Origin of the sequence: Streptomyces sp. NPDC007856 (assembly GCF_042868225.1) — a bacterium.
GTDB lineage: Bacteria > Actinomycetota > Actinomycetes > Streptomycetales > Streptomycetaceae > Streptomyces.
Map to the genome: position 1 here is coordinate 1 of NZ_JBIAEC010000027.1, position 83,758 is coordinate 83,758.

Here is an 83,758-nt window from a genome sequence, read left to right on the forward strand (position 1 = left end):
TCCGGGAAGATCAGGGCGAGGACGAGATAGCCCAGCAGAGCGACGGCCACGACCAGGCCGACGACGTTCTCGACGGTCACAGCTTCGTCACCCCCTTGGCGACAAGGGCCACCAGCGCGAAACCCGCGAGCACGGTGACGACGAAGGCCAGATCGGCCATCGCGAACTCCTGGAGTGAGGTTCGGTTGAAACGGACGTGTAAGAGGAAAGCGCCTCTCTGGCCGGTTCTGGTCGCCCGTTGACGACCCTCTTACGGCGGACCCGGAACCTTTGACGGGACTCTTACGACTCCTGGCTCGTACCGGTAAGTAGGAGTCGGTGACAGTAGGTGACCCAGCTCACGGCAGCCGGAAGCGCAGCCGGCAGATCACCGCGTCCGTCTCCCGCCGCACGGCGTGCGCGACGACGGCACCCCGCTGGTTCTGCAGCAGCCGCTGCCACAGCCGCTCCGGCTCGGTCTCCGGGATCAGCACGGTGACCCGGGTGCCGGGCTCGGCGGCGGCCAGCTCACGGACGTACGCGGCGATGGGACGGCCCAGACTGCGCCGCTCGCAGGACAGCCGCACCAGCTCCACCCCCGGATCCCACTCCGCCCAGGAACGCTCAAGCGCGTGCAGATGCGCCCGATCCTCTGGGTCGGGATGACAGACGGTCACCGCGCGGACCTCGTCGCCAAGGGAGGCGGCCGCGGTCAGCGCCTCCGAGGTCAGCCGGGACAGCGAGGACACCGGCACGACCACCAGCGAACGGTCGCGGCGGGGCACCTCCGGGATCCGACCGAGCCCGAGCCGCTCGCCGATCCGGCCGTAGGCGCGGTGCACGATCCCGAAGGCGACCACCAGCAGCGGCAGCGCGACGACGATCAGCCACGCTCCCTCAGTGAACTTGCTCGCGGTGACCACGACGGCGGCGACCCCGGTGAGGACGGCCCCGAACCCGTTGAGCAGCGCCTTCCCGCGCCAGCCGACGCCCTTTTCGAGCCGCCAGTGCCGGACCATGCCCACCTGGGCGATCGTGAAGCCGACGAAGACACCGATCGCGAACATCGGCACCAGCGTGTTGGTGTCCCCGCCGGAGAAGACCAGCAACGCGGCCGAGACCACGGCGAGCGCCAGAACACCGTGCCGGTGCACCTGACGGTCGGCCTTCAGCGCGAAGACATGCGGCGCGTAGTTGTCGCGGGCAAGCAGCTTCAGCAGCACCGGCAGCCCGCCGAAGGAGGTGTTCGCCGACAGCGCCAGCAGGATCATCGTCGCGAACTGGATGACGTAGAAGGCCCAGTTGTGGCCGAGCGCGGCGTCCGCGAGCTGGGCGAGGACCGTGACACCCTCGACCGGCTGGAGGTGGAAGCGGCCGATCAGCACCGACAGGCCGATCAGCATCAGGCCCAGGACGGCGCCGAGGACGACCTCGGCGCGCTGCGCCCGGCGCACCCGCGGCACCCGGAAGGAGGGGACGGCATTGGCGATGGCCTCCACGCCGGTCAGCGCGGCACACCCGGAAGCGAAAGCTTTCAGCAGAAGGAGCGCGCCCACGGAGGAGGCGTTGTCGGCGAGGACCGAGACGTGTCCGGCCGCGGTCGCCGTGCTCACGGGACGGGAACGGAACAGCCCCACGCCGATGAGGACGAAGATCGAGCCGACGAACACGACGGTCGGCACGATGAACGCCTTCGCCGACTCCACGATCCCCCGCAGATTGACACCCGTGATCAGCGCGAGTATCGCCAGGCACAGCCACAGCCGGTCGCCGTAGAGGGAGGGGAGGGCGGAGGTCAGGGCGGCCACGCCCGCGGTCACCGCGACCGCGACGTTGAGCACGTAGTCCAGCACGAGCGAGGCTGCGGCCACCAGGCTCGTGCGGGCGCCGAGATGCGTCTTCGCCACGGCGTAGGAGCCGCCGCCGTCCGGGAAGGCCGCGATCACCTGCCGGTAGGAGGCCACGAGAACCGCGAGCAGGGCCGCGATGGCCAGCGTCACCGGCATCGTGAAGCCCAGTCCGTGCGCGCCCGCGGCGGCCAGGACGAGGACGATGGCCTCGGGGCCGTACGCCACCGACGCCATGGCGTCCAGCGACAGGGCCGCGAGCCCCGTGACGGCAGTCAGCCGGTGACGTTCGCCGGTATCAGGCGGCTCCTCGCCGGCGGGGACGGCATCCGGCTGCTCGGTGGTCAGGACGGACATGGGCGCGTGCTCCTTCTTCGTTCAGCCGCGCACGAGGGTCGAAGTGCGCGCGGGTGCACCCAGGTTCTGACCGTTTCCCGCCCTGTACGTCCGTTCCTTGCGGCATCTTCGCGCCCGACCGGCAGACCTTGACGTGATCTTGACGGGTATCTCCGTCAGAGCCACGTCAAGGTCTGCTGATCAGCTTCCCCAGGTAGCTACCGTCTGCGTCATGGGACGCCCTGATGCATCAGGAGCGGCGGTGCACGACCGCGAATGGACGCGGGAGTTGTGGAGCGCCGTCCGCTGCGCCGGCGTACTGCTCGCCCTGCTGCTCCTGACCGACTGGGGCTCCGGCCGGATCGCTGTGTGGCGCGCCGCGCTGTGGTTCACGCTCGCCGCGCTGCTCTTCATCGTGCTGTATCCCGCCCGGGTGTCCGCGGGCGGGAACTGGCTGGCCTGTCGAAGGCTGGTGCGCGAGCAACGTGTGCGGACGGATCTGCTGGTGTCGGTCCGCTGCGTGGACGGCATCTCGCCGCGGCTCCTGCTGCGGGACGCCCTGGGCGGCCGCGTCGAGATCGATCCGAGGTCCTCGTCCGCAACCCGCACCTGTGGTTCCGTCTGAACGAGGGCGCCCGGATGGCAGCGGACGACGGACTGCTGCTGTGCGGCCAGACCGCGCTGCGCCGTCTCTCGATCCGCATGGACCGAGAGACGGCGCGGGCCGTGTTCAAAGCGTCCGGTCTGGACTAGGGCGCCTCAGTCCCGGCGGTTTGCCGGATGCGGCTGTACGCCCGTCATGAGGATGTCCAGCCCGCGCCGTGTGGTCGCCAGGACCACCCGGTCACCGGCGCGCAGCACCCGGCCCTGCGCCGGACGCCAGTCGAAGCCGGACCGCTTGGCGCGCAGGCCGGTGAGGGTGTCCACGGAGGAGACCTGCACCGCAGGAGTCACGGCCCCGACGGCGAGCACCCGCCACTCGTTCTCCCGGAACGCCTCGTGCACCGAGCGCCCCTCCAACTCCGGATGCCCGGCCACGTCAACGCAGGTGAACAGCAGCGAGCCCCGCTCCACCGGCATCACACCCAACACGTGGCGCCCCATCATGGCGGCGGCGAAGGACGGAGCGGCCAGCGCGGAAACGCTTCGGCTGCGGGTGAGCGCGTCCGGGTACGAGGCGCGCAGGGTGCGCTGGACGGTCGCCGCAAGGTCGTCGTCGTAGAGCCGCATGACCACCCGCACCGCGGAGTTGGTCTCCCGTGCCGCCATGACGATGTCCAGGTTCTGACCGTCGTCACGGGTCAGAACGAGCAGGGAGCGGCTGTGCCGGACCCGGGACAGATCGAGAACGCCGGGGGCGGTGGCGTCCTGCAGGATCAGCGGGACGCCGAGTTCGCGCGCGAACGCGACACCGCGCGCGTGCGGGTCGCGTTCTATCACCACGACCTGGTGGTCAGTGGTGCGCAACCGGGCCAGCACCCGGGTGCCGATCTTCCCCAGGCCGACGAGGACGATGTGGCCGCTGGTGTCCTCGTCCGGCGGATGGCTCGCGGAGGCGGCGCGGAAGGCTTCGGTGGCGTTCAGCGTGGCGGCCACGACGAGCGGCAGCACGGCCAGGCCGACGAAACCTGCGACGAGCTGGAGGATGCGGCGGGCGACTGACTCGTTGGTGGCCGGGTCGCCCATCGTGAAGATGTCCAGCATCGGCAGGTACAGGTTCTTCCACCACGGGTGCTCGTCCGCGAACAGCGCCGTGGCGGCGGCCAGGGCCAGCACCATCGCCCCGAGCGCGCCGAAGACAGCGGTGAGCTCTCGGGAGAGGAACACCTTCCACGGCAGGTGCGCCAGCCGGGCCCGCAGCCAGGCCCCGGTACGACCGCGCCGACTGCGGCGGGCCGGTTCGGGCCCGTGATGATGGGTGACCTCCTCCAGCATCAAGCGGCCGTGCGTGAACTGGCGGTGATACGCGGTCCGGGTGTCCGGCAGCAGCTGGGTGCCCTCCTCGCCGGGCGTCTCCGGGCTGTCCTGGCTCGCCGGGTCGTCCTGGTGGGCACCGGACAGGACTGCGAGCGTGGCCAGGTCGGTGGTGTGCGACGGGGTGCCGGCCGGGCGGACGACACCGCGGAAGACCTTGTCCTCGACCTGGAGGGTGTGGCCGTGGCCGACGGCGGCTGCCGCCACGAGTTCGGGTACGGCGGTGTCGGCGTCCGACAGCACGGTGGTGGAGGTGTCCTGCGCCGCCTCAGGAGACAGACCGGCGGCCCGGTCCAGCAACCGCTCCAGGTGCCGGCCTCGCTCACGGTGGAACATTCGCACCACCAACCGCACGGACGGGTTCAGGGTGCGGGCCAGCAGGGCGGCGGTCATGTTGACCTGGTCGTCGCGGTAGGTGAGGGCGAGCGCGGCGGCCCGCTCCACCCCGGCGGCCCGCAGGGTCCGCTCGTCCGGGCGCGCGGAGACGAGCAATTCGACCGGCGAGCGCGGGTCCTCGTGCAGCGCGGAGATCTGGGCGCCGTACTCGTCGTCCCGGGACGGCACCACCACGGTGACGACCTCGCCGCACACCGCGTCCAGTTCGAGGGCGAGCCGGTGCGCGAGTCCGTCGTCACCGAAGATCACCATATGCTGGGAGCGCTGGCCAAGTTCCTGGCGGAGATGGAGAGTTGACGTCACACCGGAAAGGAACGGCGGGAGACGCGGCGCCGTTCCGCCGGGCGGCCGCCCCGGCGTCAGGATCGCGTCAGGGAATCCGCCGCGCGCCCGGCTTCATCGCCTCCGTGCTGTTTCCGCGATGTCCGGCCTCATCCCCCACGTACCGGTCCAGCCGTGTCCAGCGCGGCACCCGTCTGGTCGGCCAAGGTCACCGCGACCAGCCGAGCCTGGAGCGGGGGCACCGGTCCGGGGCCGGGGGTGATCATGAAGCGGCCGAGGTAGTGGCCGTTGCCGTACGCGCGCAGCTCGATCTCGCCCTCCGGCCACCCGTCGGTGTCCGGGTTCCAGGTGCGGCGGCCCACCGTCACGCTGCCGTCCTTCTCCAGGCGCGGCGGGCGGCCCAGGAGCGTGCCGTACTCGAAGCGGCAGGCTCGCAGGCCGAGCAGGCCGGTCAGCTCGCCTCGGACGTGGTCGACCACGATGTCCGCCGAGTTGGCGGACTGCACGAGGTCGGCCGTCCGGTGGATCCGCGCCAGGTGGTCCGCGTCGGTCACAGCCATGACCTCCAGCCGGCGGGCACGGGCCGCGAGCTGGGCGACGATCACGCCGACGACCAGCAACAGCACTGCCGTTTCGATGTCGGCGGATGCGGTGATGTCGAAGGTCTCGTACGGCCGGGTGAGGAAGAAGTCGAACCAGGCCGCCGCCGACAGCGCCGCGACCGCGCCCGCCGTACGGCTGCCCAGGGCGGCCACGGCGACGACCACGACGACGAGGACGAGGGCGGCGTTCGTGTGCGTGAGGCCCGAACGGAGCGGGACGAGGGCCAGGGCCACGAGGAACGGGGCGGCCAGGCCCGCCGTCAGGGCGAGCCAGTCCCGCAGCGGCAAGGGCCGCGCAGCCCGGCTTCCTCGCGTGCGGTGCAGTTTCCAGGTGCCGGGCACAGTGCTCATCACGCACCTCCTACGCTCTGCTCGGTCGGTTCGGCACCCACCGTCCGTGCCGCGAACGGCAGCGAGACGACCATGGTCAGTCCGCCTCCGGGGGTGTCCTCGGGGCTGAGGGTGCCGTTCATGGCCTCGGTCAGGCCGCGGGCGAGGGCCAGCCCGAGTCCGAGTCCCGTCGTGTTGTCGGTGTCGCCGAGCCGCTGGAAGGGCTCGAAGAGCCGGTCGCGGCCGTCGGGGGGAAGCCCCGGCCCCCGGTCCACCACTCGCAACTCCACCCGGCCCGCCAGGGCACTCGCGGTGACCAGCACCCTCTTCCCGGGCGGGCTGTGGCGCGCGGCGTTGCCGACCAGGTTGGCGATCACTCGCTCCAACAGCGGCGGGTCGGCCAGCACCGCCGGGATGTCCTCCACGTTCGCCACCTCGACCTCCGACACGTCCGCCAGCGCCATCGGCAGCACCTCCTCCAAGGAGGTCTCTCGCAGGTTCAGCGTAAGAGCGCCGGCCTCCAGGCGACTGAGGTCGAGAAGGTTCTCCACCAGCCGGTTGAGCTTGGCCATGGACTCGTCGGCGGTGGCCAGAAGTTCCTCGCGGTCCTCCGGGGAGAACTCGACGTCCCGGCTACGCAGGGAGGTGACTGCGGCCCAGCCGGCCGCAAGCGGGGTGCGCAGGTCGTGGCCGACGGCCCGCAGCAGCGCCGTACGCAGCCGGTCGGCGGCCTTGACCGGCTCCACTTCGGCCGCCGCCTCAGCGAGCCGCGCCCGCTCCACCGCTGAGCCGACGTGCGCGGCGAACGCGGCCAGCACCCGCCGCTCGGAGGAGGAGAGAGTACGGCCGCGCAGCACGAGGTAGGCGCCGGGGCCTGCGGGAACGGCCGTCGCCCCGGCCGTATCGGGCGGCTCGTCCAGCAGATCGGCCGATTCCATGCCGAAGGTCTCGCGGGTCCGCTCCAGCAGGGCGGGGATGGTCGCCTCGCCGCGGACGATGCTTCCGGCCAGCGACGACATGGTCTCGGCCTCGGCGGTCGCCCGGGCGGAGCGGCGTGCCAGGCGCAGGGAGCGGTCGACGACCGCGGCGACGGTGGCCGCCACGACCGCGAACACCGTCAGGGCCAGCAATGCGTTCGGGTCGTCCAGGGTGAAGGAGCCGATGGGCGGGATGAACCAGTAGTTGAGCAGCAGGGACGCCGTCACCGACGCGATCACCGCCGAGGCGACCCCGCCTATGCAGGCCACGCCCACCACGGCGAGCAGGAACAGCAGGGCCTCGCTGGTCAGGTTCAGCGTGCCCCGCAATTGAGCCAGGAGTGTGGTGAGGAGGACCGGTAGCACCAGCCCGGCCACCGGGCCCGCGATCAGCCGGGCCGTCGACAACGTGCGACGGCGGGAGGGCAGCAAGGTGCCGCGCCCGGCCCGCTCGTGGGTGACCCGGTGCACGTCGATGTCACCGGACAGCTCGGTCACGGTCTCCCCCGTGCCGGGCCCGGTGAGGAAACGGGCCAGCCGACCGCGGCGGCTGGTGCCGAGCACCAGCTGGGTGGCGTTCTCGGCCCGGGCGAACTCCACCAGGGTGGTAGCCACGTCGTCGCCGACCACCGAGTGGTAGCTGCCGCCCAGGTCCTCCACCAGCCGGCGCTGCCGGGCCAGCGAGGCCGCCGAAACCCCACCGGCCAGGCCGTCGCTGCGGGCCACATGCACCGCCAGCAGGTCTCCGCCCGCCGACCGGTCCGCGATCCTGGCCGCTCGTCGGACCAGGGTGTCCCCCTCCGGGCCACCGGTCAGGGCGACGACGACCCGCTCCCGGGTCTCCCACACCCCGCCGATGCCGTGCTGCGAGCGGTACTCCTGGAGTGCCTCGTCGACCCGGTCGGCCACCCACAGCAGCGCCAGCTGCCGCAGGGCCGTGAGGTTGCCGGGCCGGAAGTAGTTGGCGAGGGCGGCGTCGATCTTCTCCGGGGCGTAGATGTTGCCGTGCGCCATACGGCGCCGCAGGCCCTCGGGCGACATGTCCACCAGCTCGATCTGCCAGGCCCGCCGTACCACCTCGTCGGGTACGGTCTCGTGCTGCGGCACCCCGGTGATCTTCTCGACCACGTCGTTGAGGGACTCCAGATGCTGGATGTTCACCGCGGTGATCACGTCGATGCCGGCGTCGAGCAGGGCCTCGATGTCCTGCCACCGCTTGGCGTTGCGGCCCTCGCCGGGAACGTTGCTGTGGGCGAACTCGTCGACGATCGCCACCTGCGGGCGGCGCGCCAACACCGCGGCCAGGTCCATCTCCTCGAAATCACCGCCGCGGTAGGAGCACCAGGCCCGGGGGACAACCTCCAGGCCGTCGACCATCGCCTGCGTGTGCGGGCGCCCGTGGCACTCCACGAAGCCCACCACCACATCCGCACCGCGGACGGCACGGCGCCGCCCCTCGTCGAGCATCCGGTACGTCTTGCCGACCCCCGGGGCCGCCCCGAGGTAGACCTTCAGCCGTCCGGACCGTACGTCACTCATGGCCGTCGACGCGCTCCGCTCACTGATCCAACTCCCCTGCTCCAGAAAGCTCCTCCTCCAAGAAAGCCGCTTCACGGAGCGTTCGGCGCGAGTGTTAGCGGTTTCTTGGCGGCGGTGCCGGAGACCTTGACACCGCCTTGACGTGCCCTGGCCCGATGGGGTGAGGGCAGCTGCCCGTGGCAGCTCAGCGGAACTCGGCCAACCGTGGCCGCAGCCCCAGCAAGGTCAGGAGCATCGCCGCGCCCAGCAGTCCGCCCGCCCACGGCAGCAGGCCGTTCAGCGCTGAGCGGCCCCCGTCGACGGAGGACTCGAAGTGGGCCCGGTTGATGCCCGCCACCTTGTCCAGCGCGCCCATCCACGCACCGAAGTGGGCGTTGGACGTCCCCGGCGCCCAGTCCATGCAGAACTGGACCGCCTGCTGCTCCTTGCCGGCCGCGAACAGCGCGCGGATCTTCCGGTCGTCGCGCTGGTAGACGGCGTAGGTGTCCACCGTCCTCTCCGCAGCGGTCCGCTCGCCGGGGAAGGTGATGTTGTCCAGCTCGCGGCGGAACTCGCCGGTGAAGCGCAGGTCGCGGTGGTCGGCCCGGTACGCCTGCCAGGTAGTGGCCAGTTCGTCGTCGTACGTCGACAGCGTGGCGCCCTTCAAGCCGTACAACTGCTGCGACTTGGCGAGGAACGATTCCGCGTACTGGTCGCGGCGCTGCGGGTCGAGCAGGTAGCGGCTCTCGTCGGCGTTGGCGTCGTAGGCGATGGCACGGGCGCGGGAGAGGGCGACGACGGAGTCGAAGGCATCGTGCCTAGCCACGCGCAGGTGATCGGCGGAGGCGGACAGCATCTGGGAGCCGAGGATCACCGCGAGCAGGGTGCAGACGGTGCCGGCCAGCACACCGGGGTTGAGGATGCGCCGGAAGCTGCGCGCGAGGTACCACTGCAGGACGCCGAGCACGGCCAGCAGGAGCACACCAAGGGCCAGGACGGCGGCGAACTGCGCGGAGAGGGTGGAGCGCGCCGAGGAGTACTCGGCTTCGAAGGCCGCATCGTTGGAAGACACCAAATCGCCGGCGGCTGGGAGGAGTTGGGTGCGTAGTAGGTCCGTGGCGCGCCGGTAGTCGGCGAGGGCGGCCGGCTTGCCGCCGTGGTGGCCGTCGTTCTCCAGGGCCCGGCCGACCAGCTCCTGGTACTCGGCGAAGTCGTCGGTCAGCGACTCCACGGTCTTCTCGTCGGCCCCGCTGCCCTGCGCGGCGACGGCGAGCGTGCGCAGGTCGTGACCGATCTCGCGCCGGGCGTCGCCGTAGAAGCCGACGGCCTTCGAATACGGCGTCTGCAGCCGCCCCTTCCCCGCGTCGCCGCTCGACAGCAGGATGTTGGCGGCCTGGGCGTCCATGTCGTTCAGGGCCAGATCGAGGTCGGCGGCGCTGGTGGTGCGGGGCGCGTCGCGGTCGGCCACGCTGCTCCAGGTACCGAGGGTTGCGAGCCCGGCCACCAGCAGGAGTGTGACGAGGGCAGCGGTGAGCAGGACCGTGGCCGCGCGCAGAAGGCGCAGCCGCGCGGGCACGGAGGCCCAGTAGCGGCGGCGCAGAGCGGCCCGCGCGGCCTCGGTCCGTCGCCTCAGGCGCAGCCCCGGACCCGGTCCGGCCGTCCGCGAACCCCCTCGCTGGCCCGGTCCGGGGCTGCCCCCTGGCTGGGCGACCGCCGCTCTTCGTGGCGGTGCTCCTTGCTCGGTCCGAGAACCCTGCGCTGATCCGGCCGTGAGAGCCACGGTCCCTCCAACGTCACCGCCACGGACGGTCGCCCGTCCCCCGTTGGTGATCAGTCTGCGGCGGGATTCGGCCATCGGCGGCTGACATTGACGGGTCCCTGATGGTTCCTCAGCCTTGTTTGACGGCACTTTGACGGCGGCGGCGCCTCGGCCGTATGAGTGCCGCCAATTCCCCGCCGAGCACGGCGGTCGCGACGGGGAACGGGGCTAGATTCGTTGTCGGCCGCCGACGGGGGCCGCGGACGTCAGCGGCCCCACGACTGAAGGAGTCCCCCACTCCGAAGCGGCGCGAAGGCGGTCTGGTGCGTGTCCGAGGGGCAGGCACCCGCGCACGACGTCTTACATCGTCCCGTGCCGGCGTCCGTGCGCCGCCGTGCGGCGCCGGGGCCCCGGCGCCGCACGGTCCGTGACCGCGTGCCCGTCACCCATCCGTCCCTGTCACCCATCGAGACACGAAGGTGTCCATGCTTCCCGCTGCCCCCGAGAAGGCCCCACCGTCACGCCCCGAGCGCGGAGCCCGGACCGGACCCGAGCGAAGGCCGAGGCGGCGCGCTCCCAGCGGGCTGTTCGAGCCCGCCCAGCTCGTGCGCTCCTTCCCCGAGGCGGTGCGCAAACTGCATCCGCGCGTCCTGGTGAAGAACCCGGTGCTGTTCGTCGTGTCCGTGGGCGCGGTCCTGACCACACTGTCGGCGTTACTGCACCCGGCGGTGTTCACCTGGGTCATCAGCCTGTGGCTGTGGCTGACGGTCGTCTTCGCCAACCTCGCCGAGGCCGTCGCCGAGGGCCGCGGCAAGGCACAGGCCGAGTCGCTTCGCCGGGCCCGCACGGACACAGTGGCGCTACGGCTGGAGCACTGGAACTACGGCACGAACCTCGACACCGCCCGCACCGAGGCCGTCGCCGCCGCCGACCTGAGGCCGCTGGACGTCGTGCTCGTCGAAGCGGGCGAGATGATTCCGGCCGACGGCGATGTCATCGACGGGGTCGCGGCCGTGGACGAGTCCGCGGTGACCGGCGAGTCGGCGCCGGTGATCCGGGAGGCGGGCGGAGACCGCAGCGGAGTCACGGGCGGGACGACGGTGCTGTCCGACCGGATCGTCGTCCGGGTCAGCGCCCGCCCCGGGCACAGCTTCCTGGACCGGATGATCGCGCTCGTGGAAGGCGCCTCCCGGCAGAAGACCCCGAACGAGATAGCGCTGAACATCCTGCTGGCCTCGCTCACGATCGTCTTTCTGCTGGTGGTGGTCGCGCTCCAGCCGATGGGCGAGTACGCAGGCGCCGCCCAGTCCACGACCGTGCTGGTCGCGCTCCTCGTCACGCTCATCCCGACGACGATCGGCGCCCTGCTGTCCGCGATCGGCATCGCCGGCATGGACCGGCTGGTGCAGCGGAACGTGCTGGCCATGTCGGGCCGGGCGGTCGAGGCTGCGGGTGATGTGAACACCCTGCTGCTCGACAAGACCGGCACCATCACGCTCGGCAACCGCGAGGCCGCCGCCTTCGTCCCACTGCCCAGGATCGACGAACGGCAGCTCGCGGACGCCGCCCAGCTCTCCTCGCTGGCCGACGAGACACCGGAGGGCCGCTCCGTGGTGGTCCTGGCCAAGAATCGGTACGGGCTACGAGCCCCGGCCGAGAGCGAGCTGACGCAAGCCCGCTGGGTGGCCTTCAGCGCGCAGACCCGGATGAGCGGGGTCGACCTGCGCTGGCCGAACGGCGCCGTCTGCGCCATCCGCAAAGGCGCCGCCCAACAGGTCATCGAGTGGGTACAGATGTACGGCGGCCACGTGCCGCCCGAGGCACGGACGTACGCCGACGCCGTGGCCGCCTCCGGAGGAACACCGTTGCTGGTGGCGGTGCACGACTGGGACGGGCCGCGCGTGCTGGGCCTGATCCACCTCAAGGACGTCGTCAAGGACGGTATCCGCGAACGCTTCGCCGAGCTGCGCCGCATGGGCATCCGCACGGTGATGATCACCGGAGACAACCCGCTGACCGCCCAGGCCATCGCCAAGGAGGCGGGCGTCGACGACTACCTCGCCGAGGCCACCCCCGAGGACAAACTCGCGCTCATCAAGCGGGAGCAGGAGGGCGGCAAGCTGGTCGCGATGACGGGTGACGGCACCAACGACGCCCCCGCACTGGCCCAGGCGGATGTCGGCGTGGCGATGAACACCGGTACGTCGGCAGCCAAGGAGGCCGGCAACATGGTAGACCTCGACTCCAACCCGACCAAGCTGATCGAGATCGTGGAGATCGGCAAGCAACTCCTCATCACGCGCGGCGCGTTGACGACGTTCTCCATCACCAACGACGTCGCGAAGTACTTCGCCATCATCCCGGCCATGTTCGCGGGCTCGTACCCGGGCCTGGAGTCACTGAACGTGATGGGCCTGCACAGCCCGACCTCCGCGATCACCTCCGCGATCATCTTCAACGCCCTGATCATCGTCGCCCTGATCCCGCTCGCCCTGCGCGGCGTGCGCTACACGCCCTCCTCCGCCCACGACCTGCTGCGGCGCAACCTGCTCGTCTACGGACTCGGCGGCCTCGTGCTGCCCTTCGTGGGCATCAAGCTGATCGACCTGCTGATCTCGGGGGTGCCCGGCCTTGGCTGAGCCACGCCCGGTGTCCTGGCTCGCCCGTCAAGGAGCCGTATGTGCACGTCAGAGGCCCGTCAGAGAACGGGGCTCCGGCTTGCCCGGCGGGTGCGGGACGGCTTCCATGGACATCGTGAACAGCGCCTGGCTCCTCTTCGACCGACCTCCGAGTCCCGCTCGGCCGTCGCGTCGCGAGCCGCGCTGACCGGAAGCGCCCGTGCCACGCCGGTATCGCGTCCCGCCGACGCCATGCCGCGCTGACGCCGCGTCCCGCCGACGCCGCTTTCCGTGACCCGAGGGGCGCCGTGATCGGCTCCGGCGCCCCTCGCTCCACCTTCCTCACCGCATGCCCACCGCCCTTCGCCGGGCGGCGTAGGCATGCCCGCACCCCCGGATGGGATCATGCCCGATTCAGCCCTTTCCTCTCGTACCGTCCTGGTCACCGGCGCCACCTCCGGCATCGGTCACGAGACCGCCCGCCAACTCGCCGAGCGCGGCGCCACCGTGCTGCTGCACGGCCGTACCGCCGAGGAGGCGCGGGCGGCGGCAGACCGCCTGGCTGCCACGACAGACATCCAGCCCGCCCAACTGCGACCGTACGGGGCCGACTTCTCCCACCTGGAGGAGGTCGAGGCACTCGCCCGCACAGTGATCACCGAGCGACCGCACCTCGACGTACTCGTCAACAACGCGGGCATGGCCGCTCCAGAGCGGCACACCGTCACCGCCGACGGCAACGAGATCGCCTTCCAGGTCAACTTCCTCGCCCACTACCTGCTGACCTGCCTGCTGGAACCGGCGCTCACCAGCGACCCGGGCGGGCGCGTCGTCAACGTCTCCTCCTCCCTGCACCGCACCGGGTCCATCCAGTGGGCCGACCCCAACCGCGCCCGCCGCTACTCCCGGCTCGCGGCCTACGCCCAGTCCCAGCTCGCCCTCACTGTCTTCGCCGCCGACCCGCGCGTCACCGCCGTATCCGTCCACCCGGGCGTCTGCGACACCACTTTGCTTCCCCTCTACTCCCACGAGGGCATCTCCCCCGCCGAAGGCGCCGCGCACGTGGTCCGGCTCTGCGACCCGGCCGTCGAGATCGTCAACGGCGCCTACTACGACCGCGACGAGCGCGTCGACCCCGCCCCGGCCGCGACCGAGGACCGCACGATCAGGCGCCTCAACAAGCTGGCGGACCTGCTGGTCGGCCGTACCGCCGCCTGAAGAACATTCCGAGCAGAGGGAGTTGCCGTACATGTCCAAGCGCGCCCGCAAGAAGAAGGACCGCCGCAAGAAGAAGGCCAACCACGGCAGCAAGGCCGGCCAGAGCTGACCGGCGCCGATGGGGCGGGCGACAGGGGCCAACGATCCCCGTCCGCCCGCCCCGTCCGCATTCACCAACACCACGAGGTATCGATGATCGAGGTCTCCCCGCCGGACCCGCGGGCGCTCGCGCGCTGGTTCCCCACCCACTCACCCGGTCCCTCCACGATCGGCGAGCACGTGCTGGCCACCGGCATCGGACGCTGGTGGGCCGACCGGCCCGTCCAGCCGAACACTGTGGCCGTCTCCTGCGCCGGCCACGTCGTACTGCGCGGCAGCCCGGAGGAGTTGACGCCGGACGTCCTCGCCCCGCTGGCCGGCAACCGGGTCGAGGCCCCGGCACGGTTGCTGCCCGCCCTAGGCACCGCCTTCGACCGGCTCACCCCATGGGAGCGCATGATCTGGACGCTCCAGGCCACGCCCCAGCCCGCAACCGTCCCGCACGGGGTGACAGTACGGCGCCTGGAACCTGCGGACACCGACGCGGTGCAGGAACTCGGCCCGGACGCCTCCTGGCTCTCGGCCAGCTGGGGCGGGCCACGCGGCCTCGCCTCCTCCGGCCACGCCTGGGCCGCTGTGGGCCGCACCGGCCGCATCCAGGCGGTGGCCTGCACCTTCTTCCGCGGCACCGGCTACGAGGACGTGGCCGTCTACACCGTCCTCGACCACAGGCGCCACCACCTCGCGCTGGCCTGTGTCACCGCTCTGTGCACGGACATCACCTACCGCGGCCACACGCCCAGCTGGAACTGCTCGCTCCACAACCGCGCCAGCCGTCTACTGGCCTGGAACGCCGGCTTCCGTCTGGTCCGCGAGTACGTCCACTACGCGGTGGGAAGCCCGGTGGCACACCCTCGGCTCAGCGCTTAGCAGATTGAAGAGAGATGCGCCCGTGACCGAGAAGACCAGGAAACCCCCGCTCCTCACCCTCCCGATCCTTAAAGGCAGCCGCGACCTCACGATCACCCGGCTGAAGCGCGGCGAGGACTCCTTCACCCTCCACTACCGGATGACGCCACCGCTGCCCGAGTCCGGCAGCGAGTCCCTCGTACTCCCGGTGCTGGAGGCCGTGGACGACCTCGGCAACGAGTACGACGACCGCGGCGGTGCCTACGGCACCCATCCGGACGGCACCTGCACCGACGGCAGCCTCAGTGGGCATCCGGCCCTGCATCCGGAGGCGAGCAGCCTGCGGGTCCGCATCACCTGGCTGCGCGGCGGCAAGGAGACGCCGTACGACATGACGCTGGCCCTCCGCCCCTAACCCCTGTCCTGACCGGCGCGTTGCCCCTATACAGCCCGATCCGCGCCCGGGCAATGGTCACTTCTTGATCCTGATGTGCCACCGACGTTCACCCGGCCGGTCTTAACGGAAGATTGACGCACGCGGTGAAATCGCTCACGGGCCCATGCGTCTCTTGCTGCTTACGCTGGTGCCTCCGTCCGCGTGATGGCCGGAACACCCACGCTGAGCCGCACATCTGGAGAGCACCTCGATGGCCACCACCACCGAACAACCGCCGCCGAGCCGATTGCGGACGTGGATGCTGGAAGGCTTGTCCGACATGGGCAAGCACGGCGGTCATACCGGACCGCATGCCGCGCCGGAGCCCGCTCACAAGGGCCAGCGCTGGTGGCGCGTGATGTGCCTGACCGGCGTCGACTACTTCTCGACCCTCGGCTACCAGCCGGGCATCGCGGCCCTGGCAGCCGGACTGCTCTCCCCGATCGCGACCATCGTGCTCGTCATAGTCACCCTCGCCGGCGCCCTCCCGGTGTACCGGCGGGTGGCCGAGGAAAGCCCACACGGCGAGGGCTCCATCTCCATGCTGGAGCGGCTGCTCTCCTTCTGGCAGGGCAAGCTGTTCGTCCTGACCCTGTTGGGCTTCGCGGCCACCGACTTCCTCATCACCATCACCCTCTCCGCCGCCGACGCCTCCACCCACCTGGTGGAGAACCCGCACTTCACCAGCACCCTGCACGGCCACCAGATGCTGATCACCCTCCTGTTGGTGGCCCTGCTCGGCGCGGTCTTCCTCAAGGGCTTCATGGAGGCGATCGGCGTCGCGGTCGCCCTGGTCGGCATCTACCTCGCCCTGAACCTCGTCGTCGTGATCGTCGGCCTGTGGCACATCGTCACCGCCGGGCACGTGATCACCGACTGGAGCAGCGCCCTGACGACCCAGCACGGCAACATCTTCGTCATGGTCGGCGTGGCCCTGATCGTCTTCCCCAAGCTCGCGCTCGGCCTGTCCGGCTTCGAGACCGGCGTCGCCGTCATGCCCCACGTCCAGGGCGACGACAGCGACACCGAGGAGCGGCCCACCAGCCGGATCCGGGACACCAAGAAGCTGCTCACCAGCGCCGCCGTCATCATGAGCGGCTTCCTGATCACCACCAGCTTCATCACCACCCTGCTCATCCCGGAGAACGAGTTCAAGACCGGCGGCCAGGCCAACGGCCGCGCGCTCGCCTACCTCGCCCACGAGTACCTCGGCGGCGCCTTCGGCACGGTCTACGACATCTCGACCATCGCCATCCTGTGGTTCGCCGGCGCCTCCGCCATGGCCGGCCTGCTGAACCTGATGCCGCGCTACCTGCCCCGCTACGGCATGGCCCCGCACTGGGCCCGCGCCGTGCGCCCGATGGTCATCGTCTTCACCCTCATCGCCTTCCTGGTCACCTGGATCTTCGACGCCGACGTCGACGCGCAGGGCGGCGCCTACGCCACCGGTGTGCTGGTGCTGATCAGCTCCGCGGCGATCGCGGTGACCATAGCGGCGCGCAAGGCGGGACAGCGCGGCTGGACCATCGCCTTCGGCGTGATCTCGGCGGTGTTCCTCTACACGACCGTCGTGAACGTCATCGAGCGTCCCGACGGTGTGAAGATCGGTGCCTGCTTCATCGCGGGCATCATCCTGGTCTCGCTGCTGTCCCGCCTCGCCCGCGCCTTCGAGCTGCGCGTCACCCATGTCGAGCTGGACGACATGGCAGAACGATTCGTCCGGGACATGGCCCACCGCCGAATCCGTTTCATCGCCAACCACCCGGGCCTGCGGGACAAGGCCGAGTATCGCGACAAGATCGAGCAGATCCGGGCCGACAACGATCTGCCGGAGCAGGAGGACTTCGTCTTCGTCGAGGTCACGGTCACCGACCCCTCCGAGTTCGAGGCGAGCCTGACAGTGCGCGGTGAGGTCCTGCACGACCGCTACCGAGTGCTGACCCTGGAGTCCGCCTCCATCCCCAACGCCCTGGCCGCGCTTCTCCTCCATGTCCGCGACAGCACCGGCTGCACGCCGCACATCTACTTCGAATGGACCGAGGGCGGCCCCTTCGCCAACTTCCTGCGCTTCTTCCTCTTCGGCCAGGGCGAGGTCGCCCCGGTCACCCGCGAGGTCCTGCGCGAGGCGGAACCGGACCGGGAGCGGCGCCCCCGCGTCCACACCGGCTGAGCAGACGGCGGCGTCAGGATCCCGTCAAGATTCAACCGTTCGGCGTTAGGGCCCCGTCAGCGTCGGTCGCCGGAGTCGGCAGGGCCTTCTAGCGTCGGCTCCATGCAGCGGAACGGCCCGACGGACCCGGCCGGTGACCGCCACTGGCGTGGCAGCGCTCGGCTCGCGGTGAGCTGTGCCCTGCTGTTCTGCGCCATGGCCCTGCTCGTCGACTGGGACGCGAGGAGCCTCACGCCCCTGCGCGCCCTGCTGTGGATCAGCCTGTCCACGGCGGTGGGCGCCGTCCTGCTGCCGCCCCGGGTGAGCGCGGGCCCCGGCTGGCTCGCGGTACGCACACCCTGGCACCGGCACGTCGTCCGCACGGACGCGCTGACGGCGGTACGGCAGTACGACGGCCCTTCCTCCCACCTGGTCCTGCGGGACATCCACGGCCACCGCCTGGAACTCGATCCGCGGACCCTTGCGGCCAACCCCTTGCTCTGGCACGAGGTCGACGCGGGTGTGCGCCGCTCACTGGAGCGCGGGACGCTGCGGCAGGGGGCGGATGTCCTGGACCGGCTGGGCCACCGCATCGACGACGAGACACTGCAGGCGGTCCTCCGGGCATCAGGTCTCTCCTGACCAGGCACGGAGGAGCCGGTCCGAGACGACGCCAGACGATCGGGGACGCATCTTCCGCCGCGCGTCGAGCGACACCTCCCCCTGCTGCTCGGTCAGCCCGAGCACGGACGCCCCTATAGCGGGGGGATCGGCAGATGCCGTCCTGACCAGGTCGGAGACTTCGCGGGCGGCATATGGCATGAGGCATCGGATGATCTCACGCCGGGTCTTGGCCTCCTGAATGCGGCGCTCGTAGTACGCCTGGGTGCGGGCGTCGTGGCGCAGCCGGGTGAACACGATGCGGTACAGAGCGGCGTTCGCCTACCGGTCACCGCCGTGGTTGAGCCGGCGCGAGGTTCGACGGCCCGAGGAGTACTCGATGGGGCTGACTCCGCACAGGGCCGCGAAGGACGCTTCGGTGGTCAGCCGCTCGGGGTTGTCTTTCATGGTGATTAGCAAGGTCACGGCGCTGTCCGGGCCGACGCCCACTGGTGTGAGCAGTTGCGGGGCGTGGCGTTCGACGAGCTGGGTCAGGCGCTGATTCAGCTCATCGATCTGTCCCGGTGAGCTGCTCGATGCGCTGGGCCGGCAGGCTCAGGGTGACCCCGTGGTTCCCGCGACTGCCCCGCGTACCCGTCGAGGACGCCGTCGCCTGGGCCTGACGGCACTCTCGCCGTCTGGCCACGCGGGATTCGAAGTCCGAGCACCCGAGGGTGGTCGGCTCAGAAGTAGAGGCGCCATGCCGGCGGCGCCGGTGCTCTCGTGAGTACCGGTGCTCAGGCGCCGAAGGCCGCCGACAGCGCGGCTGCACTTCGACCGGGGAGGCCGCGAGAACAACCCCATCACTCCGCAGCGGGGAGAGCCCGAGGGTGCGGAGGTCACGCTCGGTTCCGGCGCTGGTCGGCGCTGCGTTGGCGAAGTTGGTCGGTGTGGCGGGCGACATCATTGACGCGCGCCGCGAGGTCAGGGTGGTCGGACGCAAGGTGTGCGTGCGTAGCGGTGAGGGGGCCGACGAGGGCGGCCGCGTCGTTGTCGGCGAGGGCGGTGATGAGGTCGGCGAGCGGGGTGCGGGCGGTGGCGGGGAGGTCGGGGAGCGCGGTGATCTGGCCGGCGAGTTGGCGTAGGTCCGCAGCGTTGGTGCGGGCCCAGGCGGCGATGGCGCGGTCGGCGGCGCGGCGGTCGCGGGTGGCCTGTACCCGCTGCTCGCCCGTGCACCCGGGCTGTCCGGGGCGTATGCGCAGGTAGCGGCGTTCGGCGGCCTGACGAGTGGAGACGCCGAGGGGGTGGGCGAGGTCGGCCCAGCTGACGCGCGCGTCCCGGGCCGCTTCGATTCAGGCCCGGTTCCCATTCGGCGAGTTGATCGCGTGCTTCGCGGAGCAGCAGGAGCGCTGCGAGCGTCTGCTCCGAGCCGGTCCGGCCGGGCTCGGGTTGCTCCTCGTCCCGCGTTGTCCGGGCGGTGTGCAGGGCCTCGTGGATCGTATTCAGCGCCGCGGCTGCGGCGAGGACAGAGGCGGGGGTGAGGCCGCGGGCACGGGGGATGGGCTGATCGTCAACGGGCATGTGGCCTCCGACACGTGGTGTCGTCATCTCGACGACCGTCTGGGCATGTTCGGCTGTGTGACGGACGCCGCGATCGCCGGCGTGGAACACCATGTCGCACGAGTCCGCGACAGCAACTGTCAGAGAGGAGCGGTTGCCACAGGCTCCGCTCGACGCACGGTTTCTCCGCCGCTTCGGTCATGGCTCGCTCAGGATCGCACCAGAGATCGCGGCACCTTGATGCTCCGTGAGCGCAGCCATTCGCCGAGCGCTTTGGCCTGCGAGTCGAGCCGCAGTGTCGAGGTCGCGCCGGTCCCGAGCAGTCCTCGAATGAGGAAGTTGACCGCGCCCAGGTGGGGGAGTTCGTAGCGTGAGATCTCCAGTTCGCGCGTTTCGGGAAGAAGGCGCCGCACCTCGTCGATGGTGAGGGTGGACTTGAGCCAGTCCCATGCCTCCCGGTCGCGTACCCAGACGCCGAGGTTCGCGTCGCCGCCCTTGTCGCCGGAGCGGGCGTGCACGATCTCACCAAGTGGGGCGACGATGAGTTCGTCCATCCGCGGTGCAGGCACCGATTGCGGGAGCGCCGGCTCGGCCCGCGGCGTCACCTCGCCACCGGTGTCGTCCGGGTTGCCGGGGGCGATGCTCTCCGTCGTGCCGTCGTGGTGATGGACCGTGTGATGGAGCGTCCGCTGGTCGAGCAGTGCGGGCCAGTAGGCACCGAACGCGGACCCCGGTTGCGGAGGGCCGAGGGCGTACAGCCCGGGGTAGCTGGACAGGGCCAGCTCCACCACGCGCGAGGAGAAGGCGCGCCCGGCGGCTTGCTGCGTCCCCTGCACGGTGATCCTGAGCAGCTCGGTTCCCGCGTTCTGGGTGTCGGGGTCGTGCTGGGCCTGCCCGATGCGCTCGACGGCGACCGCGTCGAGCCCGTCGACGGCCTCGGCGTAGCGCTGGACGAATCGCTCGACCAGGGCGGCCTTCGCGTCGAGGTCCGTGCCGGTGAGCGCGAGGATCGCGCTGTTCGTCCAGCCTCCCACCCCTGTGATCGCGACCTTGGTCGTCTCGGGTGGCGCCGAGCCCCGCACGCCACTGATCCGGACGCGGTCCTCTCCGAGGACAGTCAGGGTGGCGGTGTCCAGGTGGGCGGTCACGTCCGGGTTGAGATAGGCGGGCTCACCGATCTCGTAGAGCAGTTGGGCGGTGACCGTGTCATGGGTGACCACACCGCCGGTGCCCGGGTTCTTGGTGATCACCGAGGAGCCGTCCGCGGCGATCTCGGCGATCGGGAACCCCGGCTCCATGAGGTCGGGGACGGTACGAAACCCGGAGAAGTTGCCGCCGGTCGCCTGTGGCCCGCATTCGATGACGTGTCCGGCGGCGACCGCGCCGGCCAGGGCGTCGTGGTCGTCAGGCGTCCATCCCCACCACCAGGCGGCCGGCCCGACGGCCAACGAGGCGTCGGTGACGCGGCCGGTGACGACGATGTCGGCGCCGTTGCGGAGGGCGCGCGTGATGCCGAATCCGCCCAGGTAGGCGTTGGCCGTCAGCGGCTGGTGCGGCCAGTCCGACAGCGGCTGACCGGTCGTCAGGTGGGGCAGGGTATGGCCCGCTTGCCGCAGACCGTCGAGGCTGCCGAAGACGTCGTCGCCCTCGATGTGGGAGACCCGCAGGTCGTGACCGTGGCGTGCGACCAGTTCACGGGTCGCGGCGGCCAGCCCGGCGGGGTTGAGTCCTCCGGCGTTGACCACGAGCCTGATCCCGTTGGCGACGAGGTGCTCGAGCGCCGCGTCGAGGTGCTGCAGGAAAGTGGTCGCGTAGCCCTTCGTGCTGTCCTTGGCGCGCGCCTTGCCGAGGATCAGCATCGTGACCTCGGCGAGGTAGTCACCGGTGAGGACGTCGATGCCGCCCGCTCGGGCCATGTCGGCCATGGCCGATGCGCGGTCGCCGTAGAAGCCGGAGCAGTTCCCGACGCGGAGGGGACGCTGCCCCGGTACTGATGCTGACGTCATGCCGACTCTTTCGGTGTAGAGGTACCAAGACCGCCGGTGTTCTCGCCCCCGGTCCTGCTGACCCGTACCGTCCCTTCGAACCCCACCTCGCCGGAGGGGTGCTCCTCGACCAGCTCGAGGGTCATGCGGTCGCCCTCGACCTGCGTCACCCGGGCGGTGTAGACCAGGTTGGCCGGCGCATAGGCGGGCTTGCGCAGGCGGTAGGCGACCTTCGTCACGCGCCACTCCGGTCCGAGACCCTCGGTGACGCAGCGCAGGGCGAGCGCCGCCCGCAGGTGGGAGTGCAGCACGACAGAGCCGTGACCCTCCTCGCGTGCATAGCGGTCGTCGAAGTGGATGCGGTGCGGGTTCCAGGTGACCGCGCTGTAGCGGAACAGCTGAAAGGGCGTGGCTGTGTGCTTGAGCCGGGGGAGCATGTCCCCGGCCTGGAAGCTGATGGACACTACGACTCCTGCAAGGGGTTGCGCAGTACGACGGTGCGCCGGTTGCGATTGAGGACGGCACCTTCGGCGGACATGAACGTGTTGATGGTGGTGACGAACACGCAGGTGCCGGAGCGGGTCTGCTTGGGGGTGACCGCCTCCAGGGTGGCCTCGAGGACCACCTCCGTCCCCGCGGTCACGGGAGAGACCAGCTCCATCTCCTCGCCGGCGCCCATCACGCGCAGCCCCAGGTCGCCGTCACCGAGGGGTATGTCACCGCCGACGGGGGTTCCGTCGGGCTGGAGCTGCGCCTCCGGGGTGCCGATGCCCCACTCCACGATCGCGGCGAGCATGTTCGGTGGCGCCACGACATCCGCGTACCCGGCCGAGCGAGCGGCCGCCGCGTCGTAGTGGACCGGGTCCGTGGCGCCGATGGTCAGTGCGTAGCGGCCGATGGTCACCGCGTCCAGCGTGCCGAGGCTCCGGCGTGTGAGGACGGCACCGGTCCGCGGCTGGTTCTGGGCGTAGTACTCCGCCAGCGGAGTGCCGGGTTCAGGTGTGAACATGCCTGGGATCCTCACCGTTGATCTGGGTGCCGGCTTTGCCGGCCGCATTCGCGTGGCCGGGAAGCTCCGCGAGAACCTCCCGTGTCGACCGGCCCAGCGGCGGCGCGGCCCGCAGCGGGTCCACCGGTGAGTCGCTGAGCCTCAGGGGGCATCCTGGGACCGGCACCCGGCCCCGGGCCGGGTGCTCGACGTACTGGATCATGCCGCGCTCGATCAGATGCTCGTCCGAGTCGACCTCGCGGATCGACTTCACCGGCGCGCAGGGCACCCCGGCGGCCTGCAGGTCCCGCATCAGCTCGGCACGCGTCCGGGTCCTGGTGCGGGAAGAGACCTCTTCGTCTACCGCGTCGATGTGGGCGACCCGGTCCTTCTGCGTGCGGAACCTGGGGTCGTCGATCAGCTCGGGCCGGCCGAGCGCGGTCGCCACGCCGTGCCAGTGCCGCTCGGCGATGCAGATGATCGCCAGCCAGCCGTCGCTGGTCCGGTAGATGTTGTACGGCGCGACCGCCATACCCGTGTGCCGGTTCCCGGTGCGCTCGGGAAGCTGCCGCTCGGGGTGATTGTGCAGGCCACCGAGGCTGGATGCCAGCATCGGGTAGATGGTGTCGTGCATCGAGACCTCGACGATCTGCCCCCGTCCCGTGCGCTCGCGCTGGAACAGGGCCGCGCTGATCGCCCCGAACAGGTGGATGCCGCCGGAGAAGTCCACGAACGCGGCGCCGGCCTTGGTCGGCGGCCCGTCGGGCACTCCGGTGGCCGAGGCGCTTCCGGACATCGCCTGCACAGTGACGTCCATGGCCGACATGTGGGCGTACGGGCCCGTGGACCCGTAGCCCTTGCCGCAGGCCACGATCAGCCGCGAGTTGTGTTCGAGGAGCCGCTCCGGGCTGAGCTGGAGGCGCTCCATCGTGCCCGGCGCGTAGTTCTCGATGAGCACGTCGGCGGTCCCGACCAGATCGAGGAGCGCCTGGCGACCGGCGTCGGTCTTCAGGTCGAGCACCACACTGCGCTTGTTGGAGTTGAGCATCACGAACTCGTGGGACTCGATGGGCTCGTGCGAGCGGAAGCGCAGTGGCTCACCGCCGGGTGGCTCGACCTTGATGACGTCGGCGCCCAGTTGTGCGAGCAGGAGCCCGCAGTAGGGGCCGTTGTAGATCTGGCCCAGTTCCAGGACCCGGATGCCGTCGAACGCCGGTCGCATGGCTGCTCCCCTGCCGATCAGGACTTGATCACGCCGGCGGCGCCGCCGTGGATGTAGCCGACCGGTCCGGTGCCCTGCGCCGCAGCCGCGGTCTCGGTCAGGTGCTGGAGGGTCACCGCGTCCATGACCGAGTGGAAGGTGCCGTCCTCGTTGAAGCTGACCTGCGCACCCTCGATCCAGGCCAGGGCAACGGTGTCCTCGGTGTTGTCCTCGGGGGTGTAGAAGGTGTGCACCGAGCCGCCGGGCTCGTACAGGTAGGAGCCCGCCGTCTGCGGCTGGTCGGGGTACTCGCGGTACAGCCAGCGGCCCTGGATCGTCCACACCTGAGCCGTACCGGTGTGGTAGTGGATCGGCAGCTCGACACCGGGTGCCAAGGTGGACAGGAAAACCCACTCGCCGCGCTCGGGGTCCAGGCGCAGCGTCTGGATGTGGATGCCGGGGGCGACAAGATCCTTGAACAGCGGGATCTGGTCGATGTTGACGGTCAGAAGCTCACCCTGCGGCAGAGAGACGAGCGGCAGCGGCGCGCGGCCGCCGTACGTGCTGATCACCGTGGGAGACGCTGGTGTGGTCATGTTCGGGCCTTTCGGTGTAAGTGCCGACCTTCCGGACATGCGACGTGGGGGTACGGTGATGCAGCGTACGTATTTACGTATGTTGCACCGGATTTCCGTACGCCGGGGACGCTACGGTGCCCCGCGCCTCCGTGACAAGACTCGTGCGCAGAGTTATGGCGGACGGGACGGTGCTAACATCAGCCGCATGCCCGTCCGCCCTCACCGCACGGTTGACCGAGTGATCGGGATCCTTGAAGCCGTGGCCCTGAGCCCGCGGGGCGTGACACTGGCTGAGCTGGCAGCCACCCTGGAGGCGGCGAAGAGCTCCGTTCAGGAGCTGACCAACGGCCTTCTCGCCCGCGGCTATCTCATGGAGGACGACCGCCGGTTCCACCTCGGACCAGGGCCCTTCATCCTCGCCGCGCGCGCGAACAAGCTGGCCGCCCTTTCACTCGATCACAACTTCCTGGCCGAGTTGAGCAAGGTCCTCGGCTGCACGGTCCTCGCCGGGGTGCGCGTCGGGGACGCTCTCGTCTACACGGACAACGCCGGTCAGGAGTCACCGGGCCTGACCTTCGTCGCGCGCACCCACGCCCGCCGCCCCCTCTACACGACCGCTGCCGGTAAGACGCTGCTCGCCCATGTCCCCGACGAGGAGATGTACCGGCTCCTGGAGCTGGCCAGTGCCGAGCAGACAGGAGAGGTCCGGCAGTTCCTCGCGGAGCTGCCCGAGATCCGCTCCCGCGGACTCGCCTTCAACCGCGGAGTCACGTTCAAGGATGCTTTTGCCGTGGCCACGCCCCTGTTGGCATCCGACGGCAGTCCGATAGCGGCGATCAGTGCAGCGATCGACCCCGCAGAAGCGGATCGTCTCGACGACGTCGGCGAAGAGCTCAAAAAGGCAGTCGCCGTTCTCGGCCCCCAGTACGGGCCCAACCGCGCTTGATCCCCCTGTGCAGGTGCGCGGCCCGGCTGTCGCCCTCCGGCGAGGTCCAGCCGTCGCGGCAGCGCCGACGCGGGCCTCAGTAGATCTGCACCAGCAGGAGGGCCGAGTCGTCGGCGCGGTCTCCTGATGGCTGGGCGTGGGCGAGACGTGTGTCGGCGACGTCGTCCAGCGGGCCGGTGGCTTTGGAGAGCGCTGCCGCGAGGTCGGCGAGGGCGGTTTCGTGGTCGCTGCCGGGGATTTCGATGAGTCCGTCGGTGTAGAGGCCAGGAGGGTGCCGGGAGACAGAGGGACGTCGTGGTGGGGTACTCCGCGCCTTGGGGCCGACGCCCAGCACTGGGCCTGGCGCTGCGAGACCTGGCGTTCCGCACCGGCGGCACGGCAGCCACCACACGCTGGGACACCGGTACCGGTACGCGTCGTGGCCCAGCTCGCCGGCGAGGAGTTCCTCAGCCATATCCTCGCCCGACTCCCGTCCACTGGGTGACACAGCTGTGCCGGCGGCCCCGTCCACTCTTCCGGCGAAACGGTTGGAGCTGCATCCGCCGAGCTCACGTGTCAATTGCCGTCAGTCGCCCTGCTGCTCGGCCGGCCGCAGCCCAGCGCTCCACTTCTCCTCGATCCGCCCGAACTTCCACACGGCCAGCGCCGCGGCCCATGCGACGAAGAAGAGGCCGACGACGACGAAGCCCAGAGTGTTCAGACTCAGGCCGCCGACCCAGTCCCAGAAAGCGCCGTGCAGGCCTGCCTTGTCGGCGAGCAGGCCCAGCAGCTCGGCCGTGCCGATGATCAGCGCGACGGCGACGGACAGGCCGGTGATGGTGAGGTTGTAGTAGACCTTCCGTACTGGCTTGGAAAAGGCCCACCCGTAGGCGAAGTTCATGAACGTGCCGTCGATGGTGTCCTGCAGGCTCATGCCTGCCGCGAAGAGCACCGGCAGGCAGAGGATGGCGTACCAGGGCAGACCGGAGGCCGCTCCTGAGCCGGCCAGCACCAGCAGGGCAACCTCTGTGGCGGTGTCGAAGCCGAGCCCGAACAGCAGGCCCAACGGATACATCTGCCAGCGCCTACTGGGGCGCGTGATGCGAGTCCCTGTGCGACCGGATCCGTGACGCGATCCGCACCGGCGCCTCACCCCGCCACGTCCCCGACGAGATCCTCGCCGTACCGGCCATCCCGCACACCAGAACCGGCAAGAAACTCGAGGTCCCGGTCAAGCGCCTCCTCCAGGGCGCCCCCGCCGAGCAGGTCCTCAACCCCTCCGCGGTCGACAACCCCGACCTGATCGCCCACTTCGCCGGCCTGGGAGCCGAACGCCGCCAGGCCCGTCGTCCGCACACCCCCGAAGGCGTCTCGTGATCCTCTCCGCCTCGCTGACCTGTCTCATCGCGTTGATCTTCGCCCTGCTGGGCGCGGCCAAGATCCTGGCCCTGGGTCCGATGCCCGAGCTGGCCGCCCACGCCGGCTTCACCACTGCGGCCTACCGGGTCATCGGCGGGCTGGAGCTGGCGGGCGCCATCGGCGTGGCCCTCGGCCCGGTCGTACCGCTGTGCGGCGGGCTGGCCGGCATCGGGCTGCTGATGCTGCTCGCCGGTGCCGTGACGACGCACGTACGCAAGGGCGACGGGCTGACCAAGCTCCTCCCCGCGGTGACATGCGCGGCCCTGGTCGCCTGGTATCTCGCACTCCTCGCCGGCCTCTGACCCGTTCCTGGAGACTGCCGGCGGCCACTCGTCCTGTTAGCGGGCCCACGGCGGGGCTGGCAGACTGAATCTGTGGTTCCGCTGACGGTCGCGGCGGATCAGATCGCGTCCTCATCGCTTACCGGCGCCAGTGTGGTATCAGTCTGCGCACTGCTCTTCACCGTCGCGTCGTTCTGGTGGCTCAACGCCCGACAGGGACGCCTGCAGGCGTGGGAACCTCATTCCTTCGCGGCGATCGTCCACGGTTCCACGGCACGCCTACGACTGCCGCTCGTCCTGCACAACACCGGTCCCAAGCCGATCGTCGTGCAGGACCTCATCCTGACCTTCCCCGATGAGCCCGCCTCTCATCTACCCCTCCTGTGGGTGTCCTCCCCGTCCCGGCTCCAACCGGGGCCGGACGAGGAGGCGAAGCTGCCGGCAGGGTTCGTCGTGCCCGGCAGAGAGGCGCAACAGCTCTTCCTCGAGTTCGAGGCACCGTTTTCCGGATTCCTCCCGGAGGCCCGTGACTACAAGGCCCAGATACAGGTGCGGGTCGGCCACCGCAAGGGTTGGCGCCCCTTGCTGACGTTCAGCTTGAGGGCCGCCAACATCATCGATCCAGATCGCTACACCGTTTACAACAACGCACCGCTCGAGCTGACGAAGGAAGACCAGAAAAGAGCGGATGCCGCGCTCCTAGAACTGCTGGAAGAGCACGGGGACGGCTCCCCTCCGGGCGGCAGGAGACAGGGAGACCCTCCGAATGACGAAGGGGACGCCGACACGAGCCGCTGACATCGCCGTCCGTCCTGTGACGTGGACAGCGGCGGCACCGGCCCCGCCGGGCCACCACAGCCACCGCACCGATCACTCGCGCCAGTCGACGCAACCGGCCGCCGCGAGGTCGAGCGCAATGTCCGTGATCATGTCCGCCTGGCCGCCGACCATCCTGCGCCGGCCGGCTTCGACAAGGATCGCCCGGGTGTCCAGGCCGTGACGGCGCGCCGCGGTACACGCCCGCGTACCCGAGGGCGAGCGTCTCGCGGTCCACCCGCACCTCGCGGGCCGGCAGGGGGCGGACGATGTCGGTCGGCAGCGTCCATCAGGCGGAACAGGTCGCAGCTTCCGCGACCATGAACAGCCTGCGGACGAGAAGCCCGTGCGCCCCTCGGCGGGGGCAGGCATCGCCTCAGACGCCTCCAGGGGCGTTCGACTATGCAGGGGCGAAGGCTATGACTGTTGGTCGCCAAGGACCCCGGCCGGATTTGCCGAGCACTCGGCGCCAGGGCGCAGGGAGGAGAACCCGAGGGCAGCCGTGCCGACGCCGGAGCTGCAGCACACCCGCCCGGAAGCCCCCGCCGGCCGCGCCTGTAGGAGCTTGCCGTCGAACGCAGCTCTCACCGACGCCCCTATGACGCGGGGGTGCGGGCAACCGGTCTGACCAGGTTGAATACCTCGCGAGCTGCGTATCGCTTGAGGCATCGGATGATCTCACGGCGGGTCTTGCCCTCCTGGGTGCGGCGTTCGTGGTACGCCTTGGTGCGCGGGTCGTGGCGCAGGCGGGTGAAGACGATCCGGTGCAGGGCCGCGTTGGCCTGGCGGTCGCCGCCGTAGTTGAGCCGGCGCGTGCTCCGACGGCCGGAGGAGTACTCGATGGGGCTGACTCCGCAAAGGGCAGCAAAGGACGCCTCGGTGTTCAGTCGCTCGGGGTTGTCTCCCATGGTGATCAGGAGTGACGGCGCTGTCCGGGCCGATGCCCACCTGTTCGAGTAGCTGTGGGGCGTGGCGTTCGACGAGCCGGGTCAGGCGTTGGTTCAGCTCGTCGATCTGAGCAGTGAGCTGCTCGATGCGCTCGGCGAGCATGCGCAACGTCAGGTGGGTGGCCTGTGCCACCGCGTCCTCGCCTCCCCCACCGTCGGGTGGGCCGAGGCGTGCGCAGGTGTGGAACAGCTCGGCATTGCCCAGGCTGGACAGCTGTTCCCGCAGGGCGGCATCAGCGATTACCGGGACGGCCTTGAGCTGGTTGATCGCCTGAGTACGGGCCTTGACCGCGGAGTCCTCGGCAAGCTTGAACAACCGGGCGCTGTGCACCGGACCGTCGCCGGACTTGGCCCGGGCCTGAGCGCGACCACTGAGCACGGCCCGCGCGGCAGCCTGCGCATCGAGCGGGTCCGACTTCCCCAGCAGACGACGGGCCGAGCGGTCGGGCCGGTTCACCTCGTACACCTGGACCCGCTGAGCCAGCAGGTAACGGGACAAGCCCGCCCCGAAAGGTGCCAGTGCCCTCCGCACCCGCCCGGCGCACCGTCCCCGCTTACGGGCCCACGCGAGCAGCTGCCGGTAGCCGGCCGCCGTCGCCGGGAAGGACTCGGTCCCCAAGATCTTCCCGAGCGGGGAGACCACGGCAGCGACATGCACCTCGCCGTGCGTGTCCACGCCCAGGACGACCTCGCGCCGAACGGGCGGATCCGTGTTGGAGGAGGTGCTGCGCTCTCTGGTCGTCATGGTGGTTTGCCTCTCCGCGCGTGACGTGCTGGTGGATGGCACCGGCCCTGCTCGGGCGGTCTGAACCGTGATGGCGCCGGAAACTCGGCAAGGCCCCTATGGGGACACGCCCTGTGGCTCGGTGGCAGGCAGCGTCCCGCAACGGCAGTCGGCAGGTCCGTGACTGGACACGTCGGTCATGGATCTCATGAGTCAGACCCCCGTCCGGGACAGCACTGCGCAACCGTCCCACTGCTTCCGTACAACCGTCTGACCCGACCACAGCAGGATGGCTTCGTCCGAACCGGCGCTCAACCTGGCCTGGACGGGCTGACAACGAGCTGACTCTTCGCCCACTCGTGACCGGAATTGACGGTCAGCCTTGTGGCCGCCTTGCCAGCGGTCCTTCGTCGACCATGGCCCGAACGGTCAGACGAACGCTCGACAGGGCTGACCCCGAACAGCGCGGCGAAGAACGCCTCGCTGGCTAGGCGCTCCGGGTTGCCCCCACCGTGTTGATGGCCTCAGGCGGCGATCGTGGTCGGACGGGCGGCGGCGAGATCCTGCGGCTGTGTCCGTACGTCGTTGACCGCGGCGGTCTGGTACGGGCGAGCCGTGTCCAGCAGGGTGTTGAAGCCGAGAGGCCACGAGAGCGGAGTCGACGCGGGCGGCGGCGCCGAGGTGCGTCTCAGCCTGGCGCTCGTTGCACCCGGCCGTCTGGGTTCGTCGCGGGCATCGCGGCCTTGGCGGCGACGCCGAGGAGACCGAGGGGCGTCTGGGTGCCGAGGTGTGCGGATGAACTGGGCTCAGTCCTCGTCCTGGGCTCGTCGGTAGAGCTTGGCAATGTCGTCGTCGAAGTACGCGGCGTAGGACACATCGTCCTGGTCTCCGCCGCCCTCGTGGCCGCCCAGGACGCCGATGACGGTGCCGGTGTGGCTCTTGGGGTCGTAGTCGGCGAGCCAGGGGCTGCCGCTGGTCCCGTCCTCGAGACCGGTGCACTGGATGCGCAGCTGGGTGTCGCTGAACTTCGTGGTGCGGTTCTGGCATGAGATCGGGGTGTCCCGGCTGGCGGGGTAGCCGGTGATCTTGACCTTGTTGTCGAAGCCGCGGTTCATGCCGAAGGTGTTGCCGCCCAGGACGTCCTGGATGTCCTTGCCGTCCTTCTGGTCCAGGACGAGGAAGGCGACGTCGAGGTCCTCGTCCTGCGACTTGGCCCAGCGGTCGTCGACGACCACCTTGCTGACCTTCCACAGGCCGGTGGGTTCGTCGCCGTTGCGGTAGCCGGGGGCGAAGACCAGGTCGTTCAGTGGCTGTCCGGAGTCGGCGTCGAAGGCGCAGTGGGCCGCGGTGATCAGCATGTTCCGGCCCGGACTCCGCACCACGCTCGCCGTGCAGAAGTGGGCGCCCTGGTCGTCCTTCTCGAAGACCGCGCCGATCCGGGCGTTCTCCTCGGTCCTGCGGGGGGTGTACGCGGTGCCGTCCTTGGCCGGGGCCGTCGCGGAGAGGGCCTGGTCCTGGTCCTGGTCCTGCGGGGACTGGCCCCGCTCGCCGGACTTGCCGAAACCGCTGCGCCCACTGCTTCTGGCCGTATGAGTTTCCCACGCGGCGTCGCCCACCACTGCGGCTGTCCCGATGATGACCAGCGTCAGGGGCAGGACGGCATTCCTGGCTAGCGAGCGCACAAGGTCATTATCGACGCGGGTCGGGAGTCCGGGAGGTGCTCCACGGGGAGGTTCCCGTCACATTCCACCGTCCCGAAGGCACCGGCCTGACAGCCCGCACCCGCAAGGACCTGCCGTCCGATTGCCCCGGCAGCACTGCTGAACCAGGCGTCGCCAACCAAGCCGCACATGACTGGTTCATATGGACATGGATTTCATTTCCATCTACGGTGGAGCGTGCCGACCCGGCACGAGCCACAGGGGGTGATGCGCCATGAGCGGCCGGACGACCCGACAACGCAAGGCGGTCACGCGGGCACTCGCGGGCTGCCAGGACTTCGTGTCGGCCCAGGACTTGTACGCCCTTCTGGTGGCCGGCGACCACGCGATCGGCCTGACCACCGTCTACCGCGCCCTGCGCGAGCTGGAGGCGGACGGCAGCGTGGACGTCGTACGCGACGAGACCGGCGGGCGGCTCTACCGGCTGCGCCCGGCCGACGGGCACCGCCACTACCTGATGTGCCGCGGCTGCGGCCGCAGCCGCCCGGTGGACTCCGAGGTCGTGGAGGAGTGGGCGGGCCGGATCGCCGCCGCGACCGGCTTCACCGCGGTCGAGCACACCGTCGAACTCACCGGCGTCTGCGCCGGCTGTCTGCCCCACACCGACGGAGGCCGGCCGTCCGGGGACGGAGAGGGAGGAGAGGAACAGCCATGCCACTGGGATCGCGGCCCGGGCCTCCGGGACCCAGTCCGCAGCTGCGCGAGCTGAAGGAGACCGTGCGTACCCTGCTCGATCTCGACGACGACACCGCCGTCCTGATCCGCCAGCTCGCCTGCACCGAACCGGACTGCCCGCCGTTGGAAACGGTCGTCGTCGTGCTGCCGATGGAGGGCGACGCCCGCCGCTGGACGCTGCACCGCCCCGCCGACCAGATCACCGAGGACGACCTGCGGGCCGCCCTCCTCGCCACACCTGAACAGCACGACTAGGAGACCGACTTGACCTCCCCCGAACCCGGCGAGCCGCGCGACGTGGGGGCACCCCCGGACGAAGTCTGGGGGAGGGTGCCCGTCACCGTCCTGACCGGCTTCCTCGGCTCCGGCAAGACCACCCTCCTCAACCGCATCCTCACCGAGAACCACGGCATGAGGATCGCGGTCATCGAGAACGAGTTCGGCGAGGTCGGCATCGACGACGCCCTGGTCCTCGACGCCGAGGAAGAGATCTTCGAGATGAACAACGGCTGCATCTGCTGCACCGTGCGCGGGGATCTGATCCGCATCCTGGGCGCGCTGATGCGGCGCCGCGAGAAGTTCGACCACATCCTCATCGAGACCACCGGACTGGCCGACCCCGCACCTGTCGCGCAGACCTTCTTCATGGACGACGAGATCGCCGCCCAGCTGCGGCTGGACGCCATCGTCACCCTCGTCGACGCCGCCCACGTGCTCCAGCACCTGGACGAGGTCAAGCCGGAGGGCGTGGAGAACGAGGCCGTCGAGCAGATCGCCTTCGCCGACCGCGTCGTCCTCAACAAGACCGACCTGGCCGACGAGGAGACCATCGGACAGGTCGTGCGCCGTATCCGGGCCATCAACGGCGGAGTGCGGATCATCCCCGCACAGCACGCGCGCATCAATCTGCACGAAGTGCTGGACGTGGGCGCGTTCGACCTGGAGCGGGTGCTCGCCGACGACCCTGCCTTCCTCACCGAGACCGAGCACCAGCACGACACCACCGTCACCTCGGTCGGCATCGAGCTGGCGGGCGAACTCGACGAGGACCGGCTCAACGCCTGGCTCGGCCAGTTGCTCCGCACCAAGGGCGTCGACCTCTTCCGCTCCAAGGGCATCCTCGCCATCGCCGGAGCGCCCAAGCAGTACGTCTTCCAGGGCGTGCACATGCTGCTGGACGGCACCTTCGGACGCGACTGGCTCGAAGGCGAAACCCGCACGAACAAGCTGGTGTTCATCGGCCGCAACCTCGACCGCGAGGGGCTCGAACGCGGCTTCGCCGACTGCCTGACCACGGCGGGAGCGGCCGCGTGAGTACGACGGTTCAGTCCCCGCTCGCCTGGGAGGCCGGCGTCGACGACGCACCCGTCGCGCTGAGGGCGCGGGGTGATCTGGTCGCCGTCGCCGGGGCCGAGGGGACGGTGAAGCTCCTCGACGCGGCGATGGGCGCCGAGATCGGCGCGTTCGACCTTCCCGGAGGCGCACTCGCGGTCGCGCTCTCCCCGGATGCCCGGCACGTGGTGGCGACTGGCCCCCTGGGATACGCCCTGTGGCGCCGCTCCGACGGGCGTACGACGGTGCGGGAGTCCGGTGCCTGGTCGGCCGCCGCCGCCTGGGCCGACAACACTCGGGTCGCGGTCGCCTCCGGCCGTCGCGCGCTCGTACTCGACACGGACGGAGGCGAGTTGTGGCGCACGGAGCCAGCCGCGTCCACCGTCACCGACCTCGCCTGGATGCGGCAGGGACGACGCCTGGCTGTGGCGGCGTACGGCGCCGTGCGCTGCCACGAGCGGCACACTGAGAAGCCGGTCGCCACCTACCCCTACGTCGGCTCCCACCTCGCACTCGCCGTCGCGCCCACCGGGCGGTGGATCTGCAGCGGCAACCAGGACGCCTCCATCCATATCTGGCGTGCCCGCGACGGCGGCGAGCTGACCATGTCCGGCTACCCGGAGAAGGTCTCCCGCCTCGCCTTCGACGACACCGGCTTCTGGCTGGCCGCCGACGGCGCACCCGACGTGACCGTGTGGGACTTCTCCGGCAAGGGCCCGGAGGGCACGGCACCGCGCTCCCTGCGCTGCCACGAGACGGTCACCGCGCTCGCCTGGCGTCCGGGCGCGGCCGGGCATCTGGCCAGCGGCGGCGCCGACGGCACCGTAGCCCTGTGGCACGCCACGGCCGGGCGGCCGCAGGCACGCCTGCGCCCGGCGCGCGAACTGGACGGCACCGGTGCGGCGGTCGGGGCGCTGGCCTGGGCAGGCCCTCACCTGCTGGCCGTCGCCTGGCGGGACGGCCGGATCCAGACGTACTGCGTGCCGTCCCGGACCGCGCTGTGAACCGGTCTGTGATCCGGGCGGCCGCTCCCCGCCCCTGCACGCTCGTCATGTGCCGGGGCTGCTGCTGCGGCAACCCCCGCAAGCACCCGAGCACCGACCACGCCTGGCAACTGGAACGCCTGCGCGCCGGCGCGGCACAGCACGGCTACCAGGTCCGCACGACGGACTGCCTCGGCCCCTGCGACCAGGCCAACGTCATCGTCGTCCAGCCCTCCACCGCCGGGCGCCGGGCCGGAGGCCGCGCAGTCTGGGTCGGCTTCGCCATGGACGACGACAGCACCGACGACCTGCTGAGCTGGGCAGCGCAGGGCGGACCCGGCATCGCCGAACCGCCAGCCGCCCTGGCACTCCAGCTCATCCGCCCACCGCGCGAGGCCCGCGCCCGTGCACGCCGATGACCTCGACGCCGGCGGCCGCGACGTCCTCGCGGCCGCCCGGCTCGACGAAGCCACCGCCTCCTCCGTCGCCACAACGCTCCAGGCCCTGGCCACACCGTCCCGCCTGCTGATCCTCACCGCCCTGCGGCAACGGCCCTACCCGGTCGGCGAACTCGCCGCCGCCGTCGGCATGGAACAGTCCGTCTCCCACCAACTGCGCCTGCTGCGCGCCCTCGGCCTGGTCACCGGCCGCCGCGACGGCCGCCGCATCGTCTACAGCCTCTACGACGACCACGTCGCCCGACTCCTCGACCAGGCCGTCCACCACATCGAGCACCTGCGCCTCGGCGTCCGCGACCTCGACTGACGCACACCACCAGTAGCAGCACGTCAGTTGAGGGGGGCGACCTGCTGCGGCGCCGGGGCCGCCCGGAGCCGGTCGGGCAGTGTGCCGTCGTCGGGCATCCCGGCCCGCAGCCACACCCCCACCGCCTCGGCATCGGCTTCCGTGACCAGCGGACCGAGGCGTACCACCATCCCAGTGGGCCTGCGGTCGATCCCGCAGGGCTGCACAGCGCCTTGCAGCCCGCGGCCGCCTTGGCAATGCAGCACTTTTCCCAGGCAACCGGTGGAGACCATCACCGCGTGCGGGCACTCCCGGAGCGCGTGACGCAGCCCGTTCATCGCCCCTCCCCTCGCGGCGGCAGGGCATGAGCCGCAGACGACAAGGGTGAAAGGGCGGCTCTGACGGTCGCCGGCGGTATCGCTCATCTCCGTGTTTCCTCCGCATGAGTGGAAGAGATCCCCTGTTTGCCGCCGCGGAGGCCCAACCCACCGCAGCGGTCGGCGAGTTGACGCACCGGGGATTTGACAGCACCTGGCCGCACCACCAGCCTATGCGCATGACATCCATTTTCAATAGAGGGGGTGGCGGTTAGCATGCGTGTTGCCTTCGTCGGCAAGGGCGGCAGCGGCAAGACGACCCTGTCGGCCCTTTTCTCCCGCCACCTGGCGCACTCGGGGGCGCCGGTCGTCGCGATCGACGGCGACATCAACCAGCACCTGGCCCACGCCTTCGGCCTCGACGAGGACGAGGTCTTCGCCGCGCCGCCGCTCAGCGCGCGCACCGGCGAGATCAAGGACTACCTGCGGGGCGCCAATCCGCGGATCCCGTCCCGCGACGCCATGGTCAAGACAACCCCGCCTGGACGCGGCTCCCGGCTGCTGCGGCTGCTCGGCGACGACGAGATCCACGGCCACCACGTCCAGGAGGTCGGCGGCGTACCGCTCATGGTCAGCGGCACCTTCGACGAGAGCGACCTCGGAGTGGCCTGCTACCACTCCAAGCTCGGCGCGGTCGAGCTGTACCTGAACCACCTCGTGGACGGCCCCGGAGAGTACGTCGTCGTCGACATGACCGCCGGCGCCGACGCCTTCGCCTCCGGCCTGTTCACCCGCTTCGACATGACGTTCCTGGTCGTCGAGCCGACCCGCAAGAGCGCCTCGGTGTACCGCCAGTACCGCGACCACGCAGCCGAGTTCGGCATCCCGATCGCCGTCGTCGGCAACAAGGTCACCGGCGAGGAGGACCTGCTCTACCTCAAGAAGCACGTCGGCGACGACCTGCTCGCGCACTGCGAGCAGTCCTCCTACGTGCGCGCACAGGAACAGGGCCGCGGCCATGGCGAGCTGGAGCCGCACAACACCCACACCCTGGACCTGCTGCGCGCGGCCGTGGACGCCCGCCCCAAGGACTGGGCAGCCTTCCAGGAGCACGCCGTTCAGTTCCACCTGCGCAACGCCGCCGCCTGGGCCAACGAGGCCACCGGCCAGGACCTCGCCACTCAGGTCGACCCGGACTTCCGGCACGGCCCCGCATCACTGACCGCCTTCGCCTGACCCCCACTCCCCAAGACCAGAACCCCGAGCAAGAGAACAGGACAGCCCTTCATGTCACTCGACGTCTCCCCGCAGCTCCTCGCCGAAGCCGAGAACGGCGAGGTACGGGAGCAGGACTTCGTGGAAACGGTGCGCACCTCCCTGCCGTACGCCTACGACCTCATCGCCCGCCTCGCGGAGGAACTGCGCTCCGGCGCCGCGGAGTTCGCCGACAACCAGACCCCGCCGCCCTCCGAGAAGGAGCGCGGCCAACTCCTGCGCGCCCTGTCCAGCGACGCCATCCGGGGCAGCCTGGAACGCCACTTCGGCATCGCCCTCGCCTTCCAGAACTGCCACCGCGTCGCCGCCTTCCACCCCGAGGCGCGCGGCGGCGAGACCCACATCCGCTTCACCTCGCTGAGGGCGCAGATCCTCAACCAGTCGCCAGAGTTCCGCGACTGCTGAACCACTGCCGCTCGCGGCCGTCGACTGCCAGAACCGGCGTTCGGCAATCAGGCCGGCCACTTTGCCGCCAACGCTTGCCCCGGCGGTACCCGCCGCACCCCCTCCTTGCGCAGCACCGCGCACTCGTACGCCCGGTCAAAAGATGGCAACGGTTTTCATCTGGCATTGATCTGAAAATCATTTCCATCTAGCGTCAAAGGTGTCGCCCCACAGCCGGCGCGTGTCCGTCGCGCGCCCGGTATCGCCCGAAGGAGCTCCCGCATGTCCACCGCCCCCGCCTCCCGTTCCGCCCGGCCGACCGCGAGGATCGCACTGGTCACCGCGACGGCCGCCCTGACGGCCGTGACGGCGACCGCCTGCTCGACCTCCTCCTCCCACACCACCGACACCGCCGCGACCGGCAGCGGCAGCGGCTCGGACAAGACGATCCAAGTGGTGGCGGCCGAGAACTTCTGGGGCAGCATCGCCTCCCAGCTCGGCGGCAGCCACGTGAAGGTGACCAGCGTCATCAACAACCCGGACGCCGACCCTCACGAATACGAGCCGACCGCCGCCGACGCCCGCACCGTCGCCGGCGCCCAGTACACGATCGTCAACGGCATCGGATACGACGCCTGGGCCGACAAGCTGCTCGCCGCCAACCCCGGCAGCGGACGCACCCAGCTCAAGGTCGGCGACCTCGTCGGGATCAAGCCGGGCGGCAACCCGCACCGCTGGTACTCCCCGGACAACGTCCACCAGGTCATCGAGAAGATCACCGCCGACTACAAGAAGATCGACCCGGCCGACGGGGCCTACTTCGACCAGCAGAAGAAGACCTTCGAGACGAAGACGCTCGCCGGTTACAACAAGCTCATCACCGACATCAAGGCGAAGTACGCGGGCACTCCGATCGGCGCTTCCGAGTCCATCGTCACCCCGCTCGCCGAGGGCCTGGGGCTCAAGATGCTCACCCCGGAGACGTTCCTGGACGCCATGAGCGAGGGCTCCGACCCCACGGCCAAGGACAAGGCCACCATCGACCAGCAGATCAAGAACAAGAAGATCAAGATCTACGTCTACAACTCCCAGAACTCCACGCCGGACGTGCAGGCGCAGGTCAAGGAGGCCAAGGCCCAGGGCATCCCGGTCGCCACGGTGACCGAGACCCTCACCCCTGCCGGGGCCACCTTCCAGCAGTGGCAGACCACCCAGCTGCAGGGCATCGAGCAGGCCCTGGCCAAGGCCACCGGGAAGTGAACTGAAGCCATGAACCCGATAGCGAAGGCCCGAGAAGCCGTCACACACACCAGCGGCCACACCGTCCCCAGCCGCCGAAGCGGGGGGCACGACACGGCCACAGGAACAGGAAGCGATCCGGTGGTCGCCCTTCACGGTGCCGCGGTGCGGGTCGGCGGCCGGACGCTGTGGTCGAGGGTGGACCTTCGCATCGGGGCCGGCGAGTTCACCGCCGTGCTCGGCCCCAACGGCGTCGGCAAGTCCACCATGATCAAGGTGCTGCTGGGCGCCCTGCCGGCGGCGGCCGGTGAAGTTCAGGTGCTCGGCGCCCGAGCCGGGCAGGCCAACGACCGCATCGGCTACCTGCCGCAACGCCGCAGCTTCGACGCCTCCTTGCGCATCCGCGGCATCGACGTGGTGCGCATGGGCCTGGACGGTGACCGGTGGGGGGTTCCGCTGCCCTTCCCGAGCGAGCGTCGGCGGGCCGCTCGCGCGCGGGTGGACGAGGTGATCGAGCTGGTCGGGGCGTCGGCGTACGCACACCGGCCCATCGGGCAGTGTTCCGGCGGCGAGCAGCAGCGGCTGCTGATCGCCCAGGCACTGGTCCGCCGACCCGAACTGCTCCTGCTCGACGAGCCGTTGGACAGCCTCGACCTGCCCAACCAGAGCGCCGTCGCGGCGCTGATCGGGCGCATCTGCCATCACGAGGGCGTGTCGGTGGTCATGGTCGCCCATGACGTGAACCCGATACTCCACCACCTGGACCGGGTCGTGTACCTGGCCGAGGGCGGCGCCGCCACCGGCACACCGACCGAGGTCATCACCTCCGAGACCCTGACCCGGCTGTACAGCACTCCGGTCGAGGTACTGCGGACCTCGGACGGGCTGCTGGTCGTGGTGGGCCAGCCGGAGGCACCGGCCGTGCACACCGACCGCCACGACACCCCGGGGAGCGGTCATGCTGCTGGCTGAGACGGGGGCACCAACCTGGTCGTGGAACCTCCTGACCGACTTCCAGGACATGTGGTCGTACCCGTTCATGGTCAACGCGTTCCGCGCCGGCGCGGTCGTGGCCGTGGTCTCCGCGGTCGTGGGGTGGTTCGTGGTACTGCGGCGGCAGACGTTCGCCGCACACACCGTCTCCGCCGTCGCCTTCCCCGGCGCCGCCGGAGCGCTCCTGCTCGGGTTCAGCTCGGTCTACGGCTACTTCACTCTGTGTGTAGCCGCCGCGCTGGTCATCGCGGCCCTGCGCGGCGGCGGTGAGCACGAGGAGTCCGCGCTGACCGGCACCGTGCAGGCGTTCCTGCTCGCGTCCGGGTTCCTCTTCACCGCCCTGTACCGAGGGCTGCTGGAGGGACCGCAGACCATCCTCTTCGGCACCTTCCTGGGAATCACCTCCTCCCAGGTGACCGTGCTGACGGTGGTCGGTGCGGTGGTGCTCGCGGTGCTGGCGCTCATCGGACGGCCACTGCTGTTCGCCTCCGTCGACCCGCAGGTCGCCGCCGGGCGCGGCGTCCCGGTCCGCACCCTGTCGGTGGTCTTCCTCGTCCTGCTCGGCGCGGCCACCGCCGAGGCGAGCCAGATCACCGGGACCCTCCTGGTGTTCGCCCTCATGGTGATCCCGGCCGCCACCGCGCAAGTCCTCACCGCCCGCCCGGCGTTGAGCTTGTCCCTGGCCGTCCTGCTGGCCTTCGCCGCGACCTGGCTCGGGCTGACCGCCGCCTACTACTCGCCCTACCCCTTGGGCTTCTTCGTGACGACCATCGCCTTCGCCGGATACCTGCTCGCGCTGGGCCGGCGCTCGCTGCGCGAGGTACTCAGCCGCACCCGAGCCGGGGCCACGCCCACCGCCAAGGAGGTGATCGCATGACCGTCCTGCTCGCCGCCTCCCCGCTGTCCCACCCGTTCTTCCTGCACGCCTTCCTCGCCGGTACCGCCATCGCCGCGGCCTGCGGACTGGTCGGCTACTTCCTGGTGCTGCGGGCCCAGGTCTTCACCGGCGACGCGCTCAGCCACGTCGCCTTCACCGGCGCGATGGCCGCCCTCGCCTTCGGCGCCGACCTTCGCCTCGGGCTGTTCGCCGCCACCATCGCCATGGCGCTGCTCTTCGGCACCCTCAGCCGCAAGGGCCGGCCCGACGACGTGGTCATTGGGAGCGTCTTCTCCTGGATCCTGGGCCTGGGCGCCTTCTTCATCACCCTCTACACGACCTCGCGCAGCACCACCAACGGCACGGCCGGGGTGAGTGTGCTGTTCGGCTCCGTCTTCGGCATTTCCGCCGGCAGCGCGGCCGTCGCCGCTCTGGTGGCCGCGGGGGTCGGCCTACTGGTGGTCCTCATCGCCCGGCCGCTGCTGTTCGCCACGCTCGACGAGGCCGTGGCCGCCGCCCGCGGGATACCGGTCCGGCTGCTCGGCTACGGCTTCCTCGCCCTGGCCGGCATCAGCGCCGCCGAGGCCACCCAGGCGGTCGGCTCCCTCCTCCTGCTCGGCCTGCTCGCCGCCCCCGCCGGTGCCGCGATCAGGCTCACCGACCGCCCCTACCGTGCGCTCGCCCTCTCCGCCGGCCTGGCGGTGCTGGAGATGTGGGCGGGGCTGTTCGCCTCGTACTCGGTGCCGAAGATGCCGCCGAGCTTCGCCATCATGGCCGCCGCCACAGCTGTCTACACCGCGACGTTCCTGATACGACGGCCCGCCTCCGATCCTCGTACGTCAACCGCCGTCCCCACCGGCACATGAGCGAAGGCACTCGATGGCATCCGACCGCCAGTGCACCCCCACCCCGTCGCACGACGTCACGCTGATCGGCCGCCTCACCCAGCAACGCACCATCGTGGTCGAGGCACTCATCCGGGCCGACGGCTTCGTCGGCGCCCAAGCCCTCCACAACCAGCTCGCCGCCGCCGGCTCACCGGTCGGCCTCTCCACGGTCTACCGCACGCTGACCGCCCTGGCCTCCGTCGGCCGGGCCGACATGGTGCGCGACACCAGCGGCGAACGCCTCTTCCGCTACCGCCCGGGACCCGAACACCGCCACTACCTCATCTGCACCGACTGCGGCCTGAGCCGGCCTGTCGACTCCGGCCCGGTGGAGGAATGGGCGGACACCATCGCGCAGACCTCCGGGTTCGCGAACGTCCGGCACACGGTGGAGTTGTCCGGGGTATGCCCGGACTGCGGCCGACGGCAGGCTGCGGGCGAGCGCCGGTGAACGCCCGCGCCACTCGTTCTCCGGAGTGTTCTCCGTCAAGGGCAGCAGTCGCGCACCGGAGCACAGCCGCAGGCATCCGCCTCCGTCCGGCCGGCGCCCGGCGCGACGGCCGCCGGCGTCGCGCAGCATCCCTCCCCACGCCACGCGTCACGCCCCTCCTTCACCGCGACCGCGGCGATGACCAGGGCAGCGAGCGGATCGGCCCACGACCAGCCGAACACGGCGTTGACGAGGAGGCCCACCAGCAGGACCCCCGACAAATAGGTGCACAGCAGGGTCTGCTTGGAGTCGGCCACGGCCGATGCGGAGCCGAGTTCCCGTCCGGCGCGGCGCTGGGCCGCCGACAGCACCGGCATGACCACGAGCGAGAGGGCGGCCAGCACGATCCCGGCCAGGGAGCGCGTGGCCTCTCCTGTGCCGGTCAGGGCCCGTACGGCGTCCACGGTGACGTAGGCGGCGAGCGCGAAGAACGACAGCGCGACGATCCGCAACGCGGTCTTCTCCCTGGCCTCGCGCACCGCGTGCTCGCGGGCGGAGAACTGCCAGGCGACGGTGGCGGCCGAGGAGACCTCGATGACGGAGTCGAGGCCGAAGCCGATCAGCGCGGTGGACGAAGCCAGGGCCCCGGCCGTGAGGGCGACGGCCGCCTCGACGGCGTTGTAGGTGATGGTCGCGGCGACCAGGAGCCGTATCCGCCGGGCAAGCACACCGCGCCTGGCCGGGTCGGGGCCGAGGGACAGGGACATCTCTGCGCTCACGGTCAGCAGCACCCTTCGTCGTCGGCGTCGGCGCACGTCCGGTCGCCCTCGACGGCGACCACGGCGGTGCGCAGGTCGTCGAGCGCGTGGCCAAGGCGTTCGTGGGCGAGTTCGTAGCGGGTGCGGCGGCCGTCGGGGACGGTGACGACCAGGCCGCAGTCGCGCAGGCAGGCGAGGTGGTTGGACAGCCTGGTGCGCGAGATGTCCAGCGCGTCGGCGAGGTCCGCGGGATAGGCGGGTGCTTCCCGCAGGGCGAGCAGGATGCGGCAGCGGATCGGATCGGCGAGCGCCCGGCCGAACCGGACCAGGACCTCGATGTCGGAGGCAACAGTCAGCACACCGCCAACGATACACAGATTCCTGAATTCAGGGAACCATGAACTATGGTCATTTCGTAATGGTGTTCATTTTCATGTAGCCTTTGCTCACCATCCCAACCAGGAGGATTCTCATGGCCGTTCCCAAGCGGAAGATGTCCCGCAGCAACACCCGCCACCGCCGCGCCCAGTGGAAGGCGACCAGGCCCGCGCTCGTACCGGTCACCGTCGACGGCGTCCAACACCTGGTGCCTCAGCGGTTGGTGAAGGCGTACGAGCGCGGTCTGCTGCGCCCCGAGGGCTGAGCGTTGATGCCGTCCGATCCCTCCGGCCGACTGCCCGTCACCGTCCTGTCCGGATTCCTCGGCACGGGCAAGACCACCCTCCTCAACCACGTCCTCGGCAACCGCGAGGGCCTGCGCGTCGCGGTGATCGTCAACGACATGAGCGAGGTCAACATCGACGCCGCCCTGGTGCGCGGCGGCGAGGCAGCCCTGTCGCGCACCGAGGAACGCCTGGTCGAGATGACCAACGGCTGCATCTGCTGCACCCTGCGCGACGACCTGCTTCAGGAGGTCGACCGGCTGGCCCGCGAGGGCCGCTTCGACTACCTGCTCATCGAGTCGTCCGGCATCTCCGAACCCATGCCGGTCGCCGCGACCTTCTCCTTCGCCCGCGACGACGGCGCCACACTCGGCGACCTCGCCCGCCTCGACACCATGGTCACGGTCGTGGACGCCGCGAACTTCCTGCCCGAGCTGGCAAGCGGCGACGAACTCGCCGAGCGCGGCCTGGACCAGTACGCGGACGACGAACGCACCGTCAGCGACCTGCTGATGGACCAGATCGAGTTCGCCGACGTCATCGTCCTGAACAAGCTCGACCTCGTCGACGAGGAGTCCGCCGACCGGCTGCGGGCCACGCTCACCCGCCTCAACCCGGCCGCGCGTCTCGTCCCGGCCATCCACGGCCGCGTGCAGGTGAGCGACGTACTGGGCACCCGGCTGTTCGACCTGGAACGCGCCCAACAGGCCCCCGGCTGGGTGCGGGAGCTCAACGGCGACCACGTCCCCGAGACGGAGGAGTACGGCATCTCGTCCACCGTCTTCCGCTCCGAACTGCCCTTCCATCCGGACCGGTTGTGGACGTTCGTGACCGAGGAACTCGACAGCGGCGCATACGGACAGATCCTGCGCTCCAAGGGCTTCCTCACCCTCGCCAGCCGCCCGCACGTGACGGGCATGTGGCCACAGGCCGGTTCCGTCGCGCGCTTCGAGCCCTCCGCTGCACGCGCCACCGACAGCCCCGAGTGCCAGGAACTGGTCTTCATCGGCACGCACCTGCACGCGGACGCACTGCACGCGGCACTGACCGACTGCCTCATGGCCGACGGCGAGAGCCTGCCGCCAACGGACCCGTTCCCCGTCTGGGACACCTACGACATCGACGACACCTGCGATATCGACGACACCTGCGACCACGAGCATCCCGAACTCGTGGCGGGCCCCTGAGGGCCCCGGGCCGGGCGGCGAACACAGCCACGGCGCCGCCCGGCCCGGTATGGACACCAAGAGCTCCGGATAAATGCGTTGGGCTGACCGGCCCCCGCTGATAGCGTCTGGGCAGCCGTGAGAGAACGTGAGGAGGTGAGACCCATGAAGGCTGTATCCATGTGGGTGCTCCCCCATGTCGTCACGGTGGGCGATTGACGTAGGTGTCGCCGGGAGCGCCTCGGACAAGGCACTCCTGAGAGGCAACACCTATGAACTTTCTGCATTCCGCTCCGGGCACGGACAACCATCCGGTCGTGGTCACCCGGGTCTCGGACACGCAGTGGCACGCTGTGGAGGACGACCTGACGGTCGGCCGCGGCGTCGTTTCGCGTCGGCCCGACGGGCGGCTCTTCATCAGCATTGATGCGTGGCACGGCGCGGTCTTCGACCGCATTGCCGACGCGATGCTGGCGGACCTGCCGACACCGCTGTACACCGTCGTCGACGAGGCCGACCACGACTCGAGGTCCGCCTGGGAGCGGGCCGGCTTCGCCACCGCACGCCGCGAGTGGGGCTATCTCGTGCCCACCGACCCGCACATCACCGGTCTCGGCTCGGTGCGGCCACCGTCCGGCGTGACGATCCTGCCCGCCGGTGAGGCGGAGGAGGGCCCGCTGCGCGCCCTGGACCGCCTCATCCGCGACGAGGTCGAGGCCACCGTCGGATGGCGGACGATGCCGGCCGAGGTGCTGCCCCGCCCGGCGGGCACCACCCTGCTCGACCCATCGAAGTACGCGGTGGCGCGGCACGTGGATCAGTACGTGGGACTCATCCGGGTGGCACCGCTGACCCGCCAGCCACGGATCGGGTTGATCGCCGTCCGAGCTGACAGACACCGCCGCGGCATCGCCCGGACGCTGCTGGCCCACGCGCTGGGTTCGCTGCACCACTCCGGGACCGCTTCGGCATGGGCCGAGGTGAGCGAGACCAACGCGGCGGCCACCGCCCTCTTCGAGAGCATCGGTGCCCGGCGCACCGCCAGCACCCTGGAGCTCGTCAGCCGCTGACGATCCGTCATGTCGCACCGAGCGAAGCCGAAGACACCGTCGCAGAACGAAAGAAGTGAGAGACCATGACCAAAACAGCAGGGGGCGTAGAAGCCGAAGGCACCGTCGTCGAGTGCCTGCGCAACGCCACCTTCAAGGTGGAGCTCCAGAACGGGCACACGGTGCTCGCCCACATCAGCGGGAAGATCCGGAAGAACCGCATCAAGATCCTCCCGTACGACCGAGTGCTCGTGGAACTCAGCCCCTACGACCTCACCCGCGGCCGGATCCGCTACCGGTACAGGGCGTAACGGAAGGAGCCAACATCTTCGAGACCACCCGGTAGGCAATCAGAAGCCGCGGTGGTCCTGCTGCCTCCCGCACGTGGCCATCGTCCTATCGGCAGCCGTAGGGCAGGAGCGCCATCTCGCGTGCGTTCTTGATGGCCTGCGCTATCTGCCGCTGCTGCTGACGCGTCACGTGGGTCACGCGGCGACTGCGGATCTTGCCGCGGTCGGAGATGAACTTCCGCAGCAAGTCGGTGTCCTTGTAGTCGATGTAGGTGATGCCGGCGGCGTCCAGCGGGTTGGTGCGCTGACGCCTGGCAGTCTGACGCCGGATGCTTGTACGTCGGGTCATGGTGAGATCGATCCTCTCCTTCAGGTCACGGGGTCGAGCAAGTCGTCAAAGGCGTGCGGGAGTTGCTTCCAGCGGTCCCTGCCCGCCGCGTACTCGTCGTCGGTGAGCAGACATGAGTCGAGCAGGGCCGACAGGCCGTCGCGGTCCAGGCCGGGCGAGGTGAAGGTGAGGTACTGGCAGCGGTCACCGTGTTCCGGGTGCCAGTCCACGGACGCGGCGAGGCGGCGCTCGGCGGGCACCATCTCCCAGGCGGCGTCGGGCAGAGCGGCCAGCCAGGGCCCGGCCGACTCCACGCACAGCGCGCCGCCGGCGGCGTCCCAGGACAACAGGGTGTCGGGGCGGTCCGCCAGCCAGAACCGCCCCCGGCTGCGCGCGGCGGCGCAGGTCAGGTCCTCCAGTGCCGCGTGCAGGCGCTGGGGATGGAAGGGCCGTTCGCGCCGCCAGACGAAGGTGCTCACCCCGTGCTCGTCGCACGACTGCGGCAGCAGCGCACACGCAGGATGCACACGGGCGGCGGCCGCTGCCACGTCGAAGCCCGCCAACAGCGCTGCCCCCAGGGCACCGTCGCTCTCCACCCGTACGCTTCGTGCGCCTGGTGTGAGCTGGGCAAGCAGCGCGTGGTCGGTGTCGTCGGCGACCTCGTCGCAAGAATCGTCCTCGCCGAGGGCGATCACCGTGGGGTACTCCAGCTGCCGGGCGAAGGTGTCGGCGACCGTGCGCTGGTCGGTCGGCGCGGCGGCGAGGCCGACGTCGGCCAGGTCGTCGCCGTTGGACAGGTACGGCAGGACGAGTGCGGGGTCGACCGCGGTGGCGACCCCGGTCAGGGCCAGCGGTGCGCCCGCGGCGGCGATGACTCCGGCCATGGCCTGGGGCTCGACGGAGTCCCACAGTTCCACGACGGCCAGCCGGTACGTTCCCTCCGCTGCGAGCCGCAGCAGTTCGGGGACGAGATCCTCGCGAAGTGCGCAGCACGCGCAGTCATTCACCAGGGGTGCGTCGCCACTGCCCAGCAGGCCGTGGGCGTCGCGTACCGTCCGGCGCACCGCGCTGTCGACGGCGGACGTCAGGTCGTGGTGCAGCGCGACCGACCCGGGGACCGTACGCAGGATCTCCTCGACGGCGGCCCGGCGGGCGTCCGCGTGCAACCCGCCGACGATCGCCACCGGCAGCCGCGCCTCGTCCCGGTTCACGGCTCGCTCCGTCCGCGTCCGTAGCGCCGTTCGAAGCGCTCGACCCGTCCCGCGGTGTCCAGGACCCGCTGGGTGCCGGTGTAGAAGGGGTGGCTCGCCGAGGAGCTCTCGACGTCGATGACCGGGTAGGTGTTGCCGTCCTCCCATTCGACGGTCTTGTCGCTCGTGGCCGTGGACCGGGTGAGGAAGGCGTAGTCGGCGGCCCGGTCGCGGAAGACGACCGGGCGGTATTCGGGGTGGATTCCGGGCTTCACGGCTCTCAGCGCTCCTCACGGAAGTCGACGTGGCGGCCGACGACCGGGTCGTACTTGCGCAGCGTCAGACGGTCGGGGTTGTTACGGCGGTTCTTGCGGGTCACGTAGGTGTAGCCGGTACCAGCGGTGGACCTCAGCTTCATGATCGGGCGCAGTTCGTTACGGGCCATGGACAGCACCATACACGAGATTGGTTTTCATTTTCATTTGGCGTTAGTGTGCTGCTGCATCCACCCCAAGGAGGAACAGCCATGTCCGCCCACTGCCAACTCACCGGCCGGCAGCCCGGCTTCGGCCATCACATCTCCCGCTCGCACCGGCGCAGCAAGCGCCGTTTCGACCCCAACGTCCAGAGCAAGCGCTACTGGCTGCCGAGTGAAGGCCGGCACGTCCGGCTCGCGCTTTCCGCCAAGGGCATCAAGACGGTCGACACGATCGGCATCGAGGCCGCGGTGGCCCGCATCCGCGCCCGTGGAGGGAAGGTCTGATGGCGAAGAAGAGCAAGATCGCGAAGAACGAGCAGCGGCGCCTCATCGTGGCCCGATACGCCGCGCGCCGCGCCGCATTGAAGGCGGTCATCGCGTTCCCCGGAAGCTCCGACGAGGACCGTGCCGCCGCCCAGCGGGAACTACGCCGACATCCCCGCGACGCCAGCGCCACCCGCCTGCGCAACCGCGACTCCGTGGACGGCCGCCCCCGCGGCTACCTGCGCGCCTTCGGCCTGTCCCGCATCCGCCTACGCGAGATGGCCCACGCGGGCGAGCTCCCTGGCGTGACCAACAGCAGTTGGTGACCCGGCACGCCAGGGGCTCACAACGGGCGCGTCGGCGACGCAGCCCGCACCTGTGCCCGGTTTCGAACGCGCCTTCCGCCACTCTGAACGGGGGCGGGCGGCGGCACCGGCTCGTGGCGTTCTGCAACGAGCCGGTGGGTACGACCTACCCCGCACGCGGACGGCTTCCGCGTGCGGGACCCGGGGTTGTACCGGAAGATCAGCTGGTCGTCAGGGCGGTGTCGTCGACGACGAAGCTGGTCTGCAGCGAGGAGTCCTCCACGCCGTTGAACTTCAGGGTGACCGTCTGGCCCGCCAGCGAGGACAGGTCGAAGGTCTTCTGCGCGTAACCGGAGTTGTGGTTGAGGTTCGAGTAGGTCGCCAGGGTGGTCGAACCGGCGGTCACCGTCAGCTTGTCGTACTGGGTGCTGGTGGTGGTCTCAGCGGTGTCGATGTGCAGGTAGAAGGTGAGCGTGGCCTTGCAGCCGGCGGGGATCGTCACCGACTGGGACAGCGTGTCGGTGTGGCTGGAGCCGTAGCCGTCGAGCCAGGCGTAGTACGAGCCGCCGTGGGCCGCCTCACCGGTGTCGTTGGTGATGACGCCGCTGGTCGCACTCCAGCCGGTGTTGCCCGACTCGAAGCCCGGGTTGGCCAGCAGCTGGGAGGACGTGCAGCCACCGCCACCGGAGCCGACGGTCCAGGTGAAGGACGTCGAGCCGGAGGCGCCGGTGGAGTCCTTCGCGGTGACCGTGACCTGGTAGGTGCCCGCGGTGGACGCCGTACCGGAGATCAGGCCGGTGGAGCTGTTGATGGACAGCCCGGTCGGCAGGCCGCTCGCGCTGTAGGTGAGGGAGGCGCCGCCGCTGTCGGTGGCCTTGATCTGCAGGCTGACCGAGCTTCCGGTGGTGGTGGACTGGCTGCCCGGGTTGGTGACGGTCACCGTGTTGCCACCGGTGGAGCCGGAGGTGAAGGCGGCGGTGCCGTTCGGGGTGCCCCAGCCGGTCGGGCCGTCGTAGCCGGTGCCCGCGGTGCAGAAGTAGGACGGGGAGCAACTGCCGTTGTTGCCGCTGGTCACGTCGTACAGGTTGGAGGTGTGGGAGTACGGGTACTTCGCCGGGTAGTCGCTCGCGCCCGGGGTGCCCGCGAGGGCGTACACGGAGGCGATGATCGGCGAGCTGGCGCTGGTGCCGCCGTAGACCGCCCAGCCGGTGCCGCCGTAGGTGTCGTAGACCGCCACACCGGTGGCCGGGTCGGCGACCGCGGAGACGTCGGCCTCCATGCGCTTGGCGCAGCCGGTGTCGGTCTGCCAGCTCGGCTTCGGGTCGTAGGCGGAGCAGCCGGAGCCGGTGCCCTCGGTGGAGTTGGTGTGCCACACCGACTCGCTCCAGCCGCGGGAGTTGGAGGCGGTGGTGAGCGCGGTGCCGCCGACGGCCGTCACGTACTGGGAGGTCGCCGGGTATTCGGCGCCGTAGGCGGAGTCACCGGAGGAGACGGTGATCGCGACACCCGGGTGCTTGAAGTACGAGGTGTCGTCGCTGGTCTGGGAGGAGGACTCGGAGCCACCCCAGCTGTTGGAGACGAACTTGGCGCCGAGCGCCACGGCCTCGTTCTCGGCGGCGCCGAGGTCGGCCATGCTGGCGGAGTTGGCCTCGACCAGGATGATGCTGCAGTTCGGGCAGACCGCGCTGACCATGTCGATGTCGAGCATCTCTTCACCGGCCCAGCCGGTGTCGTTGGTCGGCAGCGAGGTGGTGGAGCCGGTCTGGCTGACCTGCTTGAAGCAGCCGTTGGCCTTGGTGCAGGACGACAGGCCGTACGTGGAGCGGTAGGTGGCCAGGTCCGACTCGGCGTTGGGGTCGTTGTAGGCGTCCACGATGCCGACCGTCATGCCCGAACCGGCCGCCGTGGGCAGGTTGTAGGCGCTGTGCAGGTTGGCCGGGGAGAGGCCGGAAGGCGCGGCAGCGGCAACCGCCGAGGCGAGCCGCTGCTTGATGTCGGTACGGCGCTGGGCGAAACAGGACGCATGACCCGGCTCGGCGGTGGCGCACAGGTGCTGGGTCGGCACCTTCTGGCCGGCCTTGCCGGTCGAGTGGTAGGTCTGCCGCTCGGGGGCGGTCAGCGCCTTGTTGTTCTGCGTGACCTTGGAGGTCTGAGGGTGGGTCGCGGCAGGCTGGGCGCCGGCCGTCGGTGCCGCGGCGAATCCTGCGACGGTGAGGGTGAGGGCGGGGAAGGCGACGGCGACGAGTCTTCGCAGACTCCGTCTCCGCCCGCTCGGGCGTGACTCACGCATGGGGAACTGCCTCCGGTTGACGTGGGGTTTCGCACTGGATGGGCAGGCCCGTGATTGCGCGTAGCGGCGGTGGAACCGCGCAGTCAGGAGCATGACACTCACAGCGCCCTGCCACGCGGGGTGAGCGTGACATGACAGGACGTGAGGAGAACGTAGACCGGAACGGGGCCTACCGGGCAGTACCGGGCCGAATTCTTTGCTTCTCCATAGAATCCGGTTGGCCCCCTCATGGGGCCGGCGCGTGCTGGCCAGGCGTTGGTCCCGGAGTTGGCCCTGGTGGGTCTCGATGGCATCTTCCGTGATGGGGCTCATTCTGCTGATCAGCCTGAACTCCCTTCCGGGCCGCACGGCAACCGCAAGCGCGCGAACGGATCTACGGCCCGACAACGCCCCTTCGCGCCCCGCCGCACACCCGCAGAGGAGCCGTGCTCTTCCAACGGCGACGGGAGTTTCGGGGCACGCACCCCCCGGGGGTGCGGAAGATGTGGCCGATGAAGAAGTTCATGATCCAGATGTAGTGAGCAGAACGCTCGATCTTCTGGCGATGGTCGGACTGAGACCACGGCACAACCGTTCCCGTACTCTTCCTCAGAGCCGCCGCGCAGGACCGGCTTCGGAGGGGGCACGGACAACCGCGAGGGAGACGGCATGGGAACCGCTGACCGGCAGAGCGCCGGGGACTGGAACCGGGTCGGCGACCCGCCCAGACCCAGAGGTGGTCGCATGGGCGAGTACGGCCACGACTACGGGTACGGGAATCCTCCTGAGTCGATACCTCACCCCGGCTACGGACCCGATGCCGGCGCGGGCCACCTTCCCCCCTCTCAGGCGACAGGCCACGGGCACGCACCAGTGACCGCCGCCGAACAGGGCTCCGGTCACGGCCCCGAAGCGGGAGCCGGCGGTCACGGACACGGCCACTCGCACGGCCACAGTCACAGCCACGGGCCCGCCGCGCCGGTCTCCCGGCACCTACGCAAGGTCATCGCGGCGATCCTGATCCCCTTCACCGCCGCGGTCGTGGTGGGACTCGTCGTACTGTGGCCGGGCGGAGCCCCGCCGCACAAGCGCACCGGTGTCGGTTTCGACCAGCAGACCCAGCAGGCGACGGTCACCAAGGTCGTCGAGGTGAGCTGCAAGTCGGTGAACGCCTCCGGCGAGACCCCCACCGGCGACACCTCCACCGCCGAGGGCAACTCGGCGCAGCAAGAGGCGAACGGCACCTGCCACAAGGCCACGATCCGGATCGACACCGGCAAGGACAAGGGCCGTACCTTCACCGAGATCGTGCAGCCCGACCAGGCACGGCAACTGCACCAGGGCGAGAAGGTCGTCACCGCCTACGAACCCTCCGCGCCCAAGGACCTGCAGTACTCCGTCACCGACGTCAACCGCCGCTTCCCGATGGGCCTGCTGGCAGGCATCTTCGCGCTCGCCGTCGTGGTCGTCGGCCGACTGCGCGGCGTCATGGCACTGGTCGCGCTGGCCATAAGCTTCCTGGTGCTGAACTTCTTCATCCTGCCGGCCGTCCTGCAGGGCTCGAACCCGCTGCTGGTCGCGGTGGTCGGGTCGAGCGCGATCATGCTGATCGCCCTGTACATGTGCCACGGCCTGTCGGCTCGCACCTCGGTGGCCGTGCTCGGCACCCTGCTCTCACTGGCGCTGATCGGCCTCCTGGGCTCGGTGTTCATCGGCTGGGCCGCCCTCACCGGCAACACCGACGACCAAACCGGCCTGATCCACGGCCTGTACCCGAAGCTCGACATGAGCGGCCTGCTGCTCGCCGGCGTCATCATCGGCTCCCTCGGCGTGCTCGACGACGTCACCGTGACCCAGACGTCGGCCGTCTGGGAACTGCACGACGCCAACCCCACGATGGGCTGGCGCGGACTGTACCGGGCTGGCATCCGCATCGGCCGCGACCACATCGCCTCCGTCGTCAACACCCTCGTCCTCGCCTACGCCGGGGCCGCACTGCCCCTCCTGCTCCTCTTCTCCATCGCCCAGAGCGGCGTGACCACGGTCGCCAACAGCGAGCTGGTCGCCGAAGAGATCGTGCGCACACTGGTGGGCTCGATCGGCCTGGTGGCCTCGGTGCCGGTCACCACGCTCCTCGCCGCCCTGGTCGTCTCGGCAGACCGGCCCGGTCCGCAGACGGACACGGCCGCAGCGGGCGCGTCGGCTACTGGCCGAGCACCTGTCAGTAAGGGCGGACGTCGACGGAAGCGTTAAGACCGTGTCCTACGTGGTGAGACGGAGGAGGACCTGCTCACCCTCGACTTCTCCGACTTCGTCCTGCTGTGCCGTGACGACCTCCAAGACGACATCGTCGCCCTGGCCACCTGGTGCACGGTCAAGACCCGTGGAGCCCCGAAGACGCAGTACCGGCACCTGGCAGCCTGCCGTTCACCGGTCACCTACCCGATCAAGCTCCCCGACATGATGCGGACCCCGCTGCCGCCGCACCCCGCCGCAGCCCGCCGGCATCCCGCCGCTTCACACGGCCGGGGCTTCCTCGAAGTGGCTCGGTCTGCCGTCCTGCACAATCAGGCGGCCCCTGGGGGCGGCTTGCTGGTGGGGCAGGAGGGTCCACGTGCCGTCCCCACGGTGGAGGGCCGTCGAGTGCCAGGGGGTCGTCCAGGCGTCCGGCGCGTCGAGGAGGCGGATGCCGAATTTCGGGGCGCCGGTGGGCTGGGGGTGGATGGAGAGGCGTACGGCACGGGGGTGGTGTTCGGCGATCAGGGTGCCCCAGGCGCGGCTGCGCTGGATGACGCCGTACGCCCGTTGTCTGCATGCGCGTTGGAGGGCGGAGCGGGTGCCGGTCCAGTCGGCGGTGTCCTCGACGAGGAAGCGGGTGATGCCCCGGTAGAGGGCGAGGGCATGGTCGTCGCCGCGGACCTCGGCGCGAAGGGCCTCCAGGGTGGGGGCGTAGCGCGCATGGATGTGGGTCCGTTTCGTGTCGTGCGGGAGATCGCCGAGGACGTCGCGCAGGTCGAAGACGGACAGTCTGTCCAGTCCCATCCGGTCTATCTGTATGCGTAGGTCGTCGGCGTAGGCGTCGATGTGCTCGTCGGGAACGCCGATGAGGTCGCCGAAGACGTGGCCGTCGGAACAGATGATCACGCGGGCACCGGGTGGGTAGACCCGTTCGATCGTGGTGCACAGGGTGTTCAGGAAGGCCAGGGAGAGGCGTTCACCCTCGTCAGGGAGGTGACCGAGGACTTTGGCCGGGTTGGGGGACTTGCACGGGAAGCCGGGCAGAGTGAAGACGACAGGGGCGCCGTCGCGGATGAAGCGGGCGATGCGGCGGACCTGATGAGGGAACGCTTCCACAGGGGCGGGAAGAGGAGCGTGGTCGCGATCGGTCGTGCGGTGGTGGGGCAGGAGCATGTTCAGGATCTCCTTGCCGATGCGGGTGGGGAGGGCGTCCGACGCGACCGTCAGTGGCATGTCGTTTCTCCGTGAGGACCAGGCAGTACGAGGGCACGTCGGCATGGCGCCGTGGCGGGACAGGCAAGCCAGGCGCCGATGCTCGGTGTGTGGGTGGGTCAGCTGGGGCCGGGTCGACTGGTGGGGCGGGACCCGGTCAGTGATACGTCGCTGTCAGAGGCGGCGGTCGTAGTCGGCGGGCAGGTGGTTGGTGCCGCGGCCGAGCACGGCCGGGATCCACTCGATGTCCTCGTCTCTGATGGCCAGGTGCAGGCCGGGCAGCCGGGTGAGCAGGGTGCCGAGGGCGATCTGGAGTTCGGTGCGGGCGAGGGCGGCGCCGGGGCAGAAGTGGATGCCGTGGCCGAAGGCGAGGTGGGGGTTGGGGCTGCGGTCGAAGTCCAGGGTGTCCGGGTCGGGGAAGCGGCGCGCGTCGCGGTTGGCGGCGCACAGGGAGACGATCACGGAGTCGCCGGCCGGTACCTTCGTGCCGTGCAGGTCGCTGTCCTGGTCGAAGAAGCGCCAGGTGGTGAGTTCGAAGGCGCTGTCGTAGCGCAGGAGTTCCTCGACGGCGCGGGGCAGCAGGCCGGGGTCGTCGCGCAGGCGGGCCAGCTGGTCGGGGTGGCGAAGCAGGGCGATCAGGGCGGTGGTGATCTGGTTGGTGACAGGCTCCTGGCCCGCGACGAGCAGCTGGAAGATCATCGAGTCCAGCTCTTCCTGGGAGAGTTCGCGGCGGTCACGGGCCACGACGAGGCGGCTGAGCAGGTCGTCGTCCCAGTGGTCGCGCTTGTGGGCGACGACGTCGGCGATGTAGCTCTGCAGGCCGTGCAGGCGGGCCTCGTAGAGGGGGCGGCCGGGGTCTGTGGGGCCGACCGGCTGGACGACCTTGCCCCAGTCCCTGTCGAAGCGGGCCGCGAGCTCCTGCGGGAGGCCGATGACTTCGGCGAGGACCTGGAAGGGGAAGTGGGCGGCGAAGCCGGTGACGAGGTCAGCGGGGCCCTGCTCCGGCAGTGCGTCGACGAGGGAGTCAGCCAGTTCCTGGAAGCGCGGGCGGAGCTGCTCGATGCGCCGCGGGGTGAAGGCGTCGGTGACGAAGCGGCGCATCCGGGTGTGCTGGGGCGGGTCCTGGTGGAGGAGGTGGACCTGGAGCTGGGAGTGCTGTGGCTCGGGCATGATCGAGGCTCGGGCCCGCCAGCGGTCGTTGCCGCGGTCGTGGTTCTTGCCCAGGCGCTCGTCGTTCAGCGCGGAGTACGCGGCCTCGTAGCCGGTGACGAGCCAGGCTTGGACGCCGCTGGGGAAAAGGACGCGGTGGACCGGACCGGCCTCGCGCATCTGCTCGTACAGAGGGTAGGGGTTGGCCTTGTAGGGGCAGCCCATCAGCGGGACCGGGTCGGGCAGGACGTCCGCATCGGTGGCGGGTATCGGTTCCTGGAGAGTCATGGAAAGGCTCCTCAAAGGGCGAGTTCGGGCTGGTAGTGGTCCAGCCACAGGGCGAGGTCGACGACGCGTTCGAGGCGCAGGCGCTGTCCCCACTCCAGCCGGTCGGGCGGGGTGTCGAGGCAGGGCTTGATGCGGGTCTCGTCGGCCAGGGCACGGACCTGTTCGCTGGCGAGCGCGTCGCGGGCCATCTGCTGCAGGCCGCGGTTGTAGTCGGGGTGGTGGGTGGCCGGGTAGTGGTTCTTGGGGCGGTGCAGCACCGAGTCCGGAGCCAGGCCGGCACCCATCGCGCGCAGCAGGCTCTTCTCCCGTCCGTCGAAGCTCTTCAGCGCCCACGCAGTGGTGAAGGCGTACTCGACGAGCCGGTGGTCGCAGTACGGGACGCGGACCTCCAGGCCCTGCGCCATGCTGAGGCGGTCCTTGCGGTGCAGGAGCTGGCGCAGCCAGCGGGTCAGGGACAGGTGCTGCATCTCGCGCTGTCGGTGTTCGGCGGGGCTCTCGCCGTCCGTGTGCGGTACGGCGGCCAGGGCGGTGCGGTAGGTGTCGTCGCGGAACTCGGCGATGCGGAGGTCGAGTTCTGGGTTCAGGGGCATGGCGGCCTCGTCGCCCGTCACCAGCAACCATGGGAAGGTTTCCGCTGCCAGGGCCTTCGGATTGTGGAACCAGGGGTAACCACCGAAGACCTCGTCGGCCGCCTCGCCGGAGAGGGCGACGGTGGAGTGCCGACGGATCTCGCCGAACAGCAGGTACAGCGACGTGTCCATGTCGCCGACACCGATGGGTGAGTCGCGGGCCACGACGACGGCCTTGCGGTGCTCCGGGTCGAGCAGGGCGCGCGGGTCGAGGACGACGGTGCTGTGGTCGGTGCCGATGAAGGCCCCGGCTTCGGTGGCGTAGGGCGTGTCGTGGCCGGTGCGCAGGACGTCGCCGGTGAACTGTTCCGCCTGGTCGCTGTAGTCCACGGCGTAGGAGCGAATCCGGGCGTCCGGGCCTTCGCGCCGGCGCAGTTCGTCGGCGAGCAGGGCGGTCAGGACGGTGGAGTCGATGCCACCGGAGAGCAGGCTGCACAGCGGGACGTCCGCTTCGAGCTGGCTGCGGGCCGCGGCACCGACCAGGGCTCGGGTCCGCTCGATGGCAGTGTCCTGGTCGTCGGTGTGGTCGGTGGCCTCCAGTTGCCAGTAGCGGCGTTCGCGGATGCCGGCCCGGTCCAGGACGAGCACGCCGCCGGGCTCGACTTCCCTGACTCCGGACCAGACGGTCGGGCCGGTGTTGAACAGAAGGCTGTACGCCTCCCGCAGCCCGTCCGCGTCCACCCGCGGCCGGATCTCCGGATGGGCGAACAGCGCCTTGGGCTCGGAGGCGAAGGCGAGGCCGCCGTCGACAGTGGCCCAGAACAGGGGCTTCACCCCGAGCCGGTCGCGGGCCAGGAGCAGGCGCTGGGCGCGTTCGTCCCAGACGGCGAAGGCGAACATGCCCTCCAGGTGCTCGGCCACCGCCTCCCCCCACTCGGCGTACGCCCGCAGCACCACCTCGGTGTCACTGCGCGTGCGGAACACGTGCCCGCGGGCGCGCAGTTGGGTGCGCAGTTCGTGGTGGTTGTAGACCTCGCCGCTGTAGGTGAGGACGAGGTCCGGCCGGTCGGGCCGGTCGGTCATGGGCTGTACGCCGCCTTCGAGGTCGATGACGGCCAGGCGTCGGTGGCCGATCGCGGCCCGCTCGCCGAGCCAGACGCCTCCGGCGTCGGGTCCGCGTGGGGTGAGGGTGGCGGTCATGGCCTCGATGACCGGGGCCTGGGTGCGGGCGTCGCTGTGGAAGGACGCCCAGCCGGTGATTCCGCACATGGGGAGGACTCCTGGGTCAGGAATGGTGGGCGGCGGGAGCGTCGCCGGTGGACATCTCTTGCTCGAACGCCGGCCTGCGTCCCGGCAGTGCGAGCAGGGGTACCGCGAGACAGGCGGCGGTTGCCGCCAGGGTCAGCCCGGCCGTCACGCCGTCAGCCCCTGCGGCCAGGCCCCAGGCGGCGGTGGCCAGGGCCGGGCCGAGGGTGAAGCCAAGGCTGCGGGCCAGCTGTACGGAGGAGCCCACGGTCGCCGTGCGGTCCGGTGGGGCGGCTCCCATGACCAGGGCCTGGGTCGGGCCGCCGTTCAGACCCATGCCGAGGCCGGCCAGCGCCAGCCGCCAGGCCACACCCACCGGTGACCAGTCACCCCCCAGCGGAACGAGGAGGAGCAGACCGGCGGCGGTGAGGGCGGCACCGATGACCGCCACCGGCCGAGCCCCGCACCGGTCGGCGAGACGACCGCCAACCGGACCAGCCAGCCCCATGCCGAGCGGGAAGGCCAGCACGGTCAGACCGGTCGTGGTGGCGCTGACGCCGTCATCGCGCTGGAGGTGCAGGGCGACGACGTAGTGCACCGTCGCGAAAGCGGCCGCCAGCGCGAGCACCGCCGTATGCGCACGGATCAGCCCCGTCGCCCGCAGTACGCCGACCACCGGACGGCCGCCCGGCCCCCGCAGCCACCACCACAACGGCGGTACGGCGGCAAGCGCGAGCACCAGCGCCCCCGGGCTTCCCGGCGCCAGGGTCAGCGCCAGCAGCAGGGCGGCCACGCCGGAACCCACCAGCACGGCATCCGCCGCCGACCGCCGGTCGGGCAGGCGCAGGCCCCCGTCCCTCGGCATCGCCCTCCACGCCACGGCGAGGGCCAGCAGGCAGAAGGGGATCTTGACCAGGAAGACGGCGCGCCAGCCCAGGTGGTCCAGCAGCAGTCCGCCCACCGCCGGACCGGTCACGGCACCCAGTGGGCCCAGCGTCGCGGGCACGCTCATGGCCCGCCCACGCAGTTCCGGCCGTACCGAACGCAGGGCGAGAACCGGCATCAGCACGAAGAGCACGGCCCCGAACGCACCCTGGGCGAGGCGGGCGGCGATCAGCCAGGACGCCCAGGGTGCGGCGGCCGCCAGCGCGCTGCACAGGGCGAAGCCCGCGGCCGCGACCAGCAGGGCGGAGCGCATCCCGACCCCGTCCAGCCACCGGCCGACAGGTAACAGCAGTGCGACCACGGGCAGTTGATAACCCAGGACCGCCCACTGAGCGGTCGCGGCCGAGACGTGCAGACCTTCGGCGATGTCCGCCAGGGCCACGTTGACGATGTTCATGTCGAGCATCGCCACGAACGACAGCAGGCCGGCCACCGCGACGAGCAGCCAGCGGTCCTCGCCGCCGACGGGTATGTGGCCGGGCTGTTGAGAACCGGGACTGTGGCCTGTCACCGTTGCCGCCCCTCACGCTCGTGGATGGGCTGCCGGACGGCAGCCTCGTCCCACAAGTCGGGAGGGATCGCACACGAGTTCCCGAGCGCGTCCAGAAAACTTGGCGGGCAGGCTGAAACTGCCCGCGCCGATCAGTCGCGGCGGCCACCGCGGGCCGGCCTCCCCGACACGGCCGACCCCACCAGCAGGTACAGCAGCGCGCAGAGGATCAGTCCGGCGGCACAGCCGACAGCCGCGCCGAACGCTCCGTCGACGACGGCTCCCAGCCAGCCGTACCCGGCTACGAGAACGGCCACGGTGGCCGCGAGCAACGGCCAGGCTCCCCCGTTGATCCGTACCCAGCCGGTCCGGATCATCCTTGGCTCAGGATCCCAAGGCCATACCGTGTGGGAACCGCCGTGCACGCCCTGCCGAAGCCGCGTCATCCGACCGCCCTCCCCCACCGCGCTGAACACGCCCGCCGCCCGATGCGTTGCCGCCGAGGGTTCCTTCCCTCCCTCCGGACATCGAATCAGCATGCCTACGGCGGAACTCCACGCTCCGCTCAGCCGACTACTGAGGCAACGGCGTCGGCCTGAACGACCGCATTCAGGCATCAGTACGCCACACCGAAGTCCCCGTCCGCTTTCAGGAGTTGCGCCATGGAGCAGAGGAAGTACAACGTCACGGGAATGAGCTGCGAGCACTGCGCGGCGAGCATCAGGGAAGAGGTGTGCGAGGTACCCGGGGTGAGCGAGGTCGTGGTCGACCTCGCCGCCAACGCCGTCACCGTGCACGGCACGGACCTTGACGACGAGCGGCTGCGCGCGGCGATCACCGAGGCGGGATACGGCATCGACGACTCGATCGCCGCCTGATCCGGGCAGACGGCCGAGCGGGCAGGATGCGACCGGCGTCCTGCCCCAGCCCGTTCATCCCCGGCTGGGTGTCTCCAGCGGCACGGCCGTCGGTGCCTCGTCCGCCGGCGTCCGGTGGTCGAAGGCGATGAGCGGATCACCGGTCAGAGGATGGTCGACCACCGCCGCTCGCACCCCGAACACCTCCGCCATCAGCGCGGGCGTGAGGACTTCCCGCGGCGGGCCGGAGGCGACGACCGCTCCATCGTGCAGGACGTGGAGACGGTCACATACGGAGGCCGCGGCGTTCAGGTCGTGCAGCGACACCAGGGTCGTACGGCGCTGGGCGCGCAGGAGCGCGAGCAGGTCGACCTGGTGGCGGATGTCGAGGTGGTTGGTCGGTTCGTCCAGCACCAGGACGTCCGGGTTTTGTGTGAACGCCCGTGCCAGCAGCACGCGTTGGCGTTCACCGCCGGACAGGGCTGTGAAGCGGCGTCCGGCCTGCTCCGCCATGCCGACGTCGGTGAGCGCCTGCGCGACGATGTCCCGGTCGGCGGCGTCCTCCCCGGCGAAGGCCCGCTTGTAGGGGGTTCGACCCATGGCGACGACCTCGCGCACGGTCAGCTCGAAGTCGCTCCCGCGCTCCTGCGGCAGGGCGGCCACGTGTCGTGCCGACCGGAGCGGAGTCATCTCGCGCAGGTCGGTGCCGGCGAGCAGGACTCGCCCGGCGGTGGGCTTCAGGTGCCGGTATACGGTGCGCAGGAGCGTGGACTTGCCGCTGCCGTTCGGGCCGACCAAACCGGTGATCTCGCCCTCGGCCGCGACGAGATGGGCGCCCGCGACGACCCTACGGCCCGCGTAGGCGACGGACAGGTCCTCGATGTCGATCCTCAACTGCCGCTCCCCAGACGCCGGTCCAGCAGGTACAGCAGGGCCGGAGCCCCCAGCAGCGAGGTGACCACGCCGACCGGCAGCTCCTGCGTGTCCATCGCCGTACGGCACACGATGTCGACCACCACCAGGAGCAGGGCCCCGAACAACGCGGAGACCGGCAGCAGGCGTCGGTGATCGCCGCCCACGACCAGACGACAGACATGCGGCACCATCAACGCGACGAACGCGATCGCGCCGGAGACCGCCACCAGGACACCGGTCAGCACACTGGTCACGGTGAACAGCTCGCGGCGCAGCCGGGTGACGTCGATGCCGAGTCCGGCGGCCGTCTCATCGCCCATCAGCAGGGCGTTCAGGCCCCGGGCGCGGGCCTGGAGCCACAGCAGGGCGGCGGGTACGGCGACGGCGGGCACCGCGAGCAGGTCCCACGTCGCTCCGCTGAGGCTGCCCATGAGCCAGAACAGGACGCTGTGGGTCTGCTGCTCGTCCCCGGCCTGCAACACCAGGTAGCTGGTGAACCCGGACAGGAACTGGCCGATGGCGACCCCGGCCAGCACCAGCCGCAGCGGCGCGAACCCGCCACCGCGCCGGGCCACCGCCCACACCAGCGCGAACGTCGCCAGTGCGCCGGCAAAAGCCGCCCCGGACAGTCCCAGTCCCAGTGCCCCGCCCGCGCCGAGGCCGAGGACGATCGCGGCGACCGCGCCGAGGGAGGCGCCGTTGGAGATGCCCAGCAGGTAGGGGTCGGCCAGCGGGTTGCGCACCAGCGCCTGGACGGCCGTACCGACGACACTGAGTCCCGCGCCGACGAGAGCGGCGAGCAGGGCGCGCGGCACCCGCAGTTGCCAGACGATGAGGTCGTCCGTGCCGGGGCGCGGCGCCTCACCGGAGAGCCGCCGCCGCACCACACTCCATACCTCGCCGGGCGGGATCGACGTCGAGCCCCAGGCCACGGCCGCCGTCAGCGCGGCCAGCAGCACCACGGCCAGAACCACCGCCAACGGACCGGCGGGCAGGCTGCCGCGCTCCTCCGCAGCCGCGGCTTTCCGGCGCACCAGGGTGAAGCCCACGATCAGGCGACCTTGCCCGGGTAGAGGAGCTTGGCGATGGCCTCGATCGTGTCGGCGTTCTCGACTCCCGCGATGGTGGTCTGCTCGGAGCCGACGCGCAGGAAGTGACCCTCCTTGACCGCCTTCAGCCCCTTGGTGGCCGGGTTCGACTTCAGCCACTGCTCGGCCTCGTCGAACGCCTTCTTGTTCGCCGGCTCGCTGCCCCGGTTGCGGACGCCGAGCTGGATCCAGTCGGGGTTCTTGGCGATGACGTCCTCCCAGCCGACCTGCTTGTAGTCGCCGTCGCAGTCGGCGAAGACGTTGCGGGCACCGGCCAGGGTGATCACCGCGTTGGCGATCTGGCGGTTGCAGGGGACGGAGGGCTGCTTCGTACCGGCGTCGTAGTCGAAGAAGAAGTAGGTCGGCCGGTTGCTCTCCGCCGTACCGGCGACCGCCTTCTGGACCGCGCCCACCTTCTCCTCCATCCCGGCGACGAGTTTCTGCGCCTGCGCACTGGTGCCGGTGACCGCGCCGAGGGAGGTGATGTCGGCCTCGACGGCGGACAGATCGGTCACCGGGGTCTTGCTCTGGGCAGCACAGGCGGTGGACTTCAGGTAGATGTGCTTGATCCCAGCCGCCCTGAACTCCTCCGCCGTCGGTGCGTCACCCATGCCTCCGCCCCCCATGCTCCCCATGGAGGCGAAGGTGTCGATGTAAAGGTCGGCGCCGGAACCGAGCAGCTTCTCCTTCGGGATCACCGTCTCGCTGAGCACCTTGACCTTCCGCGCCTGTGGGTCGAGCGCGCCGGGCAGCGTGCCCTTGCCGGGCGGGAAACCCGTGCCGATCACCTGGTCGCCGGCGCCGAGGCGCAGCAGCAGCTCCAGACTGGAGGCGTTGCTGGTGACGATTCTCTTCGGCGCGCTGGAGAAGGTGGTCCTGGCGCCCGTGCAGTCCGTGACGGACACCGGGTAGCCGCCGGAAGCCGCCTTCCCTGCTTGCCCCGCGTTCCCGTCCGCCGTGCCCTTTCCCCCGCCGCCGCAGCCCGCCACCAGCAGGCCGCCCAGTACGACGGCCGCGGTACCGCCCCACACACGAGAACGCATCGAACAACTCCCGGATCCACTCGGTACACGGGCGAGCTTTCGTCACCCGCTCCAGTAGTCGGAGCAAAGGTGCCTTGAGTTCCCGGCCAGTTGGCGATCCGGCTCAGGTGAACCGCTCCCGGTGCTCCAGCGGCGGCGAGGGTGCCGGCGCCGTTCTTCCAGCCGGCACCGGCACCCTCCCGGCAGTCAGGCCGCCGGCGCGGCAGCCTCGGCCGCCTCGTCCAGCAGGTCCATCAGCGTTACGCGGGCGCGGGCCACGCGGGAGCGGACCGTACCGATCGGGCAGTCGCTCACCTCGGCGGCCTCCGCATAGGGCAGGCCGAGCAGCTGCGTGAGGATGAACGCCTCCCGGCGGTCGTCGGGCAGAGCGGCCAGCAGATCGAGCAGGGCGATGCCGTCGTCGAAGCCGGGCAGGTCGCGGGGCTGGGCCAGTTCGGCGGCCAGCTGCCAGTCCGGTACGTCGGCCAGGCGTGGCCGGGCGGCGGCGTACCGGTAGCTGTCGATCACCGCGCGGCGGGCGATGGACAACAGCCAGGCCCGCGCCGAGGAACGCCCCTCGAAGCGGTGCAGGCTGCCGAGCGCCCGCAGGAACGTGTCCTGCGCCAGATCGTCCACCGCCTGGGGATCGCCGCACAGATGGGCCACGTACCGCTGAACGTCCCGGTGCAGGGCGCCCACGAACTGCTCGACCGCCTCCGCGTCACCGCCCCGGGCGGCCAGCGCCCAAGCGGTGATCGACTCGTCGAGCGCTGCCGGGGTGTCACTCCGGGAGCGCGAGGTGGGCAGGGCAGAGGTATTCACCTGGTGTCCTTCTCGGGTCAACCGTGATCCGGACCAGGGCGCGCCACAGCGCGCGGTCCGGTGAAAGTGGGAGAGACGGCCCTACGGCGTCACTGTGGCGCTACGGCGCCTGTGCGGTCGTACGGCCGTGGCCCGAGGCGCGACCGGGCAGCCGGGCAGCCTCGGGAAACCAGCTGTCTTCAGACGACAGCCGTCCCCACCGGCGGACCCCGAGACGTGATCGCGTGGACGAGGAGGAGAAGACGCGGCGCGCGGTCCGAGCGGCAGCGCCGCACCCGGACGCGTGGGCGGTCAGGGGTGACCGGCAGGGCGAGCAGCAGCCGCAGCGGGGCTGCCAGCCATCCGGCGGCGGCCCGCAGGATGCGGAAGGCGGCCTTCTCCCCGTACGCCAGCCACAGGCCGCACAGCACCGCGGCGAGCAGGTGGGCGGCGAGCATGCCGAACGACGACGAACCACCGTTCACGGAGTGCCCCATGTGGTCCATGGGGCCCATTCCCGTGTGGCGCATAGGCATGGCGCCCATGTCCATGGAGCCCATCGGCATCGAGCCCATGCCCATGGAGCTGTCCATGGAGCCCATGCCGCTCATGTCCACGGCGGCCGAGCCGTCGGACGTGCCGGACGTCGACTGGGCGTAGGAGAACGCCTCGTGGAGCACCGTCTGGGCGGCGACCACGATCGTCACGATGAACGGCAGCCCGCGCTCACGCCCCGCCAGACACCAGCCCACGGCACCGGTCACGGCCCCGCCGGCGGCCAACGCCCACGCGGGCACATCGCTGCCGGACATCAGGACGTGGCCGAGGGCAGCGAGCAGCACGCACATGGCCGCGAACACCGCGGCCCGTATCGCGCGAGCACACCACCCTGCTGTCATGGCGCCTCATCCTCGCATCCGGGCTTCGGTCGTCATGCGTGGGTACGGACATCCACGGGGGACCGTACTCAATACGCAGGATGTGATCCAGCCCACGACAACAGGCTGGAACTCGACGACACTCTGACCCGACGTCTAGAAGAGGACGCCTCCGCCACGAGGGTCGGCGATCACCGGCCGCCGCCGCTCGGGCGGATCACGACCGCGATCGTCTCGGCCGGCGCGCTGTGCTCGAAGTGCAGCGTGAACGGTACGAGGTCACCCGCCTGCCAGCCGGCCCCTGCCCGCAGCGTCACGTCCACCCCGCGCGGCGACATGGACAGCACGCCGCCCGCGGGGACGCCGGCCGAGGTCACGTCGACCTTGTACGCGGCCCGGTCGCCCAGCATGCGGTGCCCGCTGAGGGTGATCCGGCCGTGCGTGGCGGTGGACGTCACGTTCACCAGCCGGTCGTCCGCGCCACCGGCGTTGGCGATGTCGAAGAGCGCCGCGGTGTCCGTGCTGTCCCCGTACGGCAGGAGGACCCGCCCGTTCGAGACGGTGATCCGGGACGGGCTGCCCGCCTTCCCGGCCCCCGCCCAGGTGGTCAGCCCGCCCAGGGCGAGGCTGCACGCGGCCACGGGAGCGAGCGCGGCGAGGAGGGTGTCGGTCAGTCGGCGGCGCGTGGGTCGCCAGAGATTCGGCTCGGTCATCGGGTGCGCCTCCGGGCGGGAGCGGGCGAGGGCTGCCAGGCGCGCAGCCGCAGGCTGTTGCCCACGACCAGCAGCGAACTCACCGACATCGCCGCGGCGGCGAGCATCGGATCGAGCAGGCCGACCATGGCGAGCGGCACGGTCACGACGTTGTAGCCGAAGGCCCAGACGAGGTTGGCCCGGATCGTGCCCAGCGTGCGCCGGGCGAGCCGGACCGCGTCCGCCAACGCCTCGATGTCCCCGCGTACCAACGTCACGTCGGCCGCCCCGATGGCCACGTCCGTGCCGCTGCCCATGGCGATGCCCAGGTCGGCGCCGGCCAGGGCGGCGGCGTCGTTCACTCCGTCGCCGACGACCGCGACGCGGTTGCCCTGCTCCTGCAGGTCCCGTACGAGGGCGGCCTTGGCCTCGGGGGTGCAGCGGGCGTGCACCTCGTCGATGCCCAGGGCTGCGGCCACGGCCTGCGCGGGTGCCTCGCGGTCACCGGTGGCGAGCACCGGCCGTACGCCGAGGCGCCGCAGCCGGTCCACGGCCCGGTAGCTGCCGGGCCGTACCACGTCCCCGACCTCGATCAGGGCCTCGGCCACACCGTCCACCCGGACCAGGACGGGAGTGTGGGCGGCGGCCTCGGCCACCCGCAGCGCGTCTGCCAGGGCGGTGGGCAACTCGCCGTCCGCGGCGAGGACTTCCACCAGCCGGCCCTCGACCAGGCCGCGCACGCCCCGCCCCGGCACGGCGGCGAACTCACCCACGTCCGGCAGCGGCCCCTCGGGGAGTTCCCGCCGGGCGTAGGAAGCGACCGCCCGGCCCAGGGGATGCTCCGAGCCGTGCTCCACGGCCCCGGCCAGCCGCAGCACCCCCTCCTTGCCCGGTCCGTCGGGTACGACCGTGACGCGGGCGACGGTCATGTGGCCGGAGGTGAGCGTGCCGGTCTTGTCCAGGACGACCGTGTCGATGTGCTGGAGCCCCTCCAGTGCCTCGGGTCCGCTGACGAGGACGCCCAGTTGGGCACCACGGCCGGTCGCGGCCATCAGCGCGGTCGGCGTGGCCAGGCCGAGCGCGCAAGGGCAGGCCACGCCGAGCACGGCCACGCACGAGGTGACGGCGGCCTGCAGGTCGGCCCCGGCGCCGAGCCAGAAGCCGAGACAGGTGACGGCCAGTGTCAGCACGACGGGGACGAAGACGCCTGCCACCGTGTCGGCCAGCCGCTGCGCCCGCGCCTTGCCTGCCTGGGCCTCGGTCACCAGCCGGGTGATCCGGGCGAGCTGTGTGTCGGCGCCGACGGCCGTGGCTTTCACCAGCAGCAGCCCGCCGGCGTTGACGGCACCGCCGACCACCGCCGAACCCGGCCCGACCTCGACGGGTTCGCTCTCGCCGGTGACCAGGGACAGATCGACGGCTGAACTGCCTTCCACAACCTGCCCGTCGGTGGCCACGCGCTCCCCCGGCCGCACCACGAAATCCTGCCCCACCCTCAACCACTCGACTGGAACAAGCTGTTCGCTGTTGCCGTCACGGATCGTCACTTCTCTGGTGGCAAGTTGGGCCAGCGACCTGAGTGCCGCCCCGGTCCCACGCCGGGCCCGCCCCTCCAGGAAACGCCCCGCCAACACGAACAGAGGTACGCCGACAGCCGCTTCCAGATAGAGGTGCGCCGCGCCGTCCGAAGCCGAGGGCACCAGAGTGAACGGCATCCGCATGCCGGGCTCTCCCGCACCGCCGAGGAAGAGCGCGTACGCAGACCAGGAGAAGGACGCCACCACACCTAGCGACACCAGGGTGTCCATGGTCGCCGCCGCATGCCGAAGCCCACGCGCCGCACGCACGTGGAAGGGCAACGCGCCCCACACGGCGACCGGCGCGGCCAGCGCGAAGCAGAGCCACTGCCAGTTGCGGAACTGCAGCGCGGGCACCATCGACAGCACGAGCACGGGCACCGCGAGCAGCGCGGTGATCACCAGCCGGCCCCGCTCCTGGCGAGCATCCTCGGACTCGCCCCCGTCCGTGGCCTCGCGCGTCTCGGGCTGTTCGGGTGTTTCGGGCAGGGCAGCCGTGTAGCCGGCCTGCTCGACGGCGGCGACGAGTTCCTCGGGGTTGATCCCGGGCGGGTGGTTCACACGCGCCCGTCCAGTGGCCAGATTGACGGTCGCCGTGACCCCGTCCAGCTTGCCGAGCTTCTTCTCGACGCGCCTCACACAGGCCGCGCAGGTCATGCCACCGACGGTCAGGTCGGTCGTCACCAGGTCCACGGCCACCGGTTCCCCGCCCATCAGTGGCCACCCCCGTGCATGTCCCCCATGTCGTCCGTGCCGCCGCCCCCGCCGGGGCCACCGTCCCCCCGGCTCGTGCCGGTGCCGTGCATGCCGGGCGCGACGGGTCCTGCGGCGGCACCGACGGCGTACAACACCGTGAACACCAGCGCCAGCAGGAGAAGGAATCCGCACAGGGCGGGCGGAGGAACCAGCTTCCGCGACACCGCACCCGCGCCGGAGGAAGAGGATTGCCGGGACTCATCCATAAAAGGCGTCTCCAGATCACGTCGTACGGCGTCGGTCGGATCGCGCCGTACTGCATCAGGAGTCGGAGCCGCCGGGGGGCGAGTTCCGGAGCAACATTGTGGTCCGCGTCACGTGAGGGACAACTGTGCCGGGGGTCGCGGCGACGGAACGGTGCCCTGCCGACGGCTACCGTCAGCAGGGCAGGTTGCGCTACTCCGCCTGGGACCCGGCGGAACGGCCGCGCACGACGGCAAAGCCCGCCGCTGCCAGGCCCAGCACGCCGACGACCAGCCCGGCGATGCCGAGACCGCGGGCGGTCGAGTCGCCGGCCGATGCGGTCGGCTTGGCACTCTCGGAACCCTTCGAACTCGCCGTCGAAGCGGTCGAGGTGCCACCACCGTCCTCCGCGCCCTTGGCGGTGAGCTTGAGTACGGGTGCCGGGTTCTCCGGCTCCTGGCCGCCCTGTGCCTCCTCGATCCAGCGGACGATCTTGCCGTCGGAGTACGTCTGCAGGGTCTTGAAGGCCAGCTGGCCGGTGTCGTCGGGCAGCTGGCCGAAGGCGACGTCGAAGTCCTCGTACTGGCCCGGCGCGATCTTCCCGCCGGTGAAGGTGATCTCGGAGGCGGCGTCGGTGATGGTGCCGTCGTCGGTCTTGACGGGCGTCTTGAGCTTGGTGTTGGTGACCTGGGCGGACCAGCCGTCCTGCGGATGGACCAGGACGCCAAGGACGGGGTGGTCGGTGGGCAGGAAGACCTGGACCTTGGTGGTGGAGGCGTTGTCCTCCTCGTTGGGGACACGGAAAGTCAGCACGCCGTCCGTGGCGCCCTTGGCGTAGCTCTCGGGGTGGACGGTGACGTGCGCGGAGGCGACGCCTGCCGCAGCGAGGAGTCCGGCGGCGGTCAGGGCGGTCACGGCGCCCGCGCGGCGCAGGGAGGTGCGGGTCCTGGACATGAGGTGAGGGATCTCCGTACGGAAGAAGGGATGTCGGGTTCAGATCGCGTACGAAATCTCCATCGGCGGCCCCCGCCGGTGAACGGCGTACCTCAGCCGTACCTGCCGCAACACCCACGGCTCGCCGGCGGCCCTACGCACAAGCCCCGGCCCGGCCGGTGCGCGCCACGCCCCGCCGGCCACCTGCCACCAGGCGGCAAGGCCCGGCACCAACGCGACCGCCCACCGCAGCAGCGACCACAGTGCCGCCTCACCGCGCCGCAGCCACCAGGTCAGCAGCAGGGCCGCCCCGACGTGGGCGGCGGTGGCATGCGGTGTCAGCGCATGGGGCGCTTGGACCATCCGCATGCCGTGCATGACCATCGAGGCGTGTTGGGGCTCGACGGCGTGGAAGACAAGGTGCAACCCGCCCTGGGCGGCCAGCGTCCCCGTGCCGATGGCGGCCAGCGACCGCTCGCGGCCACCCAGCAGGCAGCCCGCCGCGAAGACCGGCACGAACGAGGCGACCTGTACCCACACAGGCGGCGCCATGCCCGTGGCCATGGCATGCCCTCCGGCAGCGAGCAGCACGCACAGCACGGCGAACACCGCCGCGCGCACGCTCCGCACCGTCAGGGACACACTCACGGCACCTGATGCTGCCACGCGCCCAAAGGATCTCTCCCCCGGCCCGGGCATACGCATCACCACCCACGGACCTGTCACCTGGTCGACCTGCCTCCTCCTTACGAGTCGGACGCGGGTTCCGTTCAGTTCCCGGCCACCTTGGCGAGATCGAAGCACCGGTAGCACTCCAAGGAGCACGAGCGCATACCCGCCACCTCCGCGCCCCCTGCACACGACGGGGCCGCGCGTCCGTCGCATCCGCGCCGGGTATCCCCGGGACAGTCCCCCGCGGTCACCGCCCGGTCCGATCCGTCGGACCACTCGAGTGCCGCACCTCATGTCCACGGAGGTGGAACAGCATGACCGACACCAGCGGGCTGCAACCCGTCGCCACTTTCTGCGGCAACTGCAACTGCGGCTGTCCCCAGCTGTTCGTCGACCCGGCCGCCCCCACCGACCGCCGCATCGTCCTGACCGACGACTTCGGCCAGCAGGTCCAGATGAGCGCCGACCAGTTCTCATCGATCGTCGCCGACGCCAAGGCAGGCAAGCTGGACGGCATCGCCTGACCGACCGCCGCAGGGCAACGCGAAGGCGGCCCACGTTCGGCGACTCCCTGCTCCAGTCGCTGCATGACGCCGGGCCGCCCGACCCTCGCGGCCGACCAGGTGCTTCACATCACACCAACGGCCTGGAACTCACCGTTCCGCTCAGCCGACAGCTGACGTGACACCCGTACGCCGCAGGAGCAGCCCATGTCCGTCGAACCGCCCATCACCGCCCCACCCCGCACGGCCAGCGATGCCGGTGAGCTGGCCCTGGGACCTGCTTCCGCGGCGGCTCCCTCGGTCCTGCGAACGCTGCGCCCGCTGGTGCTGCGCCTGCACTTCTACGCGGGCGTGCTCGTCGCGCCGTTCCTGCTGGTCGCGGCGGTCACCGGACTGCTGTACGCGGGCTCCTTCCAGGCCGAGAAGATCGTGTACGCCCATGAGCTGACCGTCCCGGTCGGCGACCACAAGCTGCCGATCTCCCAGCAGGTGGCCGCCGCCCGCAAGGCCCACCCCGAGGGCACCATCGCCGCCGTGCGGCCGTCACCGCAGCCGGATGCGACCACACGCGTACTGCTGTCCGGGGTGAAGGGCATACCCGCCGACCGCACACTCGCCGTGTTCGTGGACCCCTACACCGGCAAGGTACGCGGCGCGCTGGAGCAGTACGGCTCCACCGGCGCCCTGCCGCTGCGCACCTGGATCGACGAACTCCACCGCGACCTGCACCTGGGCGACACCGGCCGCCTGTACAGCGAGTTCGCCGCGAGCTGGCTGTGGGTGATCACAGGTGGCGGGCTGGTGCTGTGGTTCGGACGGCGCCGCGCCCGCCGCAAGGTGCGCGGCACCACCGGGCGGCGGCGCTCCCTGACCCTGCACGGCACGGTCGGCGTTTGGGCGGCAGGCGGCCTGTTCTTCCTGTCGGCGACCGGCCTGACCTGGTCCACCTACGCCGGAGCGAACATCGGCGACCTCCGCGAAGCCCTCGGCCAGTCCACCCCCTCCGTCACCGCGACGGTGAGCAGCGGGCACGAGGGACACGGCGCCATGGCGGGCATGGACATGAACGGCAAGGACATGGGCTCGCACCCCAGCGCACGCTCCGACGTGGGACTGGACGCCGTCCTGAAGACGGCCCGCGCCGAGGGCCTGTCCGACCCGGTGGAAATCGTGCCGCCCGCGGACTCCAACTCCGCCTACGTCGTACGGCAGATCCAGCGCAGCTGGCCCGAGAGGCAGGACTCGATCGCCGTCGACCCGGCCACCGGCAAGGTCACCGACGTCCTGCGCTTCGCCGACTACCCGCTGCTGGCCAAGCTCACCCGGTGGGGCATCGACGCCCACACCGGCACCCTGTTCGGCCTCGCCAACCAGATCGTGCTGGCCGGCCTCGCCCTGGCCCTGATCCTCCTCATCCTCTGGGGCTACCGCATGTGGTGGCAGCGCGGCCGCGGCTCCGCCTTCGGCCGCCCGCTCCCCCGCGGGGCCTGGCGACAGGTGCCGGTGTACGTGCTGATGCCCTGCGTCGCGGCGGTCGCCGTCGTCGGCTACTACGTCCCGCTGCTCGGGATCCCGCTCTCCGCCTTCCTCGTCGTGGACCTCCTCCTCGGCCGAATCTCTCGGCGCCGCACCAAGCACGCTCACGCCTGAACCGACCGGCCCGACCGACGAGCCCACGCCGCACGACGCCGCAGGGAGGAGTTCCGTGAGGGGCAGGCGAACAAGGACCAACTCGTCCACGGCCGCACCTGCCTAGAAGGACCGTCGCTTGCCCAATTCACGCCGCAGGTTGGCGAAAGCTGCAGCAGGAAATTCGCCGCCCCAGCCTGGAATGCGTCCTTCTGGTGCCGACTGCTGGACAGCGGAAAAGGCTTCTGCGAATGCGGTCAGGAAGGTCACCATCGGAAGCCGGGCCATGACGAGAGCGTCCCCGCGTACCGGCGCCCAGGGCGGGTCGGCCGGGGTGAGCCAGTCGGGGAGGCCGAGCTGGTGCACGACGATGGAAGCGTGGTCAGGTCCCGACCGCGCGATATCGAGGAACACTCCTCCCGGTTCGTCACCCCACAAGACCGACGCCACGATCGCACCCGAGGCGATCCGTGCCACTGCCTCAACGAGGTCGGTGAAGAAGTCGTCCTCGATGGACGTCGCCCGATATGCAGCGGCTTCTGCGCCTACGCGCAGCGCAAGGCGGCACCACCCGGCCCTGAACGTGAAGGAAACCTCCAACTGCCCGGTGAAGCCAGAGAGCACGGAAACCCCGGCCGGAAAAACCGGAGTGACGACACCGGGCGAGGAGCCGCTGTTGGTCCTGTCCGAGGCCGGCGGCAATCGCGCGCAGCTGCGATCCTCACCGTCGTCCTGCGCCACTTGCTTCTCGCGACATTGTGCTGTCGGGGCTTGCATCGTGTGACGTGCAGTGGTTCAGCAATGCCGAGAGGGAGCCGTCGACGAGGCGGTAGCGCACGACCCGGCCGTCCTTCTCGCCCTCCACGGCGCCCGCCGCCCGCAGCAGGCGCAGGGCCTGGGACACGGCGGTGTCCCGCATCCCGGTGGCGACGGCGAGGTCGGAGACGGCGATGGGGCCCGCCTCGTGGAGGGCGAACAGCAGGGCCAGGCGCCCGGGGTCGGAGAGGAGGGAGAAGCGGTCGGCCCAGGCGCGTACACGCTCGGGTTCGCCGACGGCTGCGATGGCGTCGCAGACCCGATGGCCGTCGATGGTCCGCTGCCCGGCACGTTCCGCGGGGACGAGATGCATGGCCCCATCATCGCAGTCACCGGCGCCCGCCTCCATACCTGATCAGTTGTGCAGCCTTGCAGCTTCGGCCAGCGGCCTTCTAGGGTGGGCGGGCCGTGGTGTTCGGGAAGACCGGTGACAGTCCCTCAGGGGCTCAGTCCGGAGCGGCCCTCGCCACTGTGATCGGGGAGTTCCCGCCCCATGCGTTGCCACTGGCCTCACGGCTGGGAAGGCAGGGGCGGGCGCGATGACCCGTCAGCCAGGAGACCGGCCACGGCAGCACGAAGCTGATCCACGAGGTGCTGGAGCGTGACCGTATGACCCTGCCCGAAGGCGTGCCCGAAACCGCCGTCGCTCCTTCCTTCCGCTGGCGCCGAGAGGACACCGTCCGCACCGCCGGCCTCCTGGCCGTCATCGTCGCTCTGCACGTGGTCGCCTTCGGCATCCTCTTCCTGTTGGTGGTCCCGCGCCACTACGAGGTCGGAACCAAGGCATTCGGGGTGGGTCTGGGCATCACGGCCTACACCCTCGGCATGCGGCACGCCTTCGACGCGGACCACATAGCCGCGATCGACAACACCACCCGCAAGCTGATGGCGGACGGCAAGCGGCCGGTGTCGGTGGGCTTCTGGTTCGCGCTCGGCCACTCCAGCGTGGTGGTCGCCATGGCCGCGCTGGTCGCCGGCGGCGCGAAGCTCGCCGGCAGCCTGATGAACGACGACTCCCGCACCCACCAGGTCCTCGGCACCGTCGGCACCACCGTCTCCGGCGGTTTCCTGTACCTGATCGCCGCCCTGAACCTGGTCGCCCTGGTCGGGATCGCGCGCGTCTTCAAGGCGATGCGGGCCGGGCAGTACGACGAGGCTGAGCTGGAGGCCCACCTCGACTCGCGCGGCTTCATGAACCGCATTCTGGGCCGGCTCACCAAGTCCATCCGCCGCCCCGGCCAGATGTTCCCGCTTGGCTTCCTCTTCGGCATCGGCTTCGACACCACCACCGAGGTGCTGCTTCTCGCCCTGGCCGGCAACGGCGCCGCCGCCGGCCTGCCCTGGTACGCGATCCTGTGCCTGCCGCTGCTCTTCGCCGCCGGTATGAGCCTGTTCGACACCCTCGACGGCACCTTCATGAACTTCGCCTACCAGTGGGCCTTCTCCAACCCCGTCCGCAAGGTCTTCTACAACCTCACCATCACCGGCCTGTCCATCGCGGTGGCCTTCTTCGTGGGCACCATCGAGCTGGTCGGGGTGCTGCACGACAAGCTGGGCCTGAGCGACGACGTCTCCGGCTGGATCGCCGGCCTGGACCTGGACAACGTCGGCTACGTCATCGTCGGCCTGTTCGTGGTCGTCTGGGTCGTGGCCATCGGCTACTGGCGGCTGGCCAGGGTCGAGGAACGCTGGAGCGCCCGCACTGCCGACACCGGCTGACGACACAGCCGCTGAGCCGGCGACCGACGCGCACCGGTGCGTCCCTGCGCCGGCAGCAGAAAGGCTCCCGCGGGCACATGTCCTCGCGGGAGCCCTCCGTTGTGCCGCCTGCCGACGTGAAGGGTGAGAAGACGATCACGAGGCAGGACGTCTGAGGTGTGTTACGGCGTCACGGCTTGAGCAGCAGGCTGTCGCCGCGCTCATTGGCGGCGGCGTAGCGCTTGGCCACGTCCTGCCAGTTGACGACCTGCCACACGGCTTCGATGAAGTCGACCTTCTGGTTCTTGTACTGGAGGTAGAAGGCGTGCTCCCAGGCGTCGAAGACCAGGATCGGGGTGGAGCCCTGGCCGACGTTGCCCTGGTGGTCGTAGACCTGTTCCACGATCAGCCGGCCGCTCAGCGGCTCGTAGGCGAGCACGCCCCAGCCGGAGCCCTGCGTGGTGGCCGCGGCCTTGGACAACTGGGCCTTGAAGCCGGCGAAGGAGCCGAAGGACTCGGTGATCGCGTCGGCCAGGTCACCGACGCCGTCCTGGGCCAGAGGCTCGCCGCCGCCGTCCTTCGGGCCGGTCATGTTCTGCCAGTAGATGCTGTGCAGGATGTGGCCCGAGAGGTGGAAGGCCAGGTTCTTCTCCAGGCCGTTGATCGAGCCCCACGACTCCTTCTCCCGCGCCTCGGCCAGCGGCTCCAGCGTGTCGTTGGCGCCCTTCACGTACGCCGCGTGGTGCTTGTCGTGGTGCAGCTCGATGATCTCCGGGCTGATGACCGGGGCGAGCGCCGAGTAGTCGTACGGAAGTTCCGAGAGCGTGTAAAGCGCCATGTCCAACACCCTCCCTATTATTGCAACTCGTATGCAGGTGCACACTGGCAGTAAGAACGGTACCTTGCGATCAGGCGTTGGACCTAGCTAGGGCCTGTCCGATGGGTCAGTGTGCGGTCGGCTCTATGTCCCGGATCGAGGGCTGCCAGCGTTGGTGAGTCGAGGTCCGACCGAATCCCGAGTGCACGGACATCATCTTTGGACTTCCAGGGATGACCAGGTACTGTGCAATGCATGGAACCTGACATCGCAGGTAAGCCGGCCGCGGGCAAGGCGGAGAGCCAGCTCCGCAAGGGGGTGCTGGAGTACTGCGTGCTTGCGATCTTGCGCCAGGGCCCGCGCTACGGCGTGGAGCTGCTCGAAACCCTCGGCGCGGTGAACGTCATGGTCACGAGCCAGGGGACCATCTATCCCTTGCTGTCGCGGCTGCGCCGTGACGGACTGGTGGAGACCCGCTGGCAGGAGTCCCCCAGCGGGCCCCCGCGGCGCTACTACGAGCTGACACCGTCGGGGCATGCGGCGCTGAAGGAGTTCACCGCCATCTGGCCGCACTTCCGTGACGCGGTCGACCACTTCATCACCGACTGACAGGAGACCGTCGTGACGATCACCGAGCACCCGCTGGTGAAGAGTTACCTGGCCGCCGTGGCGCGTGAAACGGCCGGGCTCAGCCCGGAGCGCCGGAACGAGCTGCTGGCCGACCTGGAGGAGCACATCGCCGTGGCACTCGCGGAAGAGTCCGCATCCGGCGACGACGCGGTCCGCACCGTGCTCACACGCCTCGGCGACCCGCGCACCATCGCGGCAACCGCACTCGGTGACGAGCCCCCCGCCCGGCAAACGGGCCGAGGACGCACCCGCGCCCTGCTGGTACTGCTGGCGGCGACCGGCCCCCTGACGCTCTTCGCACCCCTGCTGGGCGTCTCTGCCCTGATCGGCGCGATCTGGTGGCTGTGGACCGCGCCGCAGTGGCGCAGCCGGGACAGGGCGATCGCGACGGCGGCGGCCCTCGTGCCGCTGCTGTTCGCGGTGTCGCAGTGGGTGCTCTCCGCGGGGACGCTGAACTTCGGCCTCGGAGTATTCGTCCTTGTCCTCCTGATCGTCCCGCTGCTCCCGGTCGCCGCCGCCGTCTACCTGCTGCGGTCCGCACAGCACCCGTCGTGACAGGGGCTCTACCTGGACACGGCCGGCACCCCGAAACGGCTGGACCGCCATGAACCGGGGCCCCGGACCGGGCACCCCAAGAATTCCCGCACCAACACGAGGAACGAACGATGCAAGGACAGCTCGCACACCAGATAGCTCTTGCCCCTACCGGCACTGTCGTGATCGCCTGCGCCGGAGCTGCTGTGGTCGCCAGTGCTCTCGCGCTGTACTTCGGCGCTCTGCTCGGCATCGTCAGGTCCGACCTCACCGGAGGGATGAAGCTGGTCTGGCTCGTCTTCGCCCTCATGGCCCCGTTCCTCGGGAGCCTGCTCTGGTTCCTCATCGGTCGCCGCGACGCCCAGCGCCGGCCGAGCATCGTCTGATTCCAAGAGCGTCCCATCGACGTCTTCGTGATCGGGTGGTCACTGGGCCGATGCCGTGGCATGGCCCGGTTGGGGACCTGATTGCGCTGCCCACCACGCAGTTCGCGCGGGAGACGGGCGCACTACCACGACGGCTTATACGAAAGGTGGAGACATGGCCAAACCTGTTCGCGCGGCTCTACGGGGCGTGTGGATCAAATGCAACTTCTGTCGGGGTGACCTGTTCAGGGACCGCGAGGTGAAGCTCAACAGCTCCGGCCTTGAGTTCATGAACCTGGGCTGGGCGAACGAGTCGGCAACCGGCCTGATCTGTTGGAACTGCGGCTATGTGCATCTGTTCGTGAACAGGGATCTTGAACTGTACAAACAGAAGAAGGGCTGAGTCCCTGGCAGGTCATGCGCGCAGCCAGAGGGGAAGGGACGCGACGGCCACAGCGCCATGAAAGACGTTCGCTGAACGGAAAATCTCTCTTCGGGAGGGCAGGCGGCAGCATCCGGGCCGCTTGCGGACCGGATGTCGGGGGCGTGCGTGTGGTTGGGGTGCGGCGGGGGCGAGCGTCACCTGGTGGCCGAGGGCCTGGAGCTGGCGGACGAGATCGCGGGTCTTGCGGGCGGAGTTGAGGTGACGGTGGTGCCAGTCGGCGCCGAGGCCGTGACAGGGGACGTCGGGGTCGTTCAGCAGGTGCCAGGTGATCACGAGGATGGACCGGGCGACCGCGACGACGGCGTTGGGGTGGCCGCGGCGTTTGACGATGCGGCGGTAGCGGGCGCCGAGGAAGGTGCCGGTGCGGGCGGCGCTGGTTGCTGCCTCGCCAAGGGCTCCCTTGAGCCACGGGTTGCCCTTCCCGGCCGGACCGGTGCTGTTCTTCGCGCCGGACTGGATGGTGCGAGGGCGCAACCTGGCTCAGGAGATGAGGTGTTGGGGGGTGAGGAAGCGGCTCATGTCTGTGCCGATCTCCGCGAGGATGATCTGGGCGGTGGCCGGCCCGACCCCCGGGATGGCATCCAGCCTCTCGACCAGCTGCTGCGCGGTGTGGCTGGTGCCGTCGGTGTCCGTGCCGGGCGGGCGGACCCCGTCAGGAGGCGGGTCGGTGAGCCGGCCCAGGGCCTGGGTGATCAACTGGTCGAACTCGCTGATCTGGGTGGTGAGGTGGTCAACGGTGGTCAGCAGCACGCGCAGCAGGCGGGCGTGGTGGTCTTCGAACTGCCCGGTGAGGGCCTCGATCAGAGCCGGTTTCTTGCTGGCCATGCGGCCGCGGGCGAGGTCTGCGAGGGTGCGGGGGGCGCTGGACGGCGATCAGGGCGTCGAGCATGGCCCGGCCCGACACGCCGAATAGGTCGGAGACGACAGTAGACAGTTTGATCTGCGCGTCCTCCGGGAGCTTCTCGACCCGCTGCTTGTGGCGGGTGCGTTCCTGGGTGAACACGGTGCGGGCGCGGGTGAGGTCCCGCAGCTGCCGCACGGGCTGCGGCGGGACGAACGAGGCCTGCATCATGCCGCGTTCGGCGAGTTTGGCCAGCCAGACCGCGTCCAGCTTGTCGGTCTTGGGCCGGCCCGGGCGAAATCCCCCAACCACAACTCCCTCCCCCACAACTGATCGCTACACACCGTAGCCAGTGCGCGCGCAGGGAACGCAGGGTGGCCAGTGTGATCTGGCCCTGGCCCGCCGGGGCTCGCCGGCACGGCCGGCCGACGACAATCCGGGCGCCCTCGGTGTCGCTATGACCGCTGTTGGGGACGGGGCGAGGTTGCGGGCGGGAGAGTCTGCTCGGCCCAGACGGTCTTGCCGTCGAGGGAGTAACGGACGCCCCAGTTCTGTGCGAGTTGGGCGATGATGAACAAGCCGCGCCCGCCTTCGTCGATGGTTTTCGCGTGGCGCAGCCGTGGCGCGACGGCATTGCAGTCGTGGACTTCGCAGGTGAGCGTGCGGTCCTTGATGAGCCGCAACTGCACAGGCGGTGTGCCGTAGCGGATGGCGTTGGTGACCAGTTCGCTGACGATCATTTCGGTGGTGTAGGCGGTTTCCTCGTCCACTCCCCAATGGCTGAGCTGGTGTTGGGTGTGGGTGCGCGCCGTGGCGACGGCTTTGGGGTGGGGGTCGAGATGCCATGCGGCCACCTGGTCCGCGGGGAATGTGTGGGTGCGGGCGAGGAGGAGGATGACGTCGCCGTGGCGGGTGTCGTTCCGCAGCCGGTAAAGCACGTCGTCACACAGATCCTGCAGTGGCCGGTCAGTGTGGGCCAGCACCCGTTGGAGGGTCTCCGGGGACTGGGAGGTATGCAGGAGGGATGGCGTGTAGAAGGCGAGGACACTGCCGTCGCGGAGAGAGACCGTGGTGGCAGCGAAGGGGGGTCCTTCGGTCCTGCCCAGGGGAGGTCCGCTCGGTAGGTGAGGGATCTCGGTGCTCCCATCGGGATGGGCGATGACGGGTGGGGGGTGGCCGGCCAGTGCGATGGTGCAGGTCCCAGCGATCGGGTCGTAGACCGCGTACGCGCAGCTTCCCGTGAGCGGCATGGGGTCGCCGGGCGGCAGAGCCGCGCGTTCCTGGGCCAGGCTGATCGCGGTGTCGTTGAGGCGGGCGAGGAGCTCGTCGGGCTCCAGGTCGAGCGCGGCCAGGGAGCGGGCGGCGGTCCCTATCTGTCCCATGGTGGTGGCCGCATGGATGCCTTGGCCGACTACTTCGCCGACCACCAGTGCAGTGCGGGCGCCGGACAGGCCGAATGTGACGAACCCGCCGCCTCCGCCGGTTTCAGAAGGCACCAGTATGTGCGCGGTTTCAACGGTCGCCTGCGTCGCAACCTCGGGAAGCAGCAGGTGGCGCTGGATCGTCAGGGCGATGGTGTGTTCGCGGGTGTAACAGCGGGCGTTGTCGATGCACAGTGCGGCGTGAGCGGCCACTGCGTCGGCGAGGGTGACATCGCCCTGGTCGTAGACGTCGCCCTGGTTGGTGCGGTATAGGCTCATCAGTCCCAGCACCTTTCCCCGCAGGGTCAGGGGAGTGGTGATAAGGCTGTGGGCACCGGACGCGCGGATCGCTTCGGCGTGCTGCGGGACGGCCGCCAGCCAAGGTGTTTCGGGGCCCAGGGCGACGAGGCGCGGCTTGAGGTCGGTCAGCGTCTGGGCGTAGGGCGTCGGGAACGGCAGAGCGCGCACGTCACCCACCGGATGTGCCTGGACCTGGTCCTCGCCGCCACTGCTGGCGAAGGCGGCACGGCGCAGCGGCACCTCCCGGCCGAGAGGACTCGGCGGAGGTTCCTCGCCACGCGCCACTGCCTCCACCACTTCCACCACAGCGATGTCGGCGAGGTCCGGCACCACCGCCTGCACCAAATCCTCGCAGGTGGCCACAACGTCGAGGGTCTGTCCCACGCGGTCGCGCACCGAGCCGAGGACGCGCAGACGGGCGCGTACCTTCTCGCACTCGGTGACACCAAGTATCTCCGTCAGCACTCCCAAGATCCTGCCCCGCGTGTCCTCAAGACGAGATGCCGAGACGGAGAACCGGTACTCCGGGCCCGGCACGCCCTTCGGACGCACCCCCACTCGTCGCCCCCGGGCGGGCGCGCCGCTCTCCAGCACGCCGTGCAGCATCGCCTCGACCTCACCGGGCGCGGAAAGGTCATATACGTCGGTGAAGTGCCGGCCCAGGATCTCTTCAGGGGGACCCGATTTCAGGACCGGCGTGTTGACCTTGATCCATAGGATCCGCAGTTCCGTGTCCAGGACCATCAGGCCAGTCGGGGATTGGTGGAACAGAGCTTCCAGTACTGCCGCACCCTCGACGGGCGAAATGGCTTCGTTGTGCGCCACGGCAACCCACCTCCACCATCCAGACTGCGCCCGGCTCCTGCGCGCCGCGCCCGCGCATCGCGCGACGTGCCCGGACATGCCGCCAGATCTCCGCCGCGATCGGCTTCGCCGTCCTGGTCGCGGTGGTCGGCTCCCACGTCGGTGCCACCTCACGTCACGACTTCCGGATCGCCCGGTGCGCAGCCGCCGTAGTGAGCCTGGCGACGTCGGCGATCGGTATGCACCTCAGCCGCGGCGGCGGCTCGGACCAGACGGCGCCCACCGCATCGCAGAAGCCGGAGGCGGTGCGCAGGCTCTGGCGGACGCGTCCTGCCCCGGCAGTCCCGCCCTCCCACCGTCCCAGACAGCGCCTGACCACTATGTGTGACTGGTGCGGCTGGTGTCTGAGCCTGGACTCCCCAGGGCCGAGAGGCCGGCTGATCTAGCACCGCGACCGCGGCGTCGCCACCCCCGTGTTCCATGGCGCAGCGGGCCGTTGCCGCTACCGGGACTCCTCCTGGTGGGACAGCTCGACGTCGAAGCCGGTGACGCCGCTGCCGTCCAGGCGCACCGACGCGGCGACCGGGGCGTAGCCGCCGGCGATGACGGTGTACTCGCCGCCGTCGAGGTCGGTGAATCCGTAGGCGCCGTCGGAGCCGGTGATCGTGGTGCCGACCACGTTCCCGGCCGAGTCCAGCAGGGTGACCTTGGCGTCGTGGAGCGGCCGGCCGGTCGCGGTGCTGACGACGCCGTGGAGCCGGGCGCCGGGTTCGAGGCGGATCTCGCAGACGTCGGCGCCGCCCGGGGTGACATCGACCGGGAGGGCGGCCGGGCGGTGTCCGGGCGCGTTCACCACGAGCGTGTAGCCGCCGGGTACCAGATCGGTGAGCACGAAGGCGCCGTCGGCGGCCGAGGTGCCGGAGGACACGACCTCGCCGCGCACGTCGGTGGCGACCAGCAGGGCTCCCGGCAGCGGGCGCCCCTCGACGGCCTCCCGGACCGTCCCGGTGAGCGCGACGGTGCCGCTGAGCACGAGGTCGCACTCGACCGGCTCGTCGCCGACCAGGACCGTGACCGCCTGCGGCTGCCGGGCACCGGCGGCGCCGATCAGCACGTACGTGCCGGGGCCGGTGACGGACATCGCGTAGTCTCCGTCCGCGCCGCTGACGGCGCGGCCGAACTGCCGTCCGTTGACGTCGATCAGGGTGATGACGGCCTGTGACACCGGCGCGCCCGCGCCGTCCAGCACCCGTCCGTGGACGCCGTGCGACGGGGCGCCGGGGACGGGTGCGAACCGATCGGCCGGCTCGGTGACGGGCTGCGTCCTTCCGGCCGGGGCGTCGGCGGCGGTCTCGGCGGTGGTGCGCTCCGTGGCGGCCGGCTCGGTGGCCGGGGTCGAGGCGGGCCCGGCAGCCGTGGTCTCGGCCGGCTCCGGGGCGGGGCCGGCGCTCTCCTCGGCGGCCTGTGCCTCCAGTCCGGAGACCTTGCGCAGCGGCACCTCCTTGGTCCACACCGCGACCAGGAAGGCCAGGACCATCACGGCCGCCGCGATGAGGAAGACGAGCTGCATCGAGTCGGTGAAGCCGACCTTGAACGGCTGAGCGAGACGCGGGTCGAGCTGCTGGATGAAGGAGGAGTCGTCGAGCACGCCCGAGCCGCTCCCGCCGCCCGCGCCGGGGTGCTTGAACATCTCCAGCACCGGCGCGTTCGCGGGGTTGTGCCGTACGGCCGGGTCATGGAGCGCGGCCTGGAACGCGGGCGTCTGCGCGGCGGACCGGAAGGCCGAGCTGATCTTGTCGCCGACCGTGCTGAACAGCACGGAGAGGAAGACCGCGGTGCCGGCGGTGCCGCCCATCTGCCGGAAGAAGGTGGCCGACGCGGTCGCCACGCCCATGTCCTTGGGCTCCACGGCGTTCTGCACGGCCAGCGTCAGGATCTGCATGCATCCGCTGAGGCCGATGCCGAACAGGGCCATGTAGGCCATGGTCTGCGGCAGTGCCGTGTTCCACTCCACCCGGTAGTGGAACAGCAGCATGGCGGCGATGATCAGCAGGGTGCCGATGACCGGGAAGACCTTGTACTTGCCGGTCTTCTGGATGATGCGTCCGACCACGATGGTCCCGGCGATCATGCCGACCATCAGCGGCAGCATCAGCAGGCCCGACCTGGTGGGGCTGACACCCTTCACGATCTGCAGGTAAAGCGGGATCATCATCATCCCGCCGAACATGCCCATGCCGATCAGCACGGACATCAGGCTCATCTTGCTGAACACCGCGCCGCGGAACAGCCGCATCGGGATCAGGGCCTCCTCGCCCATGGCCCGTTCGACGAGGACCCACACCAGCAGGCCGACCGCGCCGACCGCGTAGCAGACGTAGGCCTTCGGGGAGGTCCAGCCCCAGCTCTGGCCCTGCTCGGCCACGAGCAGCAGCGGCACCACGCCGACGGCGATGGTGAGCGCGCCCCACCAGTCGATGCGGTGCTCGCGCCGGGTGTGCGGGAGGTTCAGGACCTTGGCGACGACGAACAGCGCGATGATGCCGACCGGCACGTTGACCAGGAACACCCAGCGCCAGCCGGCGATGCTCAGGATGCTGCTGCGGCCCGCGAGGAAACCGCCGATCAGCGGGCCGAGCACGCTGGAGGAGCCGAACATGGCGAGCATGTAGCCCTGGTACCGGGCGCGCTCACGGGGCGGCACGATGTCACCGATGATCGCCAGCGCCAGTGACATCAGACCGCCCGCGCCGATGCCCTGGAAGGCCCGGAAGGCGGACAGCTCCGTCATCGAGGTGGCGAACGAGCAGGCCGCCGAGCCGGCGATGAAGATCGTGATGGCCGCCAGGAAGAAGGGCTTGCGGCCGTAGAGGTCGGACAGCTTTCCGTACAGCGGCGTGCTGATGGTGGAGGTGATCAGGTACGCGGTGGTGACCCACGCCTGCGCGCTGAGCCCGTGCAGATCGTCGGCGATCGTGCGGATCGAGGTGCTGACGATGGTCTGGTCGAGCGCCGCGAGGAACATGCCCAGCATCAGGCCGCTGAGGATCGTCATGATCTGACGGTGCGTCAGCCTGCCGGCCGGCGCCGACGCGGATATCGCTTCGGTTCCCCCACGAGCCGGGGATGCGGACGTGGTCATGCGTGCGGATCTCCTTGCCTCGCCTCGCCGGCCGGGCCCGGCCCGGCTTCGAGACTCTGTGTGGGTGCGGTCGACCGGATCGTCGTCGAGGCGCGGCAGCGGACGGGTGAGACGGTCGACACGCACGTTCCGTTGCTTGCGGCTACCAACTGAGTGTAGATCCTGGCTGCGGCGGGCTGTGCCACACCCATGTCAGGTGGAGTGTCGCGCGCGGACGGCCCTTCCCGCGGCGTGGTGGCGGGTGACCCGGTCAGCACCTCCTGCGCCGGACAGTCCCCCCCGGTCGCCCGCCCCCGCTCGCCCAGCGCGCACGAATTCCTCACTGCGGCATCCGGACGAGCCGCCCGACGTCAGTAACGCTGGGCCTTGGCGAGGGCTGCTGTCAGCTTCGTCTCCGGTGGCTGGTGGCTGGAGGCGATGGGTTGGTCCTTCTTCCCGGGTTCCAGGTGCTCCGCCCCGACGTACCGCGTCTCGACCACCTTGCCGGCCGCGTCCTTGAAGTCGACCTGAACCGCGTAGGAGGCCGCGCTGCCGGTCTTGTTGGTGATGGTGACCAGGACGGCGAGCACTCCGCCGGTCCGTGACCTGGGGATGCCCGTCATGGCTACCTCGGAGAGCGCGTTGCCCCGGCCTTTGACGTTCTTCAGCTCCTTTTCCGCCGCCGCACTCCTGCGCTGGGTCTCGGCGTCCACCGAGGCCTCGAACTCGGAGGCGCGAGCCGAGGCGGAGGATGCCGCGGCGGAGGCGGACGCCCGGGCCGAGCCGATCGCCGAGGAGGCCGAGGACGCCAGAGCCGACGGTGGCGCACCGGAGAACGACGAGACGTTCGGTGTACGGGGAGTGCCGGCAGGGGTCGCGGAGCCGGCGCTCCCGCCGTTGCCGCAGCCGACGAGACCGCCGGCGAGGAGCAGGCTGCCGAGCGCGCTCCCCACGATGATCCGGCGCCGGGCCCTCGCGGAGCCTTTGGGGGGAGTCACGGACATGGTGCCATCCAAGGGGTCGATGGTCTGGGTCTTCCATCGTGAGACCCCGATTTACCCCTCGCGAGTCGACTCCGAAGCCCCGCCGGAGGGGCTCTGCGTGTGATGCCACCCATAGGAGCCAGATCACATCCTAGCGAGGGCCGTACCAGCTCCACTCAGCCGACCTGCATGGAAGTCACCATTTAACAGCTCATTTCGGACATTGCTACGGAGTTAGGTAGTACGTCACATCATTGCGTCGCGCTCAACCGGCCCGTAAACATTGCTGTCGTCGCCGGGACACACCGGCCGGACCGAGCGGGACACCGCCG

General features: G+C 70.4%; 86 protein-coding genes, 5 pseudogenes and 1 riboswitch. Of the genes and pseudogenes, 40 read left to right on the top strand and 51 right to left on the bottom strand.

From position 1 onward, the window contains the following. Both ACFYOH_RS39490 and ACFYOH_RS39495 read right to left on the bottom strand, forming a co-directional pair. A partial coding sequence (locus tag ACFYOH_RS39490; protein WP_388636093.1) for a potassium-transporting ATPase subunit F occupies positions 1 to 80 on the bottom strand: 80 nt, incomplete at its 3' end. Between the two features lie 258 nt (positions 81 to 338). Next, positions 339 to 2,183 (bottom strand): APC family permease, encoded by a 1,845-nt coding sequence (locus tag ACFYOH_RS39495; protein WP_388635940.1) that lies wholly within the window; start codon positions 2,181 to 2,183, stop codon positions 339 to 341. 211 nt (positions 2,184 to 2,394) lie between these two features. Between ACFYOH_RS39495 and ACFYOH_RS39500 the strand changes: the two genes are divergently transcribed. Further along, a complete protein-coding gene (locus ACFYOH_RS39500; RefSeq protein WP_388635942.1) occupies positions 2,395 to 2,787 on the top strand; it encodes a hypothetical protein in 393 nt (130 codons plus the stop codon). A gap of 134 nt (positions 2,788 to 2,921) precedes the next feature. On the opposite strand, the gene ACFYOH_RS39505 is transcribed toward ACFYOH_RS39500, so the two are convergent. From ACFYOH_RS39505 to ACFYOH_RS39520, 4 genes are all read right to left on the bottom strand, one after another. Further along, complete coding sequence (locus ACFYOH_RS39505; RefSeq protein WP_388635944.1) at positions 2,922 to 4,784, bottom strand: NAD-binding protein; 1,863 nt, start codon at positions 4,782 to 4,784, stop codon at positions 2,922 to 2,924. 179 nt (positions 4,785 to 4,963) lie between these two features. Next, entirely contained in the window at positions 4,964 to 5,767 is an 804-nt protein-coding gene (locus tag ACFYOH_RS39510) for a DUF4118 domain-containing protein (RefSeq protein ID WP_388635946.1), read from the bottom strand. Then, entirely contained in the window at positions 5,767 to 8,262 is a 2,496-nt protein-coding gene (locus tag ACFYOH_RS39515) for an ATP-binding protein (protein ID WP_388635948.1), read from the bottom strand. Before ACFYOH_RS39515 ends, ACFYOH_RS39510 begins: the two co-directional genes overlap by 1 nt. A gap of 184 nt (positions 8,263 to 8,446) precedes the next feature. Further along, positions 8,447 to 9,817: a hypothetical protein gene (locus ACFYOH_RS39520; RefSeq protein ID WP_388635950.1), complete on the bottom strand. Its 1,371-nt coding sequence runs from the start codon at positions 9,815 to 9,817 to the stop codon at positions 8,447 to 8,449. Between the two features lie 668 nt (positions 9,818 to 10,485). On the opposite strand from ACFYOH_RS39520, the gene kdpB reads away from it, so the two are divergent. From kdpB to ACFYOH_RS39555, 7 genes are all read left to right on the top strand, one after another. Next, entirely contained in the window at positions 10,486 to 12,639 is a 2,154-nt protein-coding gene (gene kdpB, locus ACFYOH_RS39525) for a potassium-transporting ATPase subunit KdpB (RefSeq protein ID WP_388635952.1), read from the top strand. Between the two features lie 384 nt (positions 12,640 to 13,023). After that, positions 13,024 to 13,836: an SDR family NAD(P)-dependent oxidoreductase gene (locus ACFYOH_RS39530; RefSeq protein WP_388635954.1), complete on the top strand. Its 813-nt coding sequence runs from the start codon at positions 13,024 to 13,026 to the stop codon at positions 13,834 to 13,836. 31 nt (positions 13,837 to 13,867) lie between these two features. Further along, positions 13,868 to 13,945, top strand: coding sequence for a 50S ribosomal protein bL37 (locus tag ACFYOH_RS39535; protein WP_373310759.1), 78 nt, complete (start codon positions 13,868 to 13,870; stop codon positions 13,943 to 13,945). A gap of 83 nt (positions 13,946 to 14,028) precedes the next feature. After that, positions 14,029 to 14,805 (top strand): GNAT family N-acetyltransferase, encoded by a 777-nt coding sequence (locus tag ACFYOH_RS39540; protein ID WP_388635956.1) that lies wholly within the window; start codon positions 14,029 to 14,031, stop codon positions 14,803 to 14,805. A gap of 22 nt (positions 14,806 to 14,827) precedes the next feature. After that, on the top strand, positions 14,828 to 15,199 hold the full coding sequence (locus ACFYOH_RS39545) for a hypothetical protein (RefSeq protein ID WP_388635958.1): 372 nt from the start codon (positions 14,828 to 14,830) through the stop codon (positions 15,197 to 15,199). A 232-nt stretch (positions 15,200 to 15,431) separates the two neighbouring features. After that, positions 15,432 to 17,390 carry an amino acid transporter gene (locus ACFYOH_RS39550; protein ID WP_388635960.1) on the top strand — a complete coding sequence of 653 codons (1,959 nt, stop codon included), beginning with the start codon at positions 15,432 to 15,434 and terminating at the stop codon, positions 17,388 to 17,390. 102 nt (positions 17,391 to 17,492) lie between these two features. Next, a complete protein-coding gene (locus ACFYOH_RS39555) occupies positions 17,493 to 18,011 on the top strand; it encodes a hypothetical protein (protein WP_388635962.1) in 519 nt (172 codons plus the stop codon). Positions 18,012 to 18,311: 300 nt separating this feature from the next. Here the strand turns inward: ACFYOH_RS39555 and ACFYOH_RS39560 are convergent, their stop codons facing one another. The 7 genes and pseudogenes from ACFYOH_RS39560 to ACFYOH_RS39590 all read right to left on the bottom strand — a co-directional run bounded on the left by ACFYOH_RS39560 (position 18,312) and on the right by ACFYOH_RS39590 (position 24,275). Continuing rightward, positions 18,312 to 18,437 (bottom strand): transposase, encoded by a 126-nt coding sequence (locus ACFYOH_RS39560; RefSeq protein ID WP_388635964.1) that lies wholly within the window; start codon positions 18,435 to 18,437, stop codon positions 18,312 to 18,314. 431 nt (positions 18,438 to 18,868) lie between these two features. After that, positions 18,869 to 19,550, bottom strand: a pseudogene (locus ACFYOH_RS39565) (type III effector protein). A 188-nt stretch (positions 19,551 to 19,738) separates the two neighbouring features. Continuing rightward, positions 19,739 to 21,535 carry an acyclic terpene utilization AtuA family protein gene (locus ACFYOH_RS39570; RefSeq protein ID WP_388635966.1) on the bottom strand — a complete coding sequence of 599 codons (1,797 nt, stop codon included), beginning with the start codon at positions 21,533 to 21,535 and terminating at the stop codon, positions 19,739 to 19,741. Further along, entirely contained in the window at positions 21,532 to 21,978 is a 447-nt protein-coding gene (locus ACFYOH_RS39575) for a MaoC/PaaZ C-terminal domain-containing protein (protein WP_365333767.1), read from the bottom strand. The genes ACFYOH_RS39570 and ACFYOH_RS39575 overlap by 4 nt, the downstream gene beginning before the upstream one ends. Continuing rightward, entirely contained in the window at positions 21,978 to 22,523 is a 546-nt protein-coding gene (locus ACFYOH_RS39580) for a MaoC family dehydratase N-terminal domain-containing protein (protein ID WP_388635968.1), read from the bottom strand. Before ACFYOH_RS39580 ends, ACFYOH_RS39575 begins: the two co-directional genes overlap by 1 nt. Continuing rightward, positions 22,510 to 23,724 carry a CaiB/BaiF CoA transferase family protein gene (locus tag ACFYOH_RS39585; RefSeq protein ID WP_388635970.1) on the bottom strand — a complete coding sequence of 405 codons (1,215 nt, stop codon included), beginning with the start codon at positions 23,722 to 23,724 and terminating at the stop codon, positions 22,510 to 22,512. Before ACFYOH_RS39585 ends, ACFYOH_RS39580 begins: the two co-directional genes overlap by 14 nt. Positions 23,725 to 23,741: 17 nt before the next feature. After that, the gene (locus ACFYOH_RS39590; protein ID WP_388635972.1) at positions 23,742 to 24,275 is read right to left on the bottom strand and encodes a 2,4'-dihydroxyacetophenone dioxygenase family protein; all 534 of its coding nucleotides are present in this window, start codon (positions 24,273 to 24,275) and stop codon (positions 23,742 to 23,744) included. A gap of 211 nt (positions 24,276 to 24,486) precedes the next feature. On the opposite strand from ACFYOH_RS39590, the gene ACFYOH_RS39595 reads away from it, so the two are divergent. Beyond that, positions 24,487 to 25,227: an IclR family transcriptional regulator gene (locus tag ACFYOH_RS39595; RefSeq protein WP_388635974.1), complete on the top strand. Its 741-nt coding sequence runs from the start codon at positions 24,487 to 24,489 to the stop codon at positions 25,225 to 25,227. A 76-nt stretch (positions 25,228 to 25,303) separates the two neighbouring features. On the opposite strand, the gene ACFYOH_RS39600 is transcribed toward ACFYOH_RS39595, so the two are convergent. Together ACFYOH_RS39600 and ACFYOH_RS39605 are read right to left on the bottom strand one after the other, a co-directional pair. After that, the gene (locus ACFYOH_RS39600) at positions 25,304 to 25,681 is read right to left on the bottom strand and encodes a SpoIIE family protein phosphatase (protein ID WP_388635976.1); all 378 of its coding nucleotides are present in this window, start codon (positions 25,679 to 25,681) and stop codon (positions 25,304 to 25,306) included. 111 nt (positions 25,682 to 25,792) lie between these two features. Beyond that, a pseudogene (locus tag ACFYOH_RS39605) lies at positions 25,793 to 26,308 on the bottom strand (HoxN/HupN/NixA family nickel/cobalt transporter); the annotation flags it as partial. A 14-nt stretch (positions 26,309 to 26,322) separates the two neighbouring features. Here ACFYOH_RS39605 and ACFYOH_RS39610 point away from each other — a divergent pair. The 3 genes and pseudogenes from ACFYOH_RS39610 to ACFYOH_RS39620 form a co-directional block, all read left to right on the top strand. Continuing rightward, a pseudogene (locus tag ACFYOH_RS39610) lies at positions 26,323 to 26,583 on the top strand (acetoacetate--CoA ligase); the annotation flags it as partial. Then, positions 26,580 to 26,927, top strand: coding sequence for a DoxX family protein (locus tag ACFYOH_RS39615; RefSeq protein ID WP_388635978.1), 348 nt, complete (start codon positions 26,580 to 26,582; stop codon positions 26,925 to 26,927). The pseudogene ACFYOH_RS39610 and the gene ACFYOH_RS39615, both read left to right, overlap by 4 nt. A 72-nt stretch (positions 26,928 to 26,999) precedes the next feature. After that, entirely contained in the window at positions 27,000 to 27,704 is a 705-nt protein-coding gene (locus ACFYOH_RS39620; RefSeq protein ID WP_388635980.1) for a hypothetical protein, read from the top strand. Between the two features lie 72 nt (positions 27,705 to 27,776). Here ACFYOH_RS39620 and ACFYOH_RS39625 read toward each other — a convergent pair. From ACFYOH_RS39625 to ACFYOH_RS39640, 4 genes and pseudogenes are all read right to left on the bottom strand, one after another. Continuing rightward, a pseudogene (locus ACFYOH_RS39625) lies at positions 27,777 to 28,030 on the bottom strand (4-hydroxy-2-oxovalerate aldolase); the annotation flags it as partial. 288 nt (positions 28,031 to 28,318) lie between these two features. Further along, positions 28,319 to 28,630, bottom strand: coding sequence for a transposase (locus ACFYOH_RS39630; protein ID WP_388635982.1), 312 nt, complete (start codon positions 28,628 to 28,630; stop codon positions 28,319 to 28,321). A gap of 346 nt (positions 28,631 to 28,976) precedes the next feature. Further along, positions 28,977 to 29,414 (bottom strand): annotated as a pseudogene (locus tag ACFYOH_RS39635) (transposase); the annotation flags it as partial. A 785-nt stretch (positions 29,415 to 30,199) separates the two neighbouring features. Next, positions 30,200 to 31,075: a trypsin-like serine peptidase gene (locus tag ACFYOH_RS39640; protein ID WP_388635984.1), complete on the bottom strand. Its 876-nt coding sequence runs from the start codon at positions 31,073 to 31,075 to the stop codon at positions 30,200 to 30,202. Between the two features lie 253 nt (positions 31,076 to 31,328). Between ACFYOH_RS39640 and ACFYOH_RS39645 the strand changes: the two genes are divergently transcribed. Genes ACFYOH_RS39645 through ACFYOH_RS39670 form a run of 6 tightly spaced genes read left to right on the top strand, consistent with a single transcriptional unit; the run spans position 31,329 to position 34,869 of the window. Further along, positions 31,329 to 31,823, top strand: coding sequence for a Fur family transcriptional regulator (locus ACFYOH_RS39645; RefSeq protein WP_388635986.1), 495 nt, complete (start codon positions 31,329 to 31,331; stop codon positions 31,821 to 31,823). An 8-nt stretch (positions 31,824 to 31,831) separates the two neighbouring features. Next, a complete protein-coding gene (locus ACFYOH_RS39650; RefSeq protein WP_388635988.1) occupies positions 31,832 to 32,044 on the top strand; it encodes a hypothetical protein in 213 nt (70 codons plus the stop codon). A gap of 9 nt (positions 32,045 to 32,053) precedes the next feature. Next, positions 32,054 to 33,103, top strand: coding sequence for a CobW family GTP-binding protein (locus tag ACFYOH_RS39655; protein WP_388635990.1), 1,050 nt, complete (start codon positions 32,054 to 32,056; stop codon positions 33,101 to 33,103). Continuing rightward, positions 33,100 to 34,125, top strand: coding sequence for a WD40 repeat domain-containing protein (locus tag ACFYOH_RS39660; protein ID WP_388635992.1), 1,026 nt, complete (start codon positions 33,100 to 33,102; stop codon positions 34,123 to 34,125). The genes ACFYOH_RS39655 and ACFYOH_RS39660 overlap by 4 nt, the downstream gene beginning before the upstream one ends. Before the next feature lie 47 nt (positions 34,126 to 34,172). After that, entirely contained in the window at positions 34,173 to 34,523 is a 351-nt protein-coding gene (locus ACFYOH_RS39665; protein WP_388636095.1) for a (2Fe-2S) ferredoxin domain-containing protein, read from the top strand. Then, complete coding sequence (locus ACFYOH_RS39670) at positions 34,510 to 34,869, top strand: ArsR/SmtB family transcription factor (protein ID WP_388635994.1); 360 nt, start codon at positions 34,510 to 34,512, stop codon at positions 34,867 to 34,869. Before ACFYOH_RS39665 ends, ACFYOH_RS39670 begins: the two co-directional genes overlap by 14 nt. 23 nt (positions 34,870 to 34,892) lie before the next feature. On the opposite strand, the gene ACFYOH_RS39675 is transcribed toward ACFYOH_RS39670, so the two are convergent. Further along, positions 34,893 to 35,186, bottom strand: coding sequence for a hypothetical protein (locus ACFYOH_RS39675; protein ID WP_388635996.1), 294 nt, complete (start codon positions 35,184 to 35,186; stop codon positions 34,893 to 34,895). 255 nt (positions 35,187 to 35,441) lie between these two features. On the opposite strand from ACFYOH_RS39675, the gene ACFYOH_RS39680 reads away from it, so the two are divergent. The 7 genes from ACFYOH_RS39680 (at position 35,442) to ACFYOH_RS39710 (ending at position 41,271) form a co-directional block, all read left to right on the top strand. Continuing rightward, positions 35,442 to 36,401: an ATP-binding protein gene (locus tag ACFYOH_RS39680; protein ID WP_388635998.1), complete on the top strand. Its 960-nt coding sequence runs from the start codon at positions 35,442 to 35,444 to the stop codon at positions 36,399 to 36,401. A gap of 51 nt (positions 36,402 to 36,452) precedes the next feature. Continuing rightward, entirely contained in the window at positions 36,453 to 36,845 is a 393-nt protein-coding gene (locus ACFYOH_RS39685; protein ID WP_388636000.1) for an SCO5389 family protein, read from the top strand. A 261-nt stretch (positions 36,846 to 37,106) separates the two neighbouring features. Further along, the gene (locus ACFYOH_RS39690) at positions 37,107 to 38,084 is read left to right on the top strand and encodes a metal ABC transporter solute-binding protein, Zn/Mn family (RefSeq protein WP_388636002.1); all 978 of its coding nucleotides are present in this window, start codon (positions 37,107 to 37,109) and stop codon (positions 38,082 to 38,084) included. Between the two features lie 120 nt (positions 38,085 to 38,204). Further along, complete coding sequence (locus ACFYOH_RS39695) at positions 38,205 to 39,035, top strand: metal ABC transporter ATP-binding protein (RefSeq protein ID WP_388636004.1); 831 nt, start codon at positions 38,205 to 38,207, stop codon at positions 39,033 to 39,035. Next, the gene (locus ACFYOH_RS39700; RefSeq protein WP_388636006.1) at positions 39,022 to 39,933 is read left to right on the top strand and encodes a metal ABC transporter permease; all 912 of its coding nucleotides are present in this window, start codon (positions 39,022 to 39,024) and stop codon (positions 39,931 to 39,933) included. Before ACFYOH_RS39695 ends, ACFYOH_RS39700 begins: the two co-directional genes overlap by 14 nt. Then, positions 39,930 to 40,799, top strand: coding sequence for a metal ABC transporter permease (locus tag ACFYOH_RS39705; RefSeq protein ID WP_388636008.1), 870 nt, complete (start codon positions 39,930 to 39,932; stop codon positions 40,797 to 40,799). Before ACFYOH_RS39700 ends, ACFYOH_RS39705 begins: the two co-directional genes overlap by 4 nt. 13 nt (positions 40,800 to 40,812) lie before the next feature. Further along, the gene (locus ACFYOH_RS39710) at positions 40,813 to 41,271 is read left to right on the top strand and encodes a Fur family transcriptional regulator (RefSeq protein WP_388636010.1); all 459 of its coding nucleotides are present in this window, start codon (positions 40,813 to 40,815) and stop codon (positions 41,269 to 41,271) included. Positions 41,272 to 41,306: 35 nt separating this feature from the next. On the opposite strand, the gene ACFYOH_RS39715 is transcribed toward ACFYOH_RS39710, so the two are convergent. Both ACFYOH_RS39715 and ACFYOH_RS39720 read right to left on the bottom strand, forming a co-directional pair. Beyond that, positions 41,307 to 42,017, bottom strand: coding sequence for a cation transporter (locus ACFYOH_RS39715; RefSeq protein ID WP_388636097.1), 711 nt, complete (start codon positions 42,015 to 42,017; stop codon positions 41,307 to 41,309). Positions 42,018 to 42,031: 14 nt separating this feature from the next. Then, on the bottom strand, positions 42,032 to 42,367 hold the full coding sequence (locus ACFYOH_RS39720; protein ID WP_388636012.1) for an ArsR/SmtB family transcription factor: 336 nt from the start codon (positions 42,365 to 42,367) through the stop codon (positions 42,032 to 42,034). A 113-nt stretch (positions 42,368 to 42,480) separates the two neighbouring features. On the opposite strand from ACFYOH_RS39720, the gene rpmF reads away from it, so the two are divergent. The 4 genes from rpmF (at position 42,481) to infA (ending at position 45,196) form a co-directional block, all read left to right on the top strand. Beyond that, on the top strand, positions 42,481 to 42,651 hold the full coding sequence (gene rpmF / locus ACFYOH_RS39725; RefSeq protein ID WP_388636014.1) for a 50S ribosomal protein L32: 171 nt from the start codon (positions 42,481 to 42,483) through the stop codon (positions 42,649 to 42,651). Between the two features lie 6 nt (positions 42,652 to 42,657). Then, positions 42,658 to 43,857: a GTP-binding protein gene (locus tag ACFYOH_RS39730; RefSeq protein WP_388636016.1), complete on the top strand. Its 1,200-nt coding sequence runs from the start codon at positions 42,658 to 42,660 to the stop codon at positions 43,855 to 43,857. 251 nt (positions 43,858 to 44,108) lie between these two features. After that, positions 44,109 to 44,906, top strand: a complete 798-nt coding sequence (locus ACFYOH_RS39735) for a GNAT family N-acetyltransferase (protein ID WP_388636018.1) — start codon at positions 44,109 to 44,111, stop codon at positions 44,904 to 44,906. Between the two features lie 65 nt (positions 44,907 to 44,971). Beyond that, positions 44,972 to 45,196 (top strand): translation initiation factor IF-1, encoded by a 225-nt coding sequence (gene infA, locus ACFYOH_RS39740; protein ID WP_103817901.1) that lies wholly within the window; start codon positions 44,972 to 44,974, stop codon positions 45,194 to 45,196. Between the two features lie 85 nt (positions 45,197 to 45,281). On the opposite strand, the gene rpsR is transcribed toward infA, so the two are convergent. Genes rpsR through rpmG form a run of 4 tightly spaced genes read right to left on the bottom strand, consistent with a single transcriptional unit; the run spans position 45,282 to position 47,138 of the window. Continuing rightward, complete coding sequence (gene rpsR, locus ACFYOH_RS39745; RefSeq protein ID WP_388636020.1) at positions 45,282 to 45,524, bottom strand: 30S ribosomal protein S18; 243 nt, start codon at positions 45,522 to 45,524, stop codon at positions 45,282 to 45,284. A gap of 20 nt (positions 45,525 to 45,544) precedes the next feature. Further along, on the bottom strand, positions 45,545 to 46,714 hold the full coding sequence (locus ACFYOH_RS39750; protein WP_388636022.1) for a CobW family GTP-binding protein: 1,170 nt from the start codon (positions 46,712 to 46,714) through the stop codon (positions 45,545 to 45,547). Further along, positions 46,711 to 46,968, bottom strand: coding sequence for a type B 50S ribosomal protein L31 (locus tag ACFYOH_RS39755; RefSeq protein WP_388636024.1), 258 nt, complete (start codon positions 46,966 to 46,968; stop codon positions 46,711 to 46,713). Before ACFYOH_RS39755 ends, ACFYOH_RS39750 begins: the two co-directional genes overlap by 4 nt. A 5-nt stretch (positions 46,969 to 46,973) precedes the next feature. Further along, complete coding sequence (rpmG, locus tag ACFYOH_RS39760; protein ID WP_388636026.1) at positions 46,974 to 47,138, bottom strand: 50S ribosomal protein L33; 165 nt, start codon at positions 47,136 to 47,138, stop codon at positions 46,974 to 46,976. Between the two features lie 81 nt (positions 47,139 to 47,219). On the opposite strand from rpmG, the gene rpmB reads away from it, so the two are divergent. Then, positions 47,220 to 47,456: a 50S ribosomal protein L28 gene (gene rpmB, locus ACFYOH_RS39765; RefSeq protein WP_055709030.1), complete on the top strand. Its 237-nt coding sequence runs from the start codon at positions 47,220 to 47,222 to the stop codon at positions 47,454 to 47,456. Beyond that, positions 47,456 to 47,761 (top strand): 30S ribosomal protein S14, encoded by a 306-nt coding sequence (gene rpsN, locus ACFYOH_RS39770; protein WP_388636028.1) that lies wholly within the window; start codon positions 47,456 to 47,458, stop codon positions 47,759 to 47,761. Before rpmB ends, rpsN begins: the two co-directional genes overlap by 1 nt. Before the next feature lie 199 nt (positions 47,762 to 47,960). Here the strand turns inward: rpsN and ACFYOH_RS39775 are convergent, their stop codons facing one another. After that, the gene (locus ACFYOH_RS39775; protein WP_388636030.1) at positions 47,961 to 50,030 is read right to left on the bottom strand and encodes a putative Ig domain-containing protein; all 2,070 of its coding nucleotides are present in this window, start codon (positions 50,028 to 50,030) and stop codon (positions 47,961 to 47,963) included. 723 nt (positions 50,031 to 50,753) lie between these two features. Here ACFYOH_RS39775 and ACFYOH_RS39780 point away from each other — a divergent pair. Beyond that, the gene (locus tag ACFYOH_RS39780) at positions 50,754 to 52,262 is read left to right on the top strand and encodes a YibE/F family protein (protein ID WP_388636099.1); all 1,509 of its coding nucleotides are present in this window, start codon (positions 50,754 to 50,756) and stop codon (positions 52,260 to 52,262) included. A 264-nt stretch (positions 52,263 to 52,526) separates the two neighbouring features. Here the strand turns inward: ACFYOH_RS39780 and ACFYOH_RS39785 are convergent, their stop codons facing one another. The 5 genes from ACFYOH_RS39785 to ACFYOH_RS39805 all read right to left on the bottom strand — a co-directional run bounded on the left by ACFYOH_RS39785 (position 52,527) and on the right by ACFYOH_RS39805 (position 58,522). After that, positions 52,527 to 53,480 (bottom strand): L-tyrosine/L-tryptophan isonitrile synthase family protein, encoded by a 954-nt coding sequence (locus ACFYOH_RS39785; RefSeq protein WP_388636032.1) that lies wholly within the window; start codon positions 53,478 to 53,480, stop codon positions 52,527 to 52,529. Positions 53,481 to 53,633: 153 nt separating this feature from the next. Beyond that, a complete protein-coding gene (locus tag ACFYOH_RS39790; protein ID WP_388636033.1) occupies positions 53,634 to 54,896 on the bottom strand; it encodes a cytochrome P450 in 1,263 nt (420 codons plus the stop codon). An 11-nt stretch (positions 54,897 to 54,907) separates the two neighbouring features. Next, positions 54,908 to 56,734 (bottom strand): asparagine synthase (glutamine-hydrolyzing), encoded by a 1,827-nt coding sequence (asnB, locus tag ACFYOH_RS39795; protein WP_388636035.1) that lies wholly within the window; start codon positions 56,732 to 56,734, stop codon positions 54,908 to 54,910. Positions 56,735 to 56,750: 16 nt separating this feature from the next. Continuing rightward, the gene (locus ACFYOH_RS39800) at positions 56,751 to 58,166 is read right to left on the bottom strand and encodes an MFS transporter (protein WP_388636037.1); all 1,416 of its coding nucleotides are present in this window, start codon (positions 58,164 to 58,166) and stop codon (positions 56,751 to 56,753) included. Positions 58,167 to 58,297: 131 nt separating this feature from the next. Further along, positions 58,298 to 58,522: a hypothetical protein gene (locus tag ACFYOH_RS39805; RefSeq protein WP_388636039.1), complete on the bottom strand. Its 225-nt coding sequence runs from the start codon at positions 58,520 to 58,522 to the stop codon at positions 58,298 to 58,300. 285 nt (positions 58,523 to 58,807) lie between these two features. Between ACFYOH_RS39805 and ACFYOH_RS39810 the strand changes: the two genes are divergently transcribed. Further along, on the top strand, positions 58,808 to 59,023 hold the full coding sequence (locus ACFYOH_RS39810; protein ID WP_388636041.1) for a heavy-metal-associated domain-containing protein: 216 nt from the start codon (positions 58,808 to 58,810) through the stop codon (positions 59,021 to 59,023). Positions 59,024 to 59,077: 54 nt separating this feature from the next. Here the strand turns inward: ACFYOH_RS39810 and ACFYOH_RS39815 are convergent, their stop codons facing one another. From ACFYOH_RS39815 to ACFYOH_RS39860, 10 genes are all read right to left on the bottom strand, one after another. Beyond that, positions 59,078 to 59,896, bottom strand: coding sequence for an ABC transporter ATP-binding protein (locus tag ACFYOH_RS39815; protein ID WP_388636043.1), 819 nt, complete (start codon positions 59,894 to 59,896; stop codon positions 59,078 to 59,080). Further along, positions 59,893 to 60,966, bottom strand: a complete 1,074-nt coding sequence (locus ACFYOH_RS39820; protein WP_388636045.1) for a FecCD family ABC transporter permease — start codon at positions 60,964 to 60,966, stop codon at positions 59,893 to 59,895. Before ACFYOH_RS39820 ends, ACFYOH_RS39815 begins: the two co-directional genes overlap by 4 nt. Before the next feature lie 2 nt (positions 60,967 to 60,968). Beyond that, entirely contained in the window at positions 60,969 to 62,048 is a 1,080-nt protein-coding gene (locus ACFYOH_RS39825) for an ABC transporter substrate-binding protein (protein ID WP_388636047.1), read from the bottom strand. A gap of 186 nt (positions 62,049 to 62,234) precedes the next feature. Further along, positions 62,235 to 62,849: a sigma-70 family RNA polymerase sigma factor gene (locus ACFYOH_RS39830; RefSeq protein WP_388636049.1), complete on the bottom strand. Its 615-nt coding sequence runs from the start codon at positions 62,847 to 62,849 to the stop codon at positions 62,235 to 62,237. A gap of 179 nt (positions 62,850 to 63,028) precedes the next feature. Beyond that, the gene (locus ACFYOH_RS39835) at positions 63,029 to 63,727 is read right to left on the bottom strand and encodes a hypothetical protein (protein ID WP_388636051.1); all 699 of its coding nucleotides are present in this window, start codon (positions 63,725 to 63,727) and stop codon (positions 63,029 to 63,031) included. 170 nt (positions 63,728 to 63,897) lie between these two features. Further along, on the bottom strand, positions 63,898 to 64,419 hold the full coding sequence (locus tag ACFYOH_RS39840) for a copper chaperone PCu(A)C (protein WP_388636053.1): 522 nt from the start codon (positions 64,417 to 64,419) through the stop codon (positions 63,898 to 63,900). Continuing rightward, positions 64,416 to 66,689 (bottom strand): heavy metal translocating P-type ATPase, encoded by a 2,274-nt coding sequence (locus ACFYOH_RS39845; protein WP_388636055.1) that lies wholly within the window; start codon positions 66,687 to 66,689, stop codon positions 64,416 to 64,418. Before ACFYOH_RS39845 ends, ACFYOH_RS39840 begins: the two co-directional genes overlap by 4 nt. Continuing rightward, positions 66,689 to 66,937, bottom strand: a complete 249-nt coding sequence (locus ACFYOH_RS39850; protein WP_388636057.1) for a hypothetical protein — start codon at positions 66,935 to 66,937, stop codon at positions 66,689 to 66,691. The genes ACFYOH_RS39845 and ACFYOH_RS39850 overlap by 1 nt, the downstream gene beginning before the upstream one ends. Positions 66,938 to 67,127: 190 nt before the next feature. Beyond that, entirely contained in the window at positions 67,128 to 67,868 is a 741-nt protein-coding gene (locus ACFYOH_RS39855) for a YcnI family protein (RefSeq protein WP_388636059.1), read from the bottom strand. A 39-nt stretch (positions 67,869 to 67,907) separates the two neighbouring features. After that, on the bottom strand, positions 67,908 to 68,495 hold the full coding sequence (locus ACFYOH_RS39860; RefSeq protein ID WP_388636061.1) for a hypothetical protein: 588 nt from the start codon (positions 68,493 to 68,495) through the stop codon (positions 67,908 to 67,910). Positions 68,496 to 68,833: 338 nt separating this feature from the next. On the opposite strand from ACFYOH_RS39860, the gene ACFYOH_RS39865 reads away from it, so the two are divergent. Further along, complete coding sequence (locus ACFYOH_RS39865) at positions 68,834 to 69,043, top strand: hypothetical protein (RefSeq protein ID WP_388636063.1); 210 nt, start codon at positions 68,834 to 68,836, stop codon at positions 69,041 to 69,043. 186 nt (positions 69,044 to 69,229) lie between these two features. After that, complete coding sequence (locus ACFYOH_RS39870) at positions 69,230 to 70,672, top strand: PepSY-associated TM helix domain-containing protein (protein WP_388636065.1); 1,443 nt, start codon at positions 69,230 to 69,232, stop codon at positions 70,670 to 70,672. A 102-nt stretch (positions 70,673 to 70,774) separates the two neighbouring features. Here the strand turns inward: ACFYOH_RS39870 and ACFYOH_RS39875 are convergent, their stop codons facing one another. Continuing rightward, complete coding sequence (locus tag ACFYOH_RS39875) at positions 70,775 to 71,392, bottom strand: hypothetical protein (RefSeq protein WP_388636067.1); 618 nt, start codon at positions 71,390 to 71,392, stop codon at positions 70,775 to 70,777. Next, a complete protein-coding gene (locus ACFYOH_RS39880; RefSeq protein ID WP_388636069.1) occupies positions 71,373 to 71,780 on the bottom strand; it encodes an ArsR/SmtB family transcription factor in 408 nt (135 codons plus the stop codon). The genes ACFYOH_RS39875 and ACFYOH_RS39880 overlap by 20 nt, the downstream gene beginning before the upstream one ends. 79 nt (positions 71,781 to 71,859) lie before the next feature. Beyond that, a riboswitch (cobalamin riboswitch) is annotated at positions 71,860 to 72,050 on the top strand. Between the two features lie 26 nt (positions 72,051 to 72,076). Between ACFYOH_RS39880 and ACFYOH_RS39885 the strand changes: the two genes are divergently transcribed. Continuing rightward, positions 72,077 to 73,186, top strand: a complete 1,110-nt coding sequence (locus ACFYOH_RS39885; protein WP_388636071.1) for a HoxN/HupN/NixA family nickel/cobalt transporter — start codon at positions 72,077 to 72,079, stop codon at positions 73,184 to 73,186. A 169-nt stretch (positions 73,187 to 73,355) separates the two neighbouring features. Here ACFYOH_RS39885 and ACFYOH_RS39890 read toward each other — a convergent pair whose 3' ends face one another. Beyond that, on the bottom strand, positions 73,356 to 74,003 hold the full coding sequence (locus ACFYOH_RS39890) for a superoxide dismutase (protein WP_388636072.1): 648 nt from the start codon (positions 74,001 to 74,003) through the stop codon (positions 73,356 to 73,358). A gap of 234 nt (positions 74,004 to 74,237) precedes the next feature. On the opposite strand from ACFYOH_RS39890, the gene ACFYOH_RS39895 reads away from it, so the two are divergent. From ACFYOH_RS39895 to ACFYOH_RS39910, 4 genes are all read left to right on the top strand, one after another. Further along, positions 74,238 to 74,591 carry a PadR family transcriptional regulator gene (locus tag ACFYOH_RS39895; protein WP_388636074.1) on the top strand — a complete coding sequence of 118 codons (354 nt, stop codon included), beginning with the start codon at positions 74,238 to 74,240 and terminating at the stop codon, positions 74,589 to 74,591. Between the two features lie 12 nt (positions 74,592 to 74,603). Next, on the top strand, positions 74,604 to 75,167 hold the full coding sequence (locus tag ACFYOH_RS39900; RefSeq protein WP_388636076.1) for an HAAS signaling domain-containing protein: 564 nt from the start codon (positions 74,604 to 74,606) through the stop codon (positions 75,165 to 75,167). Between the two features lie 110 nt (positions 75,168 to 75,277). Then, positions 75,278 to 75,532, top strand: coding sequence for a PLD nuclease N-terminal domain-containing protein (locus tag ACFYOH_RS39905; RefSeq protein ID WP_116153569.1), 255 nt, complete (start codon positions 75,278 to 75,280; stop codon positions 75,530 to 75,532). A 154-nt stretch (positions 75,533 to 75,686) separates the two neighbouring features. After that, on the top strand, positions 75,687 to 75,914 hold the full coding sequence (locus tag ACFYOH_RS39910; RefSeq protein WP_388636079.1) for a hypothetical protein: 228 nt from the start codon (positions 75,687 to 75,689) through the stop codon (positions 75,912 to 75,914). A gap of 12 nt (positions 75,915 to 75,926) precedes the next feature. On the opposite strand, the gene ACFYOH_RS39915 is transcribed toward ACFYOH_RS39910, so the two are convergent. The 6 genes from ACFYOH_RS39915 to ACFYOH_RS39940 all read right to left on the bottom strand — a co-directional run bounded on the left by ACFYOH_RS39915 (position 75,927) and on the right by ACFYOH_RS39940 (position 83,447). Then, positions 75,927 to 76,430 (bottom strand): hypothetical protein, encoded by a 504-nt coding sequence (locus ACFYOH_RS39915; RefSeq protein WP_388636081.1) that lies wholly within the window; start codon positions 76,428 to 76,430, stop codon positions 75,927 to 75,929. A gap of 6 nt (positions 76,431 to 76,436) precedes the next feature. After that, positions 76,437 to 76,781: a transposase gene (locus tag ACFYOH_RS39920; protein WP_388636083.1), complete on the bottom strand. Its 345-nt coding sequence runs from the start codon at positions 76,779 to 76,781 to the stop codon at positions 76,437 to 76,439. After that, positions 76,687 to 77,124 carry a transposase gene (locus tag ACFYOH_RS39925; protein ID WP_388636085.1) on the bottom strand — a complete coding sequence of 146 codons (438 nt, stop codon included), beginning with the start codon at positions 77,122 to 77,124 and terminating at the stop codon, positions 76,687 to 76,689. Before ACFYOH_RS39925 ends, ACFYOH_RS39920 begins: the two co-directional genes overlap by 95 nt. Positions 77,125 to 77,252: 128 nt before the next feature. Next, positions 77,253 to 79,343, bottom strand: coding sequence for a SpoIIE family protein phosphatase (locus tag ACFYOH_RS39930; RefSeq protein WP_388636087.1), 2,091 nt, complete (start codon positions 79,341 to 79,343; stop codon positions 77,253 to 77,255). A gap of 481 nt (positions 79,344 to 79,824) precedes the next feature. After that, positions 79,825 to 82,464 (bottom strand): MFS transporter, encoded by a 2,640-nt coding sequence (locus ACFYOH_RS39935; RefSeq protein ID WP_388636089.1) that lies wholly within the window; start codon positions 82,462 to 82,464, stop codon positions 79,825 to 79,827. Positions 82,465 to 82,814: 350 nt separating this feature from the next. Further along, positions 82,815 to 83,447 (bottom strand): hypothetical protein, encoded by a 633-nt coding sequence (locus ACFYOH_RS39940; protein ID WP_388636091.1) that lies wholly within the window; start codon positions 83,445 to 83,447, stop codon positions 82,815 to 82,817. Positions 83,448 to 83,758 lie beyond the last annotated feature (311 nt).

Coding starts and splice junctions, on each gene's coding strand:
- ACFYOH_RS39495 (WP_388635940.1), bottom strand. CDS start 2,183: ATGTCCGTCCTGACCACCGAGCAGCCGGATGCCGTCCCCGCCGGCGAG.
- ACFYOH_RS39500 (WP_388635942.1), top strand. CDS start 2,395: ATGGGACGCCCTGATGCATCAGGAGCGGCGGTGCACGACCGCGAATGG.
- ACFYOH_RS39505 (WP_388635944.1), bottom strand. CDS start 4,784: ATGGTGATCTTCGGTGACGACGGACTCGCGCACCGGCTCGCCCTCGAA.
- ACFYOH_RS39510 (WP_388635946.1), bottom strand. CDS start 5,767: ATGAGCACTGTGCCCGGCACCTGGAAACTGCACCGCACGCGAGGAAGC.
- ACFYOH_RS39515 (WP_388635948.1), bottom strand. CDS start 8,262: ATGAGTGACGTACGGTCCGGACGGCTGAAGGTCTACCTCGGGGCGGCC.
- kdpB (WP_388635952.1), top strand. CDS start 10,486: ATGCTTCCCGCTGCCCCCGAGAAGGCCCCACCGTCACGCCCCGAGCGC.
- ACFYOH_RS39530 (WP_388635954.1), top strand. CDS start 13,024: ATGCCCGATTCAGCCCTTTCCTCTCGTACCGTCCTGGTCACCGGCGCC.
- ACFYOH_RS39535 (WP_373310759.1), top strand. CDS start 13,868: ATGTCCAAGCGCGCCCGCAAGAAGAAGGACCGCCGCAAGAAGAAGGCC.
- ACFYOH_RS39540 (WP_388635956.1), top strand. CDS start 14,029: ATGATCGAGGTCTCCCCGCCGGACCCGCGGGCGCTCGCGCGCTGGTTC.
- ACFYOH_RS39550 (WP_388635960.1), top strand. CDS start 15,432: ATGGCCACCACCACCGAACAACCGCCGCCGAGCCGATTGCGGACGTGG.
- ACFYOH_RS39555 (WP_388635962.1), top strand. CDS start 17,493: ATGCAGCGGAACGGCCCGACGGACCCGGCCGGTGACCGCCACTGGCGT.
- ACFYOH_RS39560 (WP_388635964.1), bottom strand. CDS start 18,437: ATGAAAGACAACCCCGAGCGGCTGACCACCGAAGCGTCCTTCGCGGCC.
- ACFYOH_RS39570 (WP_388635966.1), bottom strand. CDS start 21,535: ATGACGTCAGCATCAGTACCGGGGCAGCGTCCCCTCCGCGTCGGGAAC.
- ACFYOH_RS39580 (WP_388635968.1), bottom strand. CDS start 22,523: ATGTTCACACCTGAACCCGGCACTCCGCTGGCGGAGTACTACGCCCAG.
- ACFYOH_RS39585 (WP_388635970.1), bottom strand. CDS start 23,724: ATGCGACCGGCGTTCGACGGCATCCGGGTCCTGGAACTGGGCCAGATC.
- ACFYOH_RS39595 (WP_388635974.1), top strand. CDS start 24,487: ATGCCCGTCCGCCCTCACCGCACGGTTGACCGAGTGATCGGGATCCTT.
- ACFYOH_RS39600 (WP_388635976.1), bottom strand. CDS start 25,681: ATGGCTGAGGAACTCCTCGCCGGCGAGCTGGGCCACGACGCGTACCGG.
- ACFYOH_RS39630 (WP_388635982.1), bottom strand. CDS start 28,630: ATGGGAGACAACCCCGAGCGACTGAACACCGAGGCGTCCTTTGCTGCC.
- ACFYOH_RS39645 (WP_388635986.1), top strand. CDS start 31,329: ATGAGCGGCCGGACGACCCGACAACGCAAGGCGGTCACGCGGGCACTC.
- ACFYOH_RS39665 (WP_388636095.1), top strand. CDS start 34,173: ATGTGCCGGGGCTGCTGCTGCGGCAACCCCCGCAAGCACCCGAGCACC.
- ACFYOH_RS39675 (WP_388635996.1), bottom strand. CDS start 35,186: ATGAACGGGCTGCGTCACGCGCTCCGGGAGTGCCCGCACGCGGTGATG.
- ACFYOH_RS39680 (WP_388635998.1), top strand. CDS start 35,442: ATGCGTGTTGCCTTCGTCGGCAAGGGCGGCAGCGGCAAGACGACCCTG.
- ACFYOH_RS39685 (WP_388636000.1), top strand. CDS start 36,453: ATGTCACTCGACGTCTCCCCGCAGCTCCTCGCCGAAGCCGAGAACGGC.
- ACFYOH_RS39690 (WP_388636002.1), top strand. CDS start 37,107: ATGTCCACCGCCCCCGCCTCCCGTTCCGCCCGGCCGACCGCGAGGATC.
- ACFYOH_RS39700 (WP_388636006.1), top strand. CDS start 39,022: ATGCTGCTGGCTGAGACGGGGGCACCAACCTGGTCGTGGAACCTCCTG.
- ACFYOH_RS39705 (WP_388636008.1), top strand. CDS start 39,930: ATGACCGTCCTGCTCGCCGCCTCCCCGCTGTCCCACCCGTTCTTCCTG.
- ACFYOH_RS39710 (WP_388636010.1), top strand. CDS start 40,813: ATGGCATCCGACCGCCAGTGCACCCCCACCCCGTCGCACGACGTCACG.
- ACFYOH_RS39715 (WP_388636097.1), bottom strand. CDS start 42,017: ATGTCCCTGTCCCTCGGCCCCGACCCGGCCAGGCGCGGTGTGCTTGCC.
- rpmF (WP_388636014.1), top strand. CDS start 42,481: ATGGCCGTTCCCAAGCGGAAGATGTCCCGCAGCAACACCCGCCACCGC.
- ACFYOH_RS39730 (WP_388636016.1), top strand. CDS start 42,658: ATGCCGTCCGATCCCTCCGGCCGACTGCCCGTCACCGTCCTGTCCGGA.
- ACFYOH_RS39735 (WP_388636018.1), top strand. CDS start 44,109: ATGAACTTTCTGCATTCCGCTCCGGGCACGGACAACCATCCGGTCGTG.
- infA (WP_103817901.1), top strand. CDS start 44,972: ATGACCAAAACAGCAGGGGGCGTAGAAGCCGAAGGCACCGTCGTCGAG.
- rpsR (WP_388636020.1), bottom strand. CDS start 45,524: ATGACCCGACGTACAAGCATCCGGCGTCAGACTGCCAGGCGTCAGCGC.
- rpmG (WP_388636026.1), bottom strand. CDS start 47,138: ATGGCCCGTAACGAACTGCGCCCGATCATGAAGCTGAGGTCCACCGCT.
- rpmB (WP_055709030.1), top strand. CDS start 47,220: ATGTCCGCCCACTGCCAACTCACCGGCCGGCAGCCCGGCTTCGGCCAT.
- rpsN (WP_388636028.1), top strand. CDS start 47,456: ATGGCGAAGAAGAGCAAGATCGCGAAGAACGAGCAGCGGCGCCTCATC.
- ACFYOH_RS39775 (WP_388636030.1), bottom strand. CDS start 50,030: ATGCGTGAGTCACGCCCGAGCGGGCGGAGACGGAGTCTGCGAAGACTC.
- ACFYOH_RS39780 (WP_388636099.1), top strand. CDS start 50,754: ATGGGCGAGTACGGCCACGACTACGGGTACGGGAATCCTCCTGAGTCG.
- ACFYOH_RS39785 (WP_388636032.1), bottom strand. CDS start 53,480: ATGCCACTGACGGTCGCGTCGGACGCCCTCCCCACCCGCATCGGCAAG.
- ACFYOH_RS39790 (WP_388636033.1), bottom strand. CDS start 54,896: ATGACTCTCCAGGAACCGATACCCGCCACCGATGCGGACGTCCTGCCC.
- asnB (WP_388636035.1), bottom strand. CDS start 56,734: ATGTGCGGAATCACCGGCTGGGCGTCCTTCCACAGCGACGCCCGCACC.
- ACFYOH_RS39805 (WP_388636039.1), bottom strand. CDS start 58,522: ATGATCCGGACCGGCTGGGTACGGATCAACGGGGGAGCCTGGCCGTTG.
- ACFYOH_RS39810 (WP_388636041.1), top strand. CDS start 58,808: ATGGAGCAGAGGAAGTACAACGTCACGGGAATGAGCTGCGAGCACTGC.
- ACFYOH_RS39825 (WP_388636047.1), bottom strand. CDS start 62,048: ATGCGTTCTCGTGTGTGGGGCGGTACCGCGGCCGTCGTACTGGGCGGC.
- ACFYOH_RS39835 (WP_388636051.1), bottom strand. CDS start 63,727: ATGACAGCAGGGTGGTGTGCTCGCGCGATACGGGCCGCGGTGTTCGCG.
- ACFYOH_RS39840 (WP_388636053.1), bottom strand. CDS start 64,419: ATGACCGAGCCGAATCTCTGGCGACCCACGCGCCGCCGACTGACCGAC.
- ACFYOH_RS39845 (WP_388636055.1), bottom strand. CDS start 66,689: ATGGGCGGGGAACCGGTGGCCGTGGACCTGGTGACGACCGACCTGACC.
- ACFYOH_RS39850 (WP_388636057.1), bottom strand. CDS start 66,937: ATGGATGAGTCCCGGCAATCCTCTTCCTCCGGCGCGGGTGCGGTGTCG.
- ACFYOH_RS39855 (WP_388636059.1), bottom strand. CDS start 67,868: ATGTCCAGGACCCGCACCTCCCTGCGCCGCGCGGGCGCCGTGACCGCC.
- ACFYOH_RS39865 (WP_388636063.1), top strand. CDS start 68,834: ATGACCGACACCAGCGGGCTGCAACCCGTCGCCACTTTCTGCGGCAAC.
- ACFYOH_RS39870 (WP_388636065.1), top strand. CDS start 69,230: ATGTCCGTCGAACCGCCCATCACCGCCCCACCCCGCACGGCCAGCGAT.
- ACFYOH_RS39880 (WP_388636069.1), bottom strand. CDS start 71,780: ATGCATCTCGTCCCCGCGGAACGTGCCGGGCAGCGGACCATCGACGGC.
- ACFYOH_RS39885 (WP_388636071.1), top strand. CDS start 72,077: ATGACCCTGCCCGAAGGCGTGCCCGAAACCGCCGTCGCTCCTTCCTTC.
- ACFYOH_RS39890 (WP_388636072.1), bottom strand. CDS start 74,003: ATGGCGCTTTACACGCTCTCGGAACTTCCGTACGACTACTCGGCGCTC.
- ACFYOH_RS39895 (WP_388636074.1), top strand. CDS start 74,238: ATGGAACCTGACATCGCAGGTAAGCCGGCCGCGGGCAAGGCGGAGAGC.
- ACFYOH_RS39905 (WP_116153569.1), top strand. CDS start 75,278: ATGCAAGGACAGCTCGCACACCAGATAGCTCTTGCCCCTACCGGCACT.
- ACFYOH_RS39910 (WP_388636079.1), top strand. CDS start 75,687: ATGGCCAAACCTGTTCGCGCGGCTCTACGGGGCGTGTGGATCAAATGC.
- ACFYOH_RS39920 (WP_388636083.1), bottom strand. CDS start 76,781: ATGGCCAGCAAGAAACCGGCTCTGATCGAGGCCCTCACCGGGCAGTTC.
- ACFYOH_RS39935 (WP_388636089.1), bottom strand. CDS start 82,464: ATGACCACGTCCGCATCCCCGGCTCGTGGGGGAACCGAAGCGATATCC.
- ACFYOH_RS39940 (WP_388636091.1), bottom strand. CDS start 83,447: ATGTCCGTGACTCCCCCCAAAGGCTCCGCGAGGGCCCGGCGCCGGATC.